The sequence below is a fragment of the Paracoccus sp. IB05 genome, assembly GCF_016405985.1.
Classification (GTDB): Bacteria; Pseudomonadota; Alphaproteobacteria; order Rhodobacterales; family Rhodobacteraceae; genus Pseudogemmobacter.
In genome coordinates this window covers 1-112,835 of the sequence record NZ_JAEFCF010000013.1, presented here as the reverse complement: position 1 = coordinate 112,835, position 112,835 = coordinate 1, and the positions used below count along the sequence as shown (strand labels likewise).

106 protein-coding genes and 2 pseudogenes are annotated in these 112,835 nt (G+C 63.6%); 66 read left to right on the top strand and 42 right to left on the bottom strand.

The features are described 5' to 3' along the window. The first annotated feature begins 465 nt into the window (after window positions 1-465). Entirely contained in the window at window positions 466-852 is a 387-nt protein-coding gene (locus JC607_RS10930; protein WP_198836951.1) for a hypothetical protein, read from the top strand. A gap of 179 nt (window positions 853-1,031) precedes the next feature. Here the strand turns inward: JC607_RS10930 and JC607_RS10925 are convergent, their stop codons facing one another. The 10 genes from JC607_RS10925 to JC607_RS10880 all read right to left on the bottom strand — a co-directional run bounded on the left by JC607_RS10925 (window position 1,032) and on the right by JC607_RS10880 (window position 10,591). After that, window positions 1,032-1,907, bottom strand: coding sequence for an SRPBCC family protein (locus JC607_RS10925; protein ID WP_198836950.1), 876 nt, complete (start codon window positions 1,905-1,907; stop codon window positions 1,032-1,034). After that, window positions 1,904-2,380 (bottom strand): SRPBCC family protein, encoded by a 477-nt coding sequence (locus JC607_RS10920; RefSeq protein WP_198836949.1) that lies wholly within the window; start codon window positions 2,378-2,380, stop codon window positions 1,904-1,906. Before JC607_RS10920 ends, JC607_RS10925 begins: the two co-directional genes overlap by 4 nt. Next, the gene (locus tag JC607_RS10915; RefSeq protein WP_198836948.1) at window positions 2,377-2,718 is read right to left on the bottom strand and encodes a helix-turn-helix transcriptional regulator; all 342 of its coding nucleotides are present in this window, start codon (window positions 2,716-2,718) and stop codon (window positions 2,377-2,379) included. The genes JC607_RS10920 and JC607_RS10915 overlap by 4 nt, the downstream gene beginning before the upstream one ends. 503 nt (window positions 2,719-3,221) lie before the next feature. Then, entirely contained in the window at window positions 3,222-4,025 is an 804-nt protein-coding gene (locus JC607_RS10910) for a carnitinyl-CoA dehydratase (protein ID WP_198836947.1), read from the bottom strand. Continuing rightward, entirely contained in the window at window positions 4,025-6,016 is a 1,992-nt protein-coding gene (locus tag JC607_RS10905; protein ID WP_198836946.1) for an acetate--CoA ligase family protein, read from the bottom strand. The genes JC607_RS10910 and JC607_RS10905 overlap by 1 nt, the downstream gene beginning before the upstream one ends. 296 nt (window positions 6,017-6,312) lie before the next feature. Then, on the bottom strand, window positions 6,313-6,630 hold the full coding sequence (locus tag JC607_RS10900) for a SelT/SelW/SelH family protein (protein ID WP_198836945.1): 318 nt from the start codon (window positions 6,628-6,630) through the stop codon (window positions 6,313-6,315). Beyond that, the gene (locus tag JC607_RS10895) at window positions 6,631-7,794 is read right to left on the bottom strand and encodes an acyl-CoA dehydrogenase family protein (protein ID WP_198836944.1); all 1,164 of its coding nucleotides are present in this window, start codon (window positions 7,792-7,794) and stop codon (window positions 6,631-6,633) included. It lies immediately after the preceding gene. Between the two features lie 4 nt (window positions 7,795-7,798). Further along, window positions 7,799-9,265 (bottom strand): carnitine 3-dehydrogenase, encoded by a 1,467-nt coding sequence (locus tag JC607_RS10890; protein WP_198836943.1) that lies wholly within the window; start codon window positions 9,263-9,265, stop codon window positions 7,799-7,801. Between the two features lie 34 nt (window positions 9,266-9,299). Continuing rightward, window positions 9,300-9,656 (bottom strand): hypothetical protein, encoded by a 357-nt coding sequence (locus JC607_RS10885; RefSeq protein WP_198836942.1) that lies wholly within the window; start codon window positions 9,654-9,656, stop codon window positions 9,300-9,302. 20 nt (window positions 9,657-9,676) lie between these two features. Further along, a complete protein-coding gene (locus JC607_RS10880) occupies window positions 9,677-10,591 on the bottom strand; it encodes a 3-keto-5-aminohexanoate cleavage protein (protein WP_198836941.1) in 915 nt (304 codons plus the stop codon). 19 nt (window positions 10,592-10,610) lie between these two features. Here JC607_RS10880 and JC607_RS10875 point away from each other — a divergent pair, with 19 nt between their 5' ends. Further along, on the top strand, window positions 10,611-11,657 hold the full coding sequence (locus JC607_RS10875) for a GlxA family transcriptional regulator (RefSeq protein WP_233092854.1): 1,047 nt from the start codon (window positions 10,611-10,613) through the stop codon (window positions 11,655-11,657). 95 nt (window positions 11,658-11,752) lie between these two features. Here the strand turns inward: JC607_RS10875 and JC607_RS26020 are convergent, their stop codons facing one another. The 9 genes from JC607_RS26020 to JC607_RS10830 form a co-directional block, all read right to left on the bottom strand. Then, a complete protein-coding gene (locus JC607_RS26020) occupies window positions 11,753-12,598 on the bottom strand; it encodes a site-specific integrase (RefSeq protein WP_198836940.1) in 846 nt (281 codons plus the stop codon). Next, on the bottom strand, window positions 12,595-12,867 hold the full coding sequence (locus tag JC607_RS10865) for a hypothetical protein (protein ID WP_198836939.1): 273 nt from the start codon (window positions 12,865-12,867) through the stop codon (window positions 12,595-12,597). Before JC607_RS10865 ends, JC607_RS26020 begins: the two co-directional genes overlap by 4 nt. 227 nt (window positions 12,868-13,094) lie before the next feature. Next, window positions 13,095-14,537, bottom strand: a complete 1,443-nt coding sequence (locus tag JC607_RS10860) for a Mu-like prophage major head subunit gpT family protein (RefSeq protein ID WP_233092853.1) — start codon at window positions 14,535-14,537, stop codon at window positions 13,095-13,097. Continuing rightward, window positions 14,527-15,150: a head maturation protease, ClpP-related gene (locus tag JC607_RS10855; protein WP_198836938.1), complete on the bottom strand. Its 624-nt coding sequence runs from the start codon at window positions 15,148-15,150 to the stop codon at window positions 14,527-14,529. The genes JC607_RS10860 and JC607_RS10855 overlap by 11 nt, the downstream gene beginning before the upstream one ends. 1 nt (window position 15,151) lies before the next feature. Beyond that, window positions 15,152-15,370 carry a hypothetical protein gene (locus JC607_RS10850; protein ID WP_198836937.1) on the bottom strand — a complete coding sequence of 73 codons (219 nt, stop codon included), beginning with the start codon at window positions 15,368-15,370 and terminating at the stop codon, window positions 15,152-15,154. Window positions 15,371-15,438: 68 nt separating this feature from the next. After that, entirely contained in the window at window positions 15,439-16,029 is a 591-nt protein-coding gene (locus tag JC607_RS10845; protein WP_198836936.1) for a hypothetical protein, read from the bottom strand. Between the two features lie 76 nt (window positions 16,030-16,105). Beyond that, window positions 16,106-16,387, bottom strand: a complete 282-nt coding sequence (locus tag JC607_RS10840) for a hypothetical protein (RefSeq protein ID WP_198836935.1) — start codon at window positions 16,385-16,387, stop codon at window positions 16,106-16,108. Beyond that, window positions 16,384-16,725 carry a hypothetical protein gene (locus tag JC607_RS10835; protein ID WP_198836934.1) on the bottom strand — a complete coding sequence of 114 codons (342 nt, stop codon included), beginning with the start codon at window positions 16,723-16,725 and terminating at the stop codon, window positions 16,384-16,386. Before JC607_RS10835 ends, JC607_RS10840 begins: the two co-directional genes overlap by 4 nt. Before the next feature lie 14 nt (window positions 16,726-16,739). Next, the gene (locus JC607_RS10830; RefSeq protein ID WP_198836933.1) at window positions 16,740-16,895 is read right to left on the bottom strand and encodes an Arc family DNA-binding protein; all 156 of its coding nucleotides are present in this window, start codon (window positions 16,893-16,895) and stop codon (window positions 16,740-16,742) included. A 34-nt stretch (window positions 16,896-16,929) separates the two neighbouring features. Here JC607_RS10830 and JC607_RS10825 point away from each other — a divergent pair, with 34 nt between their 5' ends. Both JC607_RS10825 and JC607_RS10820 read left to right on the top strand, forming a co-directional pair. Continuing rightward, on the top strand, window positions 16,930-17,343 hold the full coding sequence (locus tag JC607_RS10825; RefSeq protein ID WP_233092852.1) for an Arc family DNA-binding protein: 414 nt from the start codon (window positions 16,930-16,932) through the stop codon (window positions 17,341-17,343). 352 nt (window positions 17,344-17,695) lie between these two features. After that, window positions 17,696-18,439 (top strand): hypothetical protein, encoded by a 744-nt coding sequence (locus JC607_RS10820; protein ID WP_198836932.1) that lies wholly within the window; start codon window positions 17,696-17,698, stop codon window positions 18,437-18,439. Between the two features lie 97 nt (window positions 18,440-18,536). Here JC607_RS10820 and JC607_RS10815 read toward each other — a convergent pair whose 3' ends face one another. Beyond that, a complete protein-coding gene (locus JC607_RS10815; RefSeq protein ID WP_198836931.1) occupies window positions 18,537-18,722 on the bottom strand; it encodes a hypothetical protein in 186 nt (61 codons plus the stop codon). A 156-nt stretch (window positions 18,723-18,878) separates the two neighbouring features. On the opposite strand from JC607_RS10815, the gene JC607_RS10810 reads away from it, so the two are divergent. Then, window positions 18,879-20,018 (top strand): Fic family protein, encoded by a 1,140-nt coding sequence (locus JC607_RS10810; RefSeq protein WP_198836930.1) that lies wholly within the window; start codon window positions 18,879-18,881, stop codon window positions 20,016-20,018. Window positions 20,019-20,137: 119 nt separating this feature from the next. Here the strand turns inward: JC607_RS10810 and JC607_RS10805 are convergent, their stop codons facing one another. Both JC607_RS10805 and JC607_RS26015 read right to left on the bottom strand, forming a co-directional pair. Beyond that, on the bottom strand, window positions 20,138-20,371 hold the full coding sequence (locus JC607_RS10805; protein WP_198836929.1) for a hypothetical protein: 234 nt from the start codon (window positions 20,369-20,371) through the stop codon (window positions 20,138-20,140). Window positions 20,372-20,583: 212 nt separating this feature from the next. After that, the gene (locus JC607_RS26015; RefSeq protein ID WP_198836928.1) at window positions 20,584-21,009 is read right to left on the bottom strand and encodes a helix-turn-helix domain-containing protein; all 426 of its coding nucleotides are present in this window, start codon (window positions 21,007-21,009) and stop codon (window positions 20,584-20,586) included. Window positions 21,010-21,295: 286 nt separating this feature from the next. Here JC607_RS26015 and JC607_RS10795 point away from each other — a divergent pair, with 286 nt between their 5' ends. Continuing rightward, the gene (locus JC607_RS10795) at window positions 21,296-22,450 is read left to right on the top strand and encodes a phosphoserine transaminase (RefSeq protein ID WP_198836927.1); all 1,155 of its coding nucleotides are present in this window, start codon (window positions 21,296-21,298) and stop codon (window positions 22,448-22,450) included. A 66-nt stretch (window positions 22,451-22,516) separates the two neighbouring features. Next, window positions 22,517-24,112 carry a phosphoglycerate dehydrogenase gene (serA, locus tag JC607_RS10790; RefSeq protein ID WP_198836926.1) on the top strand — a complete coding sequence of 532 codons (1,596 nt, stop codon included), beginning with the start codon at window positions 22,517-22,519 and terminating at the stop codon, window positions 24,110-24,112. A gap of 102 nt (window positions 24,113-24,214) precedes the next feature. Here the strand turns inward: serA and gndA are convergent, their stop codons facing one another. Continuing rightward, complete coding sequence (gene gndA, locus JC607_RS10785) at window positions 24,215-25,624, bottom strand: NADP-dependent phosphogluconate dehydrogenase (protein ID WP_198836925.1); 1,410 nt, start codon at window positions 25,622-25,624, stop codon at window positions 24,215-24,217. Window positions 25,625-25,809: 185 nt separating this feature from the next. On the opposite strand from gndA, the gene JC607_RS10780 reads away from it, so the two are divergent. Next, on the top strand, window positions 25,810-26,547 hold the full coding sequence (locus JC607_RS10780) for a metallophosphoesterase (protein WP_198836924.1): 738 nt from the start codon (window positions 25,810-25,812) through the stop codon (window positions 26,545-26,547). Between the two features lie 373 nt (window positions 26,548-26,920). Here JC607_RS10780 and pbpC read toward each other — a convergent pair whose 3' ends face one another. Then, window positions 26,921-28,972 carry a penicillin-binding protein 1C gene (gene pbpC, locus JC607_RS10775; protein WP_198836923.1) on the bottom strand — a complete coding sequence of 684 codons (2,052 nt, stop codon included), beginning with the start codon at window positions 28,970-28,972 and terminating at the stop codon, window positions 26,921-26,923. 4 nt (window positions 28,973-28,976) lie between these two features. Further along, window positions 28,977-34,412, bottom strand: a complete 5,436-nt coding sequence (locus JC607_RS10770; RefSeq protein ID WP_370584787.1) for an alpha-2-macroglobulin family protein — start codon at window positions 34,410-34,412, stop codon at window positions 28,977-28,979. A 1,139-nt stretch (window positions 34,413-35,551) separates the two neighbouring features. Here JC607_RS10770 and JC607_RS10765 point away from each other — a divergent pair. From JC607_RS10765 to JC607_RS10715, 11 genes are all read left to right on the top strand, one after another. Further along, a complete protein-coding gene (locus tag JC607_RS10765; protein ID WP_233092851.1) occupies window positions 35,552-37,801 on the top strand; it encodes a response regulator in 2,250 nt (749 codons plus the stop codon). A gap of 230 nt (window positions 37,802-38,031) precedes the next feature. Beyond that, a complete protein-coding gene (locus tag JC607_RS10760; RefSeq protein WP_198836920.1) occupies window positions 38,032-38,442 on the top strand; it encodes a MerR family DNA-binding transcriptional regulator in 411 nt (136 codons plus the stop codon). Between the two features lie 50 nt (window positions 38,443-38,492). Then, window positions 38,493-40,268, top strand: a complete 1,776-nt coding sequence (locus JC607_RS10755; protein ID WP_198836919.1) for an acyl-CoA dehydrogenase C-terminal domain-containing protein — start codon at window positions 38,493-38,495, stop codon at window positions 40,266-40,268. A 29-nt stretch (window positions 40,269-40,297) separates the two neighbouring features. Beyond that, window positions 40,298-40,510, top strand: a complete 213-nt coding sequence (locus JC607_RS10750) for a hypothetical protein (protein WP_092899437.1) — start codon at window positions 40,298-40,300, stop codon at window positions 40,508-40,510. 298 nt (window positions 40,511-40,808) lie between these two features. Then, entirely contained in the window at window positions 40,809-41,444 is a 636-nt protein-coding gene (locus JC607_RS10745) for a glutathione S-transferase family protein (protein ID WP_198836918.1), read from the top strand. Window positions 41,445-41,747: 303 nt separating this feature from the next. Further along, window positions 41,748-42,959 carry an acetyl-CoA C-acetyltransferase gene (locus tag JC607_RS10740; protein ID WP_198836917.1) on the top strand — a complete coding sequence of 404 codons (1,212 nt, stop codon included), beginning with the start codon at window positions 41,748-41,750 and terminating at the stop codon, window positions 42,957-42,959. Then, window positions 42,959-43,441: a cupin domain-containing protein gene (locus JC607_RS10735; protein ID WP_198836916.1), complete on the top strand. Its 483-nt coding sequence runs from the start codon at window positions 42,959-42,961 to the stop codon at window positions 43,439-43,441. Before JC607_RS10740 ends, JC607_RS10735 begins: the two co-directional genes overlap by 1 nt. Further along, window positions 43,434-45,620, top strand: a complete 2,187-nt coding sequence (locus JC607_RS10730; protein ID WP_198836915.1) for a 3-hydroxyacyl-CoA dehydrogenase NAD-binding domain-containing protein — start codon at window positions 43,434-43,436, stop codon at window positions 45,618-45,620. The genes JC607_RS10735 and JC607_RS10730 overlap by 8 nt, the downstream gene beginning before the upstream one ends. A 174-nt stretch (window positions 45,621-45,794) precedes the next feature. After that, on the top strand, window positions 45,795-46,811 hold the full coding sequence (locus tag JC607_RS10725; RefSeq protein WP_198836914.1) for a magnesium transporter CorA family protein: 1,017 nt from the start codon (window positions 45,795-45,797) through the stop codon (window positions 46,809-46,811). Between the two features lie 78 nt (window positions 46,812-46,889). Next, complete coding sequence (locus tag JC607_RS10720; RefSeq protein WP_198836913.1) at window positions 46,890-49,052, top strand: esterase-like activity of phytase family protein; 2,163 nt, start codon at window positions 46,890-46,892, stop codon at window positions 49,050-49,052. 146 nt (window positions 49,053-49,198) lie between these two features. Continuing rightward, window positions 49,199-50,146 carry a DUF817 domain-containing protein gene (locus JC607_RS10715; RefSeq protein WP_198836912.1) on the top strand — a complete coding sequence of 316 codons (948 nt, stop codon included), beginning with the start codon at window positions 49,199-49,201 and terminating at the stop codon, window positions 50,144-50,146. Here JC607_RS10715 and JC607_RS10710 read toward each other — a convergent pair. Continuing rightward, window positions 50,070-50,438 (bottom strand): hypothetical protein, encoded by a 369-nt coding sequence (locus JC607_RS10710; RefSeq protein WP_198836911.1) that lies wholly within the window; start codon window positions 50,436-50,438, stop codon window positions 50,070-50,072. The two genes, JC607_RS10715 and JC607_RS10710, sit on opposite strands and share 77 nt — an antisense overlap. 95 nt (window positions 50,439-50,533) lie before the next feature. Between JC607_RS10710 and JC607_RS10705 the strand changes: the two genes are divergently transcribed. After that, the gene (locus JC607_RS10705; protein ID WP_198836910.1) at window positions 50,534-51,307 is read left to right on the top strand and encodes an alpha/beta fold hydrolase; all 774 of its coding nucleotides are present in this window, start codon (window positions 50,534-50,536) and stop codon (window positions 51,305-51,307) included. Window positions 51,308-51,314: 7 nt separating this feature from the next. Here JC607_RS10705 and JC607_RS10700 read toward each other — a convergent pair whose 3' ends face one another. Further along, window positions 51,315-52,175: a CHAD domain-containing protein gene (locus JC607_RS10700; RefSeq protein WP_198836909.1), complete on the bottom strand. Its 861-nt coding sequence runs from the start codon at window positions 52,173-52,175 to the stop codon at window positions 51,315-51,317. A 205-nt stretch (window positions 52,176-52,380) separates the two neighbouring features. Here JC607_RS10700 and JC607_RS10695 point away from each other — a divergent pair, with 205 nt between their 5' ends. The 4 genes from JC607_RS10695 to JC607_RS10680 are packed head-to-tail and all read left to right on the top strand — an operon-like array spanning window position 52,381 to window position 57,237. Then, window positions 52,381-53,382, top strand: coding sequence for a Gfo/Idh/MocA family protein (locus tag JC607_RS10695; protein WP_198836908.1), 1,002 nt, complete (start codon window positions 52,381-52,383; stop codon window positions 53,380-53,382). A 3-nt stretch (window positions 53,383-53,385) separates the two neighbouring features. Beyond that, the gene (locus tag JC607_RS10690; RefSeq protein ID WP_198836907.1) at window positions 53,386-54,957 is read left to right on the top strand and encodes an acyl CoA:acetate/3-ketoacid CoA transferase; all 1,572 of its coding nucleotides are present in this window, start codon (window positions 53,386-53,388) and stop codon (window positions 54,955-54,957) included. Continuing rightward, entirely contained in the window at window positions 54,954-55,718 is a 765-nt protein-coding gene (locus JC607_RS10685) for an enoyl-CoA hydratase/isomerase family protein (protein ID WP_198836906.1), read from the top strand. Before JC607_RS10690 ends, JC607_RS10685 begins: the two co-directional genes overlap by 4 nt. A gap of 1 nt (window position 55,719) precedes the next feature. Continuing rightward, window positions 55,720-57,237, top strand: a complete 1,518-nt coding sequence (locus JC607_RS10680) for an aldehyde dehydrogenase family protein (protein WP_198836905.1) — start codon at window positions 55,720-55,722, stop codon at window positions 57,235-57,237. A gap of 5 nt (window positions 57,238-57,242) precedes the next feature. Here the strand turns inward: JC607_RS10680 and JC607_RS10675 are convergent, their stop codons facing one another. Continuing rightward, window positions 57,243-58,301: a LacI family transcriptional regulator gene (locus tag JC607_RS10675; RefSeq protein WP_198836904.1), complete on the bottom strand. Its 1,059-nt coding sequence runs from the start codon at window positions 58,299-58,301 to the stop codon at window positions 57,243-57,245. Window positions 58,302-58,560: 259 nt separating this feature from the next. Between JC607_RS10675 and JC607_RS10670 the strand changes: the two genes are divergently transcribed. The 11 genes from JC607_RS10670 (at window position 58,561) to JC607_RS10620 (ending at window position 69,710) form a co-directional block, all read left to right on the top strand. After that, a complete protein-coding gene (locus JC607_RS10670; protein ID WP_198836903.1) occupies window positions 58,561-59,814 on the top strand; it encodes an ABC transporter substrate-binding protein in 1,254 nt (417 codons plus the stop codon). A 141-nt stretch (window positions 59,815-59,955) separates the two neighbouring features. Beyond that, on the top strand, window positions 59,956-60,852 hold the full coding sequence (locus tag JC607_RS10665) for a carbohydrate ABC transporter permease (protein ID WP_198836902.1): 897 nt from the start codon (window positions 59,956-59,958) through the stop codon (window positions 60,850-60,852). Then, window positions 60,849-61,727, top strand: a complete 879-nt coding sequence (locus JC607_RS10660; protein WP_198836901.1) for a carbohydrate ABC transporter permease — start codon at window positions 60,849-60,851, stop codon at window positions 61,725-61,727. Before JC607_RS10665 ends, JC607_RS10660 begins: the two co-directional genes overlap by 4 nt. Window positions 61,728-61,731: 4 nt before the next feature. Further along, a complete protein-coding gene (locus tag JC607_RS10655; RefSeq protein ID WP_198836900.1) occupies window positions 61,732-62,844 on the top strand; it encodes an ABC transporter ATP-binding protein in 1,113 nt (370 codons plus the stop codon). Further along, complete coding sequence (locus JC607_RS10650) at window positions 62,841-64,331, top strand: GMC oxidoreductase (RefSeq protein ID WP_198836899.1); 1,491 nt, start codon at window positions 62,841-62,843, stop codon at window positions 64,329-64,331. The genes JC607_RS10655 and JC607_RS10650 overlap by 4 nt, the downstream gene beginning before the upstream one ends. Next, window positions 64,328-65,083, top strand: a complete 756-nt coding sequence (locus JC607_RS10645) for a 3-ketoacyl-ACP reductase (protein ID WP_198836898.1) — start codon at window positions 64,328-64,330, stop codon at window positions 65,081-65,083. The genes JC607_RS10650 and JC607_RS10645 overlap by 4 nt, the downstream gene beginning before the upstream one ends. Window positions 65,084-65,107: 24 nt before the next feature. Beyond that, a complete protein-coding gene (locus JC607_RS10640) occupies window positions 65,108-66,706 on the top strand; it encodes a GMC family oxidoreductase (protein ID WP_198836897.1) in 1,599 nt (532 codons plus the stop codon). After that, window positions 66,703-67,023: a Dabb family protein gene (locus tag JC607_RS10635; RefSeq protein ID WP_198836896.1), complete on the top strand. Its 321-nt coding sequence runs from the start codon at window positions 66,703-66,705 to the stop codon at window positions 67,021-67,023. Before JC607_RS10640 ends, JC607_RS10635 begins: the two co-directional genes overlap by 4 nt. Then, window positions 67,020-68,189 carry a dihydrodipicolinate synthase family protein gene (locus JC607_RS10630; protein ID WP_198836895.1) on the top strand — a complete coding sequence of 390 codons (1,170 nt, stop codon included), beginning with the start codon at window positions 67,020-67,022 and terminating at the stop codon, window positions 68,187-68,189. The genes JC607_RS10635 and JC607_RS10630 overlap by 4 nt, the downstream gene beginning before the upstream one ends. A 4-nt stretch (window positions 68,190-68,193) precedes the next feature. Continuing rightward, window positions 68,194-69,195, top strand: a complete 1,002-nt coding sequence (locus tag JC607_RS10625) for a LacI family DNA-binding transcriptional regulator (RefSeq protein ID WP_198836894.1) — start codon at window positions 68,194-68,196, stop codon at window positions 69,193-69,195. A gap of 98 nt (window positions 69,196-69,293) precedes the next feature. Continuing rightward, window positions 69,294-69,710, top strand: coding sequence for a PaaI family thioesterase (locus JC607_RS10620; protein WP_198836893.1), 417 nt, complete (start codon window positions 69,294-69,296; stop codon window positions 69,708-69,710). Window positions 69,711-69,775: 65 nt separating this feature from the next. Here the strand turns inward: JC607_RS10620 and JC607_RS10615 are convergent, their stop codons facing one another. From JC607_RS10615 to JC607_RS10590, 6 genes are all read right to left on the bottom strand, one after another. Further along, window positions 69,776-70,642: an energy transducer TonB gene (locus JC607_RS10615; RefSeq protein WP_198836892.1), complete on the bottom strand. Its 867-nt coding sequence runs from the start codon at window positions 70,640-70,642 to the stop codon at window positions 69,776-69,778. After that, the gene (gene exbD, locus JC607_RS10610; RefSeq protein WP_198836891.1) at window positions 70,639-71,094 is read right to left on the bottom strand and encodes a TonB system transport protein ExbD; all 456 of its coding nucleotides are present in this window, start codon (window positions 71,092-71,094) and stop codon (window positions 70,639-70,641) included. Before exbD ends, JC607_RS10615 begins: the two co-directional genes overlap by 4 nt. Window positions 71,095-71,097: 3 nt before the next feature. Continuing rightward, complete coding sequence (exbB, locus tag JC607_RS10605; RefSeq protein WP_370584786.1) at window positions 71,098-72,171, bottom strand: tonB-system energizer ExbB; 1,074 nt, start codon at window positions 72,169-72,171, stop codon at window positions 71,098-71,100. Window positions 72,172-72,659: 488 nt separating this feature from the next. Beyond that, window positions 72,660-73,718: a DUF1513 domain-containing protein gene (locus JC607_RS10600; protein ID WP_198836890.1), complete on the bottom strand. Its 1,059-nt coding sequence runs from the start codon at window positions 73,716-73,718 to the stop codon at window positions 72,660-72,662. Between the two features lie 5 nt (window positions 73,719-73,723). Further along, a complete protein-coding gene (locus tag JC607_RS10595; protein ID WP_198836889.1) occupies window positions 73,724-74,734 on the bottom strand; it encodes an imelysin family protein in 1,011 nt (336 codons plus the stop codon). Beyond that, window positions 74,734-76,305: a di-heme oxidoredictase family protein gene (locus JC607_RS10590; protein WP_233092850.1), complete on the bottom strand. Its 1,572-nt coding sequence runs from the start codon at window positions 76,303-76,305 to the stop codon at window positions 74,734-74,736. The genes JC607_RS10595 and JC607_RS10590 overlap by 1 nt, the downstream gene beginning before the upstream one ends. A 327-nt stretch (window positions 76,306-76,632) precedes the next feature. Here JC607_RS10590 and JC607_RS10585 point away from each other — a divergent pair, with 327 nt between their 5' ends. Further along, entirely contained in the window at window positions 76,633-77,487 is an 855-nt protein-coding gene (locus tag JC607_RS10585; protein WP_198836888.1) for an alpha/beta hydrolase fold domain-containing protein, read from the top strand. 37 nt (window positions 77,488-77,524) lie between these two features. Here the strand turns inward: JC607_RS10585 and JC607_RS10580 are convergent, their stop codons facing one another. Further along, entirely contained in the window at window positions 77,525-77,923 is a 399-nt protein-coding gene (locus tag JC607_RS10580) for a MerR family DNA-binding transcriptional regulator (protein WP_198836887.1), read from the bottom strand. Between the two features lie 167 nt (window positions 77,924-78,090). Here JC607_RS10580 and JC607_RS10575 point away from each other — a divergent pair, with 167 nt between their 5' ends. The 4 genes from JC607_RS10575 to JC607_RS10560 all read left to right on the top strand — a co-directional run bounded on the left by JC607_RS10575 (window position 78,091) and on the right by JC607_RS10560 (window position 81,654). Continuing rightward, window positions 78,091-78,570 (top strand): PaaI family thioesterase, encoded by a 480-nt coding sequence (locus JC607_RS10575; RefSeq protein WP_198836886.1) that lies wholly within the window; start codon window positions 78,091-78,093, stop codon window positions 78,568-78,570. Further along, window positions 78,567-79,025 (top strand): PaaI family thioesterase, encoded by a 459-nt coding sequence (locus JC607_RS10570; protein ID WP_198836885.1) that lies wholly within the window; start codon window positions 78,567-78,569, stop codon window positions 79,023-79,025. Before JC607_RS10575 ends, JC607_RS10570 begins: the two co-directional genes overlap by 4 nt. A gap of 108 nt (window positions 79,026-79,133) precedes the next feature. Continuing rightward, window positions 79,134-79,589, top strand: a complete 456-nt coding sequence (locus JC607_RS10565) for a universal stress protein (protein WP_092895413.1) — start codon at window positions 79,134-79,136, stop codon at window positions 79,587-79,589. A 178-nt stretch (window positions 79,590-79,767) separates the two neighbouring features. Next, window positions 79,768-81,654, top strand: coding sequence for a S1C family serine protease (locus JC607_RS10560; protein ID WP_198836884.1), 1,887 nt, complete (start codon window positions 79,768-79,770; stop codon window positions 81,652-81,654). A gap of 91 nt (window positions 81,655-81,745) precedes the next feature. On the opposite strand, the gene JC607_RS10555 is transcribed toward JC607_RS10560, so the two are convergent. Further along, on the bottom strand, window positions 81,746-82,303 hold the full coding sequence (locus JC607_RS10555; RefSeq protein ID WP_198836883.1) for a manganese efflux pump MntP family protein: 558 nt from the start codon (window positions 82,301-82,303) through the stop codon (window positions 81,746-81,748). A gap of 355 nt (window positions 82,304-82,658) precedes the next feature. Between JC607_RS10555 and JC607_RS10550 the strand changes: the two genes are divergently transcribed. From JC607_RS10550 to JC607_RS10495, 12 genes are all read left to right on the top strand, one after another. After that, window positions 82,659-83,081, top strand: a complete 423-nt coding sequence (locus tag JC607_RS10550) for a diacylglycerol kinase (RefSeq protein ID WP_198836882.1) — start codon at window positions 82,659-82,661, stop codon at window positions 83,079-83,081. Between the two features lie 150 nt (window positions 83,082-83,231). Further along, window positions 83,232-83,396 carry a hypothetical protein gene (locus tag JC607_RS10545; protein WP_198836881.1) on the top strand — a complete coding sequence of 55 codons (165 nt, stop codon included), beginning with the start codon at window positions 83,232-83,234 and terminating at the stop codon, window positions 83,394-83,396. Window positions 83,397-83,540: 144 nt separating this feature from the next. Then, complete coding sequence (locus JC607_RS10540) at window positions 83,541-84,104, top strand: NifU family protein (RefSeq protein ID WP_198836880.1); 564 nt, start codon at window positions 83,541-83,543, stop codon at window positions 84,102-84,104. Window positions 84,105-84,125: 21 nt separating this feature from the next. Next, window positions 84,126-84,860 (top strand): tRNA (adenosine(37)-N6)-threonylcarbamoyltransferase complex dimerization subunit type 1 TsaB, encoded by a 735-nt coding sequence (tsaB, locus tag JC607_RS10535; RefSeq protein ID WP_198836879.1) that lies wholly within the window; start codon window positions 84,126-84,128, stop codon window positions 84,858-84,860. Continuing rightward, entirely contained in the window at window positions 84,853-85,311 is a 459-nt protein-coding gene (gene rimI, locus JC607_RS10530) for a ribosomal protein S18-alanine N-acetyltransferase (RefSeq protein WP_370584785.1), read from the top strand. The genes tsaB and rimI overlap by 8 nt, the downstream gene beginning before the upstream one ends. Before the next feature lie 169 nt (window positions 85,312-85,480). Beyond that, window positions 85,481-86,497 carry a BMP family protein gene (locus JC607_RS10525; RefSeq protein WP_198836877.1) on the top strand — a complete coding sequence of 339 codons (1,017 nt, stop codon included), beginning with the start codon at window positions 85,481-85,483 and terminating at the stop codon, window positions 86,495-86,497. 14 nt (window positions 86,498-86,511) lie between these two features. Continuing rightward, the gene (locus JC607_RS10520) at window positions 86,512-88,158 is read left to right on the top strand and encodes an ABC transporter ATP-binding protein (protein WP_198836876.1); all 1,647 of its coding nucleotides are present in this window, start codon (window positions 86,512-86,514) and stop codon (window positions 88,156-88,158) included. After that, window positions 88,158-89,264: an ABC transporter permease gene (locus tag JC607_RS10515; RefSeq protein ID WP_198836875.1), complete on the top strand. Its 1,107-nt coding sequence runs from the start codon at window positions 88,158-88,160 to the stop codon at window positions 89,262-89,264. Before JC607_RS10520 ends, JC607_RS10515 begins: the two co-directional genes overlap by 1 nt. Next, entirely contained in the window at window positions 89,264-90,268 is a 1,005-nt protein-coding gene (locus JC607_RS10510; protein ID WP_198836874.1) for an ABC transporter permease, read from the top strand. The genes JC607_RS10515 and JC607_RS10510 overlap by 1 nt, the downstream gene beginning before the upstream one ends. A gap of 100 nt (window positions 90,269-90,368) precedes the next feature. Then, on the top strand, window positions 90,369-91,163 hold the full coding sequence (locus JC607_RS10505; protein WP_198836873.1) for a purine-nucleoside phosphorylase: 795 nt from the start codon (window positions 90,369-90,371) through the stop codon (window positions 91,161-91,163). Between the two features lie 85 nt (window positions 91,164-91,248). Next, a complete protein-coding gene (locus JC607_RS10500) occupies window positions 91,249-92,169 on the top strand; it encodes a sulfite exporter TauE/SafE family protein (protein ID WP_198836872.1) in 921 nt (306 codons plus the stop codon). Continuing rightward, a complete protein-coding gene (locus tag JC607_RS10495; RefSeq protein WP_198836871.1) occupies window positions 92,166-93,017 on the top strand; it encodes a TIGR02186 family protein in 852 nt (283 codons plus the stop codon). Before JC607_RS10500 ends, JC607_RS10495 begins: the two co-directional genes overlap by 4 nt. Before the next feature lie 3 nt (window positions 93,018-93,020). On the opposite strand, the gene JC607_RS10490 is transcribed toward JC607_RS10495, so the two are convergent. Next, window positions 93,021-93,506 carry a VOC family protein gene (locus tag JC607_RS10490; protein ID WP_198836870.1) on the bottom strand — a complete coding sequence of 162 codons (486 nt, stop codon included), beginning with the start codon at window positions 93,504-93,506 and terminating at the stop codon, window positions 93,021-93,023. Window positions 93,507-93,719: 213 nt separating this feature from the next. Here JC607_RS10490 and JC607_RS10485 point away from each other — a divergent pair, with 213 nt between their 5' ends. Continuing rightward, a complete protein-coding gene (locus tag JC607_RS10485; protein WP_198836869.1) occupies window positions 93,720-94,181 on the top strand; it encodes a hypothetical protein in 462 nt (153 codons plus the stop codon). A gap of 98 nt (window positions 94,182-94,279) precedes the next feature. On the opposite strand, the gene JC607_RS10480 is transcribed toward JC607_RS10485, so the two are convergent. Next, entirely contained in the window at window positions 94,280-94,540 is a 261-nt protein-coding gene (locus JC607_RS10480; RefSeq protein WP_198836868.1) for an accessory factor UbiK family protein, read from the bottom strand. A gap of 220 nt (window positions 94,541-94,760) precedes the next feature. Between JC607_RS10480 and lgt the strand changes: the two genes are divergently transcribed. The 4 genes from lgt to JC607_RS10460 all read left to right on the top strand — a co-directional run bounded on the left by lgt (window position 94,761) and on the right by JC607_RS10460 (window position 97,958). Next, a complete protein-coding gene (gene lgt, locus JC607_RS10475) occupies window positions 94,761-95,666 on the top strand; it encodes a prolipoprotein diacylglyceryl transferase (RefSeq protein WP_198836867.1) in 906 nt (301 codons plus the stop codon). Next, window positions 95,663-96,769 (top strand): class I SAM-dependent methyltransferase, encoded by a 1,107-nt coding sequence (locus tag JC607_RS10470; RefSeq protein ID WP_370584784.1) that lies wholly within the window; start codon window positions 95,663-95,665, stop codon window positions 96,767-96,769. The genes lgt and JC607_RS10470 overlap by 4 nt, the downstream gene beginning before the upstream one ends. Then, window positions 96,762-97,520 carry a peptidoglycan editing factor PgeF gene (pgeF, locus tag JC607_RS10465; RefSeq protein WP_198836866.1) on the top strand — a complete coding sequence of 253 codons (759 nt, stop codon included), beginning with the start codon at window positions 96,762-96,764 and terminating at the stop codon, window positions 97,518-97,520. The genes JC607_RS10470 and pgeF overlap by 8 nt, the downstream gene beginning before the upstream one ends. A 198-nt stretch (window positions 97,521-97,718) precedes the next feature. Continuing rightward, a complete protein-coding gene (locus tag JC607_RS10460; protein WP_198836865.1) occupies window positions 97,719-97,958 on the top strand; it encodes a hypothetical protein in 240 nt (79 codons plus the stop codon). Window positions 97,959-98,668: 710 nt separating this feature from the next. Here the strand turns inward: JC607_RS10460 and JC607_RS10455 are convergent. Next, entirely contained in the window at window positions 98,669-99,169 is a 501-nt protein-coding gene (locus tag JC607_RS10455; RefSeq protein ID WP_092895375.1) for an Lrp/AsnC family transcriptional regulator, read from the bottom strand. A 254-nt stretch (window positions 99,170-99,423) separates the two neighbouring features. Here JC607_RS10455 and trxB point away from each other — a divergent pair, with 254 nt between their 5' ends. From trxB to JC607_RS10440, 3 genes are all read left to right on the top strand, one after another. Continuing rightward, window positions 99,424-100,365, top strand: coding sequence for a thioredoxin-disulfide reductase (trxB, locus tag JC607_RS10450; RefSeq protein ID WP_198836864.1), 942 nt, complete (start codon window positions 99,424-99,426; stop codon window positions 100,363-100,365). Between the two features lie 164 nt (window positions 100,366-100,529). Next, a complete protein-coding gene (locus tag JC607_RS10445) occupies window positions 100,530-101,636 on the top strand; it encodes a 2OG-Fe(II) oxygenase (RefSeq protein WP_198836863.1) in 1,107 nt (368 codons plus the stop codon). A gap of 242 nt (window positions 101,637-101,878) precedes the next feature. Further along, a complete protein-coding gene (locus tag JC607_RS10440) occupies window positions 101,879-103,585 on the top strand; it encodes a bifunctional sulfate adenylyltransferase/adenylylsulfate kinase (protein ID WP_198836862.1) in 1,707 nt (568 codons plus the stop codon). Between the two features lie 426 nt (window positions 103,586-104,011). Here JC607_RS10440 and JC607_RS10435 read toward each other — a convergent pair whose 3' ends face one another. Both JC607_RS10435 and JC607_RS10430 read right to left on the bottom strand, forming a co-directional pair. Beyond that, a complete protein-coding gene (locus JC607_RS10435) occupies window positions 104,012-104,239 on the bottom strand; it encodes a DUF1150 family protein (RefSeq protein WP_092895371.1) in 228 nt (75 codons plus the stop codon). A 4-nt stretch (window positions 104,240-104,243) separates the two neighbouring features. Further along, window positions 104,244-104,666, bottom strand: coding sequence for an Hsp20 family protein (locus tag JC607_RS10430; protein WP_092895369.1), 423 nt, complete (start codon window positions 104,664-104,666; stop codon window positions 104,244-104,246). A 224-nt stretch (window positions 104,667-104,890) separates the two neighbouring features. Here JC607_RS10430 and JC607_RS10425 point away from each other — a divergent pair, with 224 nt between their 5' ends. Then, window positions 104,891-105,109, top strand: a complete 219-nt coding sequence (locus JC607_RS10425; RefSeq protein ID WP_198836861.1) for a YdcH family protein — start codon at window positions 104,891-104,893, stop codon at window positions 105,107-105,109. A gap of 92 nt (window positions 105,110-105,201) precedes the next feature. Further along, entirely contained in the window at window positions 105,202-106,443 is a 1,242-nt protein-coding gene (locus tag JC607_RS10420) for an Hsp70 family protein (RefSeq protein WP_198836952.1), read from the top strand. A 69-nt stretch (window positions 106,444-106,512) separates the two neighbouring features. On the opposite strand, the gene JC607_RS10415 is transcribed toward JC607_RS10420, so the two are convergent. Next, window positions 106,513-107,433, bottom strand: a complete 921-nt coding sequence (locus JC607_RS10415) for a manganese-dependent inorganic pyrophosphatase (RefSeq protein WP_198836860.1) — start codon at window positions 107,431-107,433, stop codon at window positions 106,513-106,515. Window positions 107,434-107,962: 529 nt separating this feature from the next. Between JC607_RS10415 and JC607_RS10410 the strand changes: the two genes are divergently transcribed. The 4 genes and pseudogenes from JC607_RS10410 to JC607_RS25375 all read left to right on the top strand — a co-directional run. Then, on the top strand, window positions 107,963-108,574 hold the full coding sequence (locus tag JC607_RS10410) for a hypothetical protein (protein WP_198836960.1): 612 nt from the start codon (window positions 107,963-107,965) through the stop codon (window positions 108,572-108,574). A 130-nt stretch (window positions 108,575-108,704) separates the two neighbouring features. After that, window positions 108,705-109,092 (top strand): annotated as a pseudogene (locus JC607_RS25380) (transposase); the annotation flags it as partial. 2,663 nt (window positions 109,093-111,755) lie between these two features. Then, window positions 111,756-111,913 (top strand): annotated as a pseudogene (locus JC607_RS10395) (IS3 family transposase); the annotation flags it as partial. A gap of 509 nt (window positions 111,914-112,422) precedes the next feature. Continuing rightward, window positions 112,423-112,835, top strand: a 413-nt coding sequence (locus JC607_RS25375) for a hypothetical protein (RefSeq protein ID WP_233092849.1), incomplete at its 3' end; no start/stop codon positions are given.

Genomic DNA, 112,835 nt, shown 5'->3' with positions numbered 1-112,835 from the left:
GATCGCCGACCGCCGGGTGGGGTCAATATTGCGCGCCGATAGGGGGTCAGCTTTCCACGCCGATTGACAGCTTGGGCTCGCGCTTATGAATCTGCAGATTCATGGCTGCATCGGCGTGAAGGATGCGAAGCGGCTATGCGACCTTGGCATGGTCCTGCCAGAGCGCGTGCTAAGGACCGATACGCGTGGTGAGCCGCGTGCGTTTGAGGCCATTGAACCAGGGCTGCAGGCACTGATCGAAACAGGACGAATCGAGATTGCCAGAGCTGTGAAGCATCCATTTGTTGCGGAGACGTTTGCACGGATGCGTGGGCATTATGTCCGGCACGAGAGATTTGAACCACTGCAGGCCCGCTTCCGGCTTCTGATCGAAAAGCGACTCGCCGAAATCGCGAGCGGGCGTAACGCCGAGGCTCAGGCATCGCCCTGTCAGGGGCATCGGGAACCGGCAAGAGCTGTGCAATCGTGCAGCTCTTCGCCAGAGCCCGCAAGAATCTTGCTCTGTCATCTCTGCCGTCTGCCGCAATCATCAGGCAGAGGGTGCCCTCAACCGCCACCCTGAAGTTCGTCGGCCAAACAATCCTGCGCGCGCTTGGCTACCTGCATTACGCTTCAGACGCTGGGATCATTGTCACACGCTATCAAGACAGGCCGGTGGGGGTGGGCGCGGTTGAAAATAGCGGCGCTGGTCGATTCACGTCAGCCATCTTGCGTCCGGAGATAACGGTTCGACCTGGTACCGATATCGAGATCGCCACTGCAATCCACCAAAAAATCCATTCGGTCTGTTTTATCGCCAGATCCGTGAATTTCCCTGTCAGCTACGACCCAGAATTCGTTCCAGCTGACTGACGACCTTCTATCTTTCTTGACCGGCAGCCTGGTTCCGCATAAGCGAGGCTGCCCCTCAGCCAGCGCTCAGCCTGGACGCTCTGCGTCCCTGAACCGGCAATTCATACCTGTCGCCGCGAAATTGGCCCGGCAATGCCGGCGATCCGCTGACTTCCCCCTGAAGCCGACAACCGCAACTTTCACCCGGCACCAACGAAGCGTGCCAGCTTGCCGAGCGTCTGCAACCCCAGCTCCTCCGCTCCGAAGCCTTTGGCATTGCGGAACTCGGCCGCCGTGCTGAAGACCATCCCCAGCGTCACCCTTGTCGTGGCGTCCACCTCCTCGAACAAGGCCCAGGCATCGGCATGTTTCGGCCCGTTTTCGCCCCAGAGCAGCGCGTAGCTGATGCGGTCTTCGGCCAGGACCTCGTGGTAGAGGTGATGGTTCGGGAAGACCGTACCGTCCGGCGCGATCATGTCAAACACCCATTCGCCGCCGGTCCGCAGATCGATCCTCTTTGTACGACAGGAGAAGCCATCCGGTCCCCACCATTGCGGCAGGGTGTCCGGGTTCATCCAGGCGCCCCAGACCACCTGTCGCGGTGCCCTGATCACGCGCGGCAGTATCATGGTCCGCTCGGCCACCCCCGCCAGATTGTCCAGCCCCGCGTCGAAACCCTGTCGGTAACCCGTCTCCATATCCCCGACTTGCGAGGAAAGCTGCACCGTGACGACCAGCCTGCTGCCCTCCCCCTCGCTCACGAAATCCGCCGTCACCAGCGCTGCCGACTGCGTCTCGCCTTCGGATGAGATCAGCTCGTAGTTCACGCTGCGCATCGCGGGCTGCAATGCCAGCCAGCCGCATTCGCAGCGGATCTCAGGCTGCCCTTCCACCCTGCACAGCGAGACTTCACGTCCGCCGACCCTGGTATCGGCCGCCAGAAATTCCACCGTGACGGAGGGCGCAGGCGCAGCCCAGACTGACCGGGCGGCAGGTGCAGTCCAGGCCTGCCAGAGGGTGGAGACCGGAGCCGCCACCCGCCGCTCGAATCTCAGCGTTGCAAACCGGTCGTTCATCGCATCAGACCCTTCGCATAAGCCTCCAGCTGTGTCACCACGGTGCCCCAGCCATCGAAAAAGCCCATCTCTTCATGGGCCTTGCGGCTATCGGCGTTACGGTGGCGTGCGATCGCCGTATAGGTCGTGCCGCCCCCGGGGGCATCCGCGAGCAGCAGGATCGCGGTCATGAACGGCTCGGGCACAGGTTTCCAGCCTTCGGTATAGGTATCGGTGAAGACCAGCTTCTCGCCCGGCAATACCTCGAGATAGACACCCTTATTGTCCATCACGTTTCCATCCACCTCGAAACTCGTGTTGAACCGCCCGCCGACCCGCAGGTCGATATCAACCGCCGTCACCTTATGCGGCGCGGGAATGAAGAAATGTGGGATATGCACGGGCTGCGTCCAGCATTCCCAGATCAGCTGCCGTGGCACGGCCAGCGTGCGGACAAAGCTCAGGTCAGTGGCGGGGTCGAGGTCCGGTGTCATGTCTCGCGCTCCTTCATCAACTGCATCACATAATCGTCCAGCCGGTCGAGCCGGGCCTCCCAGAGATCCCGCTGTCCGTCGAGCCATGTCTGCATCGGGGCCAGCGCCTCGGGCACAATGGCGCAGGACCGCACTCGTCCGGTCTTCGATGTGGCGATCAGACCCGCATCCTCCAGCACCGAAAGGTGCCGCATCACCGTTGGCAGGCTCAATCCGGTCGGGTTGGCCAGTTCCGTCACCGGCGCAGAGCCTTCTGCCAGTCGCGTCAGGATCGAACGGCGGGTCGGGTCCGCCAATGCACAGAAGAGCTGCGAGAGATCGGAATCATACTTAGTCATATTGCTAACTATACTCCGCCTCGCCATCTCGACAAGGAAAAGTTTTCAATATGGCTAAGTTTCTGCCAGGTCCATCCACGCGTCCCGACAGGTGAGAGGAGACACCGGTCATTTGACGCGGAGCCTGCGACTGTTTCCTGTCGTATCAGCGTTTTCAGCCACAGGAGTGTCGGACATCCGGTGGCAGGCCAGCTGCGCGATCAAGACGGGGGTGTCCCGATCTGGCCGCTGGATGATCCGGGCCGGTTCCGTCACCCCGAACCTTCGCGCCTTTCGGCTGAGTGTTGGGGGGTCGAGGGCCCGCCCGACGGTCGGTGGGATGTGCGGGTGCCCCATATCGCGCGCGCCAGCCCCTGCGCCATCTGCGACTGGATGCAGGTCCTCAACACCCGACGCCCGCATCAGCCTCTTGCCATGCGCGCGCCAGAAGAGGCATTCTGATCAGAAGCTTAACCCTGAAGATGCGGCGGGGAACACCACAATCCCCCCCGCAGCCGGCGCCCTCAGCGCCCCTTCCAGACCGGGTCGCGTTTCTCGGCGAAGGCTTTCGCGCCTTCCAGCTGGTCTTCCGAGGAATAGAGCCGGTCCACCGTGGGCATCAGCCGTTTGGTGATGCGGTTCAGCGCGTCCTGGAAGCGCATGTTTTCCGCTTCGCGCACCACTTCCTTGATGGCGGCATAGACCAGCGGCGGGCCGGATTCCAAAAGCCGCGCCAGCTCCCAGGCCTTCGGCAGCAGCGCATCCGGCTCGCAGATTTCCTTGATCAGGCCCCAGCGGAAGGCCTCTTCGGCGTCGAACCAGCGGCCCGTGAGCAGCAGATCCATCGCCACATGATAGGGGATGCGTTTGGGAAGTTTGATCGAGGCCGCATCGGCGACCGTGCCCGAACGGATTTCCGGCAGCGCAAAGGTTGCCGTCTTTGAGGCCAGGATCAGATCCCCCGAAAGCGCGAGTTCCAGCCCGCCACCGCAGCAGATGCCCTGCACCGCGACAATCACCGGCTTGTTGAGATTGGGCAGTTCCTGCAACCCGCCAAAGCCACCAACGCCGTAATCGCCGTCAACGGCATCTCCCTCGGCGGCGGCTTTCAGATCCCAGCCGGGGCAGAAGAATTTGTCGCCGGTCGAGCGCAGGATACAGATGCGCAGGCTGTCATCATCGCGGAAATCGCGGAAGACGAGGCCCATGACGCGGCTCGTCTTCAGGCTGATCGCATTGGCCTTGGGCGCGTCGAGCGTCACTTCAAGAATGGCACCCTCGCGCCGGGTCTTCACCGGGCCTTCGACCCGCATCTGCATCTCGGCCATCAGTCTCTCCGTATCAGGGCATCCACCGCCACTGCGCCCGTCTCGCGCAATAGCACCGGATTGATTTCAATTTCTTCCAGACTGTCATCGCCTGCCATCAGATGACCCAGCCGGACGGCAATCGTGGCAAATGCCGCGACATCCGCTTTTGGCCGGCCTCGATAGCCGTCGAGCAGCGGCCAGAGCCGCAGGCGCTGCATCGCGGTCAGGATCTGCGCCTCATCCGCGGGCCAGACCAGGGTGACGGTATCCGCCAGCACTTCCGCCGTGACACCGCCCATACCAATGGTCAGGGTCAGGCCGTAAACCGGATCGCGGCCGATCCCGAGAAGCATCTCGGCGATGATCCCTGTCACCATTTCCTCGGCGAGATAGCCGGTGGCACCGGGCATCTCTGCCGCGCCCTCCAGCGAGGCAAGGCCAAGCCGCACCGCGCCCGCCTCGGTCTTATGCGCGAAACCAAGACCCTTGAGCGCGATGGGCGCCGTCAGACCCGTCGCCTGCGCCTGCAGCTCGGCAAGCGTGGCGCCGGTCACTGCGCGTGGCACCGGGATGCCGGCTGCCGCCAGCAGCGCCTTGCCCTCGGCCTCGGTCAAAAGCCTGGTCTCGCGCGGGGCGAGGGCTTTGACCGGCTCCCAGCCGGGCACGCCTTTGGGCGTCTGCGCCGCGCGGATCGCCGCCAGCGCGGTCTCAAAGCCCAAAAGCGTGCAGACGCCCTGCTCCATCAGCCCCTTCACCCGTGCCTCGCCGAAATTCTCGGAAATCGAGACCACGGGGAAGGCCGGTTTGCCGGTCGCCTTCTGCGCTGCGACGATAGAGTCGAGCGCCGGGAAATAGCTCGACGGGTCGCAGCGGTCGTCCCTTGGCATGTCGATCACATAGAGCCCGGCGTCATAGGGCTCCAGCATGGCGCTGAAAACCTCGGTGGTCTTTTCCAGATCACCCCAGATGAACGTGTTGTAATCCAGCGGGTTGGCAATGGTGACAATGGGCCCGAGCGTCGCAGAAAGCCGCGCGCGACTGGCCTCGGGCACCGGCGGGAACCCGAGCCCGAACGGCGCAGCCAGATCCGCGGCCATACCGGCCTCGCCCCCCGAACAGGACAGCGAGCAAAGCTTCGTCCCAAGGCGCGGCCCGTGGAGATGGAAGATCTTAAGCGTCTCGATCAGCTCGGAAGGGCTGTTGACCTCGGCAATCCCCAGCTGCGCGAGAAAGGCCGAAGAGGCCGCACCACCCCCCGCCAGCGAGGCCGTATGCGAGGCGGCGGCCACGCGCGAGGCCTCGGTCTTGCCGGATTTGATCGCGACCACGCCCTTGCCCATCTCTGCCGCGCGATGTGCCAGACGGGCAAAGGCGGGCGCGTCATCGATCCCCTCGATATACATTCCGATGGCGGTGACGCGCGGGTCGTCAAGCAAGGCACCCGCCAGCTCGGCCAGCCCGACCACGGCGGCATTCCCCAGACAGGCGACATAGGCGATCGGCAATCCGCGCTGCTGCATGCCAATATTGACCACAACATTCGAGGACTGGCTGAGAAGCGCCACGCCCTTTTCGACACGCATGCCGCCATGCTGATCAGGCCAGAGCAGCGCCCCGTCGAGATAATTGATCACACCGTAACAATTCGGCCCGAGGATCGGCATTTCCCCCGCTGCCGCGACGAGCTTTTGTTGCAACTCCGGCTCGCCCGCCTCGGTCCAGCCAGCCGCGAAACAGATGGCGCCACCGGCGCCACGTTCCGCAAGCTCGCGGGTGACCTCTACAGTCGCGAAACGGTTCACCCCGATAAAGGTGGCATCCGGCGCTTCGGGAAGATCCGCGACAGAGGCATAGGCCTTCAGCCCGCCGATCTCGGGCTTACTCGGATGGATCGGCCAGACCGGCCCGCCAAACCCCATCTTGCGGGTCTGTTCGATCACGTTGAGCGCCCAGCCCGCGCCAAGAACGGCGATATGCCGCGGGCGAAGTAATCTGTCGAGCCGGTTCATGGCCAGACCCCCAGCCCGTGCCCGACAAGGGGGGCTGTCTGCCCCCCACGGCGCCGCAAAGCGTCGCCTCCCCCCGAGGATATTTTCAGACAGAAAATGATAACATCCCGCCCCTTCATCCAGAGCGGGATGCCATTTCCCGTCACAGTCATCGGCGTCCCCGCCTGTACTGTGCCTCCAGCCTGATGATCAGAGGTGAATGTTCGGTTAAGTATGAACTGTGTCTGCTGCATTTTTCTGTCTCTAAATATCCCGGAGGTCCGGAGGCAGAGCCTCCGGGGGCAATCAGAAGCGGCTCAGTCGGGAGTAATGTCAGTGCTGCGATCCACATGGCCCAGATCGCGCTCGGGCCAGACATGATCGCGGATCAGCTTCTTCAGCTGTTTCGAATCCGGAAAGCCGCCCTGTTCCTTGCGATCCCAGATCACGGCGCCATCGAGCTCAATGCGAAACACTCCGCCCGTTGACGGCACCAGCGTCACCTCGCCCAGATCCTGGCCAAAGGTCTGCAGCAGTTCCTGCGCCATCCATGCCGTTCGCAGCATCCAGTTGCATTGCGTGCAATAGGTGAAGCGGACTTTCGGACCCGCAGCCTTTTCGACCGGCTCTGCCATTCACCCCCCCACCGCGCGCAACAGCTCGCGCGAGATGATGTGGCGCTGGATCTCTGAGGTGCCCTCCCAAATCCTTTCGACCCGCGCGTCACGCCAGATCCTTTCCAGTGGCAGTTCATCCATCAGCCCCATGCCGCCATGGATCTGGATCGCCTCATCCGCCACCATCGCCAGGACTTCGGTGGCCTTCAGCTTGGCCATCGACATATCGGCTTCGGTGACCCTGCCCTGGTCATATTTCCAGGCGGCCTCCCGCGTCAGCAACTCAGCCGCTTTCAGCTCCATCGCCATATCGGCGAGCTTGAAACTCACACCCTGGAATTTGCCGATCTGGCTCCCGAATTGTTTGCGTTCCGCCGAATAGGAGATCGCGTGGTCCAGCGCCCTTTCCGCCCGACCGAGACAGGTCGAGGCAACCTGCAGCCGTGTCGCCCCCAGCCAGGAATTGGCGACCTCAAAGCCCTTATGCGGCTCGCCCAGTACCTGCCGCTTGTTCACCCGGCAATCGTCGAATTCCAGCACGGCGTTGGTGTAACCACGATGGCTGACATTGCGGTAGCCGTCCCGCACAGTGAAGCCCGGAGTGCCTTTATCGACAAAAAACGCAGTGATCCGCTTTTTCGGGCCGCGCGGGGTGTCCTCTTCGCCAGTCGCCATGAAGACAATCGCAAAGCCCGCCAGATCGGCGTGGCTGATGAAATGCTTGGTCCCGTTCAGGATCCAGTCATCACCGTCTTCCCGCGCCGAGGCTTTCATGCCGCGCAGGTCTGACCCCGCCCCCGGCTCGGTCATCGCAAGGCAATCCCAGGTCTCCCCCCGAATGCACGGCATGAGATATTGCTCACGCTGCTCGGCATTGCCGGCCAGCAGAATATTTGACGGCCGCGCCACGCAGGTCCAGTGCAGCGCATAATTGGCGCGCCCCAGCTCTTTCTCATATAAAAGCCAGGACAGGGTATCGAGGCCTGCACCACCGACCTCGGCCGGCATATTTGCGGCATAAAGCCCTGCCTCAATCGCCTTTTTCTGGATCTCGCGGATCAGATCCAGCTCCAGCACGCCCGAGCGCTCCACCTCCGCCTCATGCGGGTAAAGCTCATTCTCGACGAAAGCGCGGGTCGTCTCGACGATCATCTGCTGTTCTTCGTTCAGGCCGAAATCCATGACGTCAACCCTTCTTCTGGCCAATGGCGCGGCCCGCGCCCTCGGGAAGTGGCAACCCGGCCTGGGCCTCGGCCACCGCCTTCAGCTTCGCCCAGACCTCGGGCGCCGCCCGCACGGTTTTCCCCGCCTTCATATCGACATGCAGGCAAAGCTGCTCGATGGTCGCGACCAGCTCATCGCCCTTCAGGATGCGCACGAAAGACCGGAACCGTTTCTCATCGGCCGAGATGATCTGCAGCGTGCCGGTCAGCCGGTCGCCAAGCTTTGCCTCGCCGAGATGGCGGATATGGGTCTCGGCGGAATAGTAGGAATGGCCCGCCTCGACATAATCCATCCCCGCGCCAATCAGGCGCAAAAACGCATCCGCCACTTCGGAATTGCAGAAATAATAGCGGCTCTCGGTCATATGGCCGTTATAGTCGATCCAGCCCGGCAGCACCTGCATATGCGCCAGCACGAGCGGCGCGGCTTTCGGCCCCTGATCGGTATCGGCGTGAAAGACCGCCGCCCGCCGCTCGTCATGCTCGCGCAAGACCTTGCCCGCGCCCCAGTTGCGCTCTTTCAGCGCGCGCAGGAAGCCCACGAGGTTCTGATCCCGAATCCGCTCCAGCTCGCGAATGCCATACATCCCCGATTGCGCGTCGGACTGAGATGACACCAGCTCGACCAGCTCGTCATTGAACTCGGGCACATCCATCAGCTTGGTCCAGGGCCATTTCAGCGCCGGGCCGAATTGCGCCATGAAATGCTTCATCCCGGCCTCGCCGCCCGCGATACGATAGGTCTCGAAAAGCCCCATCTGCCCCCAGCGCAGGCCAAAGCCCATGCGGATCGCCTCGTCGATTTCTTCGGTGGTGGCGACCCCGTCTTTCAGCATCCAGAGCGCCTCGCGCCAGACCGCTTCGAGGAAGCGGTTGCCCAGAAACGCGTCGATCTCCTTGCGGATCACCAACGGGAACATCCCGATGTCTTTCATGATCTGCACGGTCTTCTCAACCGTCTCGGGCGTGTTCCTCTCCGACCCCGAGATCTCCGACAAAGGCAGCAGATAGACCGGGTTGAACGGATGGGCGACGATGATGTTCTCGGGCGCCGGGCTGCCGGTTTGCAGATCAGAGGCCTTGAACCCGCTCGTCGAAGACCCGATCAGCACGCCCGGATTGGCCTGCTGCAGCTGGGCATAGACCTTGTGTTTCAGCTCGATCCGCTCGGACACAGATTCCTGCACATATTCCGCGCCCTCGACCGCCTCGGCCATGGTGCCCGCAAAACTCAGCTTCCCCTCCGGCGGCATCGGCACATCTGACAAAGCCGGCAAGGCAAGCCGCGCATTCGAGAGCACCGCATTGATCTTGCGCTCCGCCTCCGGATCGGGGTCGAACACCGCCACATCCCAGCCATTGAGCAAGAACCGCGCCGTCCAGCCTCCGCCAATGACGCCGCCACCGATAATTGCCGCTTTTCTTGTCATTTCAGGCTCCGGCCAGTTTTGAGAGATGGAATAGTCAGCGCAGCGAAGTGAAGAGCAGATACAGCCAAAAGGTAGTCAGCATCGCAAAGGAGGCAAAAAACGACAGGAGGCCAGCCTTCCCCGGTTTAAACCAGATCCCCAATACCGCACCGAAAATCGCCCCTGCGAACAGGACGCATGCAGTCAAAGCCAAGCTCGACAGAGCGAAGTATTTCAGCGAATCGGGCCCCTGGAACAGCAGCTGCGGATGAATATAGATGCTGGGAAGGAGGGAGTACGTCCCCGCAAACACACCACCTGTCAGCGCGGCCACCGCCAGAACGATCTTCAGGCGCCGCCATCCCGTCAGACCGGCCTGAAGAAATGCTGCGGACCCAACGATTCCAGACACCACCAGTATCCCAAAAAAAGTCATTTCGGCAAAGGCGCCCGCTTTTCCAGCTTCAGCCGCGCCCGCACCTCTGCCGGCGTGATCACCCGCGCGCCGAGGTTCTCGATGATCGTCACCGCGCGCTCTACCAGCTGCGCATTGGTCGCAAGCACGCCCTTGTCGAGCCAGAGATTGTCCTCGAGCCCGACCCGCACATTGCCGCCCGCGATCACGCTCGCCGCCACATAGGCCATCTGGTTGCGCCCCAAAGCAAAGGCCGACCAGTGCCAGGTTTTCGGCACATTGTTCACCATGGCCAGGAAGGTGTTCAGATCATCCGGCGCGCCCCACGGCACCCCCATGCACAGCTGCACCAGCACCGGGTCGGGGATGATTCCCTCATCCGCCAGCGCTTTCGCGAGCCAGAGATGCCCGGTGTCAAAGGCCTCGATCTCGATCCGCGTGCCCGATGCCACCATGCGCTTCGCCATATCCCGCAGCATTCCGGGTGTATTGACCATCACATAATCGGCCTCGTTGAAATTCATCGTGCCGCAATCCAGCGTGCAGATCTCGGGGCGGCATTCGACCACATGCGCCACCCGCTCGGCAGCGCCCGCCATATCGGAATGCGCCGCCATGCGGGACATGTTCTCGGTGCCGTCAAACAGCATGTCGCCGCCCATGCCGGCGGTCAGGTTCAGCACCACATCGGTGCCCGAATCGCGGATGCGCTCGGTCACTTCACGATACAGCGCCGGATCGCGCGCCGGTTTGCCGGTCTCCGGGTCGCGGACATGGCAATGCACCACTGCCGCGCCGGCCCTGGCCGCATCAATCGCCGAAGTTGCGATCTGCTCCGGCGAGCGCGGCACATGCGGGCTGCGGTCCTGCGTCCCCCCCGACCCGGTCACGGCACAGGTGATGAAAACCTCGCGGTTCATGGTCAGCGGCATAAGAGACTCTTTCTGTAGCATGGGGCCTGTTGCGCCCGAGATTATCCGGCTTGCCCGCGCACGCTTTGCGATTTACGAATTTTTCATGTCGGAAAACGCTATCTTCTCATCGGCACGCGGCCCGCTGACCATCGCGCTCCTTGTGCTGCCCCAGGCCTCGATCCTTGAGGTCGCCTCGGCGCTTGACCCTTTGCGCAACGCCAACCGCCAGCTTGGGCGCGAGGTGTTTCGCTGGCGCGTGGTCTCGCCGGATGGCCAGCCTGTCCCCCTGACCTGCGGATTATCGCTGCCCTCGGATGGGCCGCCCGGCCATGCGGTCGGCGCCGATGCGCTGATCGTGATCTCGGGCTACCGGCTTGACGAGGTCGCGACCCGCCCGCTGATCCGCGAGCTGACCCGTATCGCGCCCCGGTTCCGGCTTGTCGGCGGGGTTGACAGCGCCCCCTGGGTGCTCGCCCGCGCGGGCCTGCTGAACGGTTACCGTGCCACGGTGCATTGGGAAGACCTGGAAGACCTCGCCGCCCGCCATCCACAGATTGAGGTCGTGCCGGACCGCTTCGTGATCGACCGCAACCGCGTGACGATCGGTGGCGCGGCGCCGGCGCAGGATTTCATGCTGCATCTGATCCGCACCCGGCATGGCGCCGGCCTCGCGCGCCAGGTCGCAAACAGCTTTCTCACCGACGCCCGCCCCGGCCAGGAGCCGCAGGTCGCGCCCCTGCGCCGTGACCCTGCGCTGGACCCGCGTGTCACCGCAGCCGTGCGGCGGATGGAGGAGCGGATCGACCAGCCCGAATCCGCCGCCGCGACCGCCCGCGCCGTCGGTCTTTCGCCACGCCGGCTGGAGATCCTGTTTCGCGACTCTTTAGGCACCACCCCTGCGGCCTGGTGTCTGACGCTTCGGCTCCAGGCCGCGCGGAGGATGTTGACGGATACACAGCACCCCCTGGCGGAAGTGGCCCTGCGCACAGGGTTTTCCGGCCCCTCCACCCTGTCGCGCGCCTTCCGCAACGCCTGGGGCGAGGCCCCGGGTGCGCTGAGGAAGCACGGCAAAGCGACGACGTAAAGGTCTGAAACCGGCATTTCAGATTTCTCTTGCGTCACACCCGCGAGAGGCGTAATCCCGGCGGTGGGACACCTCCCCCCAACGAGAGCAGGCATTCATCCCTTTTTCTTCCTTTTATTCTCGATAGTTATGGATTTCATGGTCTGCTTTTGTGCGGATTTCGTGCGAAATACCGCATCCGTGATGGTGATATCGGCAATCGCGTGGGCATAGGTCCGCAGCACGACAGTCGGATCTTTCCAGCCGCCGCGCGCCGCGACCGACTTCACGTCATAGCCCTCGCGCAGCATCAGGGTCGCAAAGCCATGACGGCAGCAATGTGGGCTGCGATATGGCAGCTTGGCGCGCTCAACGGCCTTCTTCCATGGCTGGTTCACGCTGTCCCTGCCCCGATAGCCAAAGACAAGATCGGCAGGGTTACGGTTGCCGGGAATGCACGCGAGAGCCGCCACCACCTCAGCGGCAAGGTGGACAAGATGCTCTTCGTTGTTCTTGCGCGACAAGGGCACGCGGGCGGTGCGCTGCGTCAGATCGACGTCACCCCACCGCAGCGCCACGGCCTGCCCTGACCGCGCCCCCGTGCCGAGCATGAAATAGCCGAGCGCCGCCAGATGCGGCGAAGCATGCGCGGCGAAAGCGGCCATCCAGGCAGGATCCACGATTTCCTTGACCCTGGTTTCGACGGGAAAGCGCTTGACCCGGATCGGCTGGCACCAGTTCAGCCCCGCCGCGTGATTGATAATCGCCTGCGTGGGAACGATCACCTGCCGGTTTCGGGTGGCACCCTTCGCCCTCGGAAACAGCTTGAACGCCGACTGCCTGATGGCCTCGGCGCTGATGTCCCGCAAAAGAGTGTCTTTCCAGTGGGCGGCGACCTTCGCGATAAAGCGCTCGGACTTCTCTGCCTCCAGATAGGCCAGCGCCGCCTGTGCGAAGGTCACATGCGCGTGCGGCCCGTCGAGGTGGCGCTTCCATGCGGCGTTTTCGATTTCTGACGCGACCCTTTGGGCGATTTGCCGGTCAGTCGCTTTTGTAGATCCGCGTAATTCCCGACCGGAGACGGTGCCTCTGTAATGCCAGAAGCGGCCCCGCTTGAATATTGTGAGCGGCATGTGATCGCCTCCATGAAGGCCGCAACATGTTCCGGCAGCATGACCTTGGTTTTTCCAAGCTTGCAGTAGATCCCGAGTTCCCGAACCTTATCCTCCACCGCCCGCTCCGACATACGCAGATGCGCGGCCAGCTCTGCTGGCAGGACGTGCGGAGGAAGAAGCGGGTTCGAGGTCATATCAAAGGCCTGATATCCGTGTTGCCGGCGAAGCGCTGAGCGCGAGATTTTAGAGGGATGCGCCAGCCCGTCCCGAAGCTGAGCTGGCGCTTATGGGCTTCCCTGAGCCCCAAGGGTGGGAGAGGAGCGAACAAACCCACCCCCAACGATTATGCACCGGGATTTTTGAACCACGACGCATAGGAGACAAAGCGAGCATCCAGCGCCCAGACCAGCCGGAACTCCACGCCGAGAGTGTTCCAGCCCGGCTTGGACTCGATCCGGGGCGTCTTCTCGCCGTCCAGGAAGGAATATGCCAAGCCATCCACCTTCGAGGGGTTGCCGATCAGATACCAAGAAACTTCGCTGGTCAGGCCCGGCTCAACGATCAGATCGAGAGTTCCCGAGAACGGATTAACGTCGCTGGTCTTGGCAGCATTGATCTCTGCCAGAACCATCTGCGCCGAGGTTTCGAGCGCGGGCGGAACCACAAGCGCCCAGGGTTCGATCGCGTAATACTCACCCTGAGAACCACGCTGCCCGCGCAAAGCGAGGCGAGCGTTGGAAAGGCTGGTGACGCTGAGCGCGGCCCCGGTCGGGGCAAGGTTGCCATGATCCGCGTGGAAGACGGTTTTACCATCCGACATGACGTGCCCGAGGCCCACACCCGTCAGCAGCGGTGCAAGCAGGATGCGGCGGAAGCGTTCGATTGCACCGGCCCCGAGCTGCTGATTGATCTGCGACAGCATCCCCAGATCGTCATTCACAATGGCCTTCCGCGAAAGCGTGAACATCGCAGCATAGTCCCGCGGAGCGGGCTTGCGCTCGCCGCGCTCGTCGATGGTGACATGCTTGATCTCACCCGCCTCGCCGACTTCCTCGGGCATCCCCGATGCAGACAGTGACAGCAGATTGCCGCCGCGATAATCCAAGGCGGGGATTTCGTGAGCGGCAAGAGCGAGCGCAGGCATCGCCTGTTCAAGGCGACGCGCAATGGATTTGCCAAGTGCGTTCTCCAGGACCAGCGGGAAGTCGGAGCTGGTGTGGGAAGCCATCCGGGAACGGCTCACCCAATCGCGGCCACCGGCCATTTCGGCAAGCGACATGCCGGCATACTGCCGCCCAATGGTAGGGACGTGACGGGCATCCATGCGTGCAAGCAGTCCGTCAGCCATGGCGTCGATACGGCGATTTTGTTCGGCGGCGGGAGACTGGTCAAGAACGCCGTATCCCGGCTTGTGCTTCGTGACACTCGGGCCCTTACCGCGAAAATGCGCGACAACCGAACTGATCAGACGGTCGCCGGGCTTCATACGGGCTTTCGCGGGCGCCGTTTCGGGATCCTCATCGGTCTCCGGCTCGCCCTGCTCGAATGCCTGTTCAAGCAGGCGCAGGGTTTCGGCTTCGTCAACCCCGTGCATCACTGCCAGATCCACCACTGCCTGCAGGGCTTGCAGAAGATCAGGGTCGATGTCGTCCGCATCCTGCATCCGCACCGCCAACATCTCGGCAAAGCCCTTCGACAAGCCAGCGGCCTTCAGCTTGATCTGGGCGGCAGCGAGCATCCGCGCGGGCGGCGCTCCTTCGTGTTTCATCTTGAAATCAAGCGGCAACGGTCTTCTCCTTCTCTTTGACTGCGGGCGAATTGGTCACCCATCCCTTTTCGGTTGCCATCTGAACCAGCTGATCCGGCGCATGGCGGAATTTGCGATAGTCGAAAGCTGCGCAGGCAAGCGCGGCCCCGCCATCCTCAACGCGGTCGGCAAAGCGCAGCTCGACGGCTTCGGCAGCGGTCATCCAGGTTTCTGCCTTCATCCATTCTGCGATGCGCGCGACCGGATGACCCGTGTGGCGCGCATATGCCGCAGCATAGGTGTTCGTCATTTTATCCAGAGCATCAGCCGCAGATCGGTGGGCATCAGCCGTGCCATCCGCGAATGCATAGGGCTCGTGGATCATGACCATTGCGACGGCGTGAATGACCACCTCCGCAGCTGCGACCATGATCAAAGTGGCCGCCGAGGCAGCGACCCCCCGGACATGGACCGTGACGCTGCCATGCGCCTCGACGCTGGCCATCATCGCGGCGCCATCGGTGGCACTCCCGCCCAGCGAGTTGATTTGCAAGGTCACGTTGCCCGGATTGCCGGTAAGGAAAGCGGCAAGATCCGCCGGTGTGACCCCGCCCGCCCCGATCTCGCCCTCGATGGTGAAGTGCGGGATCATTTCAGCCGCCCGCGCCTGCTGCCGGAAGCGGCAGAGCCTTCTGGATACTGTGAGAGGAAAGCTGCCGCAGCAACACCCGCCCGCCCTCGGCATAGGGCGCGACCATATAGAGCCGGTGAGCAAAGGTGATTTCGCCCTCGCTTTCGGCAACAGGCTCCACCAGCGAGAACAGCTCGACCTGATGGAAGGGAGCGGGCGCGGCGTATTTCTGATGCCACATAGGATCAGTCCTCGCTCGCGATGATGGTGGGACCGCGCGGGTGGATTTGATGGAACGAAAGCCCCATGTCAGCGGCTCTCCCAATCTCGGATCGCCTGGTGTTGCTTGGCGCTGGTCCAGAAGTCGCGACATAGGCGCGAGGCATTGATCATCAAGCAGCCCCATACGTCATTTTCGACGATGGGATCGTGGGTGTAGTCGCGGCTGGCCATGCGTTCATGCGTCAGAGAGCGCGTGTTCTTGATACCATCCAAATTGACCGGAACGGCATCAATGGTGCCGTAGAAGTAGTTCCAGCCCTCCGAGAGGTCCCGCTCTTCGATCTGGAAGTCAAAGCGGCCTGCCCAGATTTCGGCGTCAATCGCGCGAAGATCGAAAACCCGGGCATTCGCATGCCCTGCGAGCGGGATGCTGATCCGCCCCAAGGCGGTTTTGGAAAACTCCATCGCGTCCTGCCACGACAGGCCATAGCGATTACGGACTTCATTCGCGCCCATGATGTAGATAACCGAGAGAGCAGAAAAGCTGCCCCAGCGTCGGATTTCTTCGGGATCATCAGGCCAGCCCCCTGTGGCAAGTTCGAGGATGCTGCGGTGACGCAGATCCTTGAGCGTGGCCATCGGGATACCCGTCACTTTTTGCACATCGCTGATACGCACTGGCACCTCCATAAATGGGTTGATGATCCATCCATAATAAAAACGGGTGGATCGTCAACCCATTTTGACACTTACTTCACCCCGTAGGAGGTGGGCACGGCTGCACTGACCTTCCGCCGCGAGCGGCAAGCACCTTTGCCGCGAGGTCCTGAGCATCAGCGGCATATCGCTCTACGGCACTAGCCAGTGCGCAATGCTCCCGCTCGTTCGACATGCTGTTATCACCCTCGGCTAGCAGGCAGGCGAGCAACGACGAGAGACCGGCCAGCATGTGAAGATGGCTTTCAAGATTGTCGTAGACGCCCATGAAATCGCCAGAACTCTTGTTAAGAACGTTGATCGGGCTCATCGCATTCATGCTTCGTCGCCTTCTCCTGCGAACCATTCCTGCCGCCGGGCGCAGTCAGCCATGACCATGCTGCGCAGATCACCCATGAAGATGAAATCGAGGCTCGCTCCCGTGCGCCGCACGAAGTCCATGACCTCGGGTGCGGGGCAATCATCTTCATCGACCAGTCGCGCGGGCGGCTCGCCCCCCAGCACCTCGGCAACATAGGCGGCGCGGCGGGCGGAGATGTCGTAGTTCAGCGAGCCTTCGTCTTGAAAGAGGTCCGAGATATCGAACTTACGAACCCGGCGATGGGTTGCGGCTGGAAAAGCGGTATCGGTCCCGCAAACGGGGGTCATGGCGTTCATATTTTCATCCTTTGTCAGGTGGTCGATTGAAGTTCGGATCGCGCCATCGCGGCGCGCAGCGCTCTGATAACCTCTGAATTTTGGCTAGCGCCGTTCTTTTGCGCCTCGGCCTGAAGCCAAGCCTTCAGATCGGACGGCAGGCGGAGCTGCATCGGTTTCCGGTCGGTCATACTCTTGCCCAAATATGGCTCAATGATATTATTGATGGCTCACAGCCATCATTGTGTCAATCTCAAATTATGGCTGTATGCCATCATGACTGAAAGAAAGCCGCAGACTCAGGACAAATTCATTCTTCGCCTTCCCGATGGGATGCGCGAGCGGATCAAGGCTGCGGCAGAGGCCAACAACAGGTCGATGAACTCCGAGGTCCTCGCCCTGCTGGAAGAGAAATTCCCGGTGCGGAATGTCATGGGGGATGCCGGGAAGTGGATCGATCACATCCACGCCGCCGAGAGCGAGGCCGAACTCGATCAGCGCCTGGCCGAAGCGAATACCTGGGCAATGCAGTTCCGCGACCGGAACGTGATCGGCTTCGAAAAGCTGCCGGGTGAGCAAGGTTCGCGCGTGATGATCGTGGTTGACCGGTACCGCCCGCCACCGGTCAACAAGCCCTGAAAACCCGTACCGAAGTGTAACGCGCGCATTTTCAGGGATAACAGACTGATGCGCCTAAATATTTCGGCTATTTTCTGAGTGTAACGAAGACAATTTACATTTCCTGCCAGTGTTACACACCAGCATGGTCTGGGCGCTTGTGATAAACCTGTGCCACAGGCTACCATTCCAGCCGAATAGACAGCGTCGTATTCATGAGCGGCCAGAGCAGGGCGGAGGGCAGTAAGGGGATGGAACACAGCCAGACAGCACGCAAGGCGTCGCCTGGAAGACCATCGAAGAACCTGACCCGATCCCGGCCTGAACTGAGCGAAACAGGCACGAATACTGTAGGCCATGCGCAGCAAAACAAATGATAGACCAGCTTCATGATTTTTATAAAAACCTGATTGAATTCAACTTTGTACGGCGCGACCTCCAAGCCCAGGAATCTATGGTGCTCTGGGCGAGGGTCATGACAATCGTTTCGGCAATTGGGTCTGTTGGGGTTCTTATCTCCTTATGGTTCAGCCGCCGAGCCGTTCAAGTCGCGATGGCAGCAGGCCGGGATCAGACGCGGGCCTATGTGGAGGCCTCTGGCTGTGACATCGCCTACGCTGGAAAGATGAGGACACCCACAGCCAATGGAGACAATGAGGGGTTTTACCTGCGATTGAGCGTCGAGAACTTCGGTGCGACCCCTGCAACCTGGTTCAAGGTGTCAGGATCTGCCTTTGTCCGCAAATATCGCGAAGATGGCTATGATGATCACATGACAGTTTCGATGTCAGACGAGGCTACGTGGCAGAGTGTCTTCCCCGGGCATCCCAAAACACTCGCATTCACGCAAGCGGAAGGGGCAGAACTTATCCACTGGGCGGCACGAAATGACACTGACGAGTCCCTTCGCTGCATTCTCGTGGCGAAGGGCAAGGTCAGTTACGGCACAATTCACGGTGACACGCGGCATGCCGATTTTAGCTTCCTTCAAGACGGATACCGCATCGCGAACCACATTCGGGAAAGACGCCAAAGACGCTTTGCTGATAACCGCAATGAACTCCCGCCTGTCGAGCCTCTGAAAATGGGTTTCTCGCCCCAGAAGATAGCTGAGTGATCTCTTCAGCCGCGCAAGATGCCGCAGAAAGGATCGGCTGGCCAGTAAAGCTTGTGTGGTACACAGTGGCTAAGAGGCCAGTTATTCCCCCCATCGGTCAGGTGGTGGTTGCGGTGGCGACGGCCGACCAGGCCGAAGCATTGCCAAGGCTGTCGCGGGCGCGCAGCCAGTAATAGCGGGGGACCGAAGCGGTCAGCCCGGCCTCAGCGTAGCCACGGTCACATTCGGCCCGGCGACTGCAGGGCAATTTCGTGCCCAGAGGCGCTTCCCGGAGTGCGCCCAAGACGATTTCACTGCCGTGAACCGCAACTCAAGCATAGTTACACATGGGCGGAGCAGTTGATCCATAATCAATTGCTGCTTGACTATGCAGCGCATTCGCAGTGCATAAGTGCGTTTCCTTGATTGTGGAATTTTCCACCAAAATCGGTGCACGAGAATGGTCGGCAGAAGCGGCACATACGTTCAGCAGCTTGAAGGCTACAAAGCCTTCATACCCAAAAACCTTCCCCCGTCCCCGCCGGTCGAGTTTGATGACGAGCTGCGCACACTGCTGTCAAAGGCTGATCGGGCCGTCGGTCGGCTGGATGGCTCCATAGAAGCACTGCCGAACCCCGAATTGTTCGTCTTCATGTATGTCCGCAAGGAAGCCGTGCTCTCGTCGCAGATCGAAGGCACCCAAGCCTCGCTGGGCGATGTGCTGGAGGTCGAGGCCCAGATCTTTGATCCGCTCCGGCCTGACGACACATCCGAGATCCTGAACTATGTCGAGGCGGTGAATTACGGCCTGGAACGGCTGAAAGAACTGCCGATGTCGCTTCGGCTGATCCGCGAAATCCATGCCCATCTTATGGACGGGGTAAGGGGCCAACATGCCACACCCGGGGAGTTTCGTCGCACCCAGAACTGGATCGGGTCCGCAGGCGTGTCTCTCAACTCGGCAACCTTCGTGCCACCGCCACCGTCCGAGCTGCCGGGACTACTGTCCGAGTTCGAACGGTATCTTCACGCAAATGATGATCTGCCACTGCTGATCCGGCTGGGCCTGATACATGCCCATTTCGAGACCCTGCACCCGTTTCTTGACGGCAATGGGCGCATGGGGCGTCTTCTGATCACGTTCTGCCTGTGTGAGCAGGAGGTGCTGACGAAGCCCGTGCTCTATCTGTCGCATTACCTCAAGCAGAACAGGATGAGGTATTACGATCTGTTGCAGGCGGTGCGCGACGAGGGTGCATGGGAGCCTTGGCTGAAGTTCTTTCTGCGCGGCGTAGGCGAGGTGGCGAACGAAGCCAGCACAACAGCCCGCAAGATCGTCCAGATGCGTGAGAGCCACCGCCAGGCGATCATACAGACGCTGGGAAAGGGCGCGGGCAACGGCCTGAAACTGTTGGAGACAATGTATAATCGACCCTATTTCAAGGTGGCAACGGTGCAAAAGCTGCTCCAGGTGTCATCGCAGGCGGCAAATACCCTGACTGAAAAACTGGAAGGGCTGGGGTTGATCGTCGAGACAACCGGGAACAAGCGTAACCGGATCTTCCGCTATGACCCCTACGTTTCGCTGTTCCTTGATTGAGCCACGCCGAACCCCAACAACAACCACTACTTTTCTGATCTGAACTTCCGGCGATAACGCCCCCGGATCGGGGTGCGAATTACCCGCGTGCGAACCCCATCCAGGAAGGACCCGCGCCATCAGATCCGCAGCCCGGCGCGCAAAAGGTCCTGCTCATGCACCAATCCACCCCGGATCATGCAAGCCGCCACTTCGGCGCTGATCCCGGTCGGAGGGATATAGGCCCCAGCCTTCACCTTCTTGGCCCAGAACGCCGCCGCATCGCGCACGGCGTCCGAGCGCGCGGCCACTGGGGTATCTGCCTTGTAGTCCTCCCAGCGGCGCTGATCGAGCCAGTTATCCGCATAGGCCACATACTGAGCCTTGTTCCCTGCGTTCTCTGCCCGATAGCGCTCTGCTGCCTGCGCGATCACGTCAGGATGGTTGCCAGCGCCTACCGCCTGAGCGAACAGCTTCTCAGCCCTCTTCCGATCCCTCTGCCTCGGGTGAGCCTTCCAGAACTTCTCGAAGCCATCCGGCGTGTGTGCGGCATCGCCGCCGACACAAGGTTCCCTTACTGGTTCCTTTACAAGGTTAGTGTCGGAAATTCCGACACGGCTTTTCGGGTCTGTGTCGGTTTTTCCGACACGGAATTTTGAGGCGCGCAGGTTGTGTGTCCGGGCGGTGCAGGCGGCGGATCACCGCCATCATCAGTATCGCAATCCGGGCCGCCGAAATCAGCTTCGAAGCCGAGCTTGTAGCGGGTCGGGCGCTGGCGCTTCGTCTTTGGATCAATCGAACGAACACGACGAATCAGCCCCTGCTCTTCCAGGTGCGCGAGCTGCACGTTGACGGTATCGCGGTTCATCTCACAGGCATCAGCAAGAAATGCCTGCGTCGGAAAGCAGCCATAGGCAGGGTTGTGGCAATCGGCCAGGACAAGCAAAATGATCTTGGCAGACGGCTTCAGGCCGCGCTGCGAGAATGCCCAGTTGGTAGCGACATGGCTCATGCCGAGATCCTCCCGGTTGCAGCGCGCGCGGCGGAAACCCGAGGAAATCCAGCCTCACAGGAGAGAGCATTCCCGGAAACCAGAGGAACGGGCGCGGAACGTTTTGTGCGGATTTTGTGCGACTTGTCCGCAGCGGTTCGCGCATCGTTCCGGACCTGCTTGCACTGACCTGCAAGCAGGATCACGCAGCCTCCTTTTTTTCTTGCAGTATTTTCAGGGTGCGAGTAATCCCGGCGGTGGGACACCTCTCCCCAACGAGAGGCATTTATCTGCAAGGATACCAGATATGGCACTCACCGCCCCGGCCGCGCGCCCGGTCAATCCGCGTTTTTCTTCGGGCCCCTGCGCGAAGATCCCCGGCTTCTCCCTCGATATGCTTGCTGATGCGCCTTTGGGCCGCTCGCACCGTGCCGCTGCAGGCAAGGCCAAGCTGAAAGAGTCCATCGACCTTACCCGTGAGATTCTTGGCGTCCCTGCGGATTACCGCATCGGGATCGTCCCCGCTTCCGATACCGGCGCTGTGGAAATGGCGCTCTGGTCGCTGCTTGGCGCGCGGCCCGTTGAGATGCTCGCCTGGGAGAGCTTTGGCGAAGGCTGGGTGACCGATGTGGTCAGGCAGCTGAAACTCGACGCCACTGTGCGCAAGGCGCCTTATGGCGAGATCGTTGATTTTGCCGAAGTCGACTTCGATAAGGACGTGGTGTTCACCTGGAATGGCACCACTTCCGGTGTGCGTCTCCCCAATGCCGATGTGATCCCTGCCGACCGTGAGGGCCTGACCATCTGCGACGCCACATCTTCGGCTTTCGCGATGGAGATGGACTGGGCGAAGCTGGATGTGACCACCTTCTCCTGGCAGAAAGTGCTGGGCGGTGAGGGTGGCCATGGCGTCCTGATCCTCTCGCCCCGCGCGGTGGAACGGCTGGAGACCTATACCCCGGCCTGGCCCTTGCCGAAGATTTTCCGCCTGACCTCCAAGGGCAAAATCTCGGAAGGGATCTTTGTCGGCGAGACCATCAACACGCCCTCGATGCTCTGCGTCGAAGACTATCTGGTCGCGCTGAAATGGGCGCAGACAATTGGCGGGCTGAAAGGGCTGATCGGTCGTTCGGAAGCCAATGCGAATGAGGTGAAAAGCTTCATCGCAGACAAGGACTGGATCGCCAATCTGGCGGTGGATCCGGCAACGGCCTCCTGCACCAGCGTATGTGTGAAATTCACAGATCCGCGCATCACCGATGGCGCCGCTTTCGCCAAAAATGTTGCAAAAAGGCTGGAGGGTGAAGGCGTGGCGCTGGATGCCGGCGCCTATCGCGATGCGCCTCCGGGCCTGCGGATCTGGTGTGGTGCGACGGTCGAACAGGCCGATGTGCGCGCGCTGATGCCCTGGGTTGAATACGCCTTCAACGCTGAGATTGCAGCGCTGGCTGTCGCTGCCTGAGCCTGTTCGGGGGCGCCGTCCGCGCGCCCTCCCCCCAGAATTTCCCCAAATTCAAGGAGCCCTGCAATGGCCCCCCGCGTCCTCGTATCCGACGAATTGAGTGAAACTGCCGTCCAGATCTTCCGCGACCGTGGCGTCGAGGTCGATTACCTGCCGAAGCTTGGCAAGGACAAGGAAAAGCTGGCCGAGATCATCGGTCAATATGATGGACTGGCGATCCGTTCGGCGACCAAAGTGACCGAAAAGCTGCTGGCCCAGGCCACCCGGCTGAAAGTGGTGGGCCGCGCCGGGATCGGGGTCGACAATGTCGATATTCCGGCGGCGTCGAAAAAGGGCGTGATCGTGATGAACACGCCGTTCGGGAACTCGGTGACGACCGCCGAACATGCGATTGCGATGATGTTTGCGGTGGCGCGTCAGCTGCCGGAGGCGAGCGTTTCGACCCATGCCGGCAAATGGGAAAAGTCGAAATTCATGGGGGTTGAGCTGTTCAACAAGACCCTCGGCGTGATCGGGGCCGGCAATATCGGCGGCATCGTCTGCGACCGCGCGGTCGGGCTGAAGATGAAGGTTGTGGCCTTTGACCCCTTCCTGTCGGAAGAGCGCGCACAGCAGCTGGGTGTCACCAAGGTCGAGCTGGATGAGCTGCTGGCACGGGCCGATTTCATCACGCTGCATGTGCCGCTGACCGACAAGACCCGGGGCATTCTGAACGCCGAGACCATCGCGAAAACCAGGCCGGGCGTCAGGATCATCAACTGCGCGCGGGGCGGTCTGGTCGATGAGGCGGCGCTGGCCGAGGCGTTGAAATCGGGCCATGTCGCGGGCGCGGCCTTTGACGTCTTCGAAACCGAGCCGGCACTCGAAAGCCCGCTGTTCAACCTGCCGAATGTGGTTGTGACGCCGCATCTGGGGGCCTCGACCACCGAGGCGCAGGAGAATGTCGCGCTGCAGGTCGCCGAGCAGATGTCGGATTACCTGCTGACCGGTGCGGTGCAGAACGCGCTGAACATGCCGAATGTGACCGCCGAAGAGGCCACCGTGATGGGGCCCTGGATCCGGCTTGCCTCGCATATCGGGTCGTTTATCGGCCAGATGACGGATGAGCCGGTGAAGGCGGTGAACATCCTCTATGACGGCCGGGTGGCGGAGATGAACCTGCCGGCGCTGAACCAGGCGGTGATTGCGGGCGTGTTGAAGGCGCATAATCCGGATGTGAACCTCGTCTCCGCGCCGAGCGTGGCGAAGGACAAGGGCATCCAGATCTCGACCACGCGTCAGGACAAGACCGGGTCGTTTGACGCCTATATCAAGGTCACGATGGTGACCGACAAGCGCGAGCGCTCGGTCGCCGGGACAGTGTTCTCGGACGGCAAGCCGCGATTCATCCAGATCAAGGGCATCAATATCGACGCCGAGATCGGGGCGCATATGCTCTACACCACCAATGACGACGTGCCGGGGATCATCGGTCTTCTCGGCATGACCATGGGCAAGAACAACGTCAATATCGCGAACTTCACGCTGGGACGGTCGAGCGTGGGGGAGGATGCCATTGCGCTTCTGTATCTCGACGGGCCGATTGACGCGAAAGTGGTCGATACGCTGGAGGCGACGGGCATGTTCCAGCAGGTCAAGCCACTGGTGTTTGACGTGGTGTGATCTGGCTGGGTTCGGGAGACGGGGGCCAGCCCCCGCACCCCCGGAGTATTTCGATCAGGAGGAAGTCACAGGAAAAGGGGCCCATCCGGGCCCCTTTTTGTTTTATGCATGGTTGCCCCAGGGGCCGTGATGGATCGGTTTTCCGTCGAGCCGTTCAAAGCCATGGGCGCCGAAAAAGTCGCGCTGGCCTTGCAGCATATTGGCGGTGCCGCGCGCGGTGCGCATGAGGTCGAACCAGGCGAGGCCGGCGGAAAGCGCGGGCAGGCTGTGGCCCTTGAGCGCGGCGGTCGCGACCACGCGGCGCAGAGCTTCGTGATGCTGTTTCAGAAGCGCGGTGAAACCCGGTGCGAGGATCAGGTTGCGCCCGGGGTCTTCGCTCAGGGCCTGGGCCATCTGGTCAAGCATCGCCGAGCGGATGATGCAGCCTTCGCGCCACACTTTCGCACATTCCGGCAGCGGCACGCCCCAGTTCCAGGTTTTCGAAGCCGCGTCCAGCATGGTGAAGCCCTGGGCGTAACACAGGATCTTGCCCGCGATCAGTGCGCCTTCGAGGTCTTTCAGGCTGAGCCCGCCCCCGAGCGGCTGCGGACCGGCGCCGAAGACAGCCTCGCCCGCCTGACGTTCGTCACGCCGCGCCGAGACATTGCGTGCCATCACGGCGGCCTCGATCACCGGGACAGGCGCGCTGAGATGCTGCGCCTCGATCGCGGTCCAGCGGCCAGTGCCTTTCTGGCCGGCGGCGTCGAGGATCACGTCGAGCATGGCGCTTCCGGTTTCCGGATCGGTCGCGCGGGCGACCTTGCCCGAGATCTCGATCAGGTAAGAGCGCAGTGCGCCTTCATTCCAGGCTTCGAACACGGCGGCAATGCCGGGGGCGGCCATATCCATCCCATCGCGCATGAGGCCGTAAACCTCGGCAATCATTTGCATATCGGCATATTCGATGCCGTTATGGACGGTTTTCACGAAATGCCCCGCTCCGCCCGGCCCCATCCAGGTCGCGCATGGCGTGCCGTCATGTTTCGCCGAAATCGCCTCCATGATCGGGGCGACACGGTCCCAGGCGGCGCGCGGCCCCCCGCCCATGATCGCCGGGCCGTGACGGGCGCCCTCTTCGCCGCCCGAGACCCCCATGCCGATAAAGGGCACCCCCTGCGCGACCGCCTCGGCGGCGCGGCGTTCGGTATCGTGGAAATTGGCGTTGCCGGCGTCGATGATCAGATCATCGGGCCCCATCAACGGCCGGAGCGCCGCGATCATCTGATCCACCGCATCGCCCGCCGGCACCATCAGGATGATCGCGCGCGGCACGGCAATCGCTGCCACCAGATCTTCCAGCGTCTCGGCCGGGGTGAGACGCGCGGCCAGATCCCCGGCCTCTGCATGAAATTTCTGCGTCACATCATGGCTGCGGTTCCAGACCGCGATCCGATGTCCCTTTTCCGCGATATTGAGAGCGAGGGCCGCGCCCATCACCCCGAGCCCGACCAGACCGATTTCTGCAAGCGCCATCTGAGCCTCCTGAACTGATTTGCCCCCGTTTAGCTGCCGCACCGTGTTAGCGCAAACACTCCCTGCGGATCTTTGTCGGTGCAGGTCAGGATTGGCTTGCGGCGAGAGGGCTGTCGGCCTAAGCCTTGCCCGATCCCGCAGCCTGCGGCAATGCCGGGCATGCGGAACGGATGCAGGAGCCCCCCATGCGCAGCTATGCAATCGGCGATATACATGGCCATCTTGACCTTCTGAAACGCGCCCATGAGCGGATCGCGAAGGATATCGCGCAGCACGGTCCGGCACCGGTGGTGCATCTGGGCGATCTTGAGGATCGCGGGCCGGACAGCCGTGGTGTGATCGACTGGCTGAAGACCGGCATGGAACGGGGTGAGGACTGGGTGGTGCTCAAGGGCAATCACGACCGGCTCTTCACTCAGTTCATCCATGATCCCTGGTGGGCGGATCCCGCGCTGACAACCCCCTATAACTGGCTGCATCCGGCGGTTGGCGGGGCTGAGACGCTGCGCTCTTACGGCATCCGTGCCGCCGGAGATCGCCCGATCGATCCGGTGCATCGCGAGGCGGTCGACAGCGTCGACCCCGCACATCTGGCCTTTCTGGAAAGCCGCCCGACTTCGCTTCGCCGTGGGGATGTGTTCTTTGTTCATGCCGGCATCCGGCCCGGAATTGCGCTGGAGGATCAGGCCGAGGATGATCTCGTCTGGATCCGCAAGGGCTTTCTCGACGACAACCGCGATCACGGGCCGCTGATCGTCCATGGTCATACGGCGCTGGACCAGGCCAGACATTACGGCAACCGGGTGAATATCGACAGCTCCGCCGCCTATGGCGGGCCGCTCACCGCCATTGCGATTGACGGGCGCGAGGTGTTTTTGCTGACCGATCAGGGTCGGGTGCCGCTGCGGCCAGAGAGCGCCTGAATCCGGTATTCCGCCTGTCACCGCCCGGGCTTCATGCCACTCTGCGAAAAACCCGTGAGAGGGGCATGACCTGATGACCGGGATCTGTATTCTTTCCGCAATGCGCAGAGTGACCGGCGGCCCAGGCGGGGGTCGCGCGGGATTCGCAGGCCTGATGCCGGGCGAGGCAGAGGTCGATCTTGCAGGCGCGCCTGGTCATCCGGTGGGCACCAGCGGCGCGCTCCCCCTGACCAGATCGATGCGAGCCGGAACGGACCGGCGATGGCACGGTACTGATCACCAGGCGCATTGGCGGTGGAGCAGGCCTGACGCCCGGTTTCCGATCCGGAAACCGGCCCGGAATTTTAAAAAATTCCGACGCGGGCGGGGCGGATCACCAGAGCCGCACCCTTGAGCGGGCGGAGCGGCCCTCGGCATCAATGACGCTCAGCGTCACAAATCCGGTGCCGGACAGCGCGAGGATGATCTCGCGATCCCGCGAGCCCACGGCCATCGGCGCGCCGTCGATCAGCCAGGTGAAGGGCGCGGTGCCGCCAGAGACTTTCACCTTCAGGCCTGACTGATCCGCACTCGTGCGCAAAAGCTCCACCTCGGCCCCATCGGGCGGGAAATCGACTTTCGGCGCATTCACTTCGGCAAACGCCGCATTGCGGGGCCGGAACCTTTGCAGGGGCGGCGGCAGCTGGCGGTTCGCGACCAGCAAAGTCGCCGCTGGCGCGGGCGGTTGCGGGGCCAGCGCCGTTTTCAGCCGTGAAAAGGCCTGGAACAGCACCGGGGCCGCCACATCGGCACCAAAGGCGCCCGGCACCGGCGTGCCATCGGCGCGCCCCATCCAGACCCCGATCACATGTTGCCCGTCATAGCCGACCGCCCAGGCATCCCGGTGGCCGTAGGAAGTGCCGGTCTTATAGGCCAGCCGGTTCGCCGGCGCGCCAGGCGGCGGCGCCAGGCCTGCGAGGATATCCCCCACCTGCCAGGCCGCGACGGTCGAGACCACGCGGGCGCCCTCGCCTCGTTCGCCGTCAAGACGCCAGACCAGCGGCAGCGCCACCCCGCCGCGTGCCAGGGCGGCATAAAGCTGCACCAGATCCTGCAGGCTCACCCCCACACCGCCAAGGCTCACCGCGAGCCCAGGCTGATCGCCGGGGATCCGGTATTTCATCCCCGCCTTGCCCATCGCCGAAATCAGCTTGGCCGGGCCGAGCGCATCGGTCAGCGCCACCACCGGGATGTTCAGCGAAAGCTGCAAGGCCTCGCGCAGCCGCACCTCGCCGCGATACTGCCGGTCGAAATTCTGCGGCGCGTAAGTGCCGAAACTCATCGGCCTGTCGTCGATCACCGTCTCGGGATGGGCGAGGCCCTCGTCAAAGGCCAGGGCATAGACCAGCGGCTTCAGCGTCGAACCCGGAGAGCGCAGCGCCTGGGTCATATCGACAAAGCCCTGGCGTTTTTCATCCTGAAGGCCCGAGGACCCGACCGAGGCGAGGATCTCGCCCGAACGGTGATCGGCGACCACGATCGCGATCTGCATCTGGCTGCCGCGCGCGCGAACGGTTTCCGCCGCAAGGGTCTCAAGCCGCTTTTGCAGATCCTTGTCGATGGTCAGGATATGCTCGCCCAGCGTCGGATCTGCGGTCCGGGCCCGGTCGGCAAGATGCGGGGCGAAGGCCGGGAAAGGCTTGCGGATCCCCGGCACGGCTTCGGTCAGGGCGGCCCGGGCCTCTTCCTCCTCGATCAGCCCGAAGCGCACCGCGCGGTCCAGCACCCGGTCGCGCGCGGCCTCGGCACGGTCGGCTGCGCGGTCAGGGCGGCGGCTTTCCGGGCTTTGCGGGATCGCAACCAGCAGGGCCGCCTCTGCCGGGGTCAGGCGGGTCGGCTCCTTGCCGAAGTAAGACAGCGACGCCGCCCGCACCCCTTCGAGATTGCCCCCGAAAGGCGCAAGCAGCAGATAGAGCGACAGGATCTCGTCCTTGGAAAGCTCGCGCTCCAGTTTCAGTGCGACCCGCATCTGGCGCAGTTTGCCGCCAACCTGGCCGGTGGTGCCTTCCTCCAGCAGCCGCGCCACCTGCATCGTCAGGGTCGAGCCGCCCGAAACAACGCGGCCAGACCGCGCGGCCTGCAAAACCGCCCGTGCCAGCGCCTGGAGATCAACGCCGGAATGATCGCGGAACCGGCGGTCCTCGTAATTCAGCAGCATGTCGATATAGCGCGGATCGACCGCAGCCAGATCGACCTTCAGCCGCCAGCGCCCGTCCGACACGGTATAGGCCCTGAGCAAATCGCCATCGCGGTCCTTGACTTCGACCGAGGTGGCCAGCGCCAGCGGCGGCAGCACGGTCGCATCGATCCAGCCGTCAAAGGCATCGCGGGAACCCGCGGCGAGCCAGAGGCCCGCCGCAAGCGCAAAGATCCAGCGCGCGCGCATGTTGTTACTCGGCGTTGACCGTCAGCCGGCCACTGTCGGTGCGGGCGCGGAAGTCAGGCCGATACATATCTTCGACCGAGGCCGCCGGATGGTGGTAATTGCCGGGGCTGATCGCCCGCACAATATAGGCCACACGGAAGGCATCGCGCGACGACCAGTCCACCTGGGTGATGAAACGGTCCTGGCGGAATTCGGAATGCGCGGTCTGGCCCAGCACATTCAGCCAGCTCAGCTGCGAGGTATCGCCGCCCGAAATCAGGTTCGGGTTGTCGATCTCGAAACCTGCGGGCAGCGGATCGGCAAGGATCAGGCGGCCATCCGAATAATCCCAGGGCGTCACTTCCAGCTCGACCACATAGCGATTGCCGGTCACGACCTTGTCCAGTTCCACCGCTTTGCCATCAAGAGTGTAGTAGCTGCGGGTGATCGTATAGCCATTGCCGCCGGCGGGTTCAGGCTCTGACGGCACGCCGAAAGTGGTGACGGTGAGATAGGTGTCACGCCCTTCGTTTTTGACCACGACAGGCGCGGCGCCGTCCTGGATCACTTTGACCAGCGGCCCTTCGGCCGGTTTGCCGTCAAGCGTGACGCCCGAGACATCCGGCGCGTCGATCAGCGCGTTTGTCGCCATCAAGGCCCAGGTCGCTTCCTGGGTCGAAAGATAGCGCGGCGCGATGGCGATACGGTTGACCAGTTCCTCCCGGTCAATCGCGGTGCTGCCAGCCTCGACCGCGAGGGTCAGGATCGCTGCCGTGTCACGGTAATTGGTGCCGTAATCGGCGCGCAGCACCTGGGTCGCCGTATCCGAGGGCAGCGCGAGGATGCGCGCGCCCGCCTTGCGGAACATCGCATCGGCCCGGGTCTGGTCGCCGTAAGAGGCCAGCGCCGCACCAAGCTGCGCCTGGGCCAGCGGCGTGGCGAAATCATCGCCCTTCACATCGGCATAGTAACGCAGATCGCCGATCGCCGCCGCCCCTTCACGCGCCAGAACCATCAGCGCATAGGCCAGATCGGTGCCACCGCCCTGGGTATTGGCGTCGAAATTCGACGCGTAATTCACGCGATTGCGCAGATTGGTCAGCGCATTGCGGAAGGCCTGATCCGGCACCGCATAGCCCTGGGCCCGCGCCCGGCTGAGGAAATCGGTGACATAGCTGTCCAGCCACAGATCCCCCGAGGACGGCCCCCAGAGGCCAAAACCGCCGCCCGAGCCCTGGTTCATCAGGATCTCTGCCACCGCCTCGTCGATCCGTTTCTGGATATCTGCGGCATGTTTCAGATCCATAACCCGCGCCACCTGATCAAAGTAGATCAGCGGCATGGCGCGCGATGTCATCTGCTCGGTGCAGCCATAGGGATAACGGTCCAGCGAAGCCAGAAGCCCCGGCGCATTCAGCCGCGCCAGCGGGCCGATGGCCATGACCGATTTGCCGGTCCCGCGCACCATATCGGCAAAGACCGCCTCGTCGAAGGTGAAGGTCTCGCCCGCTTTCAGATCAAAGCGCGAGATTTTTGCGATCTCCGGGTCATTGACCTGGATCGGCAGTTTCAGATCCTTGATCAGTTCCTTGCCATCCGGCGTGGTCAGGGCGACCCGGATTTCCGAGAGGCCAACCCCGCCCGCGATCACATCGACGCTGAATTCCGCCTTGCCCTTATCGGCAAGGGTCAGGGTCGCAGGCACTTCGCCAAGCGTCAGATCGTCCGAGGTCACGGCGAGCTTCATCTCGCCCGAGGGGCCGGTCGCATGAACAATCTCAAGCAAGAGCCGGCTTGTATCGCCAGGCGCCATGAAGCGCGGCACCGAAGCGGTCACCACAACCGGGTCACGCACCAGGACATTCTTATCGGCCTGGCCCACGCCGGTCTTCGACCAGGCCACCGCCATCACCTTCACCGATCCGTTGAAAGACGGCAGGGTAAAACTCGTGCGGGCATAGCCATCGGCGCCGACTTCGACCGGGCCGGTGAAATAGGCCACCAGTTCTTCGGTCGGAGGCGGGGTCTGCAGCCGCGCCTGCGCGCCCGCATCGCCCCCCGAACGCACCTCGCCCTCGGCCCCGTTCAGCCCGTCGATCAGACGGCCATAGACGTCCCGGATGCCGATGCCGAGCTTGCGCTGGCCGAAATAATAGCCCTGCGGATCCGGCGCCTTGAAGCCGGTGAGGTTCAGAATGCCCTCATCGACGGCGGCGATGGTGACATAGGCCGTCTCGCCGGGCTCAACACCCTCGACCTTGACCGCAACATCCAGCGGGCCGCGCGGATCGACCTCATCCGCCATCTCGATCGTGGTGGTCAGCGCCCGTTTGCCCGGATCGACCGAGGCGTAAGACAGGCCAAGCGCGCGCGACGGCACCCGTCCCGCCGCCACATCCATCGGACGCAGCACCGAGGCGGTGACATAGACGCCGGCACCCCATTCATCGGTCACGTTCAGCGGGATCAGGTTCTCGCCTTCCTTCACCTCGACCGCTTCCATATGCACAAGGCGGTTCGAGAGCACGGTGATCAGCGCAGTGCCTGCGGCGCGCGGCACGATCCGCAATTGCGCGGTCTCGCCCGATTTATAAGCGGGTTTGTCCAGCGACAGTTCCAGCGTGTCGGGCGTCGAGGACACATCGGCGGGCGCATACCAGCCCGACCAGAAGCTCATGGAACTCACGGCGGTCTCGCCGTCGATCCGTTCCACTTTCAGCTCATATTCGCCCCAGTTCACCGGCAGGGAAATTGCCACCGGATCGCTGCCGCCCAGCGTGGCCGAACCCTCAGACACATGGCTGCGGGTGCTCACCGGCTCCCAGTACCAGCTGCCATAGCTCTGATACCACTGCCAGTCATTCTCCAGCCGGGTGAGGGTCCATTTGACCTCCATCGGCGCCGGTTTCTGATCGGGGCCAATGCCTTGCAGCAGGAAGCCCGCCTCGGATCCCTGCCCGACCACGCCGTCGAATTGCGGCTTGATGCCGATCATTGCCGCGGCGGGGGTCACGCTTTTCTCGACGCGGCGCTCCACCGGACGGCCCGAGCCTTCGGCAACCCGCACCACGGCGGTTGCGGTCAGCGGGCGGTCGGCTTCCAGCCCCTCGGCGCCGGGAAGTGCCAGGTCGAGCCGCGCCTTGCCCTCGTCATCGGTCGTGCCGCTCTGGTAGCTGTCCATCCGCGAGTCGAAGGGCTGATCATAGCGGCCGAAGACATAGCCCGGCCAGGATTTCAGCCCCTGGGCCGCGCGCAGATAGATCTCGCCCTCGATCTCCATCCCCGAGGCAGGCGCCCCGAAGAGGTATTTCGCGGTCAGGTCGATATTCATCCAGGGATCTGCCAGCGACAGATCGGTCTCGCCGGCATCGAGGGTGAAATCGATGCGCTCGGGCAGGAAATCCTCGACGAGGAAGGTTTTCGACACCAGCGCTTCCGCTTTGGTATCGGCAAAGATCGCCAGCGACCAGGTGCCGCGCGGCGCCGTGCCGGCAACCGGCAGCTGGAAAACATAGCCGCCCGCGCCCTGATCCGAGATCAGGCTGCGGGAATATTCGACACCATCGGGACGGGTCAGGATCGCGGTCAGCGGCAGGCCGGTCACAGCCTCGGCTTTCGGATCGCGTGCAATGGCGGTGGCATAGACGGTTTCGCCCGCGCGGTAAGCGCCGCGGTCGGTGGTCAGGAAAACATCAACCGGCGGCGCGGCCTCACGGCCCTCGACGCCCCGGTCCGACAGATCGAATTCCGGATCGGTCAGCGAGAGGAACGAAATATCATTCTCGCCTTCGGTCACCACAAGCAAAGCCGGGGCCGCGCTGCCGGTGCCGCGCATCAGGCCAGGTTCGAACATGGCATAGCCCTGGGCATCGGTCAGGGTCTCGGCCAGGGGCGTATTCGCCCGGTTCAGAAGCTGTACCTTCACGCCTTCTTTGGCGCCCGCCGTCCCGAGGCTGCGCACGAACACATGCAGCCCGTCGACACCGGTCATGCTGGTAATGCCCAGATCCGAGACCACGAACCATTGCCAGGCCGGTGCGAAATCATAGGGGTCTTTGCCCGGCATCGCGGCGCGCAGCGCATAGATCCCGGCCTCGCGGCCCTGCAGCGCCTCGGCCATCGGCAGACGGGTGGTGACATCCTTGTTCACCTCGATCTTCATCGAGGCGCTGCCTTCCCAGACCATCTCACCGATTTCGTCGGTGAAGGACCATTCCGAGTAATTGTTGATCGGCGTGCCGAAATAGTCGTTCTGGATGGCACGCAGCATATTGCGGTCGCTGACGCGGTAGAGCTGCAATTCCAGCGTGTCGAGATTGACGGTTTCGACCGGCAGCGCCGCATCGCCCGATTTCGGCAGCACATAGCCGCGCCCGGGGAAGCGCACAGCCGCCGTGCGGTCGCCGACATAGGCATTGATTTCGATATCCCTGGCCAGCGTCTGACCGTCAGCCGACGGCAGACCCTCGCGGAAGGTCAGCGTATAGCGTTCGCCATGGCTCAGACCGGTGACGCAAAGCCGGCGCTGATCGGCAAGTTCCACCGCAGTGCCGCCGGCGGGCAGGCGCACATAATCGCCGTAATCGACATCGACAGGTTTCAGGTCTTCGGTAAAGACGGCGCAGATGCGCGGACGGGCCAGATCAGCTTCGACCTGATGCTCCTCGATCCGGAAGCCGTATTTGCTGATCGCCTCGTCAAGCATCGCAGCGGTGTCATCACGCGACTGGAGCGATTGTGCGAGGCGCAGCGCCTGCACCATTTCGCGCCCATTGCCGCGCTCTTCCATCAGCCGCGCCGCAAAGACGAGGATCGAATGGCGCTGCGCCTTGCTTTCGGCGCGCAGATAGGCGTTCAGCGCCCCATAAAAAGCCTGGGATCTGTACCAGCCCGTGTCGCTCGTATTCTGCTGATTCGCTGCGGCTTTGGCGCGACGGGCATATTCCGCCCATGTGTCGGCATCATCGATGATGGCAAGCGCCGCGCCGGTCTTGTCGACCGCTGCGGTAAAGCTGGACCGCGCTTCATCTCCTGCCGCCTCGCGCAGCAGATCATCGGCGCTCTGGTCACCGGTCGGATGGGTCCGGCCAATCCCGGTGGCAAGATTGAACGCGGTGGTGAATTCGTCATCCGGCAGGAAGCTCAGCTCGGCACGCCGCTCTTTTGCCCGGGCCTGCGCGCCTGGCGCCGCTGCGACCACCCAGGCCGATTGCGCGCCGACAAAGCTTTCGGGGGCACCGGGATCGGATTTGAGGAAACAGCTGCCATTGCGGCTGTTGAAGGTCCAGGCATCACATTGGGTATTGGTGACACAGGCGCGCTCGCAGGCCTGGATGGTCGTGTCGAAGACCGAGCCGATATCGCCGCCCACAAGATCCGAATCGACCATCACGACCGAGCGCCGTTCGGGGATCAGATCCTGGGCCGAAGCCATTCCGGGCAGGGCGATCGCGGCCGCCATCAATAGACTTCTGACGAAATTACGCATCACAATACTCCCGTTCCGCCCGCCATGGCGCCACTTTCAGCTTCGCACGCGTCCGGCCCCCCGGCAAGTGCCGGGCGGGTCAGGCGGGCGCGAATAAGCATGCGGGAGAAAGGAACTTCTCCCCTGTTAACTCCTGCTTCATTTTGACCGGAGAAGGTGGTCCGGAATACCGGACTTCTGGGCAGAATCTCGGATCCGGCGCGGCAAAACATGGTTCCTGGATCATGACGGGGATGGATCTGTCAGAACGACTGGCAAAGGAAAGGCGTGCGAGGCTGGCGGCAGAACGTCTGCTGGCGCGGCGCACCCGCGACCTTGCCACCGCCGAAGAGCGGCTGGCGCGCCAGAACCGCAGCATCGTCCGGGCACCGCGGCTGACCTCCCCCAATGTGGCAAGGTCCGACCACGCTGCCCTTGCCGCTGCCGCCGGCGCATCCTCCCTATCCCCCGGTGCTTCCCCAGCGGTGTCTGTCACACAGGCCGGAGCCATTTCGGCCCCGGCGCCATCCTCCGATGTCCTGTCAACCGTGGCACCACCATCCAGAGCCACCCAACAGGCAGCCGTCGCTCCGCCTGGCACCCCGGTCCCAGCGGGGAAGCACACCGGGCCAGGGCTTGCGGAACCAGCCTCTGACGAGAAATCGGATACCGTTGTGACCTTCATCCACAGCCCCCGGAACCGAGCACAATCTGATGTCCCGGGGCCAGAGGAGGCAAGGGGGTGTGCGCCGGGCAAAACCACCGAAGACGCGCTCAGTGAGGCCCAGACATCGCCGCGCGACCGCAGCGTATCGGTGGCTCTGACAGCTGTACCAGAGGTTCCCGATCTTCTGACCAACGGCTCACGCGCTTCGGACATATCCCACCCCGGAGACAACAGACCGGGCCCCGGAGCCCCATTCCCATCGGCACCGCAGATCGCAGCAGCACCCTTCCCTGACGCGCCGGACCTGCTCCCGGCAGAGCCTCTCGCCGATGCGCCCCCCGGCTTTGTTGCCCGGTCAGACCAGGAAGACAGAGCGCGCCCGACCGGCAAGACCGAGGCTCCTCCCCCGCCCGGCTGCGATTTAAGGTATTGGCCAGCCCTGGATGCGCTGCCGGACGGGCTCGCTTTGTTCGATCCCTCACAGCGGCTGCTGGCTGCGAACAGCGCCTTCCATCTCGCGTTCGGCACTGGCACCGGGACGACCGGCCAAACCTTTGCCCAGGTCCTGCTGCACGCCCGGAACAGCGGCCTCTTGCGCCCCGGCGATCAGGCCTCGTCCGACTGGTTCGGGGTGGCAGAGCCCGCAGCGCTTCTGCCGCCTCCGGACCTCATGCTGCACCTGGCCAAGGGCGGCTGGAGCCGGCTGGCCGCGCAAACCGACGCCCAGGGCAGAATGCTCTGCCAGCTGGTCGACATCACCCGACAAATGCGGATCTGGGCCGCAATCGAGGCAATTCCCGATGGGTTCGTACTTTTCGACAGCGAGGACAGAATGGTGACCTGCAACCAGAGCTATCGCGATATTTACAAGACCTCGGCCCCGATGATGACCCCGGGCGTGTCTTTCGAGAACATCCTGCGCTACGGCCTCGCTCTGGGCGAGTATCCCGAGGCGTGCGGACGCGAAGAGGAATGGGTCAATGCCAGGATGTCGGAACATCGCGGCCCGGCAGCCGAAGGGGAACATCAGCTGAAAGACGGCCGCTGGTTGCGCTCCATCGACAAGGAGACCCCGGATGGCGGCCGCGTCGGCCTTCGTGTCGATATCACGCAACTGCGCGAACAGGCGGTGGCGCTCGAGTCCGCGCGCCTCGCCGCCGAGGCCGCGAGCCGGGCGAAATCGGCCTTCCTTGCCAATATGAGCCATGAGATCCGCACACCGATGAATGGCGTCATCGGCATGGCGGAACTGTTATGCGACACCGCACTGTCGGATGAGCAGCGCCTCTTTTCCGAGACCATCCGCTCCTCGGGCGAGGCGCTTCTGGTGATCATCAACGATATCCTCGACTATTCCAAAATCGAAGCCGGCCAGCTGACGCTGCGCCCCGAGGATTTCGATTTTGAACGTATCATCCATGAGGTGGTGATGCTCCTGCAGCCCCGCGCGCGGGAAAAGGGCATCGATCTGATGATCGATTACGATGTTTTCCTGCCGACCCGCTTCACCGGCGATCCGGGGCGGCTGCGCCAGGTGCTGACCAATCTGATCGGCAATGCGGTTAAATTCACCGCCAAAGGCCATGTGCTCACCCGCGTCGTCGGCATGGAGGCCGAAGGCGGGCGCCACCAGCTGCATGTCACGGTCGAAGATACCGGGATCGGCATTCCGGACGGGCTGCTCGACCATGTTTTCGGCGAATTCTGCCAGGTCGATGATGACCGGAACCGCAGATTCGAGGGCACCGGCCTTGGTCTCGCCATCACGCGGCGCCTGATCGAGCGGATGGAGGGCGCGGTCTGGGTCGACAGCGAATATGGCAAAGGCTCGGTCTTCGGCTTCCGGCTCGCCCTGCCTTTGGCCGAGGATAGCGGGGCCGAGCGGTTGCCCGTCCTGATCGGAAAAGCGCTGGTGGTGGAGGACCAGTTCATCAACCGCACCATCCTCGAACGCCAGCTCGCCGCCTGTGGGGCAGAGGTGTTGCTCTTCCGTTCGGGTCAGGACGCGCTGGATCATGTCACTGGCGGGATGGTCCCGGATGTCGTGCTGGCCGGTCACGAAATGCCGGGCATGGACGGGGCAGTCCTTGCCAAAAAGCTGCGCGAGGCCGGTTATGACAAGCCGCTGGTATTGCTCTCCTCCAGTCCGCTGGCCGCGCGGGAGGCGGGCGGCGAGGCGGTCGATGCGATCTTGCAAAAGCCGGTGCTCCGGGCGGAGCTTTATCGATTGCTGACCAGCCTGACGCTGCCGGTTGCGCCTGAATCCACCCTGCCCGAGGCCCCACCCCCTGCCGCGCAGAGCCAGCGGGCCATGCGCATTCTTGCCGCCGAAGACAACAGGACCAATCAGCTGGTCTTGCAGAAAATGCTGCGCTCCCTCGATATCGAGCTGCGCTTCGCCGGAAATGGCCTTGAGGCGCTGGCGGAATGGGAAAGCTACAAGCCCGATCTGATCTTCATGGATATCTCGATGCCTGTGATGGACGGGCGCGAAGCCACACGGGCGATCCGCGAAAGCGAGGCGGCACGCGGGCTGAAGCCGGTTCCGATCATTGCGCTGACCGCGCATGCGATGGAGGGGGACGAGGAAGGAATTCTCGCCTCGGGCATGGACCGCTATCTGACGAAACCGCTGCGCAAATCCGAGATCAGCGCTGCCGTTCTGGCCTTTGCCGCCGAAGCGTGCCGCCCGCCCGAGCGCGGCGGACAGGGCTGAGCCTCGCCCCGGGAATGCGCGTTCCCCGATGGCGGCCCGAGACGGTCACTCTTGCCCGCTCCGCCGGGTCGACAGCCCCGGCTCGCAGGCAGCACTCTGCCAATACCGCAGGCGTGACGTGACGTCATCCTGACGTTTACGTAAGCTCAATTGCATCGCCGCAGATGACAGCACATGTCTTAACCAACCCACCGGTCCGCCGCCGGGGCCACTATCCAGGAAAGAGGACAATGCCCAACGACGAGCAGATGACGATCCGCGAGATGTGCGACGCCTTTGACGTCACCCCGAGGACGCTGCGCTTTTACGAGGCGAAGGAGCTGCTTTCGCCGGTCCGCATCGGGTCGCAACGGCTCTACACCAGGCGCGAAAGGGCACGGTTGACCATCATCCTGCGTGGCAAACGCTTTGGCTTCTCGCTGGAAGATATCCGTCAGGTCCTGAACCTCTATGCCCGCGACGGCTCGAACCTCGCGCAGATGGAACGCACCTGGGATCTGGCCCAGGACAGGCTGCGCGCGATGGAGCAGCAGCGCGACGAACTGACCCTCGCGATAGGCGATCTGAAGGCCGAGCTGGAGACCGGTGCCGGCCTGATCGCCGCCGCCCGCAACCAGAATGCCGCCCCGCCAGGCAAATGACCACTGCCGGGCCAGGAGGCCCAGCGGCACAGAACCGAAGGGAGAAAGCGATGACCGGCTATACCGCCCCGGTAAAGGATATGCAGTTCATTTTGCATGATGTTTTCGGGATCTCCGGCTTTGACATTCCCGGCTACGCGGATCTCGACCGCGCCTTCACCGGCGCCGTGCTGGAAGAGGCCGGCAAGGTTGCCTCGGCCATACTCGCCCCTCTGAATGCAAGTGGCGACCGCCAGGGATGTGTGCTGGAGGATGGCACTGTGCGCACGCCCGATGGGTTCAAAGCTGCTTTCGAGACGATGAAACAGGGCGGCTGGACCGCGCTTGACTGCGATCCGGATTATGGCGGCCAGGGCCTGCCCTATCTGATCAATTGCGCGGTGGGCGAGATCTTCGTTTCGGCCAATATGGCCTTCAACATGTATCAGGGCCTGACGCATGGCGCGATCTCGGCGATCCATACCCATGGGTCTGACGCGCAAAAGGCACAATATCTGCCAAAGATGATCGCCTGCGACTGGACCGGCACGATGAACCTGACCGAGCCGCATTGCGGCACCGATCTGGGTCTGTTGCGCACGAAGGCCGAACCGCAGGAGGATGGCTCTTATCTGATCACCGGCCAGAAGATCTTCATTTCGGCAGGCGATCATGATCTGGCGGAGAACATCATCCATCTGGTTCTGGCCCGCGCCCCCGGCGGTGGCGAAGGCACGAAGGGGATCTCGCTTTTCATCGTGCCAAAGTTTCTGGTGACTGCGGAAGGCAATATCGGGGCGCGCAACGGTGTCTCGACCGGCAAGATCGAAGAGAAGATGGGCATTCACGGCAATGCGACCTGCGTGCTGAATTATGACGGCGCGAAGGGCTGGCTGCTGGGCGATCTCCATAAGGGGATGCGGGCCATGTTCACCATGATGAACGAGGCGCGGCTGGGGGTCGGCCTCCAGGGATATGCGGTGGCCGAGGCGGCGTATCAGAACGCGGTCGCCTATGCGAAAGACCGCCTCCAGGGCCGCGCCATGACCGGAGCGGAGAACCCGAAAGGCGCCGCCGACCCGCTGATCGTGCATCCCGATATCCGCCGCATGCTGATGGATCAGAAGAGCTTTGTCGAAGGCGCGCGGGCGCTGACCTTCTGGGGCGCCTCGCTGATTGACCGCGCGCATCGCAATGCCGATGCCGAAGCCGACGGGCTGATCGGGTTTCTGACGCCGGTCATAAAGGGGTTCCAGACCGATAAGGGTTTTGAATCGACGGTCGGGGCGCAGCAGGTCTTCGGCGGCCACGGCTATATCGAAGAACAGGGCATGAGCCAGTTCGTCCGCGATGCAAGGATCGCGATGATCTATGAGGGCGCGAATGGCGTGCAGGCGCTGGATCTCGTCGGGCGCAAACTCGCGGCGGATGGCGGCAAACATGTGATGGCGTTTTTCAACCTGGTGAAGGCCGAATGCCGCGCCCATGACCGTGACGAGCGGATGAAACCTTTCGCCGAGGCGCTGACAACCGCGTCGGAACAGCTTCAGACTGCGGCAATGTATTTCATGCAAAACGGCGTGAAAAATCCGAATGCGGCGCTGGCGGGTTCCTCCGATTTTCTGCATCTGGCCGGCCATGTCTGCCTTGGCCTGATGTGGACGAAAATGGCCGGTGCCGCCTTTGCGGCCCTTGATGCCGGCGCGGCGGACCAGGAGTATCTTGACGCCAAGATCGCCACCGGTCGCTATTACATGGCCCGCCAGCTGCCCGCCTGTGCGACACATCTGGCCCGGATCGTGAGCGGCCCGGATCCGGTCATGGCATTGGCCGCCAGGGCGTTCTAGACTGCAGCCTGCCCCCTCCGGAGATATCTATGCCGAAACGTTTCCGCCTGACCCGCCGCTTTCCCGTCGCCATGACCGAAGACGGCTATCGCCGGCTGAAGCGCTTCGCCTTCGATGCAGGCCTCGATGAAGGAGAAGCCCTGTCCTTCCTCTTCGAAAATTTCGACTCGGTCATCGACAGTGAAAAACTCACCCATCGGCTGCGGCTGTTCAACTCGGAGCTCGATGCGCGCAAACGGTGACCGCCCGCAGGCTTCAGCCGATGAACGCCTCCGGCGGGGGAGTATTTGGATCAAGAGGATTGGATCAAGAGGAAAGGCCTCATCAAAGTCATCCCGCCCCGGACCCTTAACGCTTTGGCTATGCGTATCACCGGAGCGGGACTTCCCCTTGAGCGGTCATCGGCTCTCCAGCCTGTACCGCAAAACCTATGATAGAAGAGGGGAGGTTAATATTTCCTCTTCCTCTTGACCTGAATACTCCACGGGGGCGCGGGGGTGTGAAACCCCCGCTTCCGCCATCAGTCAGGAGAGGTGCGACATGACAGCTCAGCTCTGGTGTTTCGGCGAAAGTGGCAACTCCTATAAAGTCGCGCTCATGCTCACGCTGACCGGCACGCCCTGGAAATCGGTCTATGTCGATTTCTTCCATGGCGAGGCGCGCGGCGAGGCCTTTCGCCAGCTCAACCCGATGGGCGAAGTGCCGGTGCTGCGGCTCGCAGGCAGGCTCTTCACCCAGTCGGGCGTGATGCTCACCCATCTCGCCCGCGTAACGGGGCAGTTGGGGGGCGCTGCGCCCGACGAGGCTGATGAGATCCTGCGCTGGCTCTTTTGGGACAGCCACAAATTCTCGGGCCAGATCGGCACCACGCGCTTCCTGATGAACTTCCTCAGTGCTGAGAAACGCCCACAAGAGGTCATCGCCTTCCAGCAGGGCCGCCTGAAAGCGGCCTCAGCCGTCCTGAATGACCATCTGGTGGCCCGGGACTGGGTGGTCGGGGCCGGCCCGACCATCGCGGATCTCTCGCTCTGCTCTTACCTGTACTACCCGGAACCCTTTGGATTTCAGCGCGAAACCTGGCCGCATATCGACCGCTGGCTGGACCGTATCCAGGCTCTTCCCGGCTGGAAGCATCCCTATGACCTGATGCCCGGCAATCCTTCTGACCGGGCCTGAGCCATGCTGTCCCGGCTCTGCGCATCAGGGGACGGCAACCAGGGCGCGCTGGCCGCGCTGGCGCCGGTCCGCACACGCCATACCGGACATCGTGACGCAGCGGTATCATTGCGCAAATCCGCCAAAGACAAGAAGCTGAACAGGAAAAGGCAACAGACCAGGGCACGGCATGCTGCGATTGCTCTCGCGGTCCCCGGCCTCGACGGGGCTTGTACTGAACGGAAACCGACACCGGACTGCGACCTGCCCTGCGATTGTGGCGACCCGTAAGAGTTCCGGCCCGAGACGGATGGAGGAAAGACGATGACCGACGCCTATATCTATGATGCCTTGCGCAGCCCGCGCGGGCGCGGGCGCCCGGATGGCGCGCTGCATGAGGTCACCTCGGTCGCGCTTTCGGCGCAGATGCTGAACGCGGTGCAGGCCCGCAACGGGCTGCAAGGCCATGCGGTCGAGGATGTGATCTGGGGCAATGTCACGCAAGCGGGGGAACAGGGCGGCTGCCTCGCGCGCTCGGCGGTGCTGCTCTCGGATCTGGATGAGGCGATCCCTGGCCTCTCAATCAACCGGTTTTGTGCCAGCGGCATGGAGGCGGTGAACCTTGCCGCCAATCAGGTGAAGGCCGGCGCGGGGCAGGCCTATATCGCAGGCGGCGTCGAGATGATGAGCCGGGTCGCCATGGGCTCGGACGGGGCAGCGATTGCGGTGGACCCGGCGCTGACCTTTAAAACCCATTTCGTGCCGCAGGGGATTTCGGCAGATATCATCGCGACAAAATTCGGCTTTTCGCGCGAAGAGGCCGATCAGCTGGCCGCCGAAAGCCAGGCCCGGGCGGCGGCGGCCTGGGCGGATCAGCGTTTCGCGAAATCCATCGTGCCGGTCAGGGATATCAACGGGCTCACCATCCTTGATCATGACGAATATATGCGCCCCGGCACCACGGCCGAGGCTCTGGGCGCGCTGAAAGCCAGTTTCAGAGACATGGGCGAGGTGATGCCCGGTTTCGACAGGATCGCCCTGATGAAATACCCCGAGCTGGAGCGGGTAAACCATATCCACCATGCCGGGAATTCCTCGGGGATTGTCGATGGCGCGGCGGCGGTGCTGATCGGCAATGCCGCGTTTGGCAAAGCGCATGGGCTGAAGCCGCGCGCGCGGATCCGGGCGACGGCGAAGATCGGCACCGATCCGACGATCATGCTGACCGGCCCGGTGCCGGTGACGGAAAAGATCCTGAAGGAGTCCGGTCTCAGGATCGGCGATATCGACCTGTTCGAGGTCAATGAGGCCTTTGCTGCGGTGGTTTTGCGGTTCATGCAGGCGTTCCACGTCCCGCCCGATCGCGTGAACGTCAATGGCGGTGCGATCGCGATGGGACACCCGCTGGGCGCTTCGGGCGCAATCATCATCGGCACGCTGCTTGATGAGATGGAGCGGCGCGATCGGACCCTCGGCCTCGCCACTTTGTGCATCGCATCGGGCATGGGCGCCGCCACCATCATCGAGAGGGTCTGATGAAAAAGCTCGATCTGACAAAGGTTCCGGTCAAGACCGGCTCCATCTACCCATCGCCCTATGCTGAAATGATGGAGGGGCGGTCGAGCCTGCGGCTCGGACAGGCGGCGGGGCTGACGCAATTCGGCGTCAATCTGGTGACGCTGAAACCGGGGGCGCTGTCCAGCTTACGCCATTGGCACCGGGCGGAAGATGAGTTCGTCGTGATGGTGGCGGGTGAATGCGTGATGATCACCAATGACGGTGAAGAGATCATGCGCGTCGGCGATTGCGCCGGTTTTCCCGCCGGGACGCCGGACGGGCATCAATTCATCAACCGGGGCGATACGCCGGCGGTGTTCGTCGTCATCGGCGCGAAGGCCCGCGAAGAGGTGGTGACCTATTCAGATGTCGACATGGTGCTGACCGTCACGGATGGCGCCTGTGTTTACACCCATAAGGACGGGCGCCCCTGGCAGCCCGAGGGAGAGGAAAATGGCTGATTTCATCTGGGATCTCGACGCAGGCGGCGTGGCGACCATCACCTGGGACACCCCGGGCAAGTCGATGAATGTCATGTCGATGGCGGGCTTTGCCGAACTTGATGCGCTGATCGACCGGGCGCTGGCCGACGTGGCTGTGAAGGGGGTGGTGATCACCTCGGGCAAGAAGGATTTCGCCGGCGGCATGGATCTGAATGTGCTGGCGGGGATGCGGGCGGGGGGCGCCCGGGCGATTTTTGACGGCGTGATGCAGATGCATACTGTGCTGCGCAAGATCGAACTCGCGGGCATGGATTTCAGGACGAAGAAGGGTGGGAAACCCATCGTGGCAGCGCTGCCCGGCACCGCGCTCGGCATCGGGCTGGAGCTGCCGCTGGCCACCCATCGCATCTTTGCCGCCGATAATCCGAAAGCGAAGATCGGGTTGCCGGAAATCATGGTCGGCATCTTCCCGGGCGGCGGCGGCACCACGCGGGTGTCGCGGAAGCTCGGCGCGATGATGGCGGCGCCCATCCTGCTGGAAGGCAGGCTCTCGGATCCGAAAGGCGCGAAAGCGGCGGGGCTGATTGATGAGGTGGTGCCGGCGGATGATCTGATCGGGACCGCAAAGGCCTGGGTTCTGGCCGCGAAAGACGCGGATCTGGTGAAGCCCTGGGATGACAAAAGCTATAAATTCCCCGGCGGCGCGCCTTACCACCCGGCGGGGTTCATGACCTTTGTCGGCGCCTCGGCGATGGTGAACGGCAAGACGCAAGGCGTGTTTCCGGCGGCGAAGGCGCTGTTATCGGCGGTCTATGAAGGCTCGCTGGTGCCCTTTGACCAGGCGCTGAAGATCGAGGCGCGGCAGTTTACCTCTGTTCTGATGAATCCGTCCTCCTCAGCGATGATCCGGTCTTTGTTCATCAATAAAGAGGCGCTTGAGAAAGGCGCGAACCGGCCTCAGGTGGCCGATCAGTCGGTGAAACGGCTGGGCGTGCTGGGCGCCGGCATGATGGGCGCGGGCATCGCCTATGTCGCTGCCAATGCGGGGATCGAGGTTGTGCTGATCGACGCCACGCAAGAGGCCGCTGATCGGGGCCGCGCGCATTCGGAGAGCCTGCTCGACAAGGGGATCAAACGCGGCAGGGTAAGCCCCGCGCGAAAAGACGAGGTGCTGTCGCGCATCACCGCCACCACCGATTACGCAGCGCTGCGCGGCGTTGATCTGATCGTCGAGGCGGTGTTCGAAGACGCCAAAGTCAAGGCGGGGGTCACGAAACGCGCCGAGGAGGCGGCAGGTGAGGAAGTGATATTCGCCACCAATACCTCGACCCTGCCGATCACCGGGCTGGCCGCCGCCAGCGCGCGGCCCGGGAACTATATTGGCATCCACTTCTTCTCGCCTGTCGACAAGATGATGCTGGTCGAGATCATTCGCGGCAGGAAAACCGGTGACCGCGCGGTGGCGAAGGCGCTCGATTTCGTGCGCCAGATCCGCAAAACGCCGATTGTGGTCAATGATGCGCGCTTCTTCTACGCCAATCGCTGCATCATTCCTTACATCAACGAAGGCATCCGCATGGTCGCCGAAGGCATCGCGCCGGCGCTGGTCGAAAATGCCGCGAAACTTCTGGGGATGCCGCTCGGGCCGTTGCAGCTTGTCGATGAGACCTCGATTGAGTTGGGGGTGAAGATCGCCAGAGCAACCAAAGCCGCGATGGGCGCCGATTACCCCGATGAGGCGGTCGACAGGGTGATCTTCTGGATGGCTGATCAGGGGCGGCTGGGCCGCAAGACCAATGCCGGGTTTTATGATTACAGCGACAAGGGCGAACGCCTGGGGCTCTGGGAGGGGCTGGCCGGGAAATACCCCGCCGACAAGGTGCAGCTCTCGCTTGCCGATGTGCAGCACCGGCTCATGATGGCGCAGGTTCTGGAGGCGGTCCGGGCGCTGGAGGAAGGTGTGTTGACCGATATCCGCGAAGGCGATGTCGGCGCGATCCTCGGCTGGGGGTTTGCGCCCTGGTCAGGCGGGCCATTTGGCTGGCTCGACATCATCGGGGCGGCGCGTGCCGTGCAGATCTGCCGTGAGCTGACCGCGCAATTCGGGCACCGCTTCGAGGCCCCGGCCCTGCTGCGCGAGATGGCGGAAAACGGGACGGGCTTTTACGGCCAGCCCGGCGAAACCAGGGCCGCCTGACCCCGCCCCCGTGACCGGTCAGGGACACAATCGGGGGAAAACTCCGGATCCGCCAGGCGGGCCCGGGCTTTTCTCTGCCGCGCTGCGGCGCTAGTCTCGCCGCTGATCCCGGCGCAGGGCGCTGGCAGCAAACAGGGGCGTCCGGATATGATCAGAGGCTTTCAGAGCCAGGGAATGCGGCTGGCTTCCGTCCCGCCGGAAAACTTCATCCCCGCGACCTTTGGCCGGCTCAGCCCCGAAACCCCGGTTCTGGCGGGGGACAGCTCTGCCGCCACTGCGGCGCTGCGCGAGATGGTCTGGATCGACATCGAGGCGCCGACCCATGCCGAGGAAGACCTGATCGAGCGCGCGCTCGGCTTTGGCATTCCGACCCGCGAGGATATGCAGGAAATCGAGCCCTCGTCGCGGATCTATGTCGAGGATGGCGTGCTGTATCTGACCGCCCAGGTGCTGGCCTCGCCCGATATGAAACAGCTCATGATCGGGCCGGTGACCTTCATGGTGCAGCCCGCCCGGCTGGTGACGGTGCATTACCACCGCCCCGGATCTTTTGCGTTTTTCGCCGATTGGGCGGCGCGCCATGACACGCCCTGTTCGACCGGGATCGCGACCCTTCTGGGGTTGATGGAGGCGATGGTCGACCGGCTTGCCGATATCCTGGAAAATGAGGCCCGCCAGCTGGATGATCTGTCCAGGACGATCTTTGACAGCCGCAAGGCCGCCAGCGATGCGCTGTCGGGCGTGGTGACCCGGATCGGCGCCGCCGAAGACCGCAACGGCAAGATCAATGAAAGCCTTGCGACGATCCAGCGGGTGCTGGGCTATCTTTCGGTGCCCGGCGCTGTGGCCGCGAAAGAGGCCCTGAAGGGGATCGACCGCGACCAGCTGAAAAGCCTGATCCATGACGTGCGGTCCCTGCGTGAAGTGGCGGCGGTTCAGGCGGAAAAGGTGCGGTTTCAGCTGGATGCGACGCTGGGTGTGATCAATATCCGCCAGTCCGACATCATCAAGGTCTTCTCGGTGGTGGCCTTCGTCTTCCTGCCACCGACCCTGATCGCCAGCATCTATGGCATGAACTTCGAACATATGCCGGAACTTGCGGTGAAATGGGGCTATCCGGCGGCGCTGGTGATGATGGTCGTTTCGGCTGTGGCGCCCTGGATGTTCTTTCGCTGGAAGAAATGGCTCTGAGCCGGGTCGGTCGTCACTTTCACCCCGCTGTTGCAATCGGCGGTTAGGGAACAGGTCGCAACGATCTGAGGTGCTGCCATGACCCCCCGCCTGCTTTCCGCAGCTTCCGTTTTCGCCCTGCTGGCGAGCCCGGCGCTTTCCCAGAGCTTCAACCGCATCGCGTCTTTCCCGGTGATCGCCAATATGGCCGATGGCGAGGACAAATCACGCGAATCCTCGGCCGAGATCATCTCGGTCTCGAAAGACGGCAACACGCTGATCTATACTGACAGCCCGCTGGGCGGCGTTGGCCTGATCGACATCACCGATGCCAAAGCCCCGAAACCGCTTGGCAATATCGACCTGCATGGCGAGCCGACCACCGCCTATATCATCGGCGACAAGGCCGTGGTGGGCGTCAATACCTCGGAAAGCTATGCCAATCCCTCGGGCCGTCTCGCGATCATCGATATTGCGACGGCAACCGAGACCGGATCCTGCGATCTGGGCGGCCAGCCGGATTCGGTCGCGGTGGCCCCCGATGAAAGCTTTATCGCCGTCGCGATCGAGAATGAGCGCGATGAAGACCTGGGCGATGGCGGCCTGCCGCAGATGCCGGCGGGCTATGTGGTGAAACTGCCGCTGAAAGACGGCGCCCCCGATTGCGCCGCTTTGCAAAAGATCGACATGACCGGCCTTGCAAGCATTGGCGGCGAAGATCCCGAGCCGGAATTCGTCGATATCAATGCGGCCGGTGAGATCGTCGTCACGCTGCAGGAAAACAACCATATCGTCGTCATCGGCGCGGATGGCCAGATCGCCGCGCATTTCTCTGCCGGCGAGGTCGTGCTGGAGAATGTCGATACCAAAACCGACGGCAAGCTGGATTTCACCACCACAACCGACCCGATTCCGCGCGAACCCGATGGCGTGCAATGGATCGACAATGACCATTTTGCCACTGCCAATGAGGGCGACTGGAAGGGCGGCTCGCGCGGCTTCACGATCTGGAAAAAGGACGGCACGATCGTCTGGGAGTCCGGCAACAGCCTTGAACATGCGATCATCGAGATCGGCCATTACCCCGAGAAACGCTCGAAAGCCAAAGGGATCGAGCCGGAAGGGATGGAATTCGCCCGTTTCGGCGATACCCCCTATCTGTTTGTGCTGTCGGAACGCGGCTCGGTCGCGGCGGTCTATGATGTGACCGACCTTTCGGCCCCGAAACTGACCCAGCTTTTGCCCTCGGGGATCTCGCCCGAAGGCGTGATGGCGATCCCTTCGCGCAACCTGCTGGTCACCGCGAATGAGGCCGATCTGGGCGAGGATGGCGCCGCAAGGGCGCATGTGATGATCTATGAGCTTTCCGACGCGGCCCCCGCCTATCCGATGCTGACCTCTGCCGGGGCAGAAACGCTGATCGGCTGGGGCGCGCTTGGGGCGCTGGCCTCGGTTGAGGGCGTCGAAGGCCGTCTTTTCGCCGCCTCCGACAGTGTCTATTCGGCAATGCCCTCGATCTATGAGATCGACATCACGCAAAGCCCGGCGAAGATCGTCGCCCAGACCGTGGTAACGCGCGGCGGCCAGCCGGCGCAGAAGCTCGATATCGAAGGGCTGACCTCGGATGGCGAAGGCGGCTTCTGGCTGGCCAATGAGGGGAACGCCGAGAAACTGGTGCCGCATGCGATCCTGCGTGTGAATGCGAAGGGCGAGATCAGGGAAGAAATCTCGCTGCCGGTTGAACTGCTGGCGCATCAGACCCGGTTCGGTGCCGAAGGCATCGCGAAGGTCGGCAATGTGCTCTGGGTCGCGATGCAGCGCGAATGGGGCGATGATCCGAAGGGCCAGGTCAAGCTGCTGGCCTATGACCTTGACGCGAAGGAGTGGAGCGCCGTCGCCTATCCGCTGGAGCCGAAGGGCGAGGGTTGGATGGGGCTGTCGGAGCTGACCGTCCATGGCGACCATGCCTATGTCATCGAACGTGACAATCTGATCGGCGAGGCGGCGGTGGTGAAAAAGATCTTCCGCGTGAAACTGGCCGATCTGAAGCCGGTGAAACTGGGCGAGACCCTGCCGGTTGTCGCCAAGGAAGAGGTCCGCGACCTGATCCCTGAGCTGAAATCGCGGACCAATGGCTATGTGGTCGACAAGGTCGAGGGTCTGGCATTCGATCACGAGGGCAATGCCTGGATCGTCACCGACAATGACGGCGTTGATGACAGTTCGGGCGAGACCCTGTTCTGGAACGCCGGCAAGTTCTGATCAGACCCTTCTTTCACTGACAATAGGCCGGGGTCCACCCGGCCTTCTTCTGTCCTGCGCCAGGCCGCGCGGCGGAAATCCCCCCCTTGCGGAGCGTCTTGTGCCAGCGGATCCTGCGGCGGTTCTGCCCTCTCGTATCAGGTATCATGTCGCCGCAGCCCCGAACCACCCGCAGCCTTGAACGCCATTTGGGCAGAAGGGTGCGTGCCGCCCTGCCCTATGGCCTCGCAGAGCTGGTGATGTTCGTGCTGAAACAGGGCTGGGCCTGCCTGTTTGGTGGTTTGTTGCTGGTGGCGATCCTGATCACCCGCGCGGTCTGGCAGCCCGACTGGGCGCTGGCGCGCTACGATTTCCTGTTTCTCTTCGCGATTGCCATCCAGGCCCTGTTTCTCTGGACGAGGCTCGAGACCTGGGACGAGGCGCGCGTTATCCTCCTCTTCCACCTGACCGGCACCGCGATGGAATGGTTCAAGGTCGGCGCCGGGTCATGGGCCTATCCCGAGCCGGGGCTGCTGAAGCTGATGGGCGTGCCGCTGTTCTCGGGCTTCATGTATGCGGCGGTGGGCAGCTATATGGTCCGGGTGATCCGCATTTTCGAGATGCGCTTTGCCCCCTATCCACGGCTCTGGCTGACCTGGATCCTGGCGGGCGCGATCTATGTAAATTTCTTCAGCCATCACGTCCTGCCCGATATCCGTATCATCCTGTTTGCCGCTACGGTGCTTTTGTTCGGCCGCACCCGGATCTGGTTTCGCATCTCGGACCGGGACTGGTGGATGCCGCTGCCGCTTGCCGCATTCCTGTCATCGCTGGCATTGTGGATCGCCGAGAATATCGGAACCCTGACCGGCACATGGCTTTATGCCGGGCAGCGACCGGACCACCTCGTCAGCTTTGCCAAGATCGGGTCCTGGTATCTGTTGCTTTATGTGGCCTTTGTGACGGTCTCGCTGGTCAGCCGCGAGGCGCTTTACCCGCCCGGGCGCCCGCTGCCCCGCGCCACAAACCGGGATGCGATCAGATCAGCCCGCGCCACATCAGAAAGCCCACAAACCCCGCTGCAACCACAATCAGAGAGAAGGCAATCGAGGTAAGCACACTGCCACGCCCCCGGCGCCCTTCTCCCCGCGCCAGCGGCGAGAGGTAGCGCAGACAGATATCGTAATCGCGGGCGACAGAGCCCTCATCAATCTGCGCATGCAGCCTTGGGTTTTGGGTCATATTCGCTGCCTGGGCGAGCGCCGCAGCCGATTTGCGAACGCGGCGCGGCAATCTGCGCCCGGCATGACGCAGCTTCTGATCGAAATCGCGCCCACGCGCGCCGACCCGCTCGACGAGCAGCTCTTCGACCCTGCCGGCCATCTGGCGGATGGTGACCGCGCTCATGATCTGTCCTCACAATCTGCGGAAATTATCCGTTTTACCTGAGGTTTTCGCAACAGCTCTGGTTCGGGACAATTCGTTTCGATATGGAAACGTTCATGCTTGCAACAGTCCGTCACCCCGCTTCAGCCCCCGATGGCTCTGTGCCGCTCCTGATTGTGCATGGCCTGTTTGGCTCGGCGCGCAACTGGGGCGCGATTGCACGCCGGCTGGCCGACCGGCGCGATGTGGTGGCGGTGGATATGCGCAACCATGGCGAAAGCCCGCGCGCCGGGATCCAGGATTACCCGTCGATGGCCGGGGATCTGGCCGAAGTGATCGAAAGCCTTGGCGGTAAGGTCGATCTTCTGGGTCATTCCATGGGCGGCAAGGCGGCGATGCAGCTGGCCCTGACCAAAGCCGCGCTGATCCGCCGCCTGATCGTCGCCGATATCGCGCCGGTCGCCTATACGCACGATCAAAGCCCGCATATCCACGCGATGCGGGGGCTGGATCTGACCGGCCTGACCTCGCGCGGCGAGGCCGACCGGCGGCTCCAGGCCCTTGTCGATGACCCGGCCTTGCGGGCGTTTTTCCTGCAATCGCTGGATCTTAAGGCGGCAGGCGGGCCGGTCTGGCGGCTCAACCTCGATGTCCTCGAACGCGATATGGCAAAGATCATCGGCTGGCCGGGGACGGAAGGCCATTTCGACGGCCCGACCCTTTTCCTGACCGGCGCCGAAAGCCATTACGTCCGCCCCGAACATCGCGAAACGATCCGCGCGCTGTTCCCGCATGCGCGTTTCGCGAAACTGCCCGGCGCCGGCCATTGGCTGCATGCCGAAAAGCCGCGTGAATTCGAAGAAACGGTCCGCGTCTTTCTGAACGCCTGACCCCGGGTCAGAGATCGGGTTCCGGATCAGCCGCAGCCGGGGGCGCAACCGGCAGCCAGAATGGCGGCATCGTGCTGAGCGCGGCCCAAAGCCCGGTGGCGCGTTTCAGCGCCGCGGTGACCTCTGTGCGCTCGCCCTCGCGCCCCTTTTGCCGCGCATTGGCAAGGTCATTCAGCAGGCCCAGCTCATCCTGCAATTCCTGCATCCGGGCCAGGAACAGCTGCCAGCCTTCCACCGGCCAGAAGTCCTGGAAGAACTCGCCCAGATAGCGCAAAGTCTTCAGATCCTTGCGGAAATCATGCCGCGCGACCTCTTCCATCTTCGCGGGGTCATCGCCATGGCTGCGCGCGACGCGCCAGGCATCCCCCATCACCAGCCCGGCGAGCAGGCGCACCGGCGCGGCCCGTACGATCTGGCTGCGGCGGTTCTGTTTGAACAGCTCCTGCGAGCCGTAAAGCTTCAAAAGCCCAGGCGCGAAACCGACCGCCTTGCTGTCGCGCAACATCTTGCGGGTCTTGCGGCGGATCTCCAGCGTACGGCGCCCGAGCGCTCCGCTGTCGCCCGGATGCGAGGCGAGGAAGACATCGGCATCGCGCACCTCGCCAAGGGCCCGGAACAGCCGTTTTGCGGCTGACCGCACCTGCCCCGCCTGTTTGCGCCTGAGGATCGGCGCGAAAGCGTCCAGCGCCGTCGTCAGCCGGCGCAGCGCGACCCGGGCCTTATGCGGGCCGCTTTCGTCTTCGGTTTCCAGAAAAACCGCCAGCTGGCGGTCGAGCGCGGCGCAGCAGCCGATGATCAGCTGACCAAAGGCGTCCTCGCAGCTGGTGTCCGGCGAAAGGACGGGCATGGGCGTTGCGGCTTCGGTCACATCAATCCCCAGGGCATATGCCCGCGTTATATCCCGGCGATGCGAAACACCCCCGTGAAGTTTTTGTAACAAGACCGGAACTCCAGGCCGGTTCAGCGAGATTGACAGAGAATTTAGAACGTTCCATATTAATTGGAACGGTCCAGGTTGATTCTCATCTGAGGCATCGCCGACACAGGGCCCGCAATCCGGAGCGGAGGCTGGTATGCGCTGGACGGTGGTTGGGGCAAGCACGATTGCCGCCGAATATATGATCCCGGCCTTTCGCGCCCAGCCCGGCGGCGAGGTCCGGCGCCTGGTCAGTTCTTCGGTCAGGCGCGGCCGCGACTATGCCGCGCGCCACGCGATCCCCCATGCCGATACCGACCTCGCCACCGCGCTTGCCGATCCGCAGACCGATGCGGTCTATATCTCGACCACCAATGAACAACACCACGGCCAGGCCATGGCGGCGATTGCGGCCGGCAAACATGTGCTGTGCGAAAAGCCGCTCGCCATGACGGTTGCTGACGCGGCAGAAATGGTCCGGGCGGCGCGCGCGGTCGGGGTCACTTTCGCCACCAACCACCATCTGCGCTGTTCGGGCAGCCATCGCGCCATACGGGCGCTGATCGCCTCGGGCCGGATCGGGCGGGTGCTGTCGATGCGCCTGTTCCATGCGGTGCATCTGCCGCCGCATCTCCGGGGCTGGCGGATCGACAATCCTGCGGCAGGGGGCGGGGTGATCCCGGATATCACCGTGCATGACGCTGATACGGTGCGATTTTTGCTTAATGAGGACCCCATCTCGGTCGTTGCCGGCATGTCGGCCTCGGGCATGGGTCAGGGGGTCGAAGATTCCGCCATGTCGGTCTGGCAGATGCAATCGGGCGCCATGGTGCAAAGCCATGAGAGCTTTACCCATCCCTTCGCCGGCTCCGGGCTGGAGGTGCATGGCACCGAAGGCTCGATTTTCGCACCCGGCGTGATGACGCAAAAGCCGCAGGGCCGGGTGGAGCTGGTGAGAGCTCTGGGCCGCGAAGAGATCGCCTTCCCCGCCACCGCTCTCTACACCACCGGCACCGCCGAATTCATCGCCGCCACCCGCGGTGAGGGCCGCCCCGCCGCCACCGGCGAGGACGGCGTGAAATCCCTCGCCATCGCGCTCGCCATCCGCGAGGCCGCCACGAGTGGCCAGCGCCAGACCATCACCTTCCCGGACCTCTGAACCATGTCAAAGCTCGCCACCGCCGCCGAAGCCGTCGCCCGTATCAAAGACGGCGCCACTGTCACCGTCTCCTCTTCCTCGGCGCTTGGCTGCCCGGATTTCGTGCTGAAGGCCCTTGGAGAGCGCTTCGGGCTGGAGGGACATCCGCGCGGGCTCACCATGCTGCACCCGATCGCGGCGGGCGATATGTATGGCGTCAAAGGGATCGACTGGATCGCGCAGGACGGGTTGATTGCGCGTGTGCTGGCGGGGTCTTACCCCTCCGGCGGGTCGAACCTGCCGATGCCGGAGATCTGGAAGATGATCACCGAAGACCGGGTCGCGGCCTGGAATATCCCCTCGGGGATTATGTTCGACATGCATCGCGAAGCCGCCGCGCGCCGTCCCGGCGTGCTGACCAAAGTGGGCCTGGACACTTTTGTCGATCCGATCCGCGAGGGCTGCGCGATGAATGCGCGTGCCGCAAGCCAGCCGATTGTCCGCCGCGCCGAATTTGGCGGCGAGACCTGGTTGCACTTTCCGAACATTTTTCCCGATGTTTGCGTGCTGCGCGCCACCACGTCCGACACAAATGGCAACCTTACCTATGAATATGAGGGCGCCTATCTCGGCGGCCTGGAACAGGCGATTGCCACCCGCAACAATGGCGGTCTGGTGATCGCCCAGGTCTCGCGGATGACCACTGCGGGGTCTCTGCGCCCGCATGATGTCCGGGTGCCGGGGCATCTGGTGGATCTGGTGGTGCTGGATCCGCATCAGCGCCAGACCACGGAAACCGATTACGACCCGGCGATTTCCGGCCAGATCCTGCGCCCCTGGGAAAGCTTTGCCCGAGCCGAACACGGAATCGAAAAAGTCATCGCACGCCGCGCCGCGATGGAGCTGAAGGGCGGCCAGACCGCCAATCTCGGTTTCGGCATTTCCGCCATGGTGCCGCGTATCCTGCTGGAAGAAGGTCATCCCCAGGCAGTGACCTGGGCGATCGAACAAGGTGCGGTGGGCGGCATGCCCCTGACCGGCTTCGCCTTTGGCTGCGCCTCGAATGCCTTTGGCTATGTCCCCTCGCCGCAGCAATTCATCTACTTCCAGGGCGGGGGGTTCGACATGTCGTTCCTGTCCTTCCTCGAGGTGGACACCGAGGGCAATGTCAATGTCTCGAAACTGGGCAAAAAGCCCTATCTGACGGCGGGCTGTGGCGGGTTTGTCGACATCACGGCGCATGCGAAGAAGATCGTCTTCTCGGGCTGGTTCGAGGCGGGTGCGGGGGTCGACTTGACAGAATCCGGCATTTCTATCGCAAAACCGGGCAAATTCACCAAGATGGTTGAGAAAGTCGAACATGTAACCTTTTCTGGCGCGCGCGCCCGCGAACAGGGGCAGGAGGTGTTATACATCACCGAGCGCTGCGTGATCCGGCTGACCGCCACAGGCCTTGCGGCCACCGAGATCATGCCCGGGATAGACCCCGCCCGCGACATCACCGCAGCGAGCAAAGGCCGCGTCCGCATCGCGGAAAATGCGAAACGGATGCCGCTCTCGCTCCTTGGCACCGGGCCGATGGGATGGCAGCCATGAGCGCGGTCCATCTGACCCTCAATGGCCCCCTGGCCGAAATCCGGCTCGACAATCCGGCAAAGCTGAATTGTTTCACCGCAGATATGCTGGCGCAATTCGCCACCCATCTCGATGTGATCGAACATAGTGAGGCCCGCGTGGTGCTGGTCACCGCGACGCCGGGGAAATGCTTTTGCTCGGGCGCCGACATCACCGGCTGGGGCGCGCTGAGCCCTCGCGATTTCGCCCGCCATTGGGTGCGTGGCGGACATCGGTTATTCGACCGGCTGGCGCGACTGGCGCAGCCGACGATTGCCGTGATGGAGGGCCACGCCTTTGGCGGCGGACTGGAGCTGGCGGCCGCCTGCGACATCCGCGTGATGGCGCCGGGCGCCACGATTGCCCTGCCGGAAACCGGCATCGGCATTGTGCCAGGCTGGTCGGGAACACAGCGGCTCGCGCGGTTGCTGCCGGAACCGGTCTTGCGGGAAATGTCACTTTTCGGACGAAGGATCGCTGCTGAACGGGCCCATAACCTGGGGTTTATTGCAGAAATCGCACATGATCCGCGCGCAACCGCGCTGGAAATAGCCGCCCGCGCCGTAACGCTGTCTCCCCGCGCGACCGAGGTCGCGAAACAGATGATCCTCGCCGGTCGCGGCGAAGACAAGGGCGCGCTGATCGAGGCGCTCGGCTCTGCCGCCATCGCCGCCAGTGAGGACCGCAGCGAAGGCGTCGCCTCTTTCGCAGAAAAACGCAAACCCATTTTCAGCGGGCAATGATATGCAAGACCTGACCCTGATCCCCGCCGTGCGAACAGCCGACCTTTCCGCCCTGCCCTTTCATGGCCGCCACCTGATCGACGGCACCTGGCATGAGAGCGCGGATCAATTCGAGCGCCACTCCCCCGCCCATGGCACCCTCGTCAGCCGCCATGCCAAGGGCGGCCATGCGGAAACCGAGGCCGCGATCCGGGCGGCCCGGGCGGCGTTTGACGACGGACGCTGGTCGCGGCTTTCCGGTAAAGACCGCGCCGCAGTCCTGATCCGCGTCGCCGATCTGATCGCCACGCGCGTCGACGAGATGACGCTGCTCGAATGTCTCGAGACCGGCAAGCCCATCGCCCAGGCGCGGGGCGAGGTCTCGGGCGCCGCCGATCTCTGGCGCTATGCAGCAGCGCTGGCGCGCACGCTGCATGGGGACAGCCATAACAGCCTTGGCCCCGATATGCTGGCCATGGTGCTGAAAGAACCGATCGGCGTGGTCTCGATCATCACGCCCTGGAACTTCCCGTTCTGGATCCTTGGTCAAAAGCTCCCCTTCGCGCTGGCTGCGGGCTGCTCTTGCGTGGTGAAACCGTCCGAAATCACCCCTTCGACCACAGTGATCCTCGGTGAGATCCTGATCGAGGCGGGCCTGCCGCCGGGGGTGGTCAATATCGTGCTGGGCCATGGCGAGCCGGTGGGCAGCCTGATGGCTTCGCACCCGGAGGTGAATATGATCAGCTTCACCGGCTCGACGCTGGTGGGGCGGTCGATCCAGGCGGCGGCCTCAGCTACGCTCAAAAAGGTCGCGCTGGAGCTGGGCGGCAAGAACCCGCAGGTGATCTTCCCCGATGCCGATCTCGACGCTGCCGCCGATGCCGTAGCCTTTGGTGTGTATTTCAACGCCGGCGAATGCTGCAATTCCGGCAGCCGGATCATTGTACATGAAGACATCGCCGGAACCTTTACCGCCAAAGTTGCCGAACTCTCGCGGCGTGTCGCCTTTGGCGACCCGCTGGACGAGGCAACCCAGGTCGGCGCCATCGTCTCGCCCGCGCATCTGGGCAAGATCGACCTCTATGTGAAAGAGGCGATCAAAGCCGGCGCGCAGCTTGCGATGGGTGGCGAAGCAATCTCCATCCCGGGGCTCAGCGGCGATTTCTACGGCCCGACCATCGTCACCGGCGTCACCCCCGACATGGCCATCGCCCGCGAAGAGGTCTTCGGTCCGGTTCTCGCCGTCCAGACCTTCCGCACGCTCGACGAGGCCATCGCGCTGGCAAATGACGGCAGCTATGGGCTCTCTGCCGGGGTCTGGAGCGAGAATGTCCATATCTGTCTCGCCTTCGCCCGCCGCGTCGAAGCCGGCACGATCTGGACAAATACCTGGATGGATGGCTTCCCCGAAGTCACCTTCGGCGGCATGAAACAATCGGGCCTGGGCCGTGAAAACGGCCGCTACGGGCTTGAGGAATATCTGGAACCGAAATCGGTGGTCATGCGCATTGGCCGCACGCGGGCGAACTGGGTGCGCTGATGCGGTCAGAAATCGACCAGCGGCTGATGCAGGACCTGAAGGCGCGATGGCTCCTCGCCCGCCATCGCGCGCAAGAGCATCTCGCCCATGCTGCGCCCGGCAAGGCGGAGATCTTCGACCATCGTGTCGATCCGGGGCCGCATCAGATCGAAAATCGCCGAGGCGCGCTTGGCCACGACATCGATCTCGCGCCCGGGCACCAGCCCGCAATCGCTGATCGCGGCCAGCGCGGCCATGGCCGAGACCTCGCCCACGCCGATGATACCATCGGGGCGGTCCGGCTGCGACAGGCGCTGGCGCAGCCAGGCCATGGTCTCAGCCGCGGAAGTGTCGAGGCTGATCGCTTCGGGAATCTCGCAGCTGATGCCCGCCGCCTTTGCCGCCGCCACAGCCCCCCAGCGAAGATGCTGCGCGAAAGAGAAATTCGCCGGTGGCAGCACGATCATCAGGCGTTTGCGGCCCCGGGCGATCAGTCGCTCGACCGCGATACGGGCGAAGGCTTCGTTGTCGTAATCGACCCAGGGGTGGGGGGTGGAAAACTCGGTGCGGCCATGGCTGACAAAGGGAAAACCCTGTTCCAGCAGGTAGCGCACCCGCGGGTCAAAGGGCTCGGTCCGGTTGAAGATGACGCCGTCGCCCAGCCGCGCCTCGACGATACGGCGGACCGAGGACAGCCGGTCGCTGCCGAGGATATCGGGGAAGATCGTCACGGAATAGCCGGTGCCCGTCAGCGCATCAGACAGGCCGCCGATCAGCTCATGGGTGAAGCCGAGGAATTCATGGTCGAGGTTCAGCACCAGCTGCACCACCCGCGTGCGCCCGGTGCGCAGTCTTTGTGCCGCGCGATCAGGCACATAGCCAAGCCGGTCTGCCGCTGCCCTGACCAGATCACGCGTCGAGGCCTTGATCTGCGGGTCCAGCGCCAGAGCCCGCGACACGGTGGTGACCGCCAGCCCGGTCTCGGCCGCAATGGTGCGCAGGGTCGGGCGGGCTTTTGCCCGGCCACCGGCGCGGCGCAACAGCGGATCGGCAGGAGTGGATGGACGGTCGGTCAGGGGCTTCACTCCGGGGCATGTGCGGGGGCGGACACGCCGGGGCGTGTTGCCGTGGCGTGGGCCCGGAGTATGACAAAAAAATGCAACGATACAACAGAAGAACTGAACCTGGGAAACTTCGCGGTATTTCCGCATCATAGCGCAAAACACGCTTATTTTTCTGCATTGCAGCAATATGGAGCGGCAGAAAGAAACAGTTGACGGGCAGCCATATTGTAACGTTTCAATAATCCGTTCCCGCAAGGGGCTTAACATCTGGGAGGATGCGATGAGGAAGATGACAAAGGGGATGGTCTCGGCGCTGGCTCTGACCTTCGGCCTCGCCTCAATGGCGGCGGCGGAAGATGTGGAAGTGCTGCATTGGTGGACCGCAGGCGGTGAGGCGGCGGCGCTGAACGTGCTGAAAGAGGATCTTGCGAAGCAGGGCATCGGCTGGGTCGACATGCCGGTCGCAGGCGGCGGTGGCGAGGCGGCGATGACCGCGCTTTCAGCGCGTGTGACCGCAGGCGACCCGCCGACTGCCGTGCAGATGCTGGGCTTTGACATCACCGACTGGGCCGAACAGGGCGTGCTCGGCAATCTCGACGCGGTCGCGGGCCCCGAGGGCTGGGACAAGGTGATCCCGGCGGCACTCCAGGCGTTTTCCAAACATGACGGCCACTGGATCGCGGCGCCGGTCAATGTGCATTCGACCAACTGGGTCTGGATCTCGAAAGCGGCGCTGGACAAGACCGGTCTCGGCGAGCCGACCAATTGGGACGAGCTGATCGCGGTTCTCGACAAGATGAAGGAAAACGGCATCACGCCTCTGGCCCATGGTGGCCAGCCCTGGCAGGATGCGACGATTTTCGACAGCCTCGTGCTGGCCCAGGGCAATGATTTCTACAAGGCGGCCTTTATCGATCTCGACCCCGAAGCGCTTGGCGGCGAGAAGATGGCAGCGGCTTTCGATCAGCTGATCAAGCTGCGCAGCTATGTCGATGACAATTTCTCGGGCCGCGACTGGAACCTGGCGTCAGCCATGGTGATCAATGGCGAAGCGGGCATGCAGGTCATGGGCGACTGGGCCAAGGGCGAATTCCTGAAAGCCGGACAAAAGCCAGGAGAAGGCTTTATCTGTATCCGCTTCCCCGGCACGCAGGGTGCGGTGACCTTTAATGCCGACCAGTTCGCGATGTTCAAGGTAAAGGGCGAGGAAAAGGTCAAAGCGCAGCTGGCGATGGCCTCGGCCATTGAAAGCCCGACCTTCCAGTCGGCCTTCAACGTGGTCAAGGGCTCGGTCCCGGCGCGCACCGATGTGCCGGATACCGATTTCGATGATTGCGGCAAGAAGGGCATCAAGGATCTCGCCGAAGCCAATACCAACGGCACGCTGTTCGGGTCCATGGCGCATGGCTATGGTGCGCCGGCTGCGGTGAAAAACGCGACCTATGATGTGATCACCGCCGTCTTCAATGGCGAATATACCGATGGTGCCTCTGCCGCCACTGCCCTGAAGGACGCGGTCGCGGCCGCGCAGTAATCTCGCCCGCGTTTCGATCCCGGTGCGGGCGGACACCGCCCGCGCCACAAATTCCTGAACAGGAATTTGCTCAAAAATTTACGTAAATTTTTGTCGCGCCCCTGGCGCGATCGCCCCGCAACCGGGGAATAGGGAGGGGAAATGGCATCTGCATCCGAGGCCGATTTCCGCACGAGATTGCAGGACTGGCTGCCGAAGCTGGTTCTCGCCCCATCCGTCGCGGTGACCTTGTTTTTCGTCTACGGCTTCATCCTCTTCACGGTGGTGTTGTCTTTCACCAGTTCCAAAATGCTGCCGAGCTGGGATTTCGTCGGATTTTCCAACTATGTCCGGCTGTTCTCGCTGCCCCACTGGCATGTCGCGCTGAAAAACATCGCGATCTTCGCCACGCTTTACATCGTGATCTGCACGGCCATCGGGCTGATGCTGGCGATCTTCCTCGACCAGAAGATCCGCGGTGAAGGCGTTTTGCGCCCGATCTACCTCTATCCGATGGCGCTCTCGTTCATCGTCACCGGCACCGCCTGGAAATGGTTCCTCGACCCCGGCATCGGGCTGGAACATGTCATGCATCAATGGGGATGGGAGAGCTTTTCCTTCACCTGGATCAAGTCGAACAGCATGGCGATCTATACAATCGTGATCGCGGCGGTCTGGCAGAGCTCGGGCTTTGTAATGGCGATGTTTCTGGCCGGCCTGCGCGGCATCGACAATGAAATCCTGAAAGCGGCACAGATCGACGGGGCCTCGAACTGGCAGCTCTACCGCCGCATCGTGATCCCGCTTTTGCGCCCGGCCTTTCTGTCGGCCTTCGTCATCCTCGCCCATCTGGCGATCAAGTCCTACGACCTTGTCATCGCCCTGACCGGCGGCGGCCCCGGCCGCGCCACCGAGATGCCCGCAACCTTCATGTATTCCTATACCTTCACCCGCAAAGAGATGGGCGTCGGCGCCTCTTCGGCCGTAATCATGCTGATGACCATCGCCGCGATCATGATCCCCTATCTCTACTCCGAACTGAAGGAGAAGAAGGAATGAGCGTCGCGACCCAGGACACCGCCGTCTCGACCGGGCGCATCACCCGCACTTTCATCTATCTGATCCTGCTCTTGTTCGCGCTGTTCTATCTGCTGCCGCTCTATGTGATGGGGATCAATTCGGTCAAACCTCTCTCCGAGATCACCGGCGGCAATATGATGTCGCTGCCGAATGAATGGACGCTCGATCCCTGGCGCTCGGCCTGGTCCACCGCCCAGATCGGCGTGCAGGCGACAGGGCTTAAACCCTACTTCCTGACCTCGATCCTGATGGTGGTGCCGGCGGTCGCGATCTCGACCATCCTCGGCGCGATCAATGGCTATATCCTGACGAAATGGCGCTTTAAGGGCGATACGATCATCTTCGGGCTGATGCTGTTTTCCTGCTTCATCCCGTTCCAGATCGTGCTGATCCCCATGGCGCGGGTGCTGGGGATGCTGGGGCTGGCCGGATCGGTTCCCGGCCTGATCCTCGTCCATGTCGTCTATGGCCTCGGCTTCTCAACGCTTTATTTCCGCAACTACTACGCGGCCTTCCCGACCGAGCTGGTCCGCGCAGCCCAGATCGACGGGGCCGGGTTCTTCCGCATCTTCTGGCGCATCATGCTGCCGGTCTCGGGCCCGATCGCCGTGGTCTGTGTGATCTGGCAATTCACCAATATCTGGAACGACTTCCTGTTCGGCGCCTCTTTCGGCGGCACCACCCAGCCGATGACTGTCGCGCTGAACAACCTCGTGCAAAGCTCGACCGGCGTGAAGGAATACAACGTCCATTTCGCCGCCGCGATCCTTGCCGCCATCCCCACCCTCATCGTCTATATCGTCGCGGGCCGCTACTTTGTGCGTGGCCTGATGGCGGGCTCTGTCAAAGGTTGATGCCATGGGCTTTCTCGACATCAAAAACGTCACCAAAAGCTACGGCGCGGTCAAAGTGCTGCACACCGTCGACATCTCGGTTGAAGAGGGCGAGTTTCTTGTCCTGGTCGGCCCCTCGGGCTGCGGCAAATCCACCCTTCTGAACATGATCGCGGGGCTTGAGAGCATCTCGGGCGGCGAGATCGCGATCAAAGACCGGGTGGTCAATGGCGTCCACCCGTCAAAGCGCAATATCGCGATGGTGTTCCAGAGCTATGCGCTCTATCCGAATATGACGGTCGGCCAGAACATCACCTTCGGGCTGGAGATGCACGGCACGCCAAAGCCCGAACGCGACCGCGCGCTGGCCGATGTGGCAAAGCTCTTGCAGATCGACCATCTCATCGACCGCAAACCCGGCCAGCTTTCCGGTGGCCAGCGCCAGCGGGTTGCCATGGGCCGCGCCCTGGTGCGCGACCCGGATGTGTTCCTCTTTGACGAGCCGCTTTCGAACCTTGACGCGAAACTGCGGGTCGACATGCGGACCGAGATCAAAAAGCTGCATCACAAACTGAAACGCACCATCGTCTATGTCACCCATGACCAGATCGAAGCGATGACGCTTTCGACCCGGATCGCGGTGATGAACAAGGGCTATGTGCAACAGCTCGGCACCCCGAAAGAGATTTATGACAGCCCGGCGAACCTGTTTGTCGCAACTTTCATGGGCTCTCCGGCGATGAACATCATCCCCGCAAAACTGGCGGTGGACCAGGGCCGTGCCTGGGCCGAAATCACCGACGCCGCCGGCAAACCGCTGCGCCTTGGGTTTTCCTCGGGCAATTATACGGCCTGGGACGGGCGCGATATCCTTCTTGGCATCCGCCCCGAGGCGATCACCGACCCGGAAGGCGCCGACCGCAATTCGCATAATGTGCAGCCCTTGCACAATATGGTCACCGTGACCGAACCCGCCGGCGCCGACACCTTCGTGACCATGACCCTTTCGGGCAAGGATGTGATCGCGCGGATGCGTGCGGATGCTGATGTCCACGCCCATCAGGCCTTTGACTTCGCGGTGAATATGGAAAAGGCAGTGGCCTTTGATCCGAAAACCGGAGATCGGATTCAGGTATGAGCCCCGATATCATCATCATCGGGGCCGGGATCGGCGGCGCGACACTCGCAAGCGCCCTGGCGCCTTCGGGGGCCCGGGTGCTGATCCTCGAGCGGGGCGAGGCTTTAAAGGATTGCCCCGAGGCGCGTGACCCCGAGGCGATCTTTCGCCACGGGTATTTCCGCCCCGATGAGATGTGGGTTGACGCGGCCGGGGGCAGGTTCAACCCCGGCAACTATTATCATCCCGGCGGCAATTCCAAATTCTACGGCGCGGTGCTGATGCGCTACCGCGAGGTCGATTTCGCGCCCTTGCGGCATATGGAGGGGCTGACGCCCGGCTGGCCTTTTGCCTATCAAAATTTGGAACGTTACTATTCCATGGCCGAGGCACTCTATCAGGTCAGGGGCGCGGCAGACCAGGACCCGACCGAGCCGCCGCGCTCTGCCCCCCTGCCCTTCCCGCCGGTCCCCGACGAGCCGACCATTACCGCGCTGCGCCGGGCGTTTCAGGCCCAGGGGCTGCACCCCGCCGCGCTGCCTCTCGGCGTTGATATCGGGACATGGCTCCAAGGCGGCGCCACCACATGGGATGCTTTTCCCAATACCCGTGGCGGCAAGATGGATGCCGAGACCTGCGCGCTGGCAGAGGCGTTGAAATACCCCAATGTCACCCTGATGACCGGCGCCAGGGTGACGCGGCTGCTGGCCGCAAACCGCAAGGTCACCGGGGTCGAACTGACGCACCAGGCCCAGAGACTGACCCTTTCGGCGCCGCTGATCTGCCTTTGCGCCGGGGCGGTGGTCTCGGCGGCACTGCTGCTCGCCTCAGCGGACAGCGCCAGCCCGGCGGGGCTTGCCAACAGCTCCGACCAGGTCGGGCGCAATTTCATGAACCACAATCTTTCGGCGGTGATCGGCTTCAACCCTTTGCGCCGCAATACCTCGGTCTATGCAAAGACCATCCAGCTCAATGACTGGTATCTGACCGGCGGCCAGGGCGGCACCCCATTGGGCAATATCCAGATGCTGGGGCGCGTGACCGGGCCGATCCTCGCGGCGGAAAGCGGGCTGCCGCGCCGGCTGGCCGGCTTCATCGCCGATCATTCCGTCCATATGATGACGATGTCAGAGGATCTGCCGAAACCGGAATCGCGGGTGATATGGCGTGGCGGGCAAATCCATCTGCAATGGGAACGATCAAACATGGCTGCTCACGGCCTTTTGAGCCAGCGTCTGAAAACCGCTTTGCGCCGCGCCGGCTGGCCGATTGTCTTCACCAAAGAGTTCGGGAAACGCACCCCCAGCCATCAATGCGGCACCTGCCGGATGGGGGCAGATCCGCGCGGTTCGGTGGTCGATCCCGACCTGAAGGCGCATGACTTCGACAATCTCTATATCGCGGATGCCTCGGTCCTGCCGACCTCGGCGGCGGTGAACCCATCGCTGACCATCGCGGCGCTGGCGCTGCGGCTTGGCGCGCATCTGACGGAAAGGCGGGCGGCATGAGCTGTCACGCGCTGATCACCGGCGGGCAGCAGGGCATCGGCCTTGGCATTGCAACCGCACTTGGCCAGGCGGGCTTTCGCCTGACGCTCGCAGCCGAGGCGCCCGAGACCTCGCGTCCGGTGCAGGAGGCGCTGGCGGCTTTGCCCGCCGGCACCCGCTATCTGCGTCATGACCTGCGCGATATTGCAACCATCCCGGCGCTGATGGACGAGGTCGAGGCCGGGGGCGCCCTGACCACATTCATCTCGAATGCCGGGGTGCCGGCGATCACACGCGGCGACCTTCTTGATATGCGCCCGGAGAGCTTTGACCGCTGCCATGAGGTCAATCTGCGCGGCGCGTTTTTCCTCGCCCAGGAAGTGGCGCGGCGGATGCTGAAACGGCGCGCGAAAGACTATCGCAGCCTCTGTTTCATCACCTCGGTCTCGGCGGAAATGGCCAGCCCCGAACGTGCGGAATATTGCATTTCGAAGGCTGGCGCCTCGATGATGGCAAGGAATTTCGCGCTGCGCCTCGCCCCCGAAGAGATCGGCGTGTTCGAGCTGCGCCCCGGTATCATCGCCACGCCTATGACCGAAGGGGTGCGCGACAAATACACGGCCCGCATCAATGCGGGGCTTGTCCCTGCCGCCCGCTGGGGGGCGCCCGCGGATATCGCGGCGGCCCTTTTGCCCATCGTGACCGGACAGCTGCGCTTTGCCACCGGATCGGTGATCGCCGTCGATGGCGGCCTTTCCCTGCCCCGTCTGTAAGAACCCCGCCTTCAGAGGTCTGATATGTCAGAAAATTTCGATTTCATCATCATCGGCGGCGGCTCGGCGGGGGCGGTGATGGCGGCACGTCTGTCAGAGGATCCGGCGACCCGGGTCTTGCTGCTCGAGGCGGGCCCCCGCGACCGGCATCCGTTTTACCATCTGCCGGCGGGCTTTGCGAAGATGACCAAAGGCATCGGGTCCTGGGGCTGGCAGACCGTGCCGCAGCGCCACATGAACGGGATGCAGATCCGGTATACACAAGGCAGGGTGCTGGGCGGTGGCTCGTCGATCAATGCGCAGATCTACACGCGCGGCAATGCGCTGGATTACGATGAATGGCGTCAGCTCGGTTGTGAGGGCTGGGCTTACGAGGATGTGCTGCCGTATTTTCGCCGGGCCGAAGACAATGACAGCTTTGACAATCGCTGGCATGGCAAGGGCGGCCCGCTCGGCGTATCGAAACCCGCAGCCCCCCTGCCGATCTGCGAGGCATGGTTTCGCGCCTGCGCGGAAATGGGCATCCCGTTCAACCCCGATATGACCGGCGAGGTCCAGGACGGCGTGGGCTATTATCAGCTGACGCAGCGCAATGTGCGGCGATCTTCGACCTCGACCGCCTATCTGCGCCCGGCACGGGGGCGGGCCAATCTCACCGTGCGGACCGGGATCCAGGTGCTGCGCCTGATGATCGCGCGCGGCCGCGCAGTGGGGGTCGAGACCGCAAGCGGCGCCCTGCGCGCCGACCGCGAGGTGATCCTCAGTTCCGGCGCCATCGGCTCGCCCCGGCTGTTGCAGCTTTCGGGGGTCGGGCCGGCAGATCATCTGCAAAGCCTCGGGATCCCGGTGGCGCTGGATCAGCCCGGTGTCGGCGCCGATCTCCAGGACCATCTCGACCTCTTTGTCATCGCCGAATGCAGCGGCCCGCATACCTATGACCGCTATGCAAAACCGCTCTGGTCGGCCCTGGCCGGGCTGCAATATCTCCTGACGAAACGCGGCCCCGTCGCCTCGTCTTTGTTCGAGACCGGCGGCTTCTGGTATGCCGATCCGGCGGCGCGCTCGCCCGATATCCAGTTCCATCTCGGTCTTGGCTCGGGGATCGAGGCCGGGGTTGCGGCCATGCCCCAGGGCGGCGTCACGCTGAATTCCGCCTTCCTGCGCCCGCGCTCGCGCGGGACGGTGCGGCTGGCCTCGGCCGATCCGCTGGCCGCACCGCTGATCGATCCGAATTACTGGGCCGACCCCTATGACCGCCGGATGTCGGTCGAGGGGCTGAAGCTCGCGCGTGAGATGATGGCCCAGGCGGCGCTGAAACCCTTCGTGCTGGCCGAGCGTCTGCCGGGGCCGGGGGTCACAAGCGACCGGGATTACTTCGACTATGCCTGCCGCAATGCCAAAACCGACCACCACCCGGCGGGCACCTGCCGCATGGGCACCGACCCAGAAGCCGTCGTCGACCCGCAGCTTCGCTTCAACGGGATCGAAGCACTCAGGGTGGTCGATGCCTCGGTGATGCCGCGCCTGGTCTCATCAAACACCAATGCCGCCACCATCATGATCGCCGAGAAAGCCGCCGACATGATCCGCGCCTCCCACGGATTGCAAGGAGCCACCCCATGATCCGCCATATCGTCCTGATCCGCTTTCGCGAAACCATAAGCGAAGCAGAGATCGCCGCGCTGTTTGCCGCTTTGCATCCGATCCGCGACCAGGTCGCCGGGATCGGCGCGATCCATGCCGGTCGCTCGGAAAGCCCCGAACAGATCGAGCGCGGCTATCTGCATGGCTTCACCATCGATTTTGACAATTGGGCGGCGCTGGCCGCCTATCAGGCCCATCCTGATCACCGGGCCCTTGGCGCAAGGCTGGTCGCGGCGGCCATTGGCGGGCTCGACGGCATCCTCGTCTTCGACCTCGATTGCGGAGCAGGCGCATGATCACCCTTCCCACCCCTGCCGGAGGGCTGGCGCGCTACCGCCTCACCGGCGCGCCGCTGATCCCGCGCGCGCCGCGCCGCCCGCTCGCGCGCACCGCCTTTGCCGCCGCACATGTGGTCTCGGCCCCGCTCGCCGAGCGCGACCCCTGGGAGGGCCGCCCCGCTATCGACTGGGACAGCACGCTGAAATTCCGTCATTTCCTCTGGGATCAGGGGCTCGGCCTCGCCGAAGCGATGGACACCGCACAGCGCGGCATGGGGGTGGACTGGCTGACCGCGAAAGAGCTGATCACCCGCACCATGCGCGAGGCGAAAGCGCATCCGCTGCGCCCGCGCGTGGCCTCGGGTGCCGGTACCGATCACAAGGCGCTGGCTGATCTGACCACGCCGGATGCGATCCTCGGTGCCTATACTGAGCAATGCGAGGCGCTGGAGGCAACGGGGTCGCAGGCGATCCTGATGGCGACAAAGGCGCTCCCCGCACTCGGCGCCACGCCTGACATCTATCACCGCATCTACCGCCGGCTGATCGACCAGGCGGCAGAGCCGGTGATCCTGCACTGGCTGGGCGAGATGTTCGACCCTGGACTCGCGGGCTATTGGGGATGCGCGACAGTGGCCGAGGCCTCGGATTTCGTGATCGGCCTGATTGCAGAAAACCCCGGCAAGGTCGACGGGATAAAGATTTCCCTTTTGGATCAGGCGCATGAAGAAGCGTTTCGCGCCCGCCTGCCGCCAGGTGTCCGCCTCTATACCGGGGATGATTTCAACTATGCCCGGCTGATCGAGGGCGACGGCACCCATCATTCCCATGCGCTTCTCGGCATTTTCGCCGCCATCGCCCCCGCAGCGGCCCAGGCGCTGGAAGCGCTGGCGGAAGGCGATCACGCGGAATATCACCGCCTGCTGACCCCGACAGAGCCGCTCAGCCGTGAGATTTTCCGCGCGCCAACCCGTTACTACAAGGCCGGTATCGCCTTTCTCGCCTGGGTGAACGGCCATCAGCCCGGTTTCATCATGCCCGCGGGCTTTCAGTCCTCACGCAGCATTGCCCATTTTGCCGAAGTCTTCCGGCTTGCGGATCAGGCCGGTCTTCTGGCACAGCCGGATCTGGCGACAGAGCGCATGGCGCTTTTGTGCCGCCTGCATGGCATAGAACAGGGCTGATGTGATGGAGAAGAGGCCGACGATCATTGATGTCGCACGCCTGGCAGGCGTGTCGAAATCGACCGTCAGCCTGGTGCTTCAGAACAGCCCGCTGGTGCGTGACCAGACCCGCGAGGAGGTGCGGCGCGCCATGGCCGATCTCGGCTATGTCTATAACCGTTCCGCCGCGATGCTCAGACAGTCGAATGCGGGGCTGGTGGGGCTGGTGATCAACGATCTGAGGAACCCGTTTTTCACCGAATTCGCCACCTCGGCGCAGATGGCTTTATCCGCGCGGGGCTATGCGACGGTGCTCGCCAATACCGACGAAGATCCAGGCCTGCAGGCCCAGGTGGTGGCGGCGATGCTGGAACACGGGGTCTCGGCGCTGATCATCTCGCCGGCCTATGGCGCGGAAGAGGCAACCTTCGGCACGATTGCCCGCGCCGGCATCCCGGCATTGCAGGTCCTGCGCAAGGCATATGCAGAGACTGCGAGCTTCCCGTTTGCCGCCCCCGATTATGAACGCGGCAGCCGGCTTGCGACTGAACATCTGCTGGCAACCGGGGCCAGGCGCATCGCTTTTGCCGGCGGGATCGAGGGGCGCCAGGTCACGCAGGAGCGGATGTCGGGCTATCTCCAGGTGATGCGCGATGCCGGGATCGCGCCGCTGATCCTGCCCGGCCGCCCGTCGCGCGCACAGGGGCGCGAGCTGGCGCGGATCCTTGATGCAAGCCCCGGTGTCGATGCCGCATTGTGTTTCAACGACCTCGTGGCACTTGGGCTGACGAACGGCCTGGCGGCCCTTGGCCGTAAGGTCGGCTCTGATTTCCGCCTTGTCGGCTTTGACGATATCGAGGAATGCCGCGACGCCTTTCCACCGCTCAGTTCGGTGCGCTGCGACATCGCCGGGTTTGGTCGCCGGATGGCGGCAGAGCTGATCAGCTGGCTTGAGACAAAGACCGCGCCGCCGCCGGTCACCCTTACCCCCGTCGACCTGGTGATCCGCGCCTCAAGCGCGGGCTGAGGCCCCTTGCCCCTGCCGGGCGGCCATGCTGCTATCCCCCGCATCGGCAAAAGCGTCCGCATTGTCACAGAGGCAGGCGCCGCACAGGATCCTGGATCATGACAGAGCATAGCCTGCCCCCCGGCCCGCCACAGGCCAATGATATTTCCGCCTTTGCCGGGATGATCGGCCTCAGGGTGATCCTGGCCACTGCCACACGGGTCGAGGCCGAGCTGACGGTGCGGCCGGACCTTCTGAACCGCAATGGTGTGCTGCATGGCGGCGCGATCATGGCACTGGCGGATATCCTCGGCGGGCTTGGCACTGTCACCGCGATCCGCCCCGATCAAAGCACCACCACCGTCGAGAGCAAGACGAATTTCTTCCGCCCGCTGGTGCTGGGCGAAGTCCTGCGCGCCATATCCGAGCCGCTCCACCAGGGGCGCCGCACCCAGGTCTGGCAAACCTCGGTCCGGCGCGGCGATGGAAAACTGGCGGCACAGATCACCCAGACCCAGATGGTGCTGGAGCCCTGACAGCAAAACACCCGGAGCCTCGCAGTTCCGGGTGCTCTGCCTTCTGCGACAAAGATGACGGGGTGCTACCGGCCCTCGAATTTGAAGGAATAGGTGCGCCCGGCACCGGCGGGCGGCGGGTCAAACGGCGCCGACCGGCGGATGTGATCCAGCGCCACATCATCCAGTTTCGCAGAGCCCGAGCTTCTGGAAATGCTCGCTCTGGCGAGACTGCCATTATCCGCAATGGTAAAGGAAACAACCGCCATGCCGCGATCCCCCCCCGATTTTTTGCGGGTGCGGCTCACCTTTTTCATCACCGAGGCGCCGTATTTCTTTGCCGACGCCTGACCGCTGCCTGCAGAACTTGCCGCGCTTGCCTTCTGTTTCGAAGCCTTCGCCTCGGCCTGCGACTCGGAGGCCTTTTTCTTCGGCTTTTCCTTCGCGGGCTCTTTCGGCTTTTCGGCCTTTTTGACCGCTTTCGGCTTTTCTTTCTTCTTCGGCTTTTCCTTCGGCTTCGGCACTTCGACCACCGGCTTCGGCGGCGGTTCCTGATCGACCTCGGGGGCCATATCCTCGACGATCTCTTCGATCTCGGGGGTGTCGTCCGGCACATCCGGGGCTTCGGTCAGCTCCGGCGTATCGGGCACATCCTCAATATCCGGCGTCTTCATCTCTTCCGACGCAATCTGGTCGGTGACATCCGGGGTTGGCTCGGAAATCGCTTCGATGGCCTGGGACGGTGGCAGATTGATCAGGATCGCCGCCTCTTGCTCACCCGCCGACATGCCGGCGCTGTCCCAGGTCATCGCCAGTGCCCCAATGGCCGAAACCAGCAGGGCCGCGATCGAGGTCGAGGCCAGCCAGCCCATCGCCCGGCTCTTGCCCGCACCGACATGCGAGGGCAGAACGGGGCAGCGGGCCCGGGTGAAAGAGGGCAATTCCTGGGTCATGGCTGAGATCCTTGCGCAGGAGCGGCGGCAGCGGGGGCGCCTTCCAGCCCCACCAGCGCCACTTTCAGATAACCGGCATTCCGGAGTTCATCGAGAATTTCCATCGTCGCGCCGTAAGGCAGATCCTTGTCGGCGCGGAAAAAGATCGTGGTCTCGCGATTGCCATCCGTTGCGGCATCCAGCGCCGCGCGCAGACCTCCGCCCGGCACCGGGTCATTGCCCAAAGACAACACCCGGTCCAGACCCAGAGACAGCCAGAGCGGCTCGTCCGGACGCTCGGCCGGGGTTGAGGTGCTGCCCGGCAGATTGATCGGCACGTCAACGGTCGACAGCGGCGCGGCCACCATGAAGACGATCAGCAGAACCAGCATAACGTCGATAAAAGGCGTGACGTTGATTTCCGAAACTTCGGCATCTTCGTCTTCCGATCCGCCACCAACAGAGGTCCCCATGGCTCAGACCCTCGCGCTCAGGCGGTCAAGCGACCGGCTTTGCAGCCGGGCCGCAGCGGCGGCCACATCATTCAGCTGCAGGCGGTATTTCGCGAGTTTGCGGGACAGCACGTTATAGATCAGCACCGCCGGGATCGCCGCCGCAAGGCCGATGGCGGTCGCCAGCAGCGCTTCGGCGATGCCGGGCGCGACGACGGCGAGGTTTGTGGTGTTCGACTGCGCGATGGCGAGAAAGCTGTTCATGATCCCGAACACGGTGCCGAACAGCCCGACAAAGGGCGAAAGCGAGCCGATGGAGGCCAGGATCCCGGTGCCCGACCGCAGCCGCGCAGCGGCGCCGGCTTCGATGCGGGACATCGCGGTATCGGTGCGGTCACGGGTGCCGGGGATCAGCGCGGGCTCGGCCTCGGCGAGGCGCAATTCCTCGTCCGCGGCGCGGATCATATCGACCGAGGGGCCTTTGCGACCGGCCACCGCTTCGGCAACCGCGTGGAGGCTTGAAGCGCTGGCCAGCAGACGCGCGGTTTTGCGCATTGAGGCAAAGGCAAAGCCGAATTCAAACAGTTTGTGGATCAGGATCACCAGCGCCACGAAAGCCGCAATCGCAAGGCCGATCATCACCGCCTGCACGATGACATGAGCATCCCAGAACAGCGATTCGAGTTCGACCGAATGCACCGGCAGTGCCGCCGCCAGAGTCGGAGCCGGTGCCGGTGCCGGAGCGGCTTCGGCCGGGCCTGCGGCGGGCTGAACCGCCTCGCCGGTGGCAGCAGGGGGGGCGGGGTCAGCGGCCGGATTCGTGGTCGTCTCAGCGCCGGTTGCCGGCGTGACAGCCGGGGTCGCGGCACCGGTGTCCGGCGTTGCGATGGCACCGGTCTCTTCGGTCACGGGCGCAACCGGGGCATCGGGCGCGGCATCTGGCACCAGAGGCGGCACCGCACTGCCTTCGGTCACCGGCGCGGCGGATTGCGCCGGCGCCGCATCGGGCACGACCGGCGCCGTATTTTCCTGCGCGACAGCCATGCCACCGGAGAGGATCAGAAGGGAAAGAAGTGCCGCGCGCATCGGTTCAACCACTTGAAGTCTCATTTCGTGCAAAGGGGGACGGGTGAAGACGGCCTGCCCGTGACAGCCAAAGCACAAAGCGCAACCCGCACAGCCTTTGCCACCATCGGTTTTTCAGCCACCCTGGCCGTGGATATCAGAACCCGGTCAATCTGGTCTCGCCCTGGGAAGATCATCCGAGAAATCCGTTCCACAATCGCCCTGACGGGCCCATGACGTGCAAGTCCTGCAACCGCAGACCCGAATTCCGAAAGGGAGATCCGAACCATCCGGTTGCCTTGCCCCACCGGGCCGCCACCTGAATTCCACCTGTTCAGCCCGCTACCGTTTGGCTGGCACTCCGAAAGAGGGGCGCTTGCGAGGCAGCAGATTCCGACCTGATCGGTCAGGAATGGCTTTAGAAATACCAGGTGGAATTGTCAAGTATAACCGCCCCCCGCACAGACCCTGGGCTGCTGCTGTGCAGCGAAACCCGCGCGAAAGGCGAAACCCCCGGCAAATCAGCCGATTGGCACCATGTGATTGTCCCAGGAGGTGGCGCCGTGCCGCAGCGCGCGCAGGGGAGCCTGTGCCCCGCCAAGCGCCCAGATCCCGCCCCCGCCATCCGAGGCGACGAATCCCTGATCCAGCGCCGCAAGGCCGCAAATATCGGCCCGCCGATGCGTGGCAAGCGGCGTGCCGTCTTCGCCAAACACCATCACAGCGCCGCCTCTGGGGGATGAAATTGCGATCATCCCCTGATTGGCCGCGATCGATCCCGCATAGCCCTTCATGGTGTAGATCTCTTCCGGCGCGGCCTCAAACAGGGTGATCGCGCGCCCCGGCTCCCAGCGGGCCAAAAGCGGCACCGGATCAGACAGCTCGCCCTGCCATTGCAGCGCGACCGCGACGCCCTCGCCCACAAGTGCAAGATGGCGCAGTGAATTCTGATGCAGCTCAGGCTCCAGCTCTGCGATCTCGAGGATCTCGCCTTCGGGCGAGAGCAGCGCGAGGTTAGAGCGCATCGTGTCGAGATTCAGCGTGCTGCGGTCGGAAGGGTCGGTCTGAATACCGCCATTCGCGACGATCAGCCGCCCGTCCGCGAGGCGTTTCATATCATGCGGGCCGATGCCGCCGGTCTGCCATTCGCCGATCCGGCGATAAGTCTCCGTCTCCCAGATTCCGATCCGCCCTTCCGAACCTTCGGCCACCACTTCCGACGTCATTAGGAGCGCCCCATCGGCGGAAAAAGCGCCATGGCCGTTGAATTGCCGCCCCTCGGGCGGGGTCAGCCGATGCCGGATGGCGCCGGTGAAACAGTCAAGCACGATGGCAAAGACACCGGGGCGGCGGGCAAAAGCCACCGCTTCGGGCCGCGCCGGATGCGCCGCCGCCGCATGGCCGCGCGCCGGCAAAGGGATGGAAAACAGGCTTTCGCCATCGGATCGCAGCCCGTGAAGGACATAATCCTCGCCCTCTTTCCCGGCGGCAAGCCAGGCGGGGCTGCCGACATCCGCCCAGCCGAGCCCGGGAAGCGACAGCGAGGCCAGCCCCGCCAGAAATCCGCGCCTTGTGGCCATTTCTGTCAGTCTCCGTCCTGCGAATTGAAGCCAAGCCCGACGCCCAGCACCGGCGCCATTTCGGAAAGTGCGATGGTGCGGGCAGAGCGCACGAGGCGCTGCACCTCAAGGATCTTCTCGCGCCGCTCGGGATCGGAAACCCCCGCCAGCTGCGGCTCGTCCAGCTTGCCGGCCGCGACGATCGCGCGGTCCATCGCGGCGATTGTGCCGGCCGCATCGGGTTCAAGCGCGGCCGTCAGACGGCGGATGGCCTGCAATTCCAAAAGGAAATTGCGGGTTGCCCGTCCCGAGGCGCGGGCCTCTGCGCGTTCCGGTCGCGGCTTGTCCTCTTCGCCAAGCGGGCGGCCAAGGCGTTGATCGGCAATGAATTCAAGCCCCCCCATCAGCTGGGTAAAGACCGCCTGCATCGCCTCGGTCCGGGTGAGGAACCGGGTGTTGCCGTCGCTGCCCGCGCTCAGCAGCAGCTGCGCAAAGCCCTGATCCCCGGTCCAGCCTGCATCCAGAACCGACGCCAGCCGCGCGAGGTCTTTCACCGTGGCCCGGAGCAGCGGACAGGGATCGGCGCCGGGCGGCTCGCCAGGGTATAACAGGCGTTCCAGCCCCGTAAGCCCGCGTGCCGCCACCGATTGTTTCGCGAAAAGCTCAGGCTCGAGGCTCGCCGGGTCGCCCAGTAAAAGCCCGCGCTGCGCCTTGGCGCCAAGCCCTTTCGGATCGGGCCAGAACCGGATCGCCAGCGCCGTGCCGCCCTCTTCCGAAGGGCCGAAATGCAGCCAGGACAGCGCCATCCAGGCGTCAAACGCCTTGTTGAACGCAGGGCGCAAGGTGGTCGGGTCACATTGGCCGCCGGTCTCGGTGAAATGGCTCTCGGTCTGTGTCTCAAGCGCGGCGGTCGCTTTGGCGAAAGTGGCAAACCCCGGCAGCATGACGGCATCGACCGCCTGTTTCAGATCGGCCATAGCGGGGCCGGTGCCACAGATCAGGGCCAGAGCAAAACCAAAAGGGCGAAAACGCGACATCACAGGCTCTCCAGAAAGGCGATCAGGGCTTCACGGTCTTCGGTCGGCAGGGCAATCACGGCATCACGCTGCGCCCTGGCCTCGCCGCCATGCCAGAGCACGGCCTCGAGCAGCGAGCGCGCCCGGCCATCATGGAGGAAATTCGTATGGCCGGAAACCTGTTCGGTCAGCCCGATCCCCCAAAGCGGCGGCGTACGCCATTCGCGCCCGGTCGCGCGGCCCTCGGGGCGGTCATCGGCCAGCCCCTCGCCCATGTCATGCAGCAAGAGATCGGTATAGGGCCAGATCAGCTGGAAGCTTTGCTCGGGCTGATCCTTCAGGCGGTGGGTCACGAATTTCGGGTTGTGGCAGCCGATGCAGTTCAGCCCGTAAAACACCTCTTTGCCACGCAGGACCTGGGGGCTGTCGATATTCCGACGCTCGGGCACGGCGAGGTTGCGCGCATAGAAAGTCACAAGATCAAGGCTTTGCGCATCGACCTCCAGCCCGTCCCGCACACCCGGCTCCTGGCCATGCGGCGCCTCGCGGCAAGCGGTCTGCGCCGGGGTGCAATCCCCCCAGGGGTCGGGGACCAGCACCGTCGACAGACCCATATCGCCGGAAAACGCATCGGCGGATTGCTGGCGGATGGTCGGCGTGCCGGCCTTGAGGCCAAAGCGCCCCAGCATGGCCACGGCAAATTCCTGCGAGGGCACGATCGAGATGCGCCCCGAGATCCCGTCGCCATCGGCATCGTCAGGATCGGCCAGCGCGATGATATCGGCGGCCGGAATCGCCTCCAGCAGCCCGAGGCCGATCATCTGCGGCGCGACACGGGGCGAGATCATCAGATCCTTGTGAAAGGCGCCAAAGCCGGGGTTCGAGATGGTGTAAGCGGGCTTGCGCAGCGACACGGTCAGGCCATCCGCAAGCGTCACCGGGGTCTCGGTCCAGGCAATATCCATCCGGCCCTCGGCCGGCAGCCCGGGCACCGCGAAATCCTGCAGCTGCCCGCCATAGACCGGGTCCGGCAGCGCAGCGATCCATCCGGCAATCCCCATCGGCGTCTCGCCCCCCGGTATGGACAGGCGCAGAAACATCGAGACCCGCGCCTCATCGGGCGTGGCGGGCGGATGGCCACGCCCGTCTTTCAGATGGCAATCCTGACAGCCCCGCGCATTGTAAAGCGGCCCCAGCCCGTCCGATGCCTTTGTCGAAGAGGGCGCCGAGACCCAGGTCTTGCGAAACAGCGCATTGCCGAGCTTGAAATCCATCTCGCGCTCAAAGGGCATATTGCCTGACAGGATGGAAAATGCATCCGCATTGGGCCTGACGCGCACGGTCGCGGCGCCGCCCTGCATCAGCTCGAACCCTTCGGCTCTGGTGAAATCGGTGGTGGGCGCGATGACCCCGGCGATCCGGGCGGTTTCGGCTTTGGTGCGGGCAATCACCGGCAGATGCCGGTCGTCCAGATTTCTGGCATCCCGCAGGTGATCGTCCGGATCCGGCGCCGCGGCCTCCTGCGCGCCGGCAGGCAGGACGGCGGTCATCAGGAGGAGAGTAAAGGCAGGCGCGAACCGGAGGCGTAACATGATGAACTTCCCTGAACCCGTCTTGCCTGGTCCTTTTCCCCGAGTCTTTCAATCGGAAAAAGCAGGCCAGCAGCGGCTGCGTGACCCTCTGTCGCGCCCTGCCCCGGTTTCCGTTGCAAGTCCCGCCCGCCTGCCTTGCCCCACCGGTCAGCCTCCCAGTCGGGCCACCAGTCGGGCCTTCCCGGCTCAGAACAGCCCGCTGACCGGGCGAAGCGGCGCCATGGCCATGCGGCAAAGTCAGGCTGTCGAACCCCCGTGCGCGTGCTACGTTCCACAAAGGCCTCCGGCACAGCCGTGCCTGGGGCCAGGGGACAGGAAAGGCAGATCATGACGACGCATTCTGATCCTGACTGGATCAACGGCCCGGTTGCGGCGCTGCGGGCCTGGCGGGACCGGCGGCCAGAGGTGCTGGCGCCGGTCCTGCCCGAGGCCGTGACGCTGCATGACCTCGCCCCGGAGGGGGGCTGCCCGGGCGGGCTGGTCTTCACGCCCCTGGCAGCCGGCGCCGGAGACGAGGCCGCGCCGATTGTCTATTTCCATGGCGGCGGCTTTATCACCGGCTCGCCCTGGACCCATCGTATCGTGACCGCCTGGATCGCGCAGGAGACCGGCGCGCGGGTGGTCTCGGTCGCCTGGCGCCTCGCGCCCGAACATCCGTTTCCCGCCCAGGCCCAGGATGCGGTCGCAAGCCTGCGGCGGCAGCTGACAGGCGCGCGGCAGCTGCGGCTGATGGGCGACAGTGCGGGCGGCCTGGTGGCGCTCTGGGCCTTTGCCGGGCTGACAGAGGCAGAACGCGCCCGCATTGCCGATGTCACGCTCTTTTATCCGGGGGCCGGGCCGGGCATGCCGCCTGCCCCACAAAATGCAGCACATGAGGCCGATGGCCTGGGGCCGAAATCGCTGGCCTCCTATCACCGCCACCTGGATCCGCAGGCGCTGATTGCCGGGGATCCGCGCCATGACCCTCTGGCACCGGGCTTCCCCCGCCCTCCGGGCCTGACCATCCTGGGCGCAGGCATCGACCCGGTTTTGCGCGACGGCGAAGCCCTGGCACGCGCATTACAGGGCAGGCTGGTGCTGGCTGACGGGCTCGATCACGGTTTTCTGGGCGGGCTGCCCGCAGACCCCGCGCGAGGCTGGTTGCGCAAGGCGCTTGGCCTTACGGAGGGGGGCCGGGGGTGATGATCCGGGGGATCATGCCGCCCCCCCCCTGCGCCTCTCAGTCTTCTGCTTCTGCGCCCTCATCCCGCGCCATTTCCGCGACCGCCGTTTCGCGCAGCGCATGCAGATCAGAGATGGTCCGGTCAAGCGCCTCGCGCTGCCGCGCCAGCTCCAGCAACTGACGGTCGGCCATGCCGAGCCAGGCCTCCAGCTGCGACCGCTCGCCCTTGCGACCATAGATCAGCAGCCATTGCCGGATCTCTTCCAGCGAAAAGCCGAACCGCCGCCCGCGCAGGATCAGCTTCATCCGTGCGACCTCGCGCGCTGTGTAAAACCGCGCGCGGCCCTCGCGTTCCGGGGCCAGCAATTCGATATATTCGTAATAGCGGAGCGTGCGCGGCGTGACGTCGAATGTCGCGCACATCTCCTTGAAACTGATCCGAATCTGATCCGGCATTAGGCCCTCCGCCCGGCAGATCGTAGGGTGCACCAGGCCGAAATGGCAAGCCTTCCGGGGGAAGGGGCACGACGGCACCGCGAAAATCACTGACGCTGCGTCATCGCGGGGCCGAACGCTCCCCCCGGCCCTTGCAACGCCCCGGCCAGAGCGGTTTGATACGGCCCATGCAAGAGACCGCCCCCCCCACTGCTTCCGACACACTCGCCATCGCGCACCGTTTTATCGAGGCGCTGCCTCATGCAAAGGCGCTGAGGCTCCGCCTGGAGGAGATCGGCGGCGGAATAGCGGTGATTTCCATGCCCTGGGACAAACGGCTGATCGGCGATCCGGCAACCGGGGTGATCCATGGCGGCGCGGTTTCGGCGCTGATGGATACGGCTTCGGGGGCGGCCGTAATGGCGCATCCGGCCGGGCCGCGCTCGACCGCGACGCTGGATCTGCGGATCGACTATATGCGCCCCGCAACGCCGGGCCAGACGATCCGCGCCCGTGCCGAATGCCACCATGTCACCCGTTCGGTCGCCTTCGTGCGCGTCACCGCCTGCGATGAGGACAGCACACGCCCGGTCGCCATGGCCACGGGTGCCTTTACCTTCGAAAGGGGCGATGACGTGGCCCGCACCCTGCCGGATGATCCGCGATGACCAGTGAATATGCGCCGCTCCTTGAGACAGTCGTGGCCCGGATCCCCTATCTGGGCTTTCTCGGCATCCGGTTCGACACTGCCGGGGCGGAACTGACCGCTGTGCTGCCCTACCGCGCTGATCTGATCGGCAATCCGCTGATCCCGGCGCTGCACGGCGGGGTCACGGCGGCCTTTCTTGAGGTGACCGCAATCACCGGCCTCGTCTGGAACGCGCTGCACCAGGGCCGTATCCTGCCGGCTTCCCTTACAGCAGACACCCTGCCCGCTTTGCCGAAAACCATCGATATCACGGTGGATTACCTGCGCCCGGGCCAGCCGCGCGATGCTTTTGCCCGCGCCCGCATCAACCGCTCAGGCCGCCGCTATGCCTCGGTCCATGTCGAAGCCTGGCAAGAGGACCCGCAACGGCTTTTTGCCCAGGGCACCGGGCATTTCCTGATGCGCGAGGGCTGAGACGCCCTCCGGCTTTATCACGGCCTTACCCGACAATCACGACAGAGACGCTTGCCATTTCCCCCGCCGCCGTTCCAGAATTGATCCATCCAAGCAGGAGAATATCGGATGCGGAAATTCCTGGTTGTGCTGGATGACAGCCGCGAATGCCTCAATGCCATGCGTTATGCGGCGCTCCGGGCCGCCCATACCGGTGGCGGCGTGACGATCCTTTCGATCATCCCGCCCGAGGAGTTCCAGCACTGGATGGGCGTCGCAGATCTGATGCGGGCCGAAGCGCGCGAGCGGATCGAGGCGCATTTCGAGGTCTTTGCCAAATGGATGCGCGACAAACAGGGCGTAACCCCTGAACTGGTGATCCGCGAAGGCGATGCGGTGACCGAGATCCTTGCCCAGATGCGCGAAGATCCGGAAACCGGCGTCCTGGTGCTGGGCGCGGGAACCGACAAATCCGGCCCGGGGCCGCTGGTCACTGCGATGAGCCGCAATTCGGGCAGCCTGCCGACCCCGATCACCATCGTGCCCGGCGATATGTCGAAAGAAACGCTTGAGAAGATCACCTGAGCGATTCGCGATCCGGATGGGCCTGAGGCGCAGGATTGCCCCTGGAAACGCCCCGCTCTGCATGATCACATCAGGAGATCATGACCGCAAAAGGCGCTGAAACGCCTTTGCTTTGCGCCGGTTTCAGGGCAGCATGGTGTGAAAATACCCCCTCAGCCCGTTGCCGGAGTGCTTTGCGATGCGCTTGTCCCTGATGTCACTCCGGTTTCTGCTGATCGCAGCCCTTCTGCCAATCTTGATGTTGGTTCACCTGCCGGGAATGGCGCGCGCGCAGTCCTGGCTGGAACACCCCTTCGATGCCACGAAGCTGAGCCGCGAGGACACCGCGACGCTTCAGGCTTCGCTGGCCTGGACCGGCGATTTCTTCGGCGTGGTGGACGGGATCTGGACCGATCAATCCCAGCAGGCCTTTGTGAAATACGCGACCCGCACTGCGGGGCGCGAGACGGTGCCCAAGTTCAGCGATATCAAAGACCTCGTGATGTTTCTTGAAGATGAACGGGTCAGGAACGACTGGCAGCTGAATTATTCGCCCATCGCCAATACCTCTTACCTCTTCCCGTTCGGGCTGATCGAAGAGGTCAAAGATGCCAAAGAGATGGAATATCTCTCAAAGGACAAAAGCATCTCGCTGATCATCCGCGAAGGCAAACTGGCCGATGCGAAATCCGATCATGACTGGTTTCTCGGCAAGGCCCGGGCGGACACCAAGCCCTATCAGTTCTCCAATGACCAGACGATGATCAGCTGGGTCGATCTCGACAATAAGATGACCGCCTATATCCGCTCTGATCTGCATGACGGGCTGTGGAGCACGATGAATTTCGTAACCACGGAAGAGGGATATTTCCGTGTCAATCTGCTGGCCGGGACCACGGTGACGGGCAATGCCAGCGCGGCCTCGCTGATCTGGACGCCGGGCGGCGTGATCGACCAGGTGATCAATGGCACCGCAGGGGCTGCACCGCCCACCGCAGCGGCTGCGGCCGCGCCGCGCGCCGAGGATCAGGTGGAGCGCCCCGGCAAATCCGCCGTGACCTCGCCAACCACACCGGAGTCAATCCCCACATTGCCGCCCGAAGCATCGCAGCCGACCCTGCCGAAAGACATTCCGGGCGATCTGGTCGAAGATCTGCCGCCCGCAAGCGATGCGCCGGCCAATGGGATCCTTGGCACCCCCGCACCCGGAACCGCCACGCCCGGAACCTCCACACCCGGAACCGCAACGGCAGATGCAGGGCCCGCCCCCGGCGGGCTGGGCACCCCGGCCCCGGGTCTGCCCGATGCGCCCGATCCCGGCACCGCCATTGCCGCCGGCCCGGCGGAACTTGGCACTGCGCCCGGCGGCCCGGCCCCGATCCGCGCCCCCGAAGGACAGCCCGCCGCGCCAGCTGGTGCGCCAAAGGTCGCAGCCGTAGCCGAAACCCCGCGCCCGAAAGTCAATGGCACGCTGAAAAGTTCGGGCACCGGGTTCTATATCGCGCCGACCACGCTGGTCACCGCCGCCCATGTGATCGAGGGCTGTTCTGCCATCGGCATGGCCGACGGCAGCGCGCTGGAAGTGCTGGCCGCCGATACCACGCTGGATGTGGCGGTGCTGGGCGGCGCGATCGACACCGGCGCCTGGCTGAAGCTCTCGGCGCTGGAGGTTCCGAAACTGGGCGAGACGGTCACCACGCTCGGCTACCCCTATTCGACCAGCCTCGATCAGGGGCTGACTGTCACCTCGGGCAATGTCTCGGCGCTGCGCGGCGCAGACGGGTCGTCAAACCGGGTGATGATCACGGCACCGGTGCAGCCCGGCAATTCGGGCGGCCCGCTTCTGAACAAAAAGGGCGCGGTGATCGGTGTGGTGGTGAGCCGCGTTGATGACATCGCCATGCTCGAGGAAACCGGCACCCTGCCGCAGAATATGAATTTCGCGGTGCCTTCGGGGCCGCTTCTGACCTTCCTTGCCAGGGAACGCATCTCGCGGCCCCAGGGCGAAGGCATACGCGGTGATCTTTCAGGCGAACTGCCAGACGCCTTTGCCGCCGCCGTGGTACCGGTGCAATGCTACCGCTGAGCCGCAAGGCTCAGCTCCCAGGCGCAAAACGGGCCCCCGGGGCCCGTTTTTCATTTTGGCAAGCGTCAGAACTCAGCGCGCAGGGCGGGGCTCAGCCTGTCAGATGTTCGAAAAGGATCAGCCCGCCCATCGCGATCAGGGCAAGGCCGCCAAGCGTCTCCATCACCCGGCCAAAACTGCGGCCGAGCCAGCGACCGGCGAGGAGGCCCGAGGCGCTCATCACCATCGTGGTGAAGCCGATGGCTGCGGCAATGACAAAGATATTCGCCTCCAGCAGCGCCAGCGACACGCCCACCGCCATCGCGTCAATCGAGGTGCCGATCGCGGTCAGCACGGTCGCGCGCAGCCCCTGGGCCGGCGGTGCCTCATCTGCCCCGCGTGACAGCGCCTGGAACAGCATATGCGCCCCCACCGCCCCCAGAAGCGCGAAGGCGATCCAGTGATCCACCGCCTGAACCCAGGTGCTCGCCGCCATGCCAAGCCCCCAGCCGATCAGCGGCGTGACCATCTCGACCGCGCCGAAAATCGCGCCCGTCTTTACGGCGCGCATCAGCCCCGGCCGCTGTTCGCCCGCGCCGCGCCCGAGCGAAGCGATAAAAGCATCAACAGACATCGAGACGGCAAGAATGCCGATGGTGAAGGGGGACATGCGGGTCTCCTGTCCTTTGGATCCGGCAGCGTGACGCCGGGATTGTGAACGGGCCTGAGGCCCAGAGCACGGTCTTGCATGACCCAGGTGACCCGGGCCGGACGCACCACGCCCGGGATCTCCCTGCGGGCGAGAGTGTTGATACGCCCCTGCCATGACCTGGCAGTCGCTACTCCCCGATGCGGGCCAGATAGGTGCGTCATGATAAAAAGTAAAGCAAAATCATTATGTTACAATGAAACTCATTTGCATCTGGGCCGCCATGCCCGTCGCAGCGGGTGGACAATCGCGGGCATAAAAGCCAGCATCCGGCGAAAGCCCCGGGGCGTTAAGTCACATCGAAAGGCGACTACGTATGACCAGCCAGCAGATACCGCAGGGCGGCGCCGGAACGCCGCCGCACCAGAAGCCGCCGCGCAAATCGGGCTTAGCCCATCTTCTGGCGGCGGCGACCTATTCCGCCGCCGGGTTCCGCCGGCTTTTGCGCGAAAGCGCCTTTCGCCAGGAGCTGACCATCGGGCTGATCGTGCTTGCCGGCCTCGCGCTCTGGGGGGTCGGGTTCGTCAAACTGCTCGGCTTCGCGATTTTCCTGCTGGTGCTGACTGCCGTCGAGGCGCTGAACACCGCGCTTGAGGTGCTGGTCGACCATCTTTCGCCGGACTGGTCTGAATTTGCCCGCGATGCCAAGGATCTCGGCTCGCTTGCGGTCGGGGCGACGCTGATTGCGACCGCGCTTTATCTTGTCTGGGTGGTGCTCGGCCAGACCGGATTTATCTGAGCCGGGCTTATCTGATCCGTATCTGGCGGCTGCCGTAAGGGAAGACATGCCGCAGATGCAACCCCGCCCTGCGGAAGCGGCGGGTTTTCTGCATCGCAGCATTGACCTATATTTCCGGCGGGAGGCGACATTTACCAAAGGATGCACGACATGTCTGTGCAACGCCCCGTCGATCTTCTGAAAGCCGTCCTCGTGCCGCAGGATCCGGCCCAGAGCTATTATACCACCCCCAGCCGGAAACCGGCCCCGGTGCAGCTGGCGCCCCTCAATGCGCTGGACGAGATGTATGCCTATTTCGGCTCGGACCGCGCCTGAAACAATGCTGCCAAGCGGGCGATCTGGCCCCGGGCACGCCCCCATTGCCGCATTCCGCGCTAAGCAGGGGTTTTACACGCCGGCGCGCGGTTGACTTGTGGCCCCGCCGGCCCCATATCCGGCTGATACAGTCGGAGAAGCACCATGTTCATCCAGACCGAATCCACTCCGAATCCGGCGACGCTGAAATTCCTGCCCGGCCTAACCGTGCTGGAACTTGGCACCGCGGATTTCCCCAATGCCGAAGCGGCGGCCAAATCGCCGCTGGCGCGGCGTATCTTTGCGGCGGGCGGCGTGACCGGGGTTTTCCTCGGGTCTGATTTCGTGACCGTCACCAAGGCCGATCAGATCGAATGGCCCCATATCAAGCCGCAGATCCTTGGCGCGATCATGGAGCATTTCCAGTCCGGCCAGGCCGTGATCGACGGCGAAGGTCCGGGCGATGGTCATGCAGCCAATTTCGACAGCGCCGATGAAGGTATCGTGAGCCAGATCAAAGAATTGCTGGACACGCGCGTGCGCCCGGCAGTGGCCCAGGACGGCGGCGACATCACGTTCCACGGCTTTGATCGCGGCATTGTCTATCTGCATATGCAGGGCGCCTGCGCCGGCTGCCCTTCCTCGACCCTCACGCTGAAAATGGGGATCGAGAACCTGCTGCGCCATTACATCCCGGAAGTCACCGAGGTCCGCCCGGTCGCGGCCTGATCCGCGTCCGGCATTCCCCTGATGGCTGAGGCGCGTTTTCCTCTGTTGGCTTTCGACACATCGGCCGCGCATTGCGCGGCCGCTCTGGTTACGCCGCAGGGTCTTTTTACCCGCTTTGAACCGATGCAGAAAGGCCAGGCCGAGCGGCTGATGCCGATGCTCGAAGAGCTTCTGGCCGAGGCCGGCCTGCCCTGGGCGCATCTGGCCGCGCTGGCGGTGGGGGTTGGCCCGGGAAATTTCACCGGAATACGCATTGCGGTCGCCGCCGCGCGCGGGCTGGCGCTTGGGCTTGATCTGCCGCAGACCGGCGTCACCAGTTTCGAGATGATGCGCGACCCCGCCCATCCCCATTCCCATCCGGCCGAGCTTGTGAGCCTCCCCGCCCCGCGTGGCGAGGCCTATGTCCAGCCTTTCCGCTATGGCGCGGCCCAGGCCGCCCCCCGGCTGATCGACCCCGCCTGCCCGCCCGCCGACCTTGCGATGCCGGGGCGGATGCAGGTCACCGGCCACCGCGCCGACGAGATCGCAGCGCCTTTCGCGGGCCGCGCCCTGACCTGCGAGCTGGAGAATATTCCCGGCCGGCTGGCACAGGTTGCAGTGTGGAAATTCGCCTGTGGCCTGGCACAGACCGCACGACCGGCCCCGCTTTATGTCCGGCCTCCCGATGCCGCGCCGCCCTCTGACCCGCCGCCGGTGATTCTGGATGCCGACCACCCGGCAAGCGCGGATCACGCCCCCCTTGATGCGGATGGCTGAGCCCGTCGCCCCAGACACGCCCACCGCCCTGGCCGAAAGCCTCGCGCGGATCCATGCGGCCTCTTTCACCATACCGCGCCCCTGGAGCGCGGGGGAAATCGCCGGGCTTCTCTCCCGGCCCCATGTCTTCCTTCTGACTGAAGCGCGGGATCAGGAGCCCGCGGGCTTTCTGATCGGCGCGGCCATTGCGGGCGAGGCCGAACTTCTGACGCTGGCCGTCCATCCCCGGCACCGCCGTCAGGGTCTTGGCGAATGCCTCGTCGCGGGGTTTCTGGCCGAGGCCGGCACCCGCAACGCCACCTCGCTGTTTCTCGAGGTCGCAGCCGACAATGCCCAGGCCATCGCCCTTTACACCCGCGCCGGCTTTCACGAGGCAGGCCGCCGCCGGAACTATTACCACGGCGCCGGGGGAAACCACGTCGATGCGCTGGTTCTCGCACGCGGGGGCTGACGCCCGCCACCAGACAAGGGCCGGGTAAACGCCGGGTAAGCGCGGGGGCCAGAAAATCACCTTGACCCATGGCCAGGCTCCAGAGCTAAGATAGAAGCAATCAGGCGGCGCTCCGGCCGGACCGGGGAAAGCTGTTCGCAAAAAGCGTTGTTTCAACCGGGAGAAAATCATGACCCTTGCAACCCGTCTTGCCCAGGCAACGGCAGTGCTCGCGCTTGTCACCGGAGCAGCCGGCAGCGCCTCCCTGGCAGAACCCGCCCTGATCTTCGACCTTGGCGGCAAATTCGACAAAAGCTTCAACGAGGCCGCCTATAATGGCGCCGAGCGCTGGAAGGCCGAAACCGGCGGCACCTACCAGGAATTCGAGATGCGCGAAGAGACCCAGCGCGAACAATCGCTGCGCCGCATGGCCGAGAATGGCGCCAATCCGGTGGTGACAACCGGGTTCGGCATGTCAGACCCGATCGCCCGCGTCGCCCCCGATTTCCCCGATACGAAATTCGTCACCATCGACGGCTGGGTCGATCCGGCGGTGCACCCGAATGTGCTCTCGATCAATTTCCGCGAGGAAGAGGGCTCTTATCTGACCGGAATGCTCGCGGCCCAGGCCTCGAAAACCGGCACGGTAGGCTTTGTCGGCGGCATGAATGTCCCGCTGATCCGGGCCTTCGGCTGCGGCTTTGCGCAAGGGGCGAAGGCGGTGAACCCGGATATCAAATTCGTCTCTTCGATGACCGGCGATACTCCGGATGCCTGGAATGACCCGGTCAAGGGCTCGGAACAGGCCCGCGCCCTGAAAGCCCAGGGCGCCGATGTTATCTTCGCCGCCGCAGGCCAGACCGGGCTCGGGGTTTTGCAGGCCGCAGCGGATGAGGGCATCCTTTCGGTCGGCGTCGATTCGAATCAGAACCACCTCCATCCCGGCAAGGTGCTGACCTCAATGCTCAAACGCGTCGATGTGGCGGTCTATAATTCGTTCATACAGGGCGAGGCGCTGGATCTGACGCCGCAGCTTCTGGGGCTTAAGGAAGATGGTGTCGGCTATGCTCTGGACGATAACAACGCCGCGCTGATCACGCCTGAAATGAAGGCAAGCGTCGATGCCGCAGCGGCGGCAATCATCGCGGGCGAGCTGAAAGTCCACGACTACCGCTCGGACAATACCTGCCCTGCGGCGCCGTTCTGAACAGGCCAGGGCAGATGCCGGGCGACGCAGGCGGGCGCCACGCGGGGGGTCCGGGGGGTCTTAACCCCCCGGCCTCTGTCACAGATCCCCCGGCCATCGAGCTGCGTGGCATCTCGAAAAGCTTCGGCCCGGTCCGCGCCAATGACGAGGTCAGCTTTTCCGTCCCGAAAGGCACGATCCACGGCATCATCGGCGAAAACGGCGCCGGCAAATCGACGCTGATGTCGATCCTTTACGGCTTTTACCGCGCCGATCAGGGCGAAATACTGGTCCATGGCCGCCCGACTGCCCTTCCCGACAGCCTGAGTGCGATCCGCGCCGGCATCGGTATGGTCTTTCAGCATTTCAAGCTGGTGCAGAATTTCACCGTGCTCGAAAACGTCATCCTCGGCGCCGAAGATGGCCCGCTTCTGGGCCGCTCGCTCCGGCGTGCCCGCGACAGCCTCACCGCCCTTGCGCGCGAATACGGGCTCGAGGTCGATCCCGACGCCCTGGTCGAAGACCTCTCGGTCGGCCATCAGCAGCGGGTCGAAATCCTGAAAGCCCTCTGGCGCAACGCCGATATCCTGATCCTCGACGAACCCACCGGCGTCCTCACCCCGCCAGAGGCCAATCACCTCTTCCGCATCCTCAAAGGCTTGCGCGACCAGGGCAAAACCATCCTCCTGATCACCCATAAGCTGCGCGAGATCATGGAGGCCACCGACACTGTCTCGGTCATGCGGCGCGGCCGCCTTGTCGGCACGCTCCGCACCGCCACGACCAGCCCCGCCCGGCTCGCCGAGCTGATGGTCGGGCGCAAGGTGCTGCTGGAAACCGTCAAGGCGCCGGCCCGGCCCGGCCCGATCCTCCTCAGCGCCGAAAACCTCACGCTCCAGGATGAACACGGGGTCGAGCGGCTGAAATCCGTCAGCCTGACGCTGCGCGCCGGCGAGATCCTCGGCATCGCGGGCGTGGCCGGCAACGGTCAATCGGAACTCCTGTCAATTCTTGGCGGCATGACCCGTCCCGGCGAAAAGGTTTCCGGCCGCCTCACCCTGAAAGGCCGGGACCTGCCCCTGAGCGGGCGCGGCGCAGATGGCAAAAGCCGGCGCCAGGCCGGGATCGGCCATGTCCCCGAAGACCGCCAGAATGCGGGGCTGATCCTCGACTTCACCGCCTGGGAGAATACCGCCCTCGGTTATGATGACGACCCGGCCTGGGCGCGCGGTTTTCTCACCGACAATCAGGCGATCCGCGATGACACGGCCCGCAAGATGCAGACCTGGGATATCCGCCCCCCGATCCACACCCTGGCCGCCAAAAGCTTTTCCGGCGGCAATCAGCAAAAGCTCGTCATTGCCCGCGAATTCGAACAGGATCCCGATATCCTGCTGATCGGCCAGCCCACGCGCGGCGTCGATATCGGTGCCATCGAATTCATCCATAAACAGATCATCGCGCTGCGCGACCAGGGCAAGGCGATCCTGCTGGTCTCGGTCGAGCTTGATGAAATCATGAGCCTTTCCGACCGTATCGCCGTCATGTTCGACGGCCGCATCATGGGGGAGCGAGACCCGGCAACCACATCCGAGGGCGATATCGGCTGCCTGATGGCCGGCATTGCCCCCGCCCGAATTCCAGAACAGACCCCGCCCGGACCAACGGCAGAGGCCCCCTGATGCAGCCCTTGCCGAAATGGGCCGATCTGGTCCTCGTGCCGCTGATCTCGCTGACACTTGCGGCATTCGTGACTGCGCTGGTGATCCTCTCAATCGGCGAGAGCCCCTGGTTTGCGCTGACCACCATGGTCCAGGGGGCATTGATGACCGCCTCCGGCTGGGGCCATACGCTGTTTTACACCACGAGCTTCATCTTCACCGGCCTCGCCGTTACCGTGGGCTTTCATGCCGGTCTCTTCAATATCGGCGGCGAGGGCCAGGCGCAGCTTGGCGGGCTCGGGGTGGCGCTGGCCTGCCTCTGTATCCCCTGGCCGCACTGGACGCTGGCGCTGTTCGGCGCCTCGCTCGCGGCGGCAGCCTTTGGCGCCGCCTGGATCGCGATTCCCGCCTGGCTCCAGGCGAAGCGCGGCAGCCATATCGTGATCACCACGATCATGTTCAACTATATCGCGGCAAGCCTTCTGATGTTCATGCTGGTCGATGTGCTGCGACCCATGGGCGCGCAAGACCCGTCCAGTGCCCGTTTCCCGGCTGAACTTGCCCTGCCGCGATTTAACCAGATCCCCGGGCTTGATCTTCTCTTCCCGCGCAGCGTGCCGGCCAATGTCACGCTGTTCCTCGCGCTTGCGGCGGCCCTGGTGATCTGGCTCCTCCTCTGGCACAGCCGCACCGGGTATCGCATCCGCGCTTTGGGCAAATCCGAAGGCGCCGCGCGTTACGCCGGGATCGGCCCGGTAAAGACCACGATGACCGCGCTCCTGATCTCGGGCGCGCTTGCAGGCCTTATGTCGGTCAACAATGTGATGGGAGACGCCGGCCGCCTCCTCGGCAATTCCGCCGCCGGCGCCGGGTTCATCGGCATTGCCGTGGCGCTGATGGGGCGAAACCATCCGCTTGGCGTGGTGCTGGCGGCGTTCCTCTTCGGCTTCATCTTCCAGGGCGGATCCGAACTTGGCTTTATGACTGCCATTCCCATCGAGATGCGGGTGGTGATCCAGGGCCTCGTGATCCTCTTCACCGGAGCGCTGGATATGATGGTCCGCATGGGGCTGGAACGTGTCTTCGCCCGCCTGCCCCGCCGCCCGTCCAAAGCAAAGGCTGCCTGATGGATTACGCCTCGGTCCTCCAGCTTCTCGATTCGACCGTGCGGCTTTCAACGCCGCTGCTCCTGGCCTGCCTTGCCGGGCTCTGGTCCGAACGCGCCGGGATTTTCGACATCGGCCTCGAAGGCAAGATGCTGGCCGCCGCGATGACCTCGGCCGCCGTGGCGGCGCTGGTCGCCGCCATGCCGGACCGGGGCGCGCTCGGGATCCTGGCGCCGGTGATCTGGGGGCTGCTCGCCGGTATCCTCGCCTCGCTGGCCTTCTCGATGCTGCATGGTGTCGCCTCGATCACCTTCCGGGGCAATCAGCTGATCTCGGGTTTCGCGCTGAACTTCATCGCCGCCGGGCTGACTTCTCTGGCCGCGCAGAGTATCTTCGGCCAGGGCGGGCGCACACCGCAACTGGCCGGCGATGCGCGGTTCAGCCCGGTCACGCTGCCCTTCACCGATACATTGCGCAATGTGCCCGGCATCGGCCCCTTCTACGCCGAGGTCCTCTCGGGCCATGCCGGTCTCGTCTATCTCGCCTTCGCCATCGTGCCGCTGACCTGGTGGCTCATGTATCGCACCCGTTACGGGCTCCGCCTGCGCGCGGTGGGCGAGAACCCGGCGGCCGTCGATACCGCGGGCGTCTCGGTCATCCGGCTGCGTTATTCGGCGCTGATCATCACCGGCATCCTCTGCGGCCTTGCCGGCGCTTACATGTCCACCGCGCTTCAGGCCGGGTTCGGGCGCGACATGACTGCCGGACGCGGCTATATCGCGCTTGCGGCCCTGATCTTCGCGAAATGGCGCCCGGTTGCCGCGCTCTGGGCCTGCCTGCTCTTCGGCTTTTTCCAGGCCCTGGCGCTGCGCCCCGATATCGTGACGGCCATCGTCCAGACCCGCGTCCCGGGCCCGATCCTCGATGCCCTGCCCTATATCCTGACCGTCCTCGTCCTCGCGGGCTTCATCGGCAAAGCCACTCCGCCCCGCGCCGGGGGCGAGCCCTATGTGAAAGAACGCTGACCTCCGGCACGCGCCAATCTCATTTTCTGTCCTGAAATATCCTCGGGGGGTCCGGGGGGCGAAGCGCCCCCGGCTTTCCCGGCCACCACGGAACACCCCAATGACCAAAGCGACCGACATTATCCGCACCCGCGCAGGCACCGCCCCCATCCGCCTCGGTCTGATCCTCGGCTCGGGTCTCGGGCATCTGGCAAAGGCCGTTGATGGCCCTGCAATCCCCTATGCCGATCTGCCCGGCTTCCCGCATGTCACCGTCTCGGGCCATGATCCGCATCTCCATATCGGCACGCTGGACGGCATCCGCGTCGCGGTCTTCGGCGCGCGCGAACATTACTACGAGAACGGCAACGCCGCCGCGATGCGCGCAGCCCTCGAAACCCTGCGCGATCTTGGCGCAACCGATCTCATCGTGACGAATGCCGCCGGCAGCCTGCGCCCCGACATTCCGCCCGGGGATCTGATGCTCCTTTCCGATCACATCAACTATAATGGCCGCAATCCGCTGATCGGCGAGCCGACCGATGCCCGCTTCGTCCCCATGACAAACGCCCATTCCCCCCGGCTGCGCCAGGCGCTCACCCGGGCGGCCGAGGCCGAATCGATCCCGCTTAAGGAAGGGGTCTATTGCTGGTATTCCGGCCCCTCTTTCGAGACCCCGGCCGAGATTCGCATGCTCAAACTGCTCGGCGGCGATGCGGTCGGCATGTCCACCGTGCCCGAGGTGATCCTCGCGCGGTTTTTCGGCCTCGAGGTTGCGGCAATCTCAACCATCACCAATATGGCCGCAGGCCTCTCGGACGAGGCGATCAGCCATGATCACACCAAAGCCATGGCGCCCCATGGTGCGGCAAAACTGGAACGGATCCTGCGCCGATACCTTCGTGATCTCGCGTGAAGCGAAAGCCGGTTTGACTTCCGGGCGCAGCCGGGCAAACCTGAGCCAGGACTTCCCCTGCTGATCCGGCCTGGCCCCTTTTGCAATGCAGCTCTACCTCCCCATCGCCGAGGTCTCGGTCAATATTTTCCTGCTCTTCGGGATCGGCGGCATCGTGGGCTTTCTTTCGGGAATGTTCGGGGTTGGCGGCGGCTTTCTGATCACCCCCCTGTTGTTCTTCATCGGCGTGCCGCCCGCTGTGGCGGTGGCGACCGGCGCAAACCAGGTGGTGGCCTCTTCGGTCTCGGGTGTGCTGGCGCAGATGAAGCGCAAGGCGGTCGATTTCCGCATGGGAGCCGTGCTGCTTGCGGGCGGTTTCATCGGCTCTGCCATCGGGATCTGGGTCTTTGCGCTGATGCAATCACTGGGCCAGGTCGATCTGTTCGTGCAGATCTCTTATGTCGTTTTCCTGGGCTTTATCGGCGCGACGATGTTGCAGGAAAGCCTGCGCGCGCTTTTGCGGACGCGGGGCGGCAAGGTACAGATCCGCCGCGCCCATACCCATTCCTGGGCGCATGGCCTGCCGTTCAAGATGAAATTCCGCGCCTCGGGGCTTTATATTTCGGTGATCCCGCCGATGGCGATCGGCGCTTTCACCGGCTTTCTGGCCGCGATCATGGGGGTGGGCGGCGGCTTCATCCTGGTGCCGGCGATGATCTACCTGCTGGGCATGCCCACCAAGGTCGTGATCGGCACCTCGCTTTTCCAGATCATCTTCGTCTCGGCCTTTACCACCATCATGCATTCGGTCACCTCGCAGACCGTCGATATGATGCTGGCGCTGGTGCTGATCTTCGGCGGCGTGATCGGGGCGCAGATCGGCAGCCGGGTGGGCGTCTATCTCAAGGCCGAACAGCTGCGCGTCCTTTTGTCGCTGCTCGTCGTCGCGGTGGCGCTCAGGATTGCGGTTGATCTGCTGCTGCGCCCGGTCGAGCTTTATTCGGTGATGCCCGGGGTGCTGCCATGAGGCGGCTTGCCCTGATCGCCATGCTGATCCTCGCAGGTCCCGCTATGGCGCAGGACGCCGCACAGGATGGCGTCCCAGACACCCCGGCCGAGACAATCGTTTCTGGCCTGAGCCAGAACCGCGTCTCGATCACCGCGAATTTCGATGGCGACGAGATCCTCGTCTATGGCGCCGTCCGGCGCGACGCGCCGGCGCCGCAGGGGCGGCTTGATGTGATCGTGACCGCCGAGGGCCCCTCCGGCCCGGTCACCGTCAGGCGCAAGGAACGCACCGCCGGAATCTGGATCAATCGCGACTCCGTCAATATCTCCAGCGCGCCCAGCTTCTACGCCGTGGCCACCACCGGCAAGCTCGACGAGATCCTGAGCGCCGAGGAGAATCGCAAACATGCGATTTCCATCGACCAGCTGGTGCATCTTGAAGCTGCGGATGCCGCGACCGAAGCCTGGGTCGCCCGGGGCGGCGACCCGGATACGATGCCGCTTTTCCCGATCCTGCTGGCCGAGGGTGAGTTCATCCGCTCGATGATCCGGGTGCGCACCAATGAGGGGCGCTACCGGATGCTGGAAAACCGTGTCCAGCTGTCAGAACAGACGCTGTTTCGCGCCGATCTCACTTTGCCCTCGAACCTGACCGAAGGCGTCTACCGGGTGCGGATGTTCCTCTTGCGCGACGGCAAGGTCATTGCAAACCACGAGCGCTGGATCCGGGTGCGCAAAGAAGGGCTGGAGCGCATGGTCTTCAACCTCTCGCGCGAGCAGCCCTTGCTTTACGGCCTGTTGTCGCTGGCGATTGCCGCCTTTGCCGGCTGGGCCGCCTCGGCCGCGACCCGGCTGATCCGGCGCTAGGGCTCAGTCAGCTTCCGCCAGCAGTTTCCCGAGATCAAGGCGGCGGGTGACCATCATCAGCCCGCCCTTCTCATCACGCGGCCAGTCGGCTTCGGGGCGGTCCCAGTAAAGCTCGACGCCATTGCCATCGGGGTCATCAAGGTAAAGCGCCTCGCTCACCCCATGATCCGAGGCGCCGGTCAGCGGATAGCCCGCCTCGGCCAGGCGTTTAAGCGCATTGGCCAGCGCCTTGCGGTCGGGATAGAGAAAGGCCGAATGGTACAGCCCCACCGTCCCCGGGGCCGGGCGCGTGCCGCCAAGCGATTCCCAGGTGTTCAGCCCGATATGGTGGTGATAGCCGCCTGCCGACAAAAATGCCGCCTGGGCGCCGTACCGTTGGGTGACTTCAAAGCCCAGCACGCCGGAGTAAAAGCCAATCGCACGGTCAAGATCCGAGACCTTGAGATGCACATGGCCCACGCGGGTCGCGGGATGGATCGGGGTCGTCATGAGATCGCTCTCCCTTCTCACAAAAATGTTTCCCCTCACAGATAGAGGTGCCCCGGCCTTGCGAAAACAGCGATTCCCGCACCGGATCTGTGCAGAGATCGCAGAGTTGTGAAGACAGACCGGCGGGGAAAGCCGGCGGGTCAGGAAACCCGGCCTGTTCGCAGCGCCCCGCGCGGCGCAATAGTCGGCTGGCAACTCTGTGAGGTTACTCAGATGAAACGCATCTTCCTGACCGCCGCTGTCACGCTCGGCCTTGGCGCTACCGCGGCGCTCGCCGATGGCAAAGTCTATATCACGCTGCCCGATATGTCGGGGATCGCGCAGGATCCGGTCGCGGCTGACCGGCTGCTTTCGGATATGCAAAACACCCTCGTCCTCAGCCAGAACTGCCCGGAGGCGAGCCTTTCGGATGAGGAACATTCACTGCTGACCGACGGCTTTGACCTTTTGGCCTATGGCGAGCTGAAGCTTGATACCGACGGGATCATCGCGAAATACGAGACGCCGGCCTTTGATCTCCTGGACAACAGCACGCTCGCCTGCAGCGAAGAGCCAGAGCTGAAAGCGCGCACGATTGCGACGCTCATTGAGGCTGGTGGCGATCTGACACCGCTGCCCGATCAGGAAAAAGCCTATCTGGACTGGCGCGCGCTGATGGATCAGATCCGCCCCTGACGCGGCCTGCCTGAAATAACCAAGGCACCGGAGCGATCCGGTGCCTTTGGTTATTTCCCATACTTAAAGGGCATCACAGGTTTGACGGGAAACCCGGACTACTTCGCCTTTGCGCCGCCCGTCACCGCCTCAAGCGCTGCGATCCGGGCCGAGAGCGCCTCATTCTCCTCGCGCGCCTTTTGCGCCATCAGCCGCACCGCGTCGAATTCCTCGCGGGTCACGAAGTCGCGCCCGGCCATCCAGCGGTCGACCATGCTTTTCATCGCGGTTTCGGCTTCGGTCCGCGCGCCCTGGGCCACGCCCATGGCATTGGTCATGAGCTGGCTCATATCGTCGAGGAATTTGTTGCGGCTCTGCATCTCGGCCATCCCTTGTCGTCGGCCCCGGGGGGATCCGGGTCGCTTTGACCCTATATGCGCGCCCGCACGCCCGTTCACAAGTGTTGAGGCCATCGATGCGGCGCGGCCCTTGCAGTTGACTTCATCCCCTGCCCGCAAGACAAGCGTCTCACGCAAAAGCGTCACATGACAAGCATCTCGGGCCAGGCCGTTGCGCCCCGGCCGCCAGCAGGAGCGCAGGATGATCCCTTTCCCAAATCTCTCCCCTGACATTTTTTCGGTCGAGCTGTTTGGCATGAGTTTCGCCCTGCGCTGGTATGCGGTCGCCTATATTGCCGGGCTGCTGCTGGGCTGGTTTCTGGTGACCAGGGCGGTCAGGACCGCGCGGCTCTGGGCGCCGGGCGCAGCACCCATGACGTCGGAACAGGTAGAACGCCTGCTGACCTGGGTGATCCTTGGCGTGATCATCGGCGGGCGGCTGGGCTATGTGCTGTTCTACCAGCCCGGGCGCTACCTCTCGCCCGAAAATTTCATGGCCGACCCGATGGCGGCGCTCAGGCTCTGGGATGGTGGCATGTCCTTCCATGGCGGTTTCCTTGGCGTGGCGGTGGCAGGGCTGATCTTTGCCCGGCGCGAGGGCCTGGCCCCCCTCTCGGTCGGGGACCTTTTCGCCTATGCCGTAACGCCGGGCCTTTTGTTCGGGCGGCTTGCGAATTTCATCAATGCCGAGCTCTGGGGCCGGCAGACCGATCTGCCCTGGGGCGTGATCTTCCCCGGTGAGGCGGCACAGACCTGCCCCGGCCTGGTCACGCTTTGCGCCCGCCACCCGAGCCAGCTTTACGAGGCGGCGCTTGAAGGGCTGCTGCTGGGCGCGCTGATCTTCTGGCTGGTCTGGAAACGCGGCTGGCTGCGCTTTCCGGGCCGGATCATGGGCGTGTTCATCGCCGGCTATGGGCTCGCGCGGTTCCTCGTCGAATTTGTCCGCCAGCCCGACGCGCAATTCGTCGGGCCGGATAACCTGCTGGGCCTTGCCTTCCATATCAACGGCTGGGGGCTGACCATGGGCCAGGCCCTGTCGCTGCCGATGATCCTGATCGGGCTGTGGTTCGTCTTCCGCCGGCCCGGAGCACAGACGGTCACGCCGTGACAACCCCGCTGGCAGAGCTGATCGCCGCCCGCATCCGCGCCAGCGGGCCGGTCAGCCTTGCCGAATATATGGCCGACTGCCTCCTGCATCCGCGCTTTGGCTATTACGCCACCCGTGACCCTTTCGGCCAGGCCGGAGATTTCACCACCGCCCCCGAGATCAGTCAGATGTTTGGCGAATTGCTGGGCCTGTGCCTCGCGCAATCCTGGCAGGATCAGGGCGCGCCTGCACGCTTTACCCTGGCCGAATGCGGGCCGGGGCGTGGCACGCTGATGGCCGATGTGCTGCGCGCCACCGCCCGCGTGCCGGGTTTCCACGCCGCCGCCGATCTGGTGCTGATCGAGGCCTCCGCGACACTTCGCGGCATACAGGCGAAGACCCTTGCCGGGCATCAGCCGCGCTGGCTGCCTCTGGTGCAGGATCTGCCTCAGGCGCCGCTGTTCCTGCTGGCCAATGAGTTTTTCGACGCATTGCCGATCCGTCAGTTCACCCGCCAGAGCGGTGGCTGGGCGGAAACCATGATCGGCCTTTCGGGTGAAGCGCTGACCCCCGGCCGCGCACCGCCTGGCCCGCTGGCCGCGCTTGATCACCGTCAGGATATCTCCGAAGGCAGCCTCGTCGAGATCTGTCCCGCCGCCGCTCCGATCATGGCGGAAATCTCGGGCCGCATCCGTCGCCATGGCGGGCTGGCGCTGATCGTCGATTATGGGGGCTGGCAGAGCCTTGGCGATACATTCCAGGCCATGCGCGACCATGCCTGGGTCGACCCCTTTGCCACACCCGGCGAGGCGGATCTGACCGCCCATGTCGATTTCGGGGCGCTGGCCCGGGCAGCTTTGCCCGCCGCAGCCTCTTATACGACCCAGGGCGCGCTTTTGACCGCGCTTGGCATCGGGCCCCGGGCTCAGCAACTTGCCGCCCATCCGGCTGCTGCACGCAATGACCCGCTTGCCGCCGCACACCGCTTGACCGATCCCGCAGAAATGGGGACCTTGTTCAAAGCCCTCGCCATCCATCCGCCCGGAACGCCGCCCCCTGCGGGATTTCCGGTCGGGAGTATCATGGCCCAAAGCGCTGCCAGGGGAGGCAGAAACGATGCTTGAAATCATCACCTCCGGGGCGATCCCGCAGCGCCACGGCTTCTTTACCCGCAAGGGCGGCGCCTCTTCGGGGATCTTCGCCGGGCTGAATTGCGGCTTCGGCTCCACCGACCAGGCCGAGATCGTGGCGATCAACCGCGCCCGCGTGGCCGAAGCGATGGGGGTCGGCGCCGATGGGCTGCTCTCGGTGCATCAGGTCCATTCGCCCGATGTGGTGACCGTGACCGCGCCCCCCGGCGACCCGGTCGAGCGCCCGAAAGCCGATGCGATGGTGACCCGTCTGCCGGGCGTCGCGCTGTCGGTGCTGACCGCCGATTGCCAGCCGGTGCTGTTTTCCGACCCGGAATCCGGCGTGATCGGCGCGGCCCATGCCGGCTGGCGCGGCGCCATGACCGGCGTGCTTGAGGCGACGGTTGACGCGATGGAGGCAATCGGGGCCAGCCGCGCGCGGATCCGCGCCGCAATCGGCCCGACCATCAGCCAGGCGGCCTATGAGGTCACGGAAGACTTCCTGCAGAATTTCCTCGCCGAGGATCCGGAGAATGCCCGTTTCTTCGCCAATGGCCAGAACGGGCGCTACCAGTTCGACCTGCCGGCCTATGGGTTGCACCGGCTGCGCGGCGCCGGGATCGGCCATGCCGAATGGGTCGGGCACTGCACCTATGCCGACCCGGATCGCTTCTTTTCCTACCGCCGCACGACCCATGCCGGCGAGGCTGATTATGGCCGGCTGATCGCCTCTATCCGGCTTTGACCGGGCAGGCGATGGCGATCCGGAAACAATGCGCCCGATTTTGGCGCATTTCATCCCGCCTGGAAATGACCACAATTTCAGATCCATCGGCCAAAACAACGCCGCATTGTTCAGCGATTCTGCCGGCAAGACGCGATGAAACCCAGGGCATCAGACCCGGCCATCGCTAAACCGAGCGCAGTATCGAGGAGACGCAGCATGGCAAGCAAGATGTTCCCGCCGAAGTCCGAAACCACAAAAGCCAAGACCCAACGCCGCTGGCTGCAAAGCGTGATCGCGGCCTCGGGGCAACCGCTTCCGGCCTTTCCCTGGATGCGCGCCGCAAAATCTGCCACAGCGACTCATAAACCGGTCGAGGTGATCACCGGCAGCTCGCATCGCCCGACCACCCCGCTTTTCCGCCGCAATGGCCCTGCGGGTGGCATCGCGGCACGCTGACCGCACGTTAAGCACGAATCGGGGCGACAGGGATTCGGTCATCCACCGGCCCAAATGCCGCGTGAAAGTCTGAATTGCGGCGGTTGCGGCGGCTCAACAACAGCGAATTCGAAACAATACCAGGGATTCAGGCGGATTTCTTCGATCTCAGCCCTGCAACAACGGCAAATGTTTGACAATGGGGCGCAACCGACGCACGAATAGTGTCAGGTCAAAGTCCCTGACTATGATCCGGAGCTCGAAACGGTCCAGACCGCTGCGCTGTTCCAGATCTCTCCCGGTCGCCGCTCACGACACGGGAGACGCGGTGAGTAAGAACGGCCCCGGTGCTCCTCTGGCACAGAATACGGGGCCGTTTTTCATTTCAGCGGGCCAGTTAACCCTGACGCCCCTTTAACCCGGCACCCGGTTCACCCTAACTTTCACGAGATCCCTCACTGTCACGAGATCCCAGGGATCACGTCACCCTGACGGTTCAGGCCGTGCCGCAAAACACCGCGCCTGTTTCCCGCTTCGAAACACCTCCTGCCAGGGCCGGTTCAGATGACCGGCCCCCGCAGGCAAACTCGCTGATATCACATCCGTAATGGCGCACTCATGACCAGACCGTATCGCCCCTGGCGATACTGATCCAACCCGAATACCCGTCATCCGGTTCCCTAAGCGACCGCGAAAATTATATCGCCCCGCAGCAGCCGCCCGGGGCCGTCTCAGGCATTGCGCGCCAGACGCGCCTCGAGCACCCCAAAGGGCACACCGGGCTCATCCTTGGCATTGCGGATCACCAGGCTGGTTTTGACATTGGCCACATTCGGCGCCGTCAGCAGTTCCGTCGTCAGAAAGGTCTGGAAGGTCGAGAGATCCGGCGAGACGCATTTCAGGATGAAATCAATCTCGCCGTTCAGCATATGGCACTCGCGCACCAGCGGCCAGGCGCGGCAGCGTTCCTCAAAGGCCGAGAGATCGCTTTCGGCCTGCGAGGACAGCCGCACCATGGCAAAGACCGCGACCTCGAACCCAAGTGCCCTTGCGTCGATATCGGCGTGATAGCCGCTGATATAGCCCTGTTCTTCAAGGGTGCGCACACGCCGCAGACAGGGCGGCGCAGAGATGCCCACCCGGCTCGCCAGCTCGACATTGGTCATCCGACCGTCTGACTGCAGCTCCGCCAGGATCTGCCGGTCGGTTTCGTCAAGCTTGTGGCTCGCCATGGGTTACTCCTTAGTTCCGTCGCCTCAATAGGCTTTTGCCTGTTTTTGCGCAACAATGTTTCAATGGTAACGCCCCCAACACACTCAGGATTGCGAGGCGCGCCCTGCATACCGGCATTTCGCAGCCGCGATTTCCGGGGGGCTTCCGGCCCGGTCCCGCCTTGTCTATATCCTTCCTGAACAGGCGCGGCCGGAACGGCGCGCGCCGAAAGCGACATCAGGCCGCCCCGACCGGGTGGCGGGGAAGGACCGACATGGCTGAGACGCGGCATACCAAAGTTCTGATCATCGGCTCCGGCCCGGCCGGCTATACGGCTGCGGTCTATGCCGCGCGCGCCATGTTGCAACCCTTGCTGATCCAGGGCCTGCAACCCGGCGGGCAGCTGACCATCACCACCGATGTCGAGAACTGGCCCGGTCTGAAAACCGTCCAGGGCCCCAATCTGATGATCGAGATGGAAGACCATGCCCGCGAGATGGGCGCCGAGATCATCGCCGATTACATCACCTCGCTTGATCTGAAAAACCGCCCCTTCACCGCTGTTGCGGACAGCGGCACCACCTATACCGCCGATGCCGTCATCCTGGCGACGGGTGCGCAGGCGAAATGGCTGGGCCTGCCGTCTGAGGAGAAGTTCAAGGGCTTTGGCGTCTCGGCCTGTGCGACCTGTGATGGCTTTTTCTATCGGGGCAAAGAGGTCGCGGTGATCGGCGGCGGCAATACAGCCGTCGAAGAGGCGCTGTTCCTGACGAATTTCGCCTCGAAAGTCACGCTGATCCACCGCCGCGACAGTTTGCGCGCGGAAAAGATCCTGCAGGACCGGCTGTTCAAACATCCGAAGGTCGAGGTGATCTGGGACAGTGAAGTGACCGAGGTGCTGGGGGGCGAAAGCCCGCTGGGCGTCGAGGCGGTGCGGGTCTCGAACCTGAAGACCGGCGCCACCCATGATCTGCCGGTCGCGGGCTTTTTTGTCGCCATCGGCCATGCGCCCTCGTCCGAGCTGGTGGCCGATCAGCTGGAACTGCATCACGGCGGCTATGTGAAGGTCGAGCCGGGCACCACCCGCACCTCGATCCCCGGCGTCTTCGCGGCCGGAGATCTGACCGACCATGTCTACCGTCAGGCTGTGACCTCGGCCGGCATGGGCTGTATGGCGGCGCTTGATGCCGAGCGCTGGCTGGCCGAACAGCCCTGACCACGCCCGTCCTGAGCCCCGCCTGTCGCGTCCCGATGTGACAGGCGGAAGCCATTCAGGCCAGTTCAAATTTTTGTGATTTGGTCACCTCCGAGGCTTCGGGCCAGACTGCCGGAACTCACCCGCAGATTGTGCACGATCCCTTTCCTGACCAAAGGCCGCTTTTGCTTTCCTATCTTCAGATCACAGCCGGGGAACCCGCGCCCTGGGTCACCCTGCCCTCTGCCGCGTCACCGGGCTATGCCATTGATACCGTCGCCGGCCGTTATCTGCTTTTGTGCTTCTTCGGCAGCACGTCCAGCCCGCATTGCGCCCCCCGCCTCAGGGCGGTGCTGGCGCGCACGGACCTCTTTGATGACAGATTCGCCGCGTTTTTCGGGATCAGCGCCGATCCGCGTGACCAGGACGGGCGTTTGCAAAACCGCCTGCCCGGCTATCGCTTTTTATGGGACACTGATCTGACCGCCGCAAAACTCTATGGCGTCGCCCCGCGTGAGACGGTGCAGCCGGGGACCGGGCTGCGGCCCCTCTGGGCGTTGATGGATCCCACGATGCGGATGATTGCGACTGTGCCTTTTGAACAGGACGGATCGGATATCGCGCGCATCCTTGGCATCCTGGAAAGCCAGCCCGCCCCCGACCGTTTTGCCGGTATGCGGCTCCAGGCCCCGGTCCTGTGCCTGCCGCGCGTGTTTGAGCCCGACCTCTGCGAGAGCCTGATCGCCACCTATGAGGCAAGGGGCGGCGAGCTTTCGGGCACCATGCGGCAGGTCGGGGACAGAACCGTTGGCGTCAATGACCTGACATTCAAAAGCCGCCGCGATTGCGACATTACCGATCAGGCGGTGATCGGGCGGATTCAGACTGCGATCCGCCGCCGCGTTCTTCCCGAGATCCGCAAGGTGCATCAGTTCAACGCCACCCGGATGGAGCGCTATATCGTCTCTTGCTATGATGCAGCCGAGGGCGGGCATTTCAGCCCGCATCGTGACAACACCACCCTGGGCACGGCGCATCGGCGGTTTGCGGTCTCGGTCAACCTCAATTCCGATTTCGACGGCGGCGAGGTCAGCTTTCCCGAATATGGTCCCGACGGGCTGAAGGCGCCGCCCGGGGGCGCGGTGGTGTTTTCCTGCTCGCTTTTGCACCGGGTCTCGCCGGTCACACGCGGGAGGCGCTATGCGTTCCTGCCCTTCGTCTATGATGACGAGGCCGCCAAAATCCGCGAAGTTAATATGGCGAGCATCGTCCCGGCCCCGGCGCAGGGGTGAAACGGCGCGACAGCCCGTCCGCGCCCGCAGATCGAAAGGAAGGAAGGACCACGCGAAGGCACCCGTGGCGAATTGTGGTCCGCTCCCGGGCCCGGGCCGCGACAATTGTGCTTATTCCCGCCAGTTTGCCGGGCTTTGGCTTGAATTTCGTCATATTCACGGTCTAAGCCCGCGCCGAACAAGACAGCAATCCGCCGCGCGGGGGTCTCCCCGCAGGTCGTCAAGGAAAAGAAGGCATCAGAATGTCGTCCCCCAATCTTGCCCCGATCCCCGAGCTTTACGTCTCTTACGATTCTGCGCAAAAGCTTAAGCATGAGGCGGCGGCGCTGATCTCCTGGGATCTGAGCCCGCGCCAGACCTGTGACCTCGAGCTTCTGATGAATGGCGGGTTCTACCCGCTGAAAGGGTTCATGGGCGAGGCCGATTATGACGGCGTGGTCGAGAATATGCGCACCGCCGATGGCACGCTTTTCCCGATGCCGATCACGCTGGATGTATCCGAAAAATTCGCCGAAGGGATCGAGCCGGGCCAGGACATCGCGCTGCGCGATCAGGAAGGGGTGATCCTCGCGATCCTTTCGGTCACCGATAAATGGGTGCCGAACAAGGCGAATGAGGCCGAAAAGGTGTTCGGCGCCGACGATCTCGCCCATCCGGCGGTGAACTACCTGCACAATACCGCAGGCGCAGTCTATCTGGGCGGCCCCCTCACCGGCATCCAGCAACCGGTGCATTACGATTTCAAATCGCGCCGCGACACGCCGAATGAATTGCGCGCCTTCTTCCGCAAAATGGGCTGGCGCAAGATCGTCGCCTTCCAGACCCGCAACCCGCTGCACCGCGCCCACCAGGAGCTGACCTTCCGCGCCGCGCGCGAAGCGCAGGCCAATCTGCTGATCCAGCCGGTTGTCGGCATGACCAAGCCGGGCGATGTCGACCATTTCACCCGCGTGCGCTGCTACGAGGCAGTGCTGGACAAATACCCGCAATCGACCACGCATCTCAGCCTTCTGAACCTTGCGATGCGCATGGCAGGCCCGCGTGAAGCGCTCTGGCATGCGATCATCCGCAAGAACCATGGCCTGACCCATTTCATCGTCGGTCGTGACCATGCCGGTCCCGGCAAGAACAGCCAGGGCAAGGATTTCTACGGCCCCTATGACGCCCAGGAGCTGGTCGCAAAGCACCAGGCCGAGATCGGCATCGAAATGGTCGATTTCAAACAGATGGTCTATGTCCAGGAGAAATCCCAGTATTTCCCCGTGGACGAAGTGCCGGAAGGTTCGACCGTCCTCGATATTTCGGGCACGGAACTGCGCCGCCGGTTGCGCGAAGGGCTGGAAATCCCCGACTGGTTCTCCTTCCCCGAAGTGGTCAAGGAACTGCGCCGCACCTCGCCGCCGCGCTCGAAACAGGGCTTCACGGTGTTCTTCACCGGGTTGTCGGGGTCAGGCAAGTCGACCATCGCCAATGCGCTGATGGTGAAGCTGATGGAAATGGGCGGGCGTCCGGTGACGCTGCTGGATGGCGATGTGGTGCGTAAACACCTGTCCTCCGAGCTTGGCTTCTCGAAAGAGCATCGCGACATCAATATCAGGCGCATTGGCTATGTCGCTTCGGAAATCACCAAGAATGGCGGCATCGCGATCTGTGCGCCCATCGCGCCCTATACCTCGACCCGCCGCTCGGTCCGCGAGATGATCGAAGCCTTTGGCGCCTTTATCGAAGTCCATGTCGCGACCTCGATCGAGGAATGCGAAAAGCGCGACCGCAAGGGCCTCTACAAGCTGGCGCGGGAAGGCAAGATCAAGGAATTCACCGGCATCTCCGACCCCTATGAGGCGCCGGAAACCCCGGAACTCCGCGTCGACACCGAAGGTGCCGAGGTCGATCACTGCGCGCATCAGGTGATCCTGAAGCTCGAAGCCATGGGCCTGATCAAGGCCTGAGGCATCGCCCCGCAAAATCAGGAACGGCCGGAAAGGACACCCCTTTCCGGCCGTTTCCATTGCGCGTAACCGATAGCGGGTCCTGCGGCCCAATCGCCATTTAAGGCTGAATGCCCGGTCGGAATGGTCGTTTCAGGGCTGACAATACGCCTCCGCCGGTGCGACAGAACCTGCCATTCCCAAACCAGATGCAAAATCAAAACCAGTCAGCGGATCTCTGCTTGCGTTCGGCACAGATCCCGTCCGATCTGGCTCCCCTGGGGTCACAACATCCCGTGACGGCTCCGGGGCCACCTGCTCCACCGGAAACCAGTTCAGGGAAAATGCAGGCAGGTCATGCCCACCGGCCGCCCTGCCTGCATGCTGTCATCCTGGTGAAAACCTCCGGAGCAACGCCCCCGCCCGGTCCGTGACGCAATCAGCGCCTCAATGCACCGACATCGGCGCGAAATCATGCGCGCGGGCCAGGTTGAACGCCAAAGCGCGATCCGCCACCAGCGCAAGGCGCTGGCCGTCCACCGCATGGACCGAATAGATCACGCCGGCATCGCCGACCTGTTCGCGCACTTCCTCGGGCAGGTCTTCCACCGCCACCGGCCTGACATAGACGATGCGGCTCTTGCCCTCGGGAAATCCTTCAAACGGCGTATTCATCTTCTTACCCCTTTCTCTGCCCGATCCTGATCGTCTGCACGACGGTCTCCGGCACCTGGCGCCTGAGATCGACATGCAAGAGCCCATGCTCCATATGCGCGCCCGCCACTTCCACCCCATCCGCCAGCACGAAACTGCGCTGGAAGGCGCGCGATGCGATGCCGCGATGCAGGAAAACACGTTCCTGCCCGTTCTCGCCATCCGAGACCCGGCCGCGGATCACCAGCTGGCGGTCCTCGACCGTGATCGCAAGGTCTTCCTCCCGAAATCCGGCCACCGCCAGCGTGATACGGTAGGCGTTCTCGGTCACGGCCTCGATATTATAGGGGGGATATCCTTCACCGCTTTTGGCAGTGCGTTCGACCAGCCGTTCAAGCTGTTCAAACCCAAGAAGGAACGGGTGTGCCCCGAAGCTGAGTTTCGTCATTCCCGGACTGTCCTTTTACAAAGCGACAATTCGCGGCGGCGGGCCCCGTCATCGGCGACCTGCCCCGGTAGTGTGGAATATGGGGCGGCCCTCGCCCGGCTGCAAGGCCGGCAAATCACCGCCAATACGGGAAAATTTCCGCATTCCGCAGGGCGGTGCTTCTCCGAATCATCAATCGGCTCTATGATTTGATCAGAACCTTCAGCAAAGACCCGCGTCCAGCCATGAATGTCCCCTCTGAAATGAGCTTTGATGAGATGCTGCGCGTGAAACTCGGGGTTCTGCGCCGGGAACATCGTGACCTCGACGAGGCGATCTATGCGCTGGAACAGAACGGGCGTCCGGATATCCTGACGATCCGGCGGCTGAAAAAGCAAAAGCTGTCGCTGAAGGACCAGATCGCCACCATCGAAGACCGGCTGATCCCGGATATCATCGCCTGAGCCATCCGGCCGTTTGTTCTCCCCCCGCTTGCGGCGGTCCGGGGTTTAGGCTACGTCGCGCGCCCCAATCCCTTTCATGACGGGCGGCGATGATGCAGGCAGAGGTTCTCGCGGTTGATTTCGGCACCTCGAATACAGCGGTTGCGGTAACCGGACCCGATGGCCAGGTGCAGCGCATCGCCATCGAAGAGGCCAGTGACACCCTTCCCACCGCCGTCTTCTTCCCGCCCGGAGGCGGCGCGATGCGCATCGGCCGCGCGGCAGGCGAGGCGCTGATTGCGGGGGATGAAGGCCGCTATATGCGGGCGCTGAAATCGGTGCTCGGCACGCCCTTGCTGCATGAGACCAGGATGATCGGCGGTAAAAGGCAAAGCCTTGCCAATATCATCACCGCTTTTCTGGTCGAACTGCGCGCCCGCGTGGCCCAAAGCCTCGGTGCATGTCCGGACCGCGTGCTTTCGGGCCGTCCGGTGCATTTCCACAGCAATGACCCCGGGCGTGACGCCCAGGCCCTTGCCGATCTGCGCGCCTGTTACCGCGCCGCCGGCTTCACCGATGTCGGTTTTCTGGCCGAACCCGAAGCCGCCGCCTGGGCCTGCCAGCAAGAGATCGGCGATCAGACCGGACTGATCATTGATATCGGCGGCGGCACCTCGGATTTCACCGTCTTCCGCGCGGCTGGCGGCAAGGTCGATATCCTCGCCAGTCACGGTATCCGGCTGGGCGGCACCGATTTCGACCACTCCGTCTCGCTCGCCCATGTCATGCCGCGCCTTGGCCAGGGGGGCGAGCTGAGGCGCGAAATGGGGCCGGGGCTTTTGCCGGTGCCGAATGCGATCTATTCCGACCTTGCCACATGGGCGCGGATCCCCTTCCTCTACACGCCGGAAACCAGACGCGAAGTCGCCTCGATGCTGCGCGTGGCGGTGGATCGCAAACGGCTTGAACGCCTCGCCACCGTGCTGAGCGACGAGCTCGGCCATGAACTGGCCTTCGCGGTCGAGCGTGGCAAGATCGCGGCCAATAATGGCGAGGCAAAGCCCCGTATCGCGATGGAATTTGTCGAGCCGGGCCTTTCGGCACCGATCTCCTTCGGCTCGCTGGATCTGGCACTGCGCGACTACCGTATGGCGCTGGATCAGGCGATCCGCGAGACGCTGCGCCTGTCCGAGCTCGAGGCGGATCAGATCGGCGCGGTGATCCTTGTCGGCGGCTCGAGCCTGATGCGGCTGGTCAGCGATCTGGCAACCGGGATCCTGCCCGAAGCCCGCATCCACCGATCCGAGGCTTTTACCGCAGTGGTCGACGGCCTGGCCCTCGCCGCCGCCGCGTGACTGCGAAAAAGGGCGACCCAAAGGGCCGCCCTTTTTTTACCGCGATGCCCCCGGGATGCCCCCGCGGTCTCAGACCTTCAGCGACGGCAGGATCTGCTTCTTGCGGCTCATGATGCCGGGCAGCACGACCGTGTCGCCTTCGACTTTCGCGCCGAACGAGGCTTCGGCAATCGTCTTCACCTGGTCATTCGGCACCAGAAGCGTGGCTTCCTCTTTCAGAATGTCGATGATGAACAAAAGCACCTGATCAGCGCCATCTGCCGCAGCCACAGCGGGCATCGAGGCCATCAGGCTGGCTTTACGGTCGAGCAGAACTTTCGGTGCGGTGGTTTCCAGCACCGAAACCCGCAGCTCTTTGCCGCCGATATTGTATTCCTTGCTGTCCATCCGCAGCAGAACCTCATCCGAGAATTCGGAGACGTCCGATTTCGCCTCGAACAGCTGGCTCGCATAATCGGGGATCGAAACGCCCAGATCAGCGGCGAGTTTTTCTGCCACAGCCTTGTCATGCGGCGTGGTGGTCGGCGAGCGGAATGCCAGCGTGTCCGACAGGATGCAGGACAGCATCGCGCCCCTGATGCCTTTCGGAGCCCTGGCCAGATCTGCGCCGATCAGATCATGCATCAGCGTGGCGGTACAGGCGAGCGGACGGATGGTGATGTCGATCGGCGCTTTGGTCTTCAGCCCGCCGACCAGCATATGGTGGTCGATGATGCCGATGATCGAGGCCTCATTGACCGAAGCCGGCAGCTCGGCGGGGTTATTGGTGTCGACGATCACAACCTCATCGCCGGCAGCAACATCCGCGATGATCGCGGGCTTCGCGAGATCCCAATGCTTCAGCACGAAAGCGGCTTCGGTATTCGGCTCGCCCAGCAGATACGGCTTCGCCGGGGTGCCTTTGATCTCCGAGAGATACCAGGCCCAGATGATCGGCGAACCGGTGGAATCGGTATCGGGGGATTTGTGGCCAAAAACCTTGATCGTCATGTCAGATTCCTTGCGGGAGGAGCACAGTTTCGCCGCGCCTTATAGGCAAGGAGACCGCGCTTGTCACCTGAAGCCGCGAGCGTGCGTCGAAGTGAAAAACCTGCGCCTCTGACTGAATCCGGAAGTTCCGGCCGGGATATTCAGAGCTGTCTGGTGTATTTTCTGCTTAAACGTCAATGCAGCAGGCAGATGTCTGCTGTGATCTGTCACATCAGGGTGTCACACATATCCTGACGGTGCTGGCCTGTTCGCCCTTGACCCGGAGCTTTTATGGGCAAACATCTTCATCTGTTGCGGCGCGGGAACGTGTTCTGCTGGCGTCGGCGGTTTCCGGGGATTTCCACTGGAATCTGCATGATCCGGCTCTCTCTGCCCGGCCAGACGCACGCGGAAGCCTGTGTTTTCCGGCGGAAACTGGCTGCAGCGCGCGATCGTATCTTCGATACCGTGACCCATAATCTGTTTTCCATGTCGGAAGACGGGAAGGCTTTCGCATGTCATTGCGGAAGAACTGTCCCGGATCCGGCAGGTGGATCTGGTGGTGAAGATGAATCCCGCGGGGTCTGCGGAGGAAGACACCCGTGCCGACTGTACCACTGCCACGGTCTGGAAGCTGATGGCGGAATTCGGACTGCGCGCCAGCCTTAACCGCCCGGTCATCGTGCGGCTGACCGCGGCGGGCGCCAGCGGGGCCGATCTGGCTGCGCTGGAAATCACGCGTGCCATGCTCGTGAGAGCCATGAGGCCGGAGGCGCAGATGAACCTTATCGCCTCGGAATTCAGGATGCAGACCGGAGAGGAACGTCGTTTGGACAGCAAAGGTTCTCTCTCTCTGCGGCGGGTTGCTGATCGAAGGCCAGGCGGCCGTTCAGGGCCAACGGGAAGCGGTTCTTCAGGCGGAACAGAGTTCGCCCCGGCATTGGCGGGGCAGCTTGCAGCAGGCATCACATCTGCGGAATGCGCCGCATGGATCGGCGTGGCGGATACCGCGCTTGCAGAACGCCTCACCGAAACGGTCCCGCCCCCTCGGGAGCCCGGGCCTGAGCCGGAGCCCGCGGCTCCGGTTTCCGGGCCCATTGTGGTACGCTCTGCCGCCGAAGTTCGCCGGGCTGACGACGGAGGAGAGCCGCTGTCTTTCTGACCGCTGGCTGCGGGGTATATTGTCGCTCCTTCTGCTGATGTCAGGCCTCAAGCTCATCTGGCAATGTCCGTATCGCCCCGACAGCAGGCCCGGTCCGGCTCCGGTGGCGGGCACGGGCGGTCAGATCAACGCGAAGAGCTCTTACCTGCCGATGCGGCGTGGTTTCCTTTACCTGGTGGCGTTGATGGACTGGTTCACCCGCAAGGTGCTGGCCTGGCGCATCTCGAACATCGTGCCATGGGTCGCCATTGGTTCGAGGGCCATGGCGAGGGGAGGCTGACTTCTGCGTCGAGGCGTAGAATGAGGCCATCCACCGCTTTGGCGCTCCGGGGCTTCCGGGGCTTCTGGGGATTCTGGGGATCATGAATACGGACCAGGGTTCAAAGTTCACGTCCTTCGCATGGACTGATCGGCTGAAGCGCGTCGGCACCCGGATCTCCATGGACGGCAAAAGACGCTGCATCGACAACATCTTCATCGAGCGCCTCTGGCGCTGCCTGAAGTATGAATGCGTCCACCCGCCTCCGCTGGCGATGGTCGCGCTGCGGGTGACGGCCACGCATCAGCTGTCCGGCGCTCTGGACAATTTCAGCGCCCTTGTGATGCGCCGGTCGCTCGACTGGAAACAGGGAACGGGCAGCTGGATCGCGCGCCCCACCTCAAACCCGGCAAGCCTTTACCGCTTCGCCTTGCGGGCGCCCTTCAATCCCCGCCGCCAGCGTGACGATCAGATCGATCTGGAGCTGCTGGCCGACTGGCAAAGGTTTTGTCAGTCTAAACAGCCGCATTATAACCGGGTGCTCGATCAGGCCGGTTCGACATTGCGCGAGGCGCGGGCCGAGATCGCCGCCGCCGGCCGGGCTGCCCCCCGCCATGACGGCCGCAAATGGGGTGTGGTCATCGACCGGCCCGAGGGCCTGATCGTCGACCACATCAGCCCGCGCAACAGCTGGGATTTCAACCTGCGCCGCACCTATACGGAAAAGCCCCATGCCTGGATCGTACCGTTCAACGAGGAAGAGAACGACCTCCGCGAGGCGCGGCGGATCGCGCGCCGTCCGGGCTATGAGGGTGACATCACCCTGACCGAGGAGCTGTCACTGCCCGGGCTGACCAATGCGGCCATCGTCTGGCGCGAGGCGACCCGGCGCTTTCATGAGGCAGATCATCGCCCGGACGTGATCGAGGTCACGCAGGAGGGCCTCCTGCGGGTCGCGACACGCGCTGACAGGGTGGCGCTGAACCATTATGTGCTGCGTCAGACCCAGCAGCTTGCCCGTTTCCGTTCGGTTCACGGCCAGCTGCTCGGGCTCGACAATCTCATCACCATGGCCGAGGGAGCGGATTACGGCCTGCGCTTCCGGGTCTATGAGAGCCGCCCCCCCCATATGGCGCCTGACACCATCGGCCAGTCGGTTGTGCGCTCTGTCCGGACAGTTTCCGGGGAAACGGAGCTGCTGGCGCTGACCGGCACGGGGCCGGTGCCGGCGGCGGATGATGCGGCGGATGATATCGTGCATTTCGGGATCATGGGGCAGGACAGCTTTGACCGCGTTGTGACCAGTATCGAAGCGACCACCGATCAATGCGCCATCATCCGGGCCGTTGCCGCCGCCGATATCATCGACGAGCTGGCGGACGCGGCCGAGACCCCGCCCTGGCCCGGCCGGGGCGGCGCCGAGATCGGCGCCAAGATCGGCGAGAATACCATGCAACCGCCCGCGCCCCGGTTTTCGGGTGTCAGCTTCGGTGCCGCAGACACCGGTGAGGCGGGGATCATCTTCTATTCCCTCGTCGCAGGCTGCGGGCCGGTCAGCACAGCCAGTTTTGAGATCGGTCACCGCGCCGGCATGTCAGGCAGCTGGACCACTGGCAGCATTCCGGCCGCGAATGGTGGTGTCAGCATCGATCAGCCGGCGGCGCTGGATCAGGACGCAATCTGCATCGCGCCCCTTTTGGGCGGTGCGCTGATCCCGCTCTCGACCGGCGATGATGTGAAAACCGCGCGCATCCAGGTTTCCGGGCGAATTGGGATGTGCTTTACTGCGAGACCGATACCGTCGGCGCGGCTCAGACCACCTCACCGCTCCAGGCACTCTCGATCCCGCTGGGCGATACCACGCGTCTGAACCTTGTTACCGGCGGCGCGATGACAAATCCTGCCGCCTGGGACGCCGAGGCGGGCCGGGCGGTTGTGGGCGGTCTGGCCACACATACGCCCGGCACTGCCGATCTGATCGGCCAGAGCTTCGGAGACCAGCACGGGCAAATGGTATCGCCATCCCTTCACCGTGACAGGGCGCACGGCCGGGACTGTCACGCCCCGCCTCATTGACGGGAACACGCGCCCGGGGGAGGTGGTTTCCGGGAATGGCGAGCACCTCGACCGCATCCAGGCGGTGCGCGGGAACAACCGCATTGAGTTCCTGGCGTCTGTGGATTTCGCCACTTCGATCAACCGACTGCTCCGGCTGCTCAGGCGTCCGAAGTAAGCACGGTTATGCAAGCACGGCACCTGTTGATGGGACACCTGAGACTAAGCGACGGATTCAGGAGGTCTGGGGCGCCATATCTGCCAACTATTCTCCGGACCCTCAGTTCCTGACTTCCGGCGACTCCTGACTTCCGGCGACCAGACATCGTGCCGGTCCAGGGTGCTGAACATTGTGACCAGAAACGGCAGGAGAGCGACGGCAACACCCGCTTCCGCCACAGCTACAGAGTGCTCTTCTCCCCTCCTTGACCTCAGGGATTTCGTGAGTGGGAAAATCAGCGCCTCGGTTGTGATTGAGGCAAAAGAAGCTACAGCCCAGGCACAGAGCTTGCGCCTTCGTCTGCGGTTTTTTGATGCGGCTGGTAATCTGGTTGCCGGAACGGACAATACTGGAAATGATGCTCCCGGTGACAGCTCGGGTGGCTACCAGACCCGTAATGGGCGACCGGGATCGCAGCGGCGTTCTGACGGCAAAAACCGGCAGGGATCAGGCTGCAATCGCACGGTCTGACGGGCAATCTTTTTTGTCCAGAAGCCAAGCGGCAACCGTCCAGAACTTCGTGCGCGGCAACACTCAATGCCTTGCGGGCGCGGCCGAGGCGCCGCGGCAAGCTTAAGGATGACGGCGCATGGTCGGTGATCGACGGCACCATTCTCGACCGGGACTTCCAGGCCGACCGGGACTTCCGGGCCGAACGGACAGCCAGAAAGGTCTGCCGGACGCGCAACGAACTGCGTGCCGACGTCTTCGATTACATCGAGCGCTTCTACAACCCACATGGGCGGCATTCGAAACCGACTACAGCGGCCCGATGGAGTTCGAAGCCCGCGCTATGATAGCTTAAAGCAGCTTCGCAAGCGGGCGTTCCGACCGCAAATCTGGCGTCGGCGCCGCCGGATCCACTCTGGATCGCGTGCATCAGCCCTCCGAACCCGATCAGCGGGATCATGCGTCTGATAATCTGGGCGAGGACGTTGCGTGCCATGTCGCTCCCCCCTCTTTTCATGCCGCGCGTCAGGACATGGCTGTGCGCCATCCAGGCTTTGAGGGTGCCGAAAGGGATGCTCAACCTTTGACCCGCGAACCCGCATCTTTGCAGCGGAGCCGCACCGCCTGGCGTTCGACGCAACGATAAGATACTCGTGCTCCCACCGAGAAACCCGGCGCTCATCTCCCGCTATGCAGCGATCCTTCAGAGCGCCCCCCTTGCATGCGTTGGTCCAGTATAGCTGCCTCATGGCAGGCCAGGATCTCGTGGGCGCTGAAGTAGCCCTTATCGGCAGGAATGTGCATCTCATCCCGTTCCGTCACATCCCTGGCCTGCTTCCCCATCCGTGTCAGAAGATCCCGGTCATGGCCCTGGGTGGCGACCTCGTGGGTCACGATCAGATGGGGCGCGGCATCGACAACGCTTTGAACATAATAGCCAGCATGCCCGCGGTGCTGCGCGCGGGCAGCCATGGCACGCGCGTCGGGATCGGTCAGGGATATCTGGCCGTCCGGCGCATCATCCAGGGCCTTCTCCATCGCCGGAAGCCGTTCGATCTCGCGCCGGATGCCAGGATAGCGACCGGTCAGGCGGGCGGCAGTTTCGGCCCTGGCCTCGCCGCTTTCCTGACGGTCGATCCGTTCGGCCTCCCCGATATAGCGACCAGCTTCGGCTTCCAGATGCGCAAGGCGGCTGGCGATCTTCCCTTTGCTGACGTTACGCTCACGGTTGTTGACCGCCTTGAATTTGCTGCCGCCGGCCGCGACCCTATCCCCTT

What these genes read in the sequence shown, in the direction of transcription:
- JC607_RS10425 (WP_198836861.1), top strand. Translation starts at nt 104,891, where the DNA reads ATGAATGTCCCCTCTGAAATGAGCTTTGATGAGATGCTGCGCGTGAAA.
- JC607_RS10820 (WP_198836932.1), top strand. Translation starts at nt 17,696, where the DNA reads ATGATAGACCAGCTTCATGATTTTTATAAAAACCTGATTGAATTCAAC.
- JC607_RS10500 (WP_198836872.1), top strand. Translation starts at nt 91,249, where the DNA reads ATGCAGCTCTACCTCCCCATCGCCGAGGTCTCGGTCAATATTTTCCTG.
- JC607_RS10755 (WP_198836919.1), top strand. Translation starts at nt 38,493, where the DNA reads ATGACCGGCTATACCGCCCCGGTAAAGGATATGCAGTTCATTTTGCAT.
- JC607_RS10665 (WP_198836902.1), top strand. Translation starts at nt 59,956, where the DNA reads ATGGCATCTGCATCCGAGGCCGATTTCCGCACGAGATTGCAGGACTGG.
- JC607_RS10705 (WP_198836910.1), top strand. Translation starts at nt 50,534, where the DNA reads ATGCTTGCAACAGTCCGTCACCCCGCTTCAGCCCCCGATGGCTCTGTG.
- JC607_RS10560 (WP_198836884.1), top strand. Translation starts at nt 79,768, where the DNA reads ATGCGCTTGTCCCTGATGTCACTCCGGTTTCTGCTGATCGCAGCCCTT.
- JC607_RS10840 (WP_198836935.1), bottom strand. Translation starts at nt 16,387, where the DNA reads ATGAATGCGATGAGCCCGATCAACGTTCTTAACAAGAGTTCTGGCGAT.
- serA (WP_198836926.1), top strand. Translation starts at nt 22,517, where the DNA reads ATGGCCCCCCGCGTCCTCGTATCCGACGAATTGAGTGAAACTGCCGTC.
- JC607_RS10415 (WP_198836860.1), bottom strand. Translation starts at nt 107,433, where the DNA reads ATGACGATCAAGGTTTTTGGCCACAAATCCCCCGATACCGATTCCACC.
- JC607_RS10635 (WP_198836896.1), top strand. Translation starts at nt 66,703, where the DNA reads ATGATCCGCCATATCGTCCTGATCCGCTTTCGCGAAACCATAAGCGAA.
- JC607_RS10575 (WP_198836886.1), top strand. Translation starts at nt 78,091, where the DNA reads ATGCAAGAGACCGCCCCCCCCACTGCTTCCGACACACTCGCCATCGCG.
- JC607_RS10825 (WP_233092852.1), top strand. Translation starts at nt 16,930, where the DNA reads ATGGCTCACAGCCATCATTGTGTCAATCTCAAATTATGGCTGTATGCC.
- JC607_RS10875 (WP_233092854.1), top strand. Translation starts at nt 10,611, where the DNA reads ATGGGGCCTGTTGCGCCCGAGATTATCCGGCTTGCCCGCGCACGCTTT.
- JC607_RS10810 (WP_198836930.1), top strand. Translation starts at nt 18,879, where the DNA reads ATGGTCGGCAGAAGCGGCACATACGTTCAGCAGCTTGAAGGCTACAAA.
- JC607_RS10515 (WP_198836875.1), top strand. Translation starts at nt 88,158, where the DNA reads ATGCAGCCCTTGCCGAAATGGGCCGATCTGGTCCTCGTGCCGCTGATC.
- JC607_RS10880 (WP_198836941.1), bottom strand. Translation starts at nt 10,591, where the DNA reads ATGCCGCTGACCATGAACCGCGAGGTTTTCATCACCTGTGCCGTGACC.
- JC607_RS10735 (WP_198836916.1), top strand. Translation starts at nt 42,959, where the DNA reads ATGAAAAAGCTCGATCTGACAAAGGTTCCGGTCAAGACCGGCTCCATC.
- JC607_RS10510 (WP_198836874.1), top strand. Translation starts at nt 89,264, where the DNA reads ATGGATTACGCCTCGGTCCTCCAGCTTCTCGATTCGACCGTGCGGCTT.
- JC607_RS10435 (WP_092895371.1), bottom strand. Translation starts at nt 104,239, where the DNA reads ATGAATACGCCGTTTGAAGGATTTCCCGAGGGCAAGAGCCGCATCGTC.
- JC607_RS26015 (WP_198836928.1), bottom strand. Translation starts at nt 21,009, where the DNA reads ATGAGCCATGTCGCTACCAACTGGGCATTCTCGCAGCGCGGCCTGAAG.
- JC607_RS10545 (WP_198836881.1), top strand. Translation starts at nt 83,232, where the DNA reads ATGTCTGTGCAACGCCCCGTCGATCTTCTGAAAGCCGTCCTCGTGCCG.
- JC607_RS10740 (WP_198836917.1), top strand. Translation starts at nt 41,748, where the DNA reads ATGACCGACGCCTATATCTATGATGCCTTGCGCAGCCCGCGCGGGCGC.
- JC607_RS10600 (WP_198836890.1), bottom strand. Translation starts at nt 73,718, where the DNA reads ATGGCCACAAGGCGCGGATTTCTGGCGGGGCTGGCCTCGCTGTCGCTT.
- JC607_RS10525 (WP_198836877.1), top strand. Translation starts at nt 85,481, where the DNA reads ATGACCCTTGCAACCCGTCTTGCCCAGGCAACGGCAGTGCTCGCGCTT.
- pgeF (WP_198836866.1), top strand. Translation starts at nt 96,762, where the DNA reads ATGCTTGAAATCATCACCTCCGGGGCGATCCCGCAGCGCCACGGCTTC.
- pbpC (WP_198836923.1), bottom strand. Translation starts at nt 28,972, where the DNA reads ATGCGCGCGCGCTGGATCTTTGCGCTTGCGGCGGGCCTCTGGCTCGCC.
- JC607_RS10730 (WP_198836915.1), top strand. Translation starts at nt 43,434, where the DNA reads ATGGCTGATTTCATCTGGGATCTCGACGCAGGCGGCGTGGCGACCATC.
- JC607_RS10555 (WP_198836883.1), bottom strand. Translation starts at nt 82,303, where the DNA reads ATGTCCCCCTTCACCATCGGCATTCTTGCCGTCTCGATGTCTGTTGAT.
- JC607_RS10540 (WP_198836880.1), top strand. Translation starts at nt 83,541, where the DNA reads ATGTTCATCCAGACCGAATCCACTCCGAATCCGGCGACGCTGAAATTC.
- JC607_RS10690 (WP_198836907.1), top strand. Translation starts at nt 53,386, where the DNA reads ATGTCAAAGCTCGCCACCGCCGCCGAAGCCGTCGCCCGTATCAAAGAC.
- lgt (WP_198836867.1), top strand. Translation starts at nt 94,761, where the DNA reads ATGATCCCTTTCCCAAATCTCTCCCCTGACATTTTTTCGGTCGAGCTG.
- JC607_RS10915 (WP_198836948.1), bottom strand. Translation starts at nt 2,718, where the DNA reads ATGACTAAGTATGATTCCGATCTCTCGCAGCTCTTCTGTGCATTGGCG.
- JC607_RS10520 (WP_198836876.1), top strand. Translation starts at nt 86,512, where the DNA reads ATGCCGGGCGACGCAGGCGGGCGCCACGCGGGGGGTCCGGGGGGTCTT.
- JC607_RS10455 (WP_092895375.1), bottom strand. Translation starts at nt 99,169, where the DNA reads ATGGCGAGCCACAAGCTTGACGAAACCGACCGGCAGATCCTGGCGGAG.
- JC607_RS10745 (WP_198836918.1), top strand. Translation starts at nt 40,809, where the DNA reads ATGACAGCTCAGCTCTGGTGTTTCGGCGAAAGTGGCAACTCCTATAAA.
- JC607_RS10660 (WP_198836901.1), top strand. Translation starts at nt 60,849, where the DNA reads ATGAGCGTCGCGACCCAGGACACCGCCGTCTCGACCGGGCGCATCACC.
- JC607_RS10580 (WP_198836887.1), bottom strand. Translation starts at nt 77,923, where the DNA reads ATGCCGGATCAGATTCGGATCAGTTTCAAGGAGATGTGCGCGACATTC.
- JC607_RS10855 (WP_198836938.1), bottom strand. Translation starts at nt 15,150, where the DNA reads ATGATCCCGCACTTCACCATCGAGGGCGAGATCGGGGCGGGCGGGGTC.
- JC607_RS10585 (WP_198836888.1), top strand. Translation starts at nt 76,633, where the DNA reads ATGACGACGCATTCTGATCCTGACTGGATCAACGGCCCGGTTGCGGCG.
- JC607_RS10420 (WP_198836952.1), top strand. Translation starts at nt 105,202, where the DNA reads ATGCAGGCAGAGGTTCTCGCGGTTGATTTCGGCACCTCGAATACAGCG.
- JC607_RS10550 (WP_198836882.1), top strand. Translation starts at nt 82,659, where the DNA reads ATGACCAGCCAGCAGATACCGCAGGGCGGCGCCGGAACGCCGCCGCAC.
- JC607_RS10715 (WP_198836912.1), top strand. Translation starts at nt 49,199, where the DNA reads ATGTCGCCGCAGCCCCGAACCACCCGCAGCCTTGAACGCCATTTGGGC.
- JC607_RS10830 (WP_198836933.1), bottom strand. Translation starts at nt 16,895, where the DNA reads ATGACCGACCGGAAACCGATGCAGCTCCGCCTGCCGTCCGATCTGAAG.
- JC607_RS10615 (WP_198836892.1), bottom strand. Translation starts at nt 70,642, where the DNA reads ATGACCCAGGAATTGCCCTCTTTCACCCGGGCCCGCTGCCCCGTTCTG.
- tsaB (WP_198836879.1), top strand. Translation starts at nt 84,126, where the DNA reads ATGGCTGAGGCGCGTTTTCCTCTGTTGGCTTTCGACACATCGGCCGCG.
- JC607_RS10725 (WP_198836914.1), top strand. Translation starts at nt 45,795, where the DNA reads ATGCGGCTGGCTTCCGTCCCGCCGGAAAACTTCATCCCCGCGACCTTT.
- JC607_RS10900 (WP_198836945.1), bottom strand. Translation starts at nt 6,630, where the DNA reads ATGGCAGAGCCGGTCGAAAAGGCTGCGGGTCCGAAAGTCCGCTTCACC.
- JC607_RS10760 (WP_198836920.1), top strand. Translation starts at nt 38,032, where the DNA reads ATGCCCAACGACGAGCAGATGACGATCCGCGAGATGTGCGACGCCTTT.
- JC607_RS10710 (WP_198836911.1), bottom strand. Translation starts at nt 50,438, where the DNA reads ATGAGCGCGGTCACCATCCGCCAGATGGCCGGCAGGGTCGAAGAGCTG.
- JC607_RS10910 (WP_198836947.1), bottom strand. Translation starts at nt 4,025, where the DNA reads ATGGCCGAGATGCAGATGCGGGTCGAAGGCCCGGTGAAGACCCGGCGC.
- JC607_RS10485 (WP_198836869.1), top strand. Translation starts at nt 93,720, where the DNA reads ATGAAACGCATCTTCCTGACCGCCGCTGTCACGCTCGGCCTTGGCGCT.
- JC607_RS10625 (WP_198836894.1), top strand. Translation starts at nt 68,194, where the DNA reads ATGGAGAAGAGGCCGACGATCATTGATGTCGCACGCCTGGCAGGCGTG.
- JC607_RS10460 (WP_198836865.1), top strand. Translation starts at nt 97,719, where the DNA reads ATGGCAAGCAAGATGTTCCCGCCGAAGTCCGAAACCACAAAAGCCAAG.
- JC607_RS10795 (WP_198836927.1), top strand. Translation starts at nt 21,296, where the DNA reads ATGGCACTCACCGCCCCGGCCGCGCGCCCGGTCAATCCGCGTTTTTCT.
- JC607_RS10750 (WP_092899437.1), top strand. Translation starts at nt 40,298, where the DNA reads ATGCCGAAACGTTTCCGCCTGACCCGCCGCTTTCCCGTCGCCATGACC.
- JC607_RS10720 (WP_198836913.1), top strand. Translation starts at nt 46,890, where the DNA reads ATGACCCCCCGCCTGCTTTCCGCAGCTTCCGTTTTCGCCCTGCTGGCG.
- JC607_RS10440 (WP_198836862.1), top strand. Translation starts at nt 101,879, where the DNA reads ATGTCGTCCCCCAATCTTGCCCCGATCCCCGAGCTTTACGTCTCTTAC.
- JC607_RS10640 (WP_198836897.1), top strand. Translation starts at nt 65,108, where the DNA reads ATGTCAGAAAATTTCGATTTCATCATCATCGGCGGCGGCTCGGCGGGG.
- JC607_RS10595 (WP_198836889.1), bottom strand. Translation starts at nt 74,734, where the DNA reads ATGTCGCGTTTTCGCCCTTTTGGTTTTGCTCTGGCCCTGATCTGTGGC.
- JC607_RS10480 (WP_198836868.1), bottom strand. Translation starts at nt 94,540, where the DNA reads ATGCAGAGCCGCAACAAATTCCTCGACGATATGAGCCAGCTCATGACC.
- JC607_RS10770 (WP_370584787.1), bottom strand. Translation starts at nt 34,412, where the DNA reads ATGGCGGCCGCGATCGCCCTGCCCGGAATGGCTTCGGCCCAGGATCTG.
- JC607_RS10430 (WP_092895369.1), bottom strand. Translation starts at nt 104,666, where the DNA reads ATGACGAAACTCAGCTTCGGGGCACACCCGTTCCTTCTTGGGTTTGAA.
- JC607_RS10850 (WP_198836937.1), bottom strand. Translation starts at nt 15,370, where the DNA reads ATGTGGCATCAGAAATACGCCGCGCCCGCTCCCTTCCATCAGGTCGAG.
- JC607_RS10630 (WP_198836895.1), top strand. Translation starts at nt 67,020, where the DNA reads ATGATCACCCTTCCCACCCCTGCCGGAGGGCTGGCGCGCTACCGCCTC.
- JC607_RS10780 (WP_198836924.1), top strand. Translation starts at nt 25,810, where the DNA reads ATGCGCAGCTATGCAATCGGCGATATACATGGCCATCTTGACCTTCTG.
- JC607_RS10620 (WP_198836893.1), top strand. Translation starts at nt 69,294, where the DNA reads ATGACAGAGCATAGCCTGCCCCCCGGCCCGCCACAGGCCAATGATATT.
- trxB (WP_198836864.1), top strand. Translation starts at nt 99,424, where the DNA reads ATGGCTGAGACGCGGCATACCAAAGTTCTGATCATCGGCTCCGGCCCG.
- JC607_RS10655 (WP_198836900.1), top strand. Translation starts at nt 61,732, where the DNA reads ATGGGCTTTCTCGACATCAAAAACGTCACCAAAAGCTACGGCGCGGTC.
- JC607_RS10505 (WP_198836873.1), top strand. Translation starts at nt 90,369, where the DNA reads ATGACCAAAGCGACCGACATTATCCGCACCCGCGCAGGCACCGCCCCC.
- JC607_RS10890 (WP_198836943.1), bottom strand. Translation starts at nt 9,265, where the DNA reads ATGACAAGAAAAGCGGCAATTATCGGTGGCGGCGTCATTGGCGGAGGC.
- JC607_RS10590 (WP_233092850.1), bottom strand. Translation starts at nt 76,305, where the DNA reads ATGTTACGCCTCCGGTTCGCGCCTGCCTTTACTCTCCTCCTGATGACC.
- JC607_RS10495 (WP_198836871.1), top strand. Translation starts at nt 92,166, where the DNA reads ATGAGGCGGCTTGCCCTGATCGCCATGCTGATCCTCGCAGGTCCCGCT.
- JC607_RS10895 (WP_198836944.1), bottom strand. Translation starts at nt 7,794, where the DNA reads ATGGATTTCGGCCTGAACGAAGAACAGCAGATGATCGTCGAGACGACC.
- JC607_RS10570 (WP_198836885.1), top strand. Translation starts at nt 78,567, where the DNA reads ATGACCAGTGAATATGCGCCGCTCCTTGAGACAGTCGTGGCCCGGATC.
- JC607_RS10670 (WP_198836903.1), top strand. Translation starts at nt 58,561, where the DNA reads ATGAGGAAGATGACAAAGGGGATGGTCTCGGCGCTGGCTCTGACCTTC.
- JC607_RS10680 (WP_198836905.1), top strand. Translation starts at nt 55,720, where the DNA reads ATGCAAGACCTGACCCTGATCCCCGCCGTGCGAACAGCCGACCTTTCC.
- JC607_RS10650 (WP_198836899.1), top strand. Translation starts at nt 62,841, where the DNA reads ATGAGCCCCGATATCATCATCATCGGGGCCGGGATCGGCGGCGCGACA.
- JC607_RS10685 (WP_198836906.1), top strand. Translation starts at nt 54,954, where the DNA reads ATGAGCGCGGTCCATCTGACCCTCAATGGCCCCCTGGCCGAAATCCGG.
- JC607_RS10925 (WP_198836950.1), bottom strand. Translation starts at nt 1,907, where the DNA reads ATGAACGACCGGTTTGCAACGCTGAGATTCGAGCGGCGGGTGGCGGCT.
- JC607_RS10645 (WP_198836898.1), top strand. Translation starts at nt 64,328, where the DNA reads ATGAGCTGTCACGCGCTGATCACCGGCGGGCAGCAGGGCATCGGCCTT.
- gndA (WP_198836925.1), bottom strand. Translation starts at nt 25,624, where the DNA reads ATGGCGCTTGCAGAAATCGGTCTGGTCGGGCTCGGGGTGATGGGCGCG.
- JC607_RS10565 (WP_092895413.1), top strand. Translation starts at nt 79,134, where the DNA reads ATGCGGAAATTCCTGGTTGTGCTGGATGACAGCCGCGAATGCCTCAAT.
- JC607_RS10490 (WP_198836870.1), bottom strand. Translation starts at nt 93,506, where the DNA reads ATGACGACCCCGATCCATCCCGCGACCCGCGTGGGCCATGTGCATCTC.
- JC607_RS10920 (WP_198836949.1), bottom strand. Translation starts at nt 2,380, where the DNA reads ATGACACCGGACCTCGACCCCGCCACTGACCTGAGCTTTGTCCGCACG.
- JC607_RS10905 (WP_198836946.1), bottom strand. Translation starts at nt 6,016, where the DNA reads ATGAACCGGCTCGACAGATTACTTCGCCCGCGGCATATCGCCGTTCTT.
- JC607_RS10695 (WP_198836908.1), top strand. Translation starts at nt 52,381, where the DNA reads ATGCGCTGGACGGTGGTTGGGGCAAGCACGATTGCCGCCGAATATATG.
- rimI (WP_370584785.1), top strand. Translation starts at nt 84,853, where the DNA reads ATGGCTGAGCCCGTCGCCCCAGACACGCCCACCGCCCTGGCCGAAAGC.
- JC607_RS10835 (WP_198836934.1), bottom strand. Translation starts at nt 16,725, where the DNA reads ATGAACGCCATGACCCCCGTTTGCGGGACCGATACCGCTTTTCCAGCC.
- exbD (WP_198836891.1), bottom strand. Translation starts at nt 71,094, where the DNA reads ATGGGGACCTCTGTTGGTGGCGGATCGGAAGACGAAGATGCCGAAGTT.